Source organism: Pseudomonas beijingensis, from assembly GCF_030687295.1.
In the GTDB taxonomy this organism is placed as follows: domain Bacteria; phylum Pseudomonadota; class Gammaproteobacteria; order Pseudomonadales; family Pseudomonadaceae; genus Aquipseudomonas; species Aquipseudomonas beijingensis.
This window is the reverse complement of sequence record NZ_CP117425.1, coordinates 3,133,554-3,245,488: the sequence shown is the minus strand read 5'-3', so window position 1 is coordinate 3,245,488 and position 111,935 is coordinate 3,133,554. Positions and strand designations below refer to the sequence as shown.

Sequence of the window (111,935 nt, the reverse complement as noted above, 5' to 3'; positions counted from 1 at the left end):
ATGGTCAGCGAGGGCAGTGCCCTGGTGGCGTTCGAAGAATAGGAATCGGCCCGCTCCCAGGGCCGATCCAGTCAGAACCTGATGGTGGCCTGCACCACCACACCGATGATGCGGCATTGTTCGGTGTACAGGTTTTTCGGGTAAGTCGGATTGAGCGGAACCAGGTAACGCTGCCCGCTCTCTTCGATCAATTTGCGAAAGGTCGCGTCACTGCTGCCGGGCAGGCAGGCAACCACCAGTTTGCCGGGCACCGCCTCGATGGCCGGATCCACCAGGATCGACATGCCCTCGGGAATACTCAACCCACTGGGTGCGGTCATCGCGTCGCCCATCACTACCAGCCAGAACGCGGCTCCCAGGGCGTGGTAGTCCGTCAGTTCGTAGCGCGCCCGGCTGTAGGCATCAGGATCACCTTCGCGAACCTCGCCCACCTCGTGCCACTCACTGACCGGGTAACGGAAGTACGGGTTGTACTTCTGCGCCAGGGCCATGCCTTCTTCGGTGGAGGTGTCCGGCTCGCGGATCACCATCGCCACTTCCAGAAACTCCAGCCCCAACTCCCGCAGGACCCGGTTCATGTCTTCGACACTGGGCTGCCGGCGCTTGGTCAGCCAATGGCCAACGCCGCCCTGGGACATGCCCAACCGCTCTGCGAGCACCACTTGCGTGATGTGCAGCTCCTTCATCTTGGCCTTGACCAACTCTATCCATTTATCCATGTGCGGCACGATACGTGGGTGACCCCGACCCTCAAAACACAAATTGTAGTATTTAATTTGTCGTCACAATTACGGTAAGTACTATTCTGGATTCAGGAGTTCAGCCCCTCACACGGAGATTTTTATCACCATGGACACACCCAATACAGACCAACCCCGCAGCCCTTTCGACGGCACATTCCCGCCACTGCAGGATTGCCCGGCAGCCAAACGTGCCCTCGATTACTACTTGAAACCAGCTGTTTCGCCAGCCCAGGCAGAACATCGCTTCTTCGAGGTCAGCCACAGCGTCAGCGCGGAAGAAGCCCTCGTCCACGCATGCGACCTGCTGCGTTGTGCAGCGGCGACCGCCCATGAGTCGGCCAACCAGTTGGATGGTTCGAGCCGTGACCTGGCGTTTTCGGTGGTGCACATGATCGATCTGGTCAAGGTGATGCTTGACCGATCTCTGGATGGCTACCCTACTCGCTAGCGGTAACCCTTGGGAATGTCGTCGCGAATGCGGACGACGAGAAAAAATTTCCAATCGATACGATCAAATCATTTGACTTCCAAATGATAATGATTATTATTGCATCAGCTGGTCGCGAGATCAGTCGATAGACCAGAAGACCTTAGGTCGGACTTCTGGAATATCTCCTCATCAGGCTAATCACGGTTTTTGACCCGGCTTTTTGCCGGGTCTTTTTTTGCCGATTTTTCGGCTTATGTCTTCAGGCTAATGAAGTCTTTTTGGGTGCTGCCAATTCGATGGCGGCGATCATAGCAAATGACTATCCGTTTACAAGCATCCCCCGCCCCACAGGCGAAAACTATCGACAACCAGCACTTGAGAATCAATTGCAGACTCTCTAAGCTGGCCCGGCGTCCAGGGAGGACGCCCCCCTCGTTTACGTGACGTAAATCGTCCCGGTTTTCCCTTTCTTGCGTGTAAAGTAACGGCCATGAAAATCCTTTCCAGGAACCGTGACCGTGGCTAAATCTTCCTTTGATATCAGTGCCAATTTCGACAGCGGCAACATCGAGGTCGTCGACATCAGCAACCCGTTGCAGTCGTTGCTCAAGATCCGGCCCGATACCCGCAGCGCCCATTTCCAGTGGTTCCACTTCAAGGCCAGCGGTTTGCACGTCGGCCAGGAGTATTCCTTCCGCCTGCTCAACGCCAGTCAATCGTCTTACAACAAGGCCTGGACGGGCTACCAAACCGTCGCCTCCTACGATCACGTCAATTGGTTCCGCATTCCGACTCAGTTTGAAGGCGACGCCCTGCGCTTTCATCTGGAGGCTGAACAACCCCATGCCTGGTTCGCCTACTTCGAACCTTACAGCCGTGGGCGTCATGACTGGCTGATCGAACAAGCGCAACACAAGGCCGGCATCGAACTAGTGGCCGTTGGTAAAAGCGTGGAAGGCCGTGACATTCAACTGCTGCGCAAAGGCAACGGTGCCGAAGGCCGGCGCAAAATCTGGATCATCGCCCAGCAGCACCCCGGCGAGCACATGGCCGAGTGGTTCATGGAAGGCGTGATCGAACGCCTCCAGCAGCATGGCGATGCGCAACTGAACCGGTTGCTCGCCAAGGCCGATCTGTACCTGGTGCCGAACATGAACCCGGACGGTGCGTTCCACGGGCACCTGCGTACCAACGCCATGGGCCAGGACCTCAACCGCGCTTGGCAGAACGCCAGTCCGGAAATCAGCCCCGAAGTCTTTTTCGTACAGCAGCAAATGGAAAAGTACGGCGTCGACCTGTTCCTCGACGCTCACGGCGATGAGGAAATCCCCCACGTATTCACCGCCGGTTGCGAAGGCAACCCGGGCTACACGCCGCGCATCGCCGAGCTCGAAGAGCGCTTGCGTAGCCACCTCAAGCACCAGACCAAAGACTTCCAGACCGCTCACGGCTACACCCGCGACGAACCGGGCCAGGCCAACATGACCCTGGCCTGTAACGCGGTCGGGCAGAAATATGACTGCCTGTCCCTGACCCTGGAAATGCCGTTCAAGGACCACAACGATCACCCGAACCCGATCACCGGTTGGTCCGGCAAACGCTCGATGCAACTGGGCAAGGATGTGTTGAGCACCATCGAGGCCATGGTCGACGAGTTGCGCTGATCCAACGACCTGATCAACCCCTGTCCAAGGCGCCCCCCCTGGGTGGGAACAATGTGGGAGCAAAGCTTGCTCGCGATATAGGCAGTGAGGTCTTTCTGAAACCGAGTCGCCTGTGTCGCGAGCAAGCTTTGCTCCCACAATCATCAGCCCTTGCCGCGCAACATACTGTCCAACACCTCATCCCGGCGCACCCACGCGTGAAACAACGCCGCCGCCAGATGCACCAGCACGGTCAGGAACAACAGGTAAGCCAGGTACCCGTGGGCCTTGCGCAGCAGGGCGAACGTCTGTGCGTGCGCTGGCAGGATCGACGGCAGTTGCAGCCAGTCGCCAAGCATCACAGGATCCCCCGCCGCCGAAATCATACCCCAGCCCAACAGTGGCAGAACCAGCATCAAGGCGTACAACAGCACATGGGAGGCGTTTGCCGCCAGCACTTGCCAGCCCGGCAGATCGGCCGGCAGCGGCGGTTGACGGGTAGTAAAACGCACCACCAGGCGCACGATCACCAGCAGCAAAATCGCGATGCCCAACGGTTTGTGCAACTGCAGCAGCCATTCATGGCGTTCGGACACCGAAGCGACCATGCCGGCGCCGATAAACAGCATGGCGATGATCATCAATGCCATCAGCCAGTGCAGCAGCCGAGCCAGCGGTGCGAAGTGACGAGGGGCGCTCATGGGCGAGACTCCTGGGTGGCGGGCAATTGATTCACTTCACTGGTACGGCGCAGATAGGAACTGGCATAAGCAGCGGAACGCGCAACCAACAACGGATCGTCAGAACCTTCGATCCCTTGGGGCAGGATCAGCGGGTCATAGTTGATGTCGCGGCATTCGCCGTTGTCCTGCGCCTGGGTGCGCTCCAGCACCAGCGTGCCGGCGTTGAGCACCTTGCGGTCAGCGGGCCAGGCCTTACTGGCGTCATTCACCGGGTCACCCGGGTTGGCCAGGGTGATGTTCAGTTGCCAGCGCAACGGCCCGGCGGCGAGACGCTTCGCCAAGTCTTGCTCAAGGAAGTCGGCGCCCTGGGGTGGCGTCGCATCGGCAGCGTCCTGGCTCAGCGGCACCACACCCCAGCGCACGGCCTGGCGCTGTCCGGCAGGGTTGACCAGATAGAAGGCATTAATGCCGTTGTAGGTTTCGGTGGCGTAACTGACCGACGGCTTGGCGGTCTTGATCCACTGCAGGAACGGCACCGCCTCGGGGTGCGCGGCAAAGAACGCCGGTACCGCCGCTGGATTCGGTTTTCCTGTGGCAGGGTCCGGCGACTGGGCTTGCTGGAGTTGGTAGAAGGCTTCGGGCGTGCCCACTGGAAACACGGGCATGCTGTTCATGCCGGTGCGCCATTGCTGGCCGTTGGCCTGGGTAAAGCGCAGCGCCAGGCTGCGAATCGGCACACTGCCGTCCGGTGCATAAGGGTTGCCGCTGGGCAAGGCAAAACGCCCAACCACTGGCGTTTGCGGCTGCGAGAACACCTGGGCGCTGGAATAGGCGCTCGCCTCGCCCGTGCTTTGGAAATAGCCCGCGACGCAGACCCCTTTTGAATGGTTGCGTCGAAAGCCCGGGTGAACGCCGTTGTTTTTTTCCAGGACATTGACCAGCGCCGCCGGTGTCAGGCGCTGTGGGTCAAGGCTGCCATTGACGTAGGCAAACGCCCCGGCCAGCGCGGCAACAATCACGGCGATGCCGCTCAGGCGCAGTGTCAGGGCGGCGGCACTCAAGGGCGGCCGGCTCGACGAGGGTGAAGGATCAACCATGAGAAAGCTCCAGGGCTCGAGGCCATTCGTTGGAAAGTACCCGTCAGACGAAGGCCTGGCAGCTTTATTCCCACGCCTCGTATTTATTTTTCCTGCACTGGAATAATCTCGTTCGTGGGGCGTCTTTCCAGTCCCGACGCAGTGACTGCCCACAGAAGCCACACTTTCATGAACGCACTCGACGAACAGTTGCGCGAACTCATTCCCAGGCTACGGCGTTTTGCCGTGTCGCTGACGCGCAACCCGAGCAACGCCGACGACCTGGTGCAGATGTGCCTGGAACGGGCGTTGTCGAAATGGAACGACAAGCGCCCGGACGGCGATCTGCGGGCCTGGCTGTTTTCGATCCTGTATCGACAGTTTCTCGACAGCCATCGCCGCTCCCGCCGGTATGCGCGCATGCTGGAATTTTTCACCGGCCGCGACGATGCCCACCCTTCGGCCGAGCGCAGTGTGATCGCGCAATCGTCCTTGCAGGCCTTCGATCAGCTCACGACGGAACAGCGCGCACTGTTGCTCTGGGTGTCGGTGGAAGGCCTGAGCTACCAGCAAGTCGCCGATATCCTCGGCGTACCGACCGGCACGGTGATGTCCCGCCTGTCCCGCGCCCGCCAGGCCCTACGCCAACTCAGCGAGGGCGAAATCACCCGCCCCACCCTGCGGATACTCAAATGATCAGCATGCCCCCCAGCGACAGCGACCTGCACGCCTATGTCGATCGCCAACTGAGCGAGGCCGACCGGCGCCTGGTCGAGACCTACCTGGCCAACCAGCCTGACGTCGCCGCCCGGGTCCGGGCCTGGCAACAGGATGCGCAGCACCTGCGCACGGCCCTGAGCGGTGGCTTGCAACAGCCGCACAACCCGGAGCTCGACCCGGCCATGATTCGCCAGCGCCTGAAACATCGCTCCCGTCGCCACCTGGCCAGCGCCGCGGTGTTGCTGCTGGCCGTCAGTGTGGGTGGCTTCGGCGGCTGGCAGGCGCGGCAAATGACCCTGCTCAGCGCCGCCGCGCCCATGACCGATGCCCTGCAGGCGTACCGATTGATTGCCCAGCAGGGCATCCTTCCAGCCGATTACCAAGCTGGCGACGAGCGGCACATGCAAGATTGGCTCGACCGCTACTTCACCCAGGCCGACCGGCTGCCCGACCTGTCCAGCGCGGGCTTCAAGCCGGTCAGCGGGCGCTTGCTCAGCACCGAACAAGGCGCGGCGGCGATGGTGGTCTACCAGGATCCGAGCGGTCAGAAAATCAGCTTCTATGTGCGTCCACCCGGCCCGAAAAACTTCCTGCTGCCCCGGGGCAGTCGCCGCGATGGGGAACTGCAGGCCGAGTACTGGTCCGGGCCGGGCTACAACTATGCGATGGTCATCCCCAGTGATACGCCGGCGGCGCAGCGGCTCAAGCAGACCCTGAACTTCTGATCACCGTCCTCCCTTGTGCCCCCCCCTTGTGGGAGCGAGCTTGCTCGCGATAGCGGTGTATCAGTCGACATCATTTCTAACTGAACCACCGCTATCGCGAGCAAGCTCGCTCCCACAGGGGAGATGGGCTACCCCTAGGGAGTGTATTCAGCCCTGCCCAAACACCTGCGAAGGCCTGCGCAGCAACGGATCGAACGGGTTGATCCGCGGCCCGATCAGGGCCGCTTCGCGCTTGAGCATGTCCACCACCGTCGGCAGTCGATCTGGCCCCAACCGGTCGCTCACGGTTGCCACGCTCAAGGCGGCCACGGCCCGGCCATCACGGTCGAGGATCGGCACGGCCACCCCGGCCATGCCCTGCAATACACCGGTGTTGCGCCCGGCGTAACCCAGCGTGCGCACGTTCTCCACTTCCGAACGCAGGAAAACTTCGTCGTACAAATGGAAATCCTTGAGCCGCGGCAGGTTGTATTGAATCACCGTGTCGCGCTCTTCTTCCGGCAGAAACGCCAGGATCGCCAGGCTGCCCTGCCCCACGCCCAACGCCACGCGGCCACCAATGTCGCCGGTGAACGTGCGGATCGGAAACGGCCCCTCGCTGCGATCCAGGCAAATGGCATCGAAACCACTGCGGGCGAGCAAAAACAGCGAGTCGCCCAAGGACGCCGACAACCGCAGCATGGCCGGGCGCACCAGTTCGCGCAGGTTGCCGGTGTTGCCGGCGCGGGCCGCCAGGGCGAAAAACTCCAGGCTCAGGCGATAGCGCTTGCTGCGTGCGTCCTGCTCAACCATGCCCTCGTCCATCAGGCTGCGCAGCAAGCGATGCGTGGTGGGCTGGGACAGGCCGATGCGCAGGGCCAATTGCGTCACCCGCTCACCGCCTTCGACGGTGTCACCCAGGCTGCGCAACACGGCAAATAGTCGGGAGACCGCACCGACACCTACCTCGCCCTTCTCATTATTCCGATCAGTGGAATCAATCATGCTGTTTCTCATCATTTAATTTATTCACTGAATGAAATTGAAAATAGTCTTCGCTTCAGTGAAATAGTTCATTGAGCCCATCCTATTCTTCGTCCTACTCTTCGTCCAGACAGGGGCGATTCGAACAACAGCGGCAGCCGACTTGAGGTCGAGCGCCAACGCACCCCAGCAGCACCCTTTCGTATCTGCCCATACAAAAAAGCGCGCCCTTGCGGCGACGCATAACAATCCCAGGTGGAGCGCAGCGATGGCTTTTGTGCAACTTGAAGGACTTGGCAAACGTTACGGCGACATCGACGCCGTGGTCGCCACCAACTTGTCGGTGGAAAAAGGCGAGTTCGTCTCGCTACTGGGGCCTTCCGGCTGCGGCAAAACCACAACCTTGCAGATGATCGCCGGCTTCGTCGAAGTCAGCAGCGGGCGCATCCTGCTGGACGGTCGCGACATCACCCACGCCAAGCCCGCCAGCCGTGGCCTGGGGGTGGTGTTCCAGAGCTACGCGCTGTTTCCCCACATGACCGTCAAGGACAACGTCGCCTTCGGCCTGCGCATGCGCAAAGTAGCCAATGACGAACTGCAACAACGGGTGGACCGAGTGTTGAAATTGGTCCGCCTGGACCGCCACGCCGACCGCTACCCACGAGAACTCTCGGGCGGCCAGCGCCAACGCGTGGCACTGGCCCGGGCGCTGGTGATCGAGCCACCGGTGCTGTTGCTCGACGAGCCGCTGTCCAACCTCGACGCCAACTTGCGCGAAGAGATGCAATACGAAATCCGCCGTATCCAGCGCGAAGTCGGGATCACCACGCTGATGGTGACCCACGACCAGTCCGAGGCCCTGTCGATCAGTGACCGGGTGGTGGTCATGCAGGCCGGGCGCATCACCCAGATCGACGCGCCGTACACCCTTTACGAGCACCCGCGCACCGAATTCATTTCCGGCTTCGTCGGCAAAGCCAACCTGCTGCCCGGCAGGCGGGATAGCGCGGGCATCGTCCAAGCCTGCAGCCCGGCCGATGGCGAGCTGACCCTGAGCCTGCGCCCGGAAAAGATCGACCTGCGCGAGGCCGGTTCAGGGCGATTGCAGGGCACCCTCGTCAGCCGCTTCTTCCTGGGCAGCCAATGGCTCTACGGCGTTTCCACGAGCCTGGGTGAACTCTGCATGGTGCGCCGCAACGACGGCTCCGCGCCCTTGGTCGAAGGCACGGCGGTGGGCTTGGATTGGGATCCGGCCCTGCTGCGGGTGCTGAGCGTGGACGAGGTGCCGGCATGAAGCTGATCGACGCGATGCGCCGTGGCCGACAGGGCTACCTGATGTCCGCGCCGGCCCTGGCCTTGTACCTGGGCTTGCTGGTCATCCCCTTGGGCTTGACCTTGGTCCTGTCGTTCAACGTCTTCGATTACAGTTCGGGCATCAATGGCGACGCCTACACCTTCGAGCACTACACCAGCCTGTTGGGCGATCCGTACTTCTACGAAATCTTTTTGCGCACCTTCTGGATCAGCGCCCTGACCACCCTCCTGTGCGTGCTGATCGGCGTGCCCGAGGCATACATCCTCAGCCGCATGGGCGCACCGTGGCGCTCGATTTTCCTGATCCTGATCCTCACGCCGCTGCTGATTTCAGTGGTGGTGCGGGCTTTTGGCTGGAGCCTCCTGCTCGGCGCCGACGGCCTGGTCAACCAGCTCCTGCAAGCCTTCGGCGGTGCGCCGATGAAGCTGCTCTATACGCCGTTCGCCGTGGTCATCGCCCTGGTCCACGTGATGTTGCCGTTCATGATCATTCCCGTCTGGACCTCGCTGCAGAAACTCGACCCGGCCGCCGAACAGGCCGCGCTGTCCCTGGGGGCGAGCCAGTTCACGGTGATCCGCAAAGTGGTGTTGCCGCAGATCATGCCCGGCGTGCTGTCCGGCACGCTGATTGTGTTCGGCCTTGCCGCCAGCTCCTTCGCGATTCCCGGCCTGCTCGGCGGACGGCGCTTGAAGATGGTCGCTACGTTGATCTACGACCAGTACCTGTCGGAGCTGAACTGGCCGATGGGCGCCGCCATTGCCGTCGCGCTGCTGCTGCTCAACCTGCTGATCATGCTGTCGTGGAACCGGATGATCGAAGGCCGCTACAAGAAGTCACTGGGGTAATGGGTCATGTCTAGAAACGGTCCTTTCGCATTGCTGTTCCACGCCTTGGTGGTGGTCTTCATGCTCGCGCCGCTGGTGGTGGTCTGCCTCGTCGCCTTCACCCCGGAAAACACCCTGAGCCTGCCGACCACCGAGTTTTCCCTGCGCTGGTTCCGCGCGGTGTTCGAGCGCGCGGATTTTGTCGACGCGTTCTACAACAGCCTGGTCCTGGCGTTCTGCGCGGCCTCGTTGGCGACCTTGATCGCGGTGCCGGCGGCCCTGGCGATCACCCGGCTCGAGTTCCCGGGGCGGGACTTCTTCAACGGCCTGTTCCTGTCGCCGATCATCATTCCGCACCTGGTGCTGGGGGTCGCATTGCTGCGCCTGTTTGCCCTGATGGGCGTGAACGGCAGCTTCGCCTGGCTGATCTTCGCTCATGTGCTGGTGATCACGCCCTATGTGCTGCGCCTGGTGCTGGCCTCGGCCATCGGCCTGGATCGCAGCGCCGAACAGGCCGCGCAATCGTTGGGGGCCGGACGCTTCACGCTGTTCAGGCAAATCACCTTGCCGATGATCCTGCCAGGGGTGGCCGGGGGCTGGCTGCTGGCGTTCATCAACAGTTTCGATGAAGTCACGCTATCGATCTTCGTCACCTCGCCGGCCACGCAAACCTTGCCGGTGCGCATGTACGTGTACGCCACCGAATCCATCGATCCGATGATGGCGGCGGTGTCGGCGCTGGTCATCGGGCTCACCGCGCTGACCATGATTCTGCTCGACCGGGTCTATGGCCTGGATCGGGTCCTGGTAGGCAAACAATGAGGGTGTCATGGCACTGCTGAAACGACTGGCCGAAGGCGACCGCCCGGCCCTGGACTTCACCCTCGATGGCCAGCCCGCCACCGGGCTGCTGGGGGACACGCTACTGACCGCCGTACTGACTTGCAGCGAACACCTGCGCGGCAGTGACTTCAGCGCCGAGCCCCGTGCCGGTTTCTGCCTGATGGGCGCCTGCCAGGACTGCTGGGTGCGCCTGGGCGACGGCCGCCGCGTACGCGCCTGTTCGACGCTGCTCGAAGCCGGGCAACACATCAACCGCGAACCGGGGCGCCAGGTATGAACACGCTCGACAGGCATGGCCTCATCGCGAGCAAGCTCGCTCCCACAGGGGAGCTGCGGCGTGCACAAAACCAACATCCACAGCCGATCCAATGTGGGAGCGAGCTTGCTCGCGTTAGCGGTCGGTCAGGTAACAGCAATGTCGACTGGCCCAGCCTTATCGCGAGCAAGCTCGCTCCCACAGGGGGAGTGCGGCGTGCACAAAACCAACATCCACAGCCGATCCAATGTGGGAGCGAGCTTGCTCGCGATAGCGGCTTCAATAGCGCCACTAAGCCCACTGCATCATCAACGAGGTGGCCATGAAACCCATAGCCATCATCGGCGCCGGCCCGGCCGGTATCCGTGCCGCGCAAACTCTGGTCGCCCACGGCCTGTATCCCGTCCTGCTGGACGAAGCCCCCCGCGGTGGCGGGCAGATCTATCGGCGCCAACCGGCCCATTTCAAGCGCTCGCCTGACAAGCTCTATGGCTTCGAAGCCCACAAGGCCAACGCCATCCACCAGACCCTCGACGCATTGCGCGAACAGCTCGATTACCGTCCCGACACCCTGGTGTGGAACGCCGAGGCCGGCCTGCTCGATACCCTGCATGAAGGCCGCGCCGGCCGCCTCGAGTACGCCAGCGTGATCGTCGCCACCGGCGCCACCGACCGGGTCCTGCCCGTACCGGGGTGGACCCTGCCCGGGATATACAGCCTGGGTGCGGCGCAGATCGCCCTGAAATTCCAGGGTTGCGCCATTGGCGAACGGGTGGTGTTCGCCGGCAGCGGTCCCTTGTTGTATCTGGTGGCCTATCAATACGTCCGGGCCGGCGCCCATGTGGTCGCCGTCCTCGACAGTTCGCCCTTTAGCGACCAGGTCCGCGCCCTGCCCGGCCTGCTGGCACAACCGGCCACCCTCGCCAAGGGTCTCTACTACCGCGCCTGGCTGGCCGCCCGCGGCATCGCCGTGCATCAAGGCGCGAGCCTGGCGCGTCTCGATGGAGAACGCCGGGTGCAGTCGCTGCAATGGCGCAACGCAAGCGGCGAACACACCCTCGACTGTGACGCGGTGGCCTTCGCCCACGGCTTGCGCAGCGAAACCCAACTGGCCGACCTGCTGGGCTGCGCGTTTGCCTGGAACGCCCTCAACCGCGCCTGGTTGCCCCACCGGGACCGCGCCGGGCGCAGCAGCGTGCCGGGGATTTACCTGGCCGGTGACGGTGCCGGGATCATGGGCGCCGACGCGGCGGAAATGGCCGGTGAACGGGCGGCCTTGGCCTTGCTCGAAGACCTCGGCTACTCGACCGACCCGCAACGTTGCACGCAACTGGAACAAACCCTGGAACGCATCGGCCAGTTCCGCGAAGGCCTGGAGCGTGCGTTTGCCTTTCCTGAACACTGGGCCGCCGACGCTGCCGATCACCTGATGATCTGCCGCTGCGAAGAAGTCAGCGCTGGCGACATCCGCCGGGTGGTGGGCGAAGGCCATTGGGAGATCAATCGGGTCAAGGCCCATTGCCGGGTCGGCATGGGCCGCTGCCAGGGGCGGATGTGCGGCGCCGCCGCCGCGGAAATCATTGCCTGCGAAAGTGGCCGCGCCGTCTCCAGCATCGGCCGCTTGCGGGCCCAGGCGCCGATCAAACCCGTGCCGTTCGGCCTGGAGGTCGAGCCATGATCGAAGTGGATGCAGTGATCATTGGTGGCGGCATCGTCGGCGCCTCGGCCGCGTTGTTCCTGAGCCAGGCCGGACGCCGGGTGGCGTTGTTGGAACGCGACTTCTGCGGCTCACACTCCAGCGGCGTGAACTACGGTGGCGTGCGTCGCCAGGGCCGACCGCTGTCGCAACTGCCGTTGTCGCAACGGGCCCATGAAATCTGGTGCCAGTTGCCCCAATTGATCGGCATCGACGGCGAGTACCAGCGCAGCGGTCATTTGAAGCTGGCCCGCAGCGCTGAGGACCTGCAAGCGCTGCACGACTACGCCGTCGCCAGCCAAGGCTTTGGCCTGGATTTGCAACTGCTCGATCACACGGCCCTGCGCGCGCGTTTTCCATGGGTCGGCGCCGTCGCGGTGGGAGCGTCGCTGTGCCCGGACGACGGCCATGCCAATCCGCGCCTGGTGTCCCCAGCCTTTGCCCAAGCCGCTCGCCGCCAGGGTGCGCAAGTCCACGAACAATGCGCCGTCAGCAACGTTGTACATGATGGCCAGCGCTTCGCCGTGCACACCGCAACAGGCCTGACGTTTCACGCGCCCTGGCTGCTGAACTGCGCCGGAGCCTGGGCCAGCCAGTTCGCCGCGCAATTCGGCGAAGCGGTGCCGATGCACGCCGGGCACCCGGCGATGCTGGTCACCGAACCCTTGCCCTTGGTCATGGACGCCAGCACCGGCGTCGAGGGCGGCGGTATCTACGCCCGCCAGGTCTCGCGCGGTAATTGCGTGCTGGGCGGCGGCCAAGGCTTTGCATTGGACACCGCTCGCGCCCGGCCCGGCCAGAACGCCGTGCTGGAGATCCTGCGCCAGGCCGTCGAGCTCTACCCATTCCTGGAAGGCGCCCAGGCGATTCGTACCTGGAGCGGCACCGAAGGTTACCTGCCCGATCGCCAACCGGTGATCGGCCACAGCAGCACCCAGCCCGGTCTGTTGCACGCATTCGGCTTTGCCGGCGCGGGCTTCCAGATCGGCCCGGCGGTGGGCCAGGCGCTCACCGAGATCATCTGCAGCGGGGCTTCGACCACGCCGCTGGATGCGTTTTCCATCACCCGGTTTCACTCCATCTCCGTTGCTTGATAGAGGAAGGTCGCGCCAATGAATAACGTCAAACGCAGTGCACTGTTCGGTTTCTGCTCGCTGGGTTGCGCTTGCCTGGGCGCCCTGCTCCCGGCTACCCAGGCGTTGGCCGAGCCGACGCTTTACCTGGGCATGAACGGCGGCACCATGGAGCGGCTCTACGCCGACAAGGTCTTGCCGGCCTTCGAGAAAGCCAACAACGTCAAAGTGGTCATCGTACCCGGCACCTCCGCCGACATCCTGGCGAAGGTACAGGCCAGCAAAGGCAACCCGCAAATGCACGTGATGTTCCTCGACGACGGCATCATGTACCGCGCCATCGCCATGGGGCTGTGCGACAAGCTCGAGGACAGCCCGCCCCTGGCGCAGATCCCGGCCAAGGGGCGTATCAAGGATCAGGCCGTGGCCGTCAGCCTCGGGGTGACAGGACTGGCCTACAACACCCGGCTGTTCAAGGAAAAAGGCTGGAATACGCCCACTTCATGGATGGACCTGGCCGATCCACGCTTCAAGGACAAAGTGGTGTTCCAGTCGATGGCCTCCTCCACTTTTGGCCTGCACGGCTTTTTGATGTTCAACCGGATCCAGGGCGGCAGCGAAACCGACGTCGAGCCGGGCTTCAAGGCGTGGCCGAACACGGTGGGGCGCAACGTGCTGGAGTACATCCCGAGCTCGGCGAAGATATCCGAAATGCTGCAGACCGACGAAGCGGCGCTGTTCCCGCTGACGCCGACCCAGGTGACCGCGTTGAAACTCAAGGGCATGCCAGTGGAATATGCCCAGCCGAAGGAAGGCGCCGTAGTCCTCAACGTCGCCGAATGCGCCATCGCCCAAAACACCCAGCCGGAACTGGCGCAAAAGCTCGCCGCTTTCCTGCTGACCCCGCAAGCCCAGGCCATTGCCCTGGAAGAAGGCGACCAGATCCCTTCCAACCCCAACACCCCGACCACCGACAAGACCCGTGGCCAGGTGGAAGCGATGAAGCAATACCTGGAAACAGCGATTGCCGTGGATTGGGACCAGGTCAACGAACAACGCCCGGCCTGGAACGCCCGCTGGAACCGCAGCATCGAGCGCTAGAGCGATCGACTGTGGCGAGGGGAGCAACACTGCTGTGGGAGCATGGCTTGCCCGCGATGCAGACGGCGCGGTCTCTGAGAAAACGAGGCGCCTGCATCGCGGGCAAGCCTTGCTCCCACAGATAAATCCCCTCGCCACAGGGTGTTGTACTGAGCTGATTATTGGTTAACTGTCTGGCTATGGGCGCCAGAGCCTCCCCTTGACCAACAGCGAACCCTCCCATGCACACCCTCGCCCAACTCCGCGCCGGCCAGCTCTCAGGCATCACCCGACTGGACCTGGCCTGCGGCTTGACGGAGTTTCCCCGGGAAATCTTCGAACTGGCCGATTCCCTCGAGATTCTCAACCTCAGCGGCAATCAGTTGGACTCGCTGCCCGACGACCTGCATCGGCTGCCCCACCTGCGCGTGCTGTTCTGTTCGGACAACCGTTTCACCGAACTGCCCGAATGCCTGGGCCGTTGCAGCGCGTTGACCATGGTCGGCTTCAAGGCCAACCGCATCACCCGTGTCACGGGCGACGCGCTGCCACCCCGGTTGCGCTGGCTGATCCTGACCGACAACGACATCAGCCAGTTGCCGGATGAACTGGGCCAACGCCCACACCTGCAAAAACTGATGCTGGCCGGCAACCGTTTGCAGCAGTTGCCGGCGAGCCTGGGCCAGTGTCATCGCCTGGAACTGCTGCGCATTGCCGCCAACCAACTGACCGAACTGCCGCAATGGTTGCTGGAGCTGCCGAGCCTCAGTTGGCTGGCCTACGCCGGTAACCCGCTGGAAACCCAGGCCGATGCCGCAGCCTTGAACACCACAACGCCCATCGATTGGTCGCAACTGGCGCTGCGACGACAACTGGGCGAAGGCGCTTCCGGGGGTGATTCACCAAGCGCTCTGGCAGGCGCCCGACCAGGTGGCGCGAAGCGTCGCGGTGAAGTTGTACAAAGGCCAGATGACCAGCGACGGCTCGCCCCTGCATGAAATGCATGCCTGCATCACGGCCGGTCGACACCCGAACCTGATCGACGTATTGGGTCAGATCGCCGGGCACCCCGAGCGACAGGACGGGCTGGTCATGGCCCTGGTCGAGCCCAGCTACCGCAACCTCGCCGCCGGGCTGCCGAGCCTGACGTCATGCACTCGCGACGTGTACGCCGATGAACTGCGCCTGAGCGCCCCGGTGGCCTTGCGCATCGCCCACGGCATCGCCTCGGTGGCGGCACACTTGCACCGCCAGGGCATCACCCATGGGGATCTGTACGGGCACAACATCCTGTGCAACGACCAGGGCGATTGCCTGCTGGGGGACTTTGGCGCGGCGTCGTTCCACGCCACTACGGACACCGTGCAAACCCGCGCACTGCAGCGCATCGAGGTACGGGCCTTCGGGATTTTGTTGGGGGAATTGCTGGCGCGAATCGAACCGGGGCTCAGTGCTGAGGAACTGGCAGCGTTGCAGGATCTGCAAGCGCGTTGCTGTCAGCCGGATGTACTGGCACGGCCAGGGTTTGATGAGATTGAAAGGTTGCTGAGCGAGTCCAAACACATCGACTAAACCAGCCCCCAAACTAACAAGCACGCCGCCTATTGTGGCGAGGGGATTTATCTGTGGGAGCAAGGCTTGCCCGCGATGTGGACACCTCGTTTTCTCAGAGACCGCGTCGTCTTCATCGCGGGCAAGCCTTGCTCCCACAGAGTGAACCGCACCCTGGGATAAATCCCCTCGCCACAGGGGGTGTAGTGCTTAACCGGCCAACCCGACAAACATGTCCTGCACGTCATCGTGGTTATCGAGGCCTTCAAGGAAGGCTTCGACTTCAGCCATCTGCTCGTCGGTCAGCCCGCTGACCGGGTTCTTCGGCTGGTAGCCCAACTTGGCCGACAGCACAGTAAAGCCCTGCTCCGGCAACGCCTTCTGTACCGCATCGAGGTCGGCAGGATCGGTGAGGAATAACGTGGCGCCGTCTTCGCCCGGCTCGAAATCCTGGGCACCGGCCTCGATGGCGGCCATTTCCGGATCGGCGTCCGGGCTGTCCGGCGCGGCTTCGATCATGCCGACATGGTTGAAGTCCCACGCTACCGAACCCGAGGCGCCCAGTTGGCCCTTGCGGAACGCGACGCGAATTTCGGCGACGGTACGGTTGATGTTATCAGTCACGCATTCAACGATCAGCGGCACCTGGTGCGGCGCGAACCCTTCGTAGGTGACGCGGTGGTATTGCACGGTTTCGCCGAGCTGGCCTGAACCTTTCTTGATCGCACGTTCCAGGGTCTCGCGGGGCATCGAGGCCTTCTTCGCCTGCTCGACTACCAGTCGCAAGTGCGCGTTGGTCGCGGTATCAGCGCCGTTGCGCGCGGCAATGGTGATTTCTTTCACCAGTTTGCCGAAGATCTTGCCCTTGGCGTTGGCAGCCGCTTCTTTGTGTTTAACCTTCCACTGTGCGCCCATTACTCACTCTCTTGTCTGACGCGCCGAGACATCTGCCGGCCGGCGCTGTGGCGCAAGTTTATACGGCCTAAACCGGCTGATCGACCAAAAAATTCACCCTACCGAATCGACATTTTCACAGTGTGTTGTAGGGCTTTTCTGAAATAGCGGCTCGCAAGCACCGTTCCTTCCCGTGGTTTCGTACCCTCTGCGCCTCTGTCCCTGCCAGTAGGAGGCGCAATGCGCAACGACACGGAAAGTCCCTTCAGCCTGACGCTCACGCAAAACGACCTGCAGTTGCAAGTCTTGCGTTTTAATGGCCGAGAAGCCCTCAACCAGCCGTACCGCTTCGACCTCGAACTGATCGGCCTGGCCCCGCCGATAAATCCCGACCTGCTACTGGGGCATCCGGCCTTCCTGCGCCTGGACGGTGAATCGGGCATCCATGGGATTGTCCACAGCGTCAGCCTGAGTGCTTCGGCCCCGCGACGCATCGGCTATCGCCTGACGTTGGTTCCCTACCTGCAGCAACTGGAACAAGGCCCGCGGCGTCGGGTTTTCCATCGGCTCAGTGTGGTGCAGGTGCTGCAACGCCTGCTGGAAGACCATGCCCTGCCCGCCGACAGTTACCGTTTCGAGCTGCCCCATGGGCAGTACCCATGTCGCCCATTCTGCATCCAGTACGACGAAAGCGACCTGACCCTCCTGCAACGGCTGTGCGAGGAGGAAGGCATTCATTACCACTTCGAGCACGCCCTCCAGGGCCACGTCCTGGTGTTCGCCGAAGACCCGAAGAGTTTCCCCGCGCGCCCCATCGAGCTGCCCCTGCACCCGAACGACAAACTGATACCGACCATCAAGCGCGTGTATTTGCGCCACCACGCGATGATGCCTGGCTTGCCTGTCGGGTTCAGTGACCGGGCCACGACCGAAACCGAAGTCTCGGCGGAGAATCAACCCCTTGAGCAGATCGATCATGAAGCCCAGCGTGGCAACCCCGCCTTGATTCACCGTTACCAGGCCGGACGCCGCCATCTGGAACGGTTGCGCTGTCGGCAACGGGAAATCCATGGCCACAGTGATCAACCGGCCCTGCACGGCGGCGACATCGTGCAGATCAGCGAACACCCGGTTTCCACCTTCAACGATCAATGGCTGATCACCGAGGTCCAGCACCGCGGGCGGCAGTTTTCGATCCTGGAACCGGACCTGCCCGCCACGCCCTCGGCCCGTGACTACCGTAACCGGTTCACCGCCATTCCCTGGTCCACCGTGTTCAGGCCGGCCCTCAAGCATCCCAAGCCGCGCATTCCCGGGTATCACCTGGCCCATGTACTCGGCCATGCCGGCCAGCCGGCCCAACCCGATGAATGCGGCCAAGTGAGTGTCAGCCTCTGGGCGCCGGACCAGGAAGGCATCACGCTGCCCGTATCGCGACTGACGCTGGGCGACAGCCCTTCCCTGATAGCGGGCAGCGAAGTGCTGGTGAGTTTTCTCGATGGCGACCCCGACCGACCGGTGCTGTGCCCAGGGGCGGTCGATACCGGCGCAGGACACGCCGCTGCCCCACCGAAACCGTCCCGTGGCAATCACGATGCCGGGCTGCTGTTGGACTGGCTGTTGAACCCGCCCGACTTCACACCCTGATCCTGCCCTTTTGGCTTCTTGCCAGCAAACCTGATCTGGCTCATGCAAACCCAGCGAAACGGGCTTACAGTAAAGACACAACGCCGCGCTAGACGGCGCTCTACCCTGATTGTTGGAGATACCCGCAATGCCCTGGAAAAACTCGGAAAACCGCTACAGTACCGTCACGGTAACCCTGCACTGGCTGATGCTGGTCCTGCTGGCCGTGGTTTATGCCTGCATTGAGTTGCGGGGAATTTTTCCCAAGGGCAGCGGCGGCCGGACATTGATCAAGGAAGCGCATTTCATGCTCGGCCTGACGGTGTTCCTGTTGGTTTGGCTGCGCCTGTTCGCCCGCAGCATGGGCAAGGCACCGGGGATTTTCCCGGCATCACCTGCCTGGCAAACCGTCCTTGCCCGCCTGATGCACTGGGCGCTGTACCTGTTCATGATCGCCATGCCGCTGCTGGGCTGGCTGATCACCAGCGCCGAAGGACACCAGGTGATGTTCTACGGTTTCGATTTGCCGTTGCTCGTTGATCAAGACAAGGATTTTGCCAAGCAACTGGAAGGCTGGCACGTGCTCGGCGGCACCATCGGCTATTGGCTGATCGGCCTGCATGCCTTGGCGGGGCTGTATCACCACTACGTGGTGCGCGACAACACGCTGTTGCGGATGATGCCCAAACGCGGCTGATCGTCCGTTAATCGAACCCTCGGCGGCCTTGCAAACCGCCGGTGTGGACAAAGACCAGGCGGGTGCCGGGGGCAAAGCCTCCCGCCTCGACCCGCGCCTTGAGCAGCATCAAGGCCTTGCCGGTGTACAACGGCTCCAGTTCGATGGCCGCCGTGGTTTCGATGAAGTCGGTGAGTTCGGCATCGACCCGGGCGAAACCGCCACGGCTGCCGTCGAACAATTCATAACACGGGCTGGAAAGCTCCGCCTCCGCCACGATGCGCTCGACCTGCTGGGCCACACCATGGTCCGGGGGCACCGCCAGCACGCCGTAGACCGGGCGCTCGCCCGCTTCGGCCAGCACCAGTCCGGCCAGCGACGTTCCAGTTCCGCAGGCCAGCCACCAGCCGTGATAATCCGCCCACCCCAATGTCACTAATTGCTCACGAACACTGGCCGCCCACGTCATGCAACCTTGTGCCCCAGGTAATCCTGAACCACCCTCGGGCACCGGGTGCAAATGTGGATAGCGGATCAGCCACGGCCCCCAGAAATCCGCTGCGTGCCGCTCTCGGTATCCGCCATAACCCAACCAGTGCAGGTCCATGCCGAACGCTTTCAGGTCGCGCACCGTCGGCGTGTCCTGGGGATGACCGCGCAACAGCCCGGCCGTGGGAAAGCCGAAGCGCTTGCCGGCCGCCGCCAGCGCATGCAAATGGTTGGAATAGGCCCCGCCCAGGCTCATGACCCCTTCGGCACCGGCCTCATGGGCGGCGCGCAGATGATGGACCAGCTTGAACCACTTGTTGCCGCTGATCAGCGGATCGATCCGGTCCAGGCGCAACACCGCTACTTCGACACCGGCACGGGCGAGCCAGTCCATGTGAAGAGGTTCGAGTCGGGGTTGGGGGTGCCAGTCGAGGGCGGGAAGCAGCATGGCGGCAGGCCTGGGAAAAGATGCCGGCATCTTAGCAGCTTGCCGGCCGGTGACTTCAGGTGCACCACCACCCTACTGTGGGAGCGAGCTTGCTCGCGATAGCGGTTAGTCAGCAGCATGAATGTTGACTGACCTGCCGCTATCGCGAGCAAGCTCGCTCCCACAAGGTTTTTTGCTGGGATTGTGCCTTACAACTGCGCCGCCAACCGCGAGCCCTGGTTAATCGCCCGCTTGGCGTCCAGCTCCGCCGCCACGTCGGCACCGCCGATGAGGTGAACCGTCTGCCCCGCCGCTTCCAGGCCTTCCTGCAACTCGCGCAGCGGATCCTGGCCGGCGCAGATCACGATATTGTCCACGGCCAGCACCTGCGGCTCGCCGGCTTCACCGATACGAATGTGCAGGCCGTCATCGTCGATCTTCAGGTACTCGACGCTGTTGAGCATCTGCACCTGCTTGTTCTTCAGGCCCGTGCGGTGAATCCAGCCGGTGGTCTTGCCCAGGCCGTCACCGACCTTGGAGGTCTTGCGTTGCAGCAGGAACACCTGGCGCGCCGGTGCATGGGGTTCGGCCTTGATCCCGGCCACGCCGCCACGAGCCTCAAGGTGCGTGTCAATACCCCACTCCTTCCAGAACGCCTCACGGTCCTGGCTGGTGGCAACGCCTTGGTGCACCAGGAATTCCGACACGTCGAAGCCAATCCCTCCGGCACCGATCACCGCGACACTGCGGCCCACTGGCTTGCGTTCGAGGATCACGTCCAGGTAGCTCAACACCTTGGCATGCTCCACCCCAGGAATCGCCGGCACGCGTGGGGCGATGCCGGTAGCGAGGATGATCTCGTCGTAACCGCCAGCCACCAATTGCGCCACATCCACCCGGGTGTCGAGGCACAGCTCGACATGGCTGGTCTGCAATTTGCGCTTGAAGTAGCGCAGGGTTTCGAAAAACTCTTCCTTGCCCGGCACGCGCTTGGCAACGTTGAACTGGCCACCGATTTCACTGGCCGAATCGAACAGCGTCACCTGGTGCCCACGCTCGGCCGCCACCGTGGCTGCGGACAACCCCGCCGGGCCGGCACCGACCACAGCGATTTTCTTCACCTGGGTCACCGGCAGGTAGTTCAGCTCGGTTTCGTGGCAGGCCCGCGGGTTGACCAGGCAACTGGTGAGCTTGCCGCCAAAAGTATGGTCCAGGCACGCCTGGTTGCAGCCGATGCAGGTGTTGATTTCATCGCTGCGACCGGCAGCGGCCTTGTTGACGAACTCCGGGTCGGCCAGGAACGGCCGCGCCATGGAGACCATGTCGGCATCGCCTTCGGCCAGGATCTGCTCGGCCACTTCCGGGGTGTTGATGCGGTTGGTGGTGATCAGCGGGATATTCACCGAACCGCGCAGCTTGGCCGTGACTTTGCTGAACGCCGCCCGCGGAACCTTGGTGGCAATGGTGGGAATTCGTGCTTCGTGCCAACCGATACCGGTGTTGATGATCGTCGCGCCGGCCTGCTCGATGGCCTTGGCCAACAGGACGATTTCGTCCCAGGTGCTGCCGCCTTCCACCAGATCGAGCATCGACAGACGAAAAATGATGATGAAGTTCGGGCCTACCGCTTCGCGCACCCGGCGGACGATTTCCACCGGCAGACGCATACGGTTTTCATAGCTGCCGCCCCAACGGTCGGTGCGGTGGTTGGTATGGGCCGCCAGGAACTGGTTAATGAAATAACCTTCCGAACCCATGATCTCGACGCCGTCGTATTCGGCCTTCTGGGCCAGGACCGAGCAGGTAACGAAATCGCTGATCTGCTTCTCGATGCCCTCCTCGTCCAGTGCCTTGGGCTTGAACGGGTTGATTGGCGCCTGGATCGCGCTCGGTGCCACTTGCTTGGGGCTGTAGGCGTAGCGCCCGGCATGGAGAATCTGCATGCAGATCTTGCCGCCGGCCTCGTGTACGGCCCGGGTCACGATCTGGTGCTTGAACGCCTCTTCTTCCGTGGTCAGCTTTGCGGCGCCCGAGTAGACACCGCCCTCGTCGTTCGGCCCGATCCCACCGGTGACCATCAGGCCCACGCCGCCCCGGGCGCGCTCGGCAAAGTAGGCTGCCATGCGTTCGAAGCCACCGGGTTTCTCTTCCAGCCCGGTGTGCATCGAGCCCATCAGGGTACGGTTGCGCAACGTGGTGAAACCCAGGTCCAGCGGGGCCAGCAGGTGCGGGTAATGAGAGGCGGTCATCGGTAGCTCCACAACGGGCGATCACGGAAAAAAGCGCAAGCTCTGCGGCTTGCGTCTGTCATGGCTCACAGCGTAAGAGTCAGGGTGCGGGCGCTCAATGACCGTAACTGACAACTTAATGATCCAAATGTGCAAGACGCCGATCAGTCGTGGGTGACTCTCTGCGGGGTGAGCCAGTCCTATCAACGCTGGCTCAGGTGCTCAACCCAACAATAACGCTAATCACACGGTTGTCATTGCATGCATCCCCAACGAAAAATGCTGCACAACGAGTTGCACGCCCGCCCGTCGTTGTATTTCGACGAACCGGCCCACGTCTTCCACCTGGCGTTTCTGGGCGACAACGGCCAGTGCAACGCGCTGCTTGAGCGACTGAGCCCTGATACCGTCACAGCGGAAGCCGCGCAAGGCATCACCCGCCTCGAAGGCCATCCACTCAAGTGGGAGCGCCATGCCGAGTTCTTCACCCTGACCCTGGTCGTGCCGGCCAGCAGCGATGAGTTGCAATGGACAACGCTGCCCGAAAGCCTTGCCCGAGGTATCGAGGGTCACGCCCAGCACCTCATCAATGCCGTTCAGGTGGTGGTTCGCGCAGAAGCCAGTCTCGACCTGCCCAGCTACGGTTTCAAGGACCTTTGCGGCTCATGTGTGGGTGGTGGCGATGCGGTGGTCTGGAGCGATTTTCGCCTGACCGAGGATGGCACCAATCGCCTGCTGTTCATCAACCGACGGCTCAACGCTTATCGCCAGGGCCGCATGATCCGGCGCCTGCTGGAAATCGAGACCTACCGGATGATGGCGTCCTTGTCGCTGAATATCGCCAAGGCACTGGACCCGCAACTGAATGAATTCGATCGCACCCTGGTGAGCCTGTCCGAACGCAACGCCAATGCCAGCGGTGTGCACGCCAAGGCGCTGCTGGAGGACATTGCCCTGCTGTCTCGCCAGGTGGTCAGCAGCACGGTCAGGAATCGCCACCGATTCAGCGCGACCCGCGCCTACGCACAACTGGTGTTCGAGCGCCTGGGGGAGTTGCGTGAAAGTCACCTGGGGGACTGCCAGCGACTGGGCGTGTTCATCGAACGGCGTTTCAAGCCCACGGTGCGTTATTGCGCAGCCACCGAACAGCGCCTCGAACAACTGGCCATGAGCGTCGCCAACCTGGGTGACCTGCTGCAAGCCCGCGTGCAAGTCGAGATGGAAGACCAGAACGCCGAGATCCTGCGCAGCCTCAATGCCCGCGCCGATGCCCAGATCAAGATCCAGCGCGCGGTGGAAGGCTTGTCGATCATTGCCATCACCTACTACCTGATCAACCTGTTCAAGTTGGTCTACAGCGGGTTGCACACCTTGGGCGCAAACCTCTCGGCCCGCGAAGCGCTGCTGGGCATGACGCCGCCGGTGCTGTTGATCATGCTGCTGATTCTGATCCGAATCAGGAAGGCCAAAAACCACTAGCGCGCCTTGCCAGCGCAGAGAGCGTCCAAGGGGTCTTTGGACGACTTGGCGTTTACTTGCCGTGCGCACAAATCAGCTCCCGAGCTTCGCTAATCCCTTGTTTTACCGTACCCTGCCCCGTAGCTCCTGATGAAAAATCACGAACCTGCACACGGCCGCTGACTGTTCCCCCATGCGCAAATTTCTGTACCTGCTGTTTTCACTGGCCTTGATTGCCGCCCTGGTCACCTACGCACTGTGGACGACCGAGCGTCCGGCGGGTCACTACCTGTCAGACCTGCGCATCAACCTGGCGGTCGACCAGGGCACGCCCGCCGACCGCGGCAACCTGCTGGGTATCCAGCCCGAACTGTTCCCCACCGACTACCAGAGCCCCGAGCGCCTGCACCGCAAGCTGGCGGCCTATCTGCAAGCGGCTCGCGACATGGGCTTTCTCAATGCCAAAACCGTGGTGGTGCTGCCCGAGCACATCGGTACCTGGCTGATGGTCGGCGGCGAAAAAGACGAGTTGTACCAGGCCACGACTCTGAAGGAAGCCATGCACTGGCTGGCGGTCAGCAATCCGCTGGCGTTCATCCAGGCGCTGGTCAGCGCTCAAGGCGATAACCGACTGGACGATGCCTACCTGCGCATGAAAGCCGAACGCATGGCCCATGACTATCAAGCGCTGTTCGGTGGGCTGGCCAAGGAGTTCGGCGTAACCCTGGTGGCAGGCTCCATCGTGCTGCCCGAGCCCAGCGTCAGCGAAGGCGAGCTGAAGATCGGCCGTGGCGCGTTGTACAACAGCAGCCTGGTGTTTGGCAGCGATGGCCGGCCGATTGGCCAGCCACAACGCCAGCGACATCCGGTATTTGAACAGCGGGATGTACTGGGCGCCGAACAGCCAGCCGCTCCCCTCGTCATCGACACCCCAGCCGGACGCCTGGGTGTGCTGATCGGCAGCGACAGTTGGTACCCGCTCCACTACCGGCAGCTCAACGAACAGGGTGCGCAACTAATCGCAGTGCCTGCCTTCGTCATCGGTCGCGGCGCCTGGGACAAACCCTGGAGCGGTTATAAAGGCCTGTCCACACCGAGCGAAGTGAGCCTCAAGCCCGGTGAAGTGAGCGAGGGGCAAGCCTGGCATCGCCTGACACTGACCGGCCAATTGCCCATCAGCCACGCCCGGGGCGGCATCAGCGTGTTCCTGCGTGGCCAGTTCTGGGACAGCGGCAGCGCCGGCCAGAGTTTCATCAGCCACAACGGGCAACACTTTCCCGATGGCGAAGTCCGTGGCGCGCGCCTGCTGAACCTGTGGTTGTGAACATGAAACCGCAGCCGATGCGCCTGGGGGACCTGTCAGTGGGCTTCGTCCATAGCCTGGCTGACGCGGTCGCCAGCCATGGGCAAGACCCCAAGCCTTTGCTGGAACAGTACGGCCTCGATGCCGCGCGCCTGGCCGAGCCCGGAGCACGCCTGTCGATCCCACGCTACATGCGCCTGGGCCACGCCGCGATTCAACAGACCCAAGACCCGGCCCTGGGCCTGCGCATGGGCCAGCTCGGGCGCTTGAGCCAGGCCGGGCTGGCGGGCGTTACCGCCGCCCAGGCGCCGACCGTGCGCGAGGCGGCCCGCTGCATGACCCGCTTCGAGCCGCTGTATGGTTCCAACTATCGCGGCCAGTCGAGTTTCCATGAGGATGCCCGCGGCGCCTGGCTACGGTTCTATTCCATCAGCCCCTATAACGCCTACAACCGCTTCGTCGTGGACTCGATCATTGCCGGCTGGCTGGCGCAATTGTCCAGCGTCAGCGGCGTCGCGCTGCGACCCGAACGCATCGAAATCGAATTCGAGGAGCCGGCGTACCTGGAAGCCTACCGCACCCTCGGTGACTGCCCGATCCAGTTTGGCGCCGAACAGAATCAACTGCGCCTGGACCTGGACAGCCTCGCCCAGCGCAACCCACAGCATTGCCCCAGCACCTGGCACTATCTGGTTCAGTTGTGTGAACGGGAACTGGAACAATTGACCCGCACCCGCAGCCTGCGTGAGCGCATCATCCAACTGCTGGGACCGTTGCTCAGCGGCGGCCGGGAACCCGACCTGGAAGAAGTGGCGACTCGCCTGAAGCTGCCGACCTGGACCCTGCGTCGCAAGCTGGCCGAGGAAGGCACGCAATTTCGCGCCATCCTCAACGACACCCGCCGAGACCTCGCCATGACCTACATACGCGATACCGAACTGGCGTTCGGCGAAATCGCCTACTTGTTGGGTTTTGCCTCAGCCGAGGCCTTTCAACGAGCCTTCAAGCGCTGGAACGACCAGACGCCTGGGGAGTTTCGTCGTAGTCACAGAGGGCGCTGAGCTTCACGCTCTCTTACAACTCCGTTGCATCTTCGGCGGGTTCCAACGGGTCCAGTTCATAGGCCTGGTATTCCAGCAGCTCTTCCTGATAATCATCCATTACGTGTCCTTCCCCTGTCATTGAATCCAATGCCTGATGGCGCTGGCATCAGCATAAAGCTGCTTTATGAACAAAACATGAAGCAAAGGCTTCATGAATTAAACGTAGCACAGGGTCGGAAAATTACCGCGTGAAGTGTGACAGGGCGTAACGCCCCGCCACGGGACCTCAGGAGGCCGGAAGCGGCTGGATCGGCTCGCTCGGGGCCGGCAACGAGCTGGACGGTGGTGGTGGCGGCGTCACGGTTTCCGTCGTCGGCGCAGACTCGAACGACTCAGGCGCAATCGGCGCGGGCTCGCTCGGTGGTGCGACGGGCTCCGACACCGCAGGAGCGGTTTCGGCAGGGGCCGGCGCGGCCTCCTCTACCGGCGTGGCTGCTGCGGGTGCAGGTGCAACAGGTTCCGACGCAGGTGCTGCAACGGGAGCCGGGGCCGGCATCAAGGCGGCCGGTTCAGCCTTGGTTTCCGGGATACCCAGTTCAGCCTTCGGCTTATCGGCGTTCTCAGCCTTCTCGGCAGCTTTCTTCGCCTCGGAGGGCAGGAACAGCTCCACCAGGGCAAAGAAGCGCTCATAGAACTTGGCCGCCGATACGGTTTCGCTGGCGACCTTGACCATCGAATCATCCGAGGAGCCGATCGGCATCGACACCGAACCCAGCACGCCCACACCCAGGCTGGCGGAGTTGTTGGTTTTCTTCAGGGCATAACGGTCCTGCAAGGCGTTGGCGAACATGGTCGCACGGTGTCCGGCACCGCCGTCCTCGGCACAGACCAGATTGAAACTGATCTCCATGTGGGTCTCGCCGGTCTGCTGGAAGCTCTTGTGGCCACTGACCAGCTTCGGATCGCTGCTGGTGATGATGTAGCCCTGGCTGAGCAACGCCCGCCGCCCGGCCTCGCAGGTCGCCGCGTCACTCACCGGGTACGTGCGCGAGAACGTGCCCGAATCATCGAAGTTCTCGTGCTCGTAAATGGCGGTTTTCTTCGACGAGCAACCGGCTGCGGCGGCCAGCACCAATGCAAGCCCGACGGTGCGCATGTGAAATGATTTGAACATTGAACATCCTGAGAGAAACGGTCCGGGGCGTATTGTGCAACAGAACGCGACCTGGCAGCGTGGCTAATCTTGTTTCAAGGGGGTTACAAGTTTACTGGCGGTTGTTTGCAGGAAAAAGACGCTGGTCCGGTAGAGCGACGAATACCCCCGCTTTTGGGCAACAAGCAGATACGAAAACCCTAGCATTTTGGCCTAATGCCGTTTACTTGAGCCGGTTAATGAAGATTTTGACATTCCGCTTCGAGAGGCGTGGTTTTTACCTGGCTTGGTGTGTATATCCGTTTTTTTGCGTAACGGCGGCTTATGGTTCCGCTCTTACAGCGGCTCACTTTTGAAGAGCCCGGAAGCCGGCCCAGTCAAAAGTAACCAAAACGCTTTTGCCCCACCACTCGGTGCCTCGCTTAGGCTCGGCATGCCTGAACGAAGGCATTGCTCCGTGGGCCGCCGCGAAGGGCCATCCATGGCCCAGCGCGGCTAACCCGGCATCCATGCCGGGTTGCCCACTGCGCAACACCTTCGTTCAGCCAGCGTGGTTTAACGGGGCGCCCAAGATCAACGTCCACCGCGAGGCGGCCTGATAGCCGACCTGGCTCTTGGTGAGACCGTATTTCTCCTGTGGGAGCGGGCTTGCTCGCGAAGGCGGTGTGTCAGTTTGCGGTGATGTGGATGGGCCGGCGTCATCGCGAGCAGCTCGCTCCCACAAAGTTCTGCGGCGTATATGCATCTTGTGGCTGCCGAAAATCCATGTGGGAGCGAGCTTGCTCGCGATAGCGGTGGCTCAGCCACATCAATGTCGGCATGTGCCCCGCTCTTGCTGTTGCTCTTGCTTTGGATCTTGATCTTGATCTTGATCTGGACGCCCCGTTAAACCACGCTGGCCGAACGCAGGCAGTGTGGAGTGGGCATCCCGGCATGGATGCCGCGATAGCCGCGCTGGGCCATGGATGGCCCTTCGCGGCGGGCCCACGGAGCAATGCCTTCGTTCGGGCACACCGAGCCTTAGCGAGGTGCCGAGTGGTGGGGCAAAGCGCTTTTGGTTACTTTTGGCTGGTCCGGCTCCCGGCTCTTCCAAAAGTGACCCGCCGTAAGGGCGGAACCATAAGCAGCCGTTACCGCAACAACGGATATACACCCCAAACCCAAAACCCAATCCCCAAAAAAACGGCGCTTCCCATTTCTGAAGAAGCGCCGTTTTTTAAGTGAACAGCATCACAGCCAGGTTTGAAAAAGCATCAAGCAATTAGAAACGCTTGATATCCGCCTGACTCTCCAACTGCTTGCGATAGGCCGCAAAGTCCTGCTGACCCACACGGGACGCAAGGTAGCGACGATATTCTGCTTTCTCTTCGTCAGTCGGTGCCGCTGCTTCGTTCACGCCATTCAGACGCATGACCACCAGGCTGCCGTCAGGCAAAGTCACACTACTGAACGTCGGCTTGTCCTTGGACTCAGGCTTGGGCATGCGGAACAGCGCTTGCAGCACCGCCGGGTCGATGCCTTCCTGGTTGCGGGTGGCCGCCTCGGTGGCTTTCCAGCCCTGGCCGTCGACCGGTTTGTCCAGTGCCGCCTTGCCATCGCGCAGGCTGGCGATCAGCTCGTCGGCGCGGGTCTTGGCCGCTGCGCTGGCGTGTTCCTTGGCCAATTGAGCGCGAATGGGCCCGGACACCTTGTCCAGCGGCAGTTGCTCAGGCTTGCGGTGCTCCTTGGCACGCAGCACCACGACGGTTTCCGGGTCCAGCTCGATGGCGGTGCTGTTGGCACCTTCATCCAGCACTTCCGGACTGAACGCCGCTGTGACCACGGCACGATTGGCCGCAATTCCTTCGCCGCCTTCACGACCGAACGGGGCCGATGTGTGGACGGTCAGCTTCAGGTCCTGAGCCGGTTGCGCCAGGTCGGACGCTTCGAACGAGGCATCCTCCAGTTGCTTGCTCGCCTCCACGAAACGCTGCTCCACCTGCTGAGTCTTCAGCTCGCGAGTCAGCTTGTCCTTGAGACTGGCAAAGGTCGGCACTTCAGGCGCTTCAACACCCAGCAGCTTGATCAGGTGCAGACCGAAGTCGGTGCGGACCGGTGCCGAGACCTGATCCTTGCTCAAGGCGTACAAGGCCTTTTCGAATTCCGGATCGTAGACGCCCGGGCCGGCATAACCGAGATCACCACCGTTGTTCGCCGAACCCGGATCCTGGGAAAACTCCTTCGCCAGGGCCTCAAACGACTCGCCTTTGGCCAGGCGAGCCTGGATCTCTTCAATCTTCGCCTTGGCCTGGGCTTCGGTCACCTTGTCGTTCACTTCGATCAAGATGTGCGCAGCGCGACGCTGTTCGGACAGGTTGGCGATTTCTTTCTGATAGGCCGCTTGCAGGTCTTCGTCCTTGACGCTGACCTGATCAAAGAAAGAGGCTTTCTTCAGCTCGAGGTAATCGATGACCACCTGGTCAGGCGTCATGAATTCCTTGGCGTGTTGGTCGTAGTAAGCCTTGACCTCGTCATCGGTCAGCTTCACCGACGCAGGATCGGCCTTGATGTTCAAGGTGGCGAAATCACGGGTCTGCTTTTCCAGGCGGGCGAATGCCAACACTTGGGCATCGGTGACAAAACCGCTGCCCGCCAGGCCTGCGCGCAACTGACCGATCAGCATTTCCTGAGCCAGCATCTGGCGGAATTGCATACGGCTGTAACCCAGCTGGCGGATCACTTGATCGAAACGCTCAGCGCTGAATTTGCCATCGACCTGGAACTCAGGCGTTTGCAGGATTACTTGATCGAGCGCAGCTTCGGAGAAAGCGAATTTCGCATCGTGCGCACCTTGCAGCAACAACTTGCGGTCGATCAGGCCCTTGAGCGCCGAATCGCGCAGCATTTTTTCGTCCAGCAGGGAGGCGTCGAAATCCTTGCCCAACTGTTGCATGAGCTGACGGCGTTGCATGTCGACCGCCTGGCTCAGCTCGTTCTGGCTGATTTTTTCGCCGTTGACCTTGGCCGCGTCATTGCTATTGGTGGTGGCTTGAAAAATGGCATCGAAACCGGTCAACGCCATCAATGCGACGATGACCCCGATGATGGTCTTGGCAATCCAGCCTTGTGAATTGTCCCTGATATTCTGCAGCATGCGTCCCCCAGAAACGGTTGAACTTCAAATTTAGGCAACCGTGGAGCGTGGGTAGAACCCGGATAGAAGAAAGGCGCATCCGAGGATGCGCCTTCTCGTAACTGGCGGAGCGGACCGGGCTCGAACCTGCAAGCCCTGGCGTGCCAGACCGGTTGCAACCGGCCGTATTACCGCTCCGCTGCCAAGCCAGGCATGACCCCGACACGGATAAACTCAACGAAACCTTAGTTAACGGCTTCTTTCAGTGCTTTACCAGCTTTGAAGCCTGGCTTTTTGGCAGCAGCGATTTCCAGCGTCTTACCGGTCTGCGGGTTGCGACCGATACGAGCAGGACGATCGGTCACGGAGAAGGTGCCGAAACCAACCAGAACAACGGAGTCGCCAGCCTTGAGAGCGCCAGTGACGGATTCGATTACAGCGTCCAGCGCACGGCCAGCAGCAGCTTTCGGGATATCAGCGGATGCAGCGATAGCATCAATCAGTTCCGACTTGTTCACTCTAAGTCCCCTTATATCTATTTGAGATGATTCTAAGTTTTTTTGGTGAAAGCAAAAACGAGTGCTGAATGGCCTGCAGACACTTAAGAGCCGCTTTATAACAAGGGCTCTAAAAAACTGTCAAGGAAGGCCCCCCAGGCAAATGCGTATTAATGCGTGCTAATTCTTTCCTTAGAGTCAGACTCTCGCTTTTCTTCCTTCGCGACAATCTCCGGAGCCACATCCGGCAAGGGCTCCGGCGCGTATTGCAGCGCAATTTGCAGGACCTCGTCAATCCATTTAACCGGTTTGATCTGAAGATCTTGCTTGATGTTGTCAGGAATTTCCTTCAGATCGCGGACATTCTCTTCGGGAATGATCACGATCTTGATCCCGCCACGGTGTGCCGCCAGCAGTTTTTCCTTCAAGCCGCCGATCGCCAGGACCTGGCCGCGCAGCGTGATTTCACCCGTCATGGCGACGTCGGCGCGCACTGGGATACTGGTCAACGCCGAGACCAGGGCCGTGCACATGCCTACACCGGCGCTTGGACCGTCCTTGGGCGTAGCCCCTTCGGGCATGTGTATATGCGTGTCGCGCTTCTCATGGAAGTCCAGGGGAATGCCCAGGCTCCGGGCGCGGCTGCGCACCACCGTCAGCGCCGCGGTGATCGATTCGACCATCACGTCGCCCAGGGAACCAGTCTTGATCAGTTGACCCTTACCCGGTACCACGGCCGCTTCGATGGTGAGCAGCTCACCACCGACCTGAGTCCACGCCAGGCCAGTCACCTGGCCGATCTGGTCCTGCTGCTCGGCCAGGCCGTAGCGGAACTTGCGCACGCCCAGGAAGTGCTCCAGCAGGTCCGCAGTGACCTTGACCGCGAAGCGTTTTTCCAGCGCATGTTCCTTGACCGCCTTGCGGCAGACCTTGGCAATCTGCCGCTCCAGGCCCCGCACACCAGCTTCGCGGGTGTAGTAGCGGATGATGTCGCGAATCGCTTCCTCGTCGAATTCCAGTTCGCCTTTTTTCAGGCCGTTGGCCTGGATCTGCTTGGGCGAAAGGTACTTCACGGCGATGTTGATCTTCTCGTCTTCGGTGTAGCCCGGCAGACGAATCACCTCCATCCGATCCAGCAATGCCGGCGGAATGTTCATGGAGTTGGAGGTGCAGAGGAACATCACGTCCGACAGGTCGTAGTCAACCTCCAGGTAGTGATCGTTGAAGTTGTGATTCTGCTCAGGATCGAGCACTTCGAGCAACGCAGAGGCGGGATCGCCGCGCATGTCGCTGCCCATCTTGTCGATTTCGTCCAAAAGGAACAGCGGATTGCGCACGCCGACTTTTGTCATCTTTTGAATCAATCTTCCCGGCATCGAACCGATATAGGTCCGGCGATGACCACGAATTTCCGCTTCGTCGCGCACACCACCCAAGGCCATGCGTACGAATTTGCGGTTGGTCGCGTGGGCAATCGACTCCGCAAGGGAGGTTTTACCAACCCCGGGAGGACCGACCAGGCAAAGGACCGGACCGCGAATCTTTTTCACACGCTTCTGCACGGCGAGGTACTCAAGGATGCGTTCCTTGACCTCTTCCAGACCGTAATGGTCGGCGTCGAGGATGTCTTCGGCGCGTGCCAGGTCCAGACGCACCTTGCTCTGGGCCTTCCACGGCACCTGGACCAGCCAGTCGATGTAGGAGCGCACCACGGTGGCTTCGGCAGACATCGGCGACATTTGCTTGAGCTTGTTCAACTCAGCCTGGGCCTTGGCCAAGGCGTCCTTGGGCAAGCCGGCGGCATCGATGCGCTTTTTCAGCTCCTCGATTTCGTTGTGGCCCTCGTCGCCATCGCCCAACTCTTTCTGAATGGCCTTCATCTGCTCATTCAGGTAGTACTCGCGCTGGCTGCGCTCCATCTGCTTCTTGACGCGACCGCGAATGCGTTTTTCGACCTGCAACAGGTCGATTTCGCCGTCGAGCAACGCCAGCACGTGCTCGACACGGGCCGACAGATCGATGATCTCGAGAATTTCCTGCTTCTGCTCGATCTTGAGGGCCATGTGGGCCGCCATCGTATCGACCAGCCGCCCAGGCTCGTCGATGCTGTTAAGCGACGACAGGACCTCTGCAGGCACCTTCTTGCCCAACTGCACGTATTGTTCGAACTGTGACAGCAGGCTGCGGACAAACACCTCTGATTCACGCTCGGGCGCATCGACTTCTTCGATCAGCGACACTTCGGCCCGGCAATGGCCGTCCACTTCGCTGAAACGTTCAACAGTACCGCGCTGCTCGCCTTCGACCAGGACCTTGACGGTACCGTCGGGCAACTTGAGCAATTGCAGAACCGTTGCAATCGTACCTACGCGATACAGTGCGTCTTCGCCGGGATCATCGTCGGCTGGATTTCTCTGAGCCAGCAGAAGAATCTGCTTGTCACCCGTCATCGCAGCCTCGAGGGCTTCGATGGACTTCTCGCGCCCCACGAACAGCGGGATAACCATGTGCGGATACACCACGACATCGCGCAATGGCAGGAGAGGCAATTCGATGGTTGTCTTCATGATTTCGCCTCTACGGCGGCCCTAGGGCCGGAAACAGATGGAAGTAAGCTTGAAACCAAGATGGGGGCAGCCTTGAAAAAAAACAAGCGCTAAGACACGTCTAAAACACGCTAAAAGCAAAGGGGCCCGAAGGCCCCTTCTTTGTTCCGGCAGCAGGACGCTTATGCGTCCGGAGCGGCCTTGGCAGCCGGCTCACTGTTTTCATAGATATACAGTGGCTTGGACTTGCCTTCTATAACGCTTTCATCGATCACGACTTTACTCACCTCGGACTGCGAGGGGATTTCATACATCGTGTCGAGCAATACGCCTTCGAGAATCGAGCGCAAACCACGGGCACCGGTCTTACGCTCCAGGGCACGTTTAGCGACAGATTTCAGCGCGTCGGAACGGAATTCCAGGTCTACACCTTCCATTTCGAACAGCTTGGCATACTGCTTGGTCAGGGCGTTTTTCGGCTCGGTCAGAATCTGCATCAACGCCGCTTCATCCAACTCGTCCAGCGTCGCCAGGACCGGCAGACGACCGACGAATTCCGGGATCAGACCGAACTTGACCAAATCGTCAGGTTCGACTTCACGCAGGGACTCACCGACCTTCTTGCCCTCTTCCTTGCTGCGCACTTCGGCGTTGAAACCAATGCCACCACGGGTGGAACGGTTTTGAATAACCTTTTCCAGGCCGGAAAACGCACCACCGCAGATGAACAGGATGTTACGGGTGTCGACCTGCAGGAACTCCTGCTGCGGATGCTTGCGACCACCTTGGGGTGGAACGGAAGCGACCGTGCCTTCGATCAACTTGAGCAAGGCCTGCTGCACGCCCTCACCGGAAACATCCCGGGTGATGGACGGGTTGTCGGACTTGCGGGAAATCTTGTCGATTTCGTCGATGTAGACAATGCCCATCTGGGCTTTTTCCACATCGTAGTCGCACTTCTGCAACAACTTCTGAATGATGTTCTCGACGTCTTCACCTACATAACCCGCCTCGGTGAGGGTGGTTGCGTCGGCGATGGTGAACGGAACGTTCAGCAAACGGGCCAGGGTTTCGGCAAGCAGGGTCTTACCCGAGCCTGTCGGGCCGATCAGCAGAATGTTGCTCTTGCCGAGTTCGACCTCGTCATTCTTTTTGTCACGCTGGTTCAGGCGCTTGTAGTGGTTGTATACCGCTACGGCCAGTACCTTTTTTGCACGTTCCTGACCAATCACATACTGATCAAGGATGCCGCTGATTTCTTTAGGCGAAGGCAATTTATGCGCGCTGCTCTCGGCCTGGGCTTCCTGCACCTCCTCGCGGATGATGTCATTGCACAGGTCGACGCACTCGTCGCAAATGAAGACCGAGGGGCCGGCAATCAATTTGCGCACTTCATGCTGGCTTTTGCCACAGAAGGAGCAATAAAGCAGTTTGCCGTTGTCCTCGCCGTTGCGGGTGTCAGTCATTCGATCGATCCAAATCCGATAGGCTTGCAACACAAGATGAAGGCAATTGCGGGCTTTTTCAAGCCCGCAGGCGGCCGGTCATCCCAACCACCTGCATTTTGAGCGGCTTAGGCAGGCATTTGACGCTTGTTGATCACCGAGTCGATCAGGCCATATTCGGCTGCACGCTCGGCGCTCATGAAGTTGTCACGCTCGGTGTCGCGCTCAATGGTTTCGAGGCTTTGGCCGGTGTGATGGGCCAACAACGAATTCAGGCGCGAACGAATGTGGAGGATTTCCTTGGCATGGATGTCGATGTCCGACGCCTGGCCCTGGAAGCCGCCCAATGGCTGGTGAATCATCATCCGCGAGTTAGGCAGGCAGTGGCGCTTGCCCGCTGCGCCGCCGGCGAGCAGGAAGGCACCCATGCTGCAGGCCTGGCCGATGCAGATGGTGGAAACGTCAGGCTTGATGAACTGCATGGTGTCGTAGATCGACATGCCCGCAGTCACCGAACCGCCAGGTGAGTTGATGTACAGATGGATATCCTTGTCCGGGTTTTCCGCTTCAAGGAACAACAGTTGCGCCGCGACCAGGTTGGCCATGTAGTCTTCAACGGGGCCGATCAGGAAGATGACGCGTTCCTTGAGCAGACGCGAGTAGATGTCATAGGCACGTTCGCCGCGGGCGGACTGCTCGATAACCATCGGGACCAGGCCGCCTGCGGCCTGGATGTCAGAGCTCTGCTGATAAAAAGAATTGCGGGACATGTCTCGCAGTCACTCCCAAATAGTTATGTCTTGAATACGCATAAGCCAGCACGAAGGCTGGCTTATGGGTGTTTATTTCTTACCGCAGAACCATCAATCGGCTTGTGGAGCTTCCACCGGCTTGACCGCTTCTTCGTAAGAGACCGCTTTATCGGTCACGCTAGCTTTCTGCAGAACAGTATCCACAACTTGTTCTTCCAGCACAACCGAACGGACTTCGTTCAGTTGCTGGTCGTTCTTGTAGTACCAGGACACGACTTGCTCAGGCTCTTGATAGGCCGAGGCCATTTCCTGGATCAGCTCGCGAACGCGGGCTTCGTCAGGCTTGAGCTCGAACTGCTTGACCACTTCGGCAACGATCAGGCCCAGCACGACGCGGCGCTTGGCTTGCTCTTCGAACAGCTCGGCAGGCAGCTGGTCCGGCTTGATGTTGCCGCCAAACTGTTGAACAGCCTGCACACGCAGACGGTTCACTTCGTTGTCCAGCAAAGCCTTTGGCACTTCGATCGGGTTGGAGGCCAGCAGACCGTCCATGACCTGGTTCTTGACCTTGGACTTGATGGCCTGGCGCAGCTCACGCTCCATGTTCTTGCGAACTTCGGCGCGGAAACCTTCCAGACCGGTTTCCTTGATGCCGAACTGGGCGAAGAACTCTTCGTTCAGCTCAGGCAGTTTCGGCTCGGAAACGCTGTTGACGGTTACGGTGAACTCGGCGGCTTTGCCAGCCAGGTCCAGGTTCTGGTAGTCCTCAGGGAAGGTCACGTTCAGAACGCGCTCTTCACCGGCCTTGGCGCCAACCAGGCCATCTTCGAAACCAGGAATCATGCGACCGGAGCCCAACACCAGCTGGGTGGCCTTGGCAGAACCGCCAGCGAACACTTCGCCGTCGACCTTGCCGACGAAATCGATGTTCAGCTGATCTTCGTTCTGGGCAGCACGCTCGGTCACTTCGAAACGGGTGTTCTGCTTGCGCAGGATGTCCAGCATCTTGTCCAGGTCGGCATCCGACACGTCAGCGCTCAGGCGCTCGACGGCGATGGATTCGAAACCGGCAACCGTGAACTCAGGGAACACTTCGAACGTGGCGACGAACTCCAGGTCCTTGCCTTTTTCCAGCACTTTAGGCTCGACGGACGGGGCGCCGGCCGGGTTCAGCTTCTGCTCGACGACCGCTTCGTAGAACGAAGACTGGATCACATCGCCCACGGCTTCCTGACGCGCATCAGCTTCGTAACGCTGACGGATCACGCTCATTGGCACTTTGCCTGGGCGGAAACCTGGGATTTTGGCCTTTTGGGCAGTCTGCTGCAGACGCTTGTTGACCTGAGTCTCGATACGCTCAGCCGGCACGGTGATGCTCATGCGGCGCTCAAGAGCAGAAGTATTTTCAACAGAAACTTGCATGGATATTCCTCGTTGCACAGACGTTGGCCGGGCGTTTCCGACCCCAGAATCAAGGGCATGCATTCTAGTAGGTCAAACTCAAGAAGTCACCCTACTGAAAACGCGCTGGAAACAGGCGCCGGATTTAGGACGGGGCAAACGGTCATGCCCCACCCGGATTGCAAATACAGTCGATTCAATCCAAGGCTCTGCGCCAACGCTTCTATATATAGAAGCGACTTGTCCGGTCGCGCAGCGCCCCGTCCCACAAGGAGACCGACGGGCATGCCGCGCATCATCACGAAACACATTCGCGACGAACCGACCGCAGCGCACAACCACAAAAACAGTGCCGACGCCAAACACAGAACCATTGAAAACAAAAACGGCGCAGCCCTTTTCAGGTACTGCGCCGTTTTCTGCTATTTAAATAGCGACTTGTATGGTGCGGACGGAGAGACTCGAACTCTCACACCTTGCGGCGCTGGAACCTAAATCCAGTGTGTCTACCAATTCCACCACATCCGCGTATCAAGCTTTTAAAGCAAAGGCGCCAGATTGTTAGATCTGGCGCCTCTCTAGAATATGGGGTGGACGATGGGGATCGAACCCACGACAACGGGAGTCACAATCCCGTGCTCTACCAACTGAGCTACGCCCACCATATTGCCTTGTTGCCTTACTTGTGCCAAAGCTGCCTAATTGGCGCACCCGGCAGGACTCGAACCTGCGACCATCCGCTTAGAAGGCGGATGCTCTATCCAGCTGAGCTACGGGCGCCTTTTTAATCTGTATTCTTGGACGATTACAAACTAAGTGCTTTCAGTTTTGCCGAGTTGAAACAACCAACTCCGCTCCACCTTCTTAACCAGTGCTAGGCTGTGCCCGACAAGTGCGACGAATGTTATAGACGGCCTGATAGGTCGTCAACTCTTTTTTAAAAAAAATTCATTTAATTAAAGGGGTTAGGGGAATTTGCAGACCAAGCGCCTTTGCCCTCACGCCCCGGCATGCGAGAATGCGTTCTCTTTTTTTCCCCTCTCGATGGTTAACCACGCGCAATGACTGCACAACTTATCGACGGCAAATCGATCGCCGCCAGCCTGCGCCAGCAGATCGCCCAACGAGTCACCGAGCGCCGCCAGCAAGGCCTGCGTACGCCCGGCCTTGCGGTGATCCTGGTCGGCAGCGATCCTGCCTCTCAGGTTTATGTCTCGCACAAGCGTAAAGACTGTGAAGAGGTCGGCTTCCTTTCCCAGGCCTACGACCTGCCTTCCGAAACCACCCAGCAAGCGTTGGCCGATCTGATCGATCGCCTGAACGACGATCCGAACATCGACGGTGTTCTGCTCCAGTTGCCGCTGCCTGAACACCTCGACGCCTCCAAGCTGCTGGAGCGCATCCGCCCGGACAAAGACGTCGACGGTTTCCATCCTTATAACGTCGGCCGCCTGGCCCAGCGTATCCCACTGCTTCGCCCCTGCACCCCCAAAGGCATCATGACCTTGCTGGAAAGCACTGGCGTGGACCTGTATGGCCTCGATGCCGTGGTGGTAGGGGCGTCCAACATTGTTGGCCGTCCGATGGCCATGGAACTGCTGCTGGCCGGCTGCACCGTGACCGTGACCCATCGTTTCACCAAGGACCTGGCCGGCCATGTCGGCCGTGCCGACCTGGTGGTGGTGGCCGCCGGCAAACCCGGCTTGGTCAGGGGCGAGTGGATCAAGGAAGGCGCCATCGTCATCGACGTGGGCATCAATCGCCAGGACGACGGCAAGCTGGTGGGTGACGTGGTCTACGAGACCGCCCTGCCCCGCGCCGGCTGGATCACCCCGGTCCCCGGCGGCGTCGGCCCGATGACCCGCGCCTGCCTGCTGGAAAACACGTTGTACGCGGCCGAGACGCTGCATAGCTGATAGACGCGCTAACAAAGACCCTGTGGGAGCGAGCGTGCTCGCGATAGCGGTGGACCGGCCAACATCCAGTTGACTGACACACCGCTATCGCGAGCAAGCTCGCTCCCACAGGTGTTTCTGGGGCCCGGACTTTAGCCGCCAGGGATCGAGCGCGTACGCGGAGCACGCGAATTACGAATTTTTCAGATTCGATTCGCCAGAATCCTCCTTCATTAAACTTTATTTATTCACAAGCCTTGGCGATACAGGCATATAGCGCTGCTGTCGCCCATACTCCTAGAATGCGACGTTTTTTTTAAAAGTCGTTGCTCAACGGCACCTTCAACTCCATCGAGTCTACTCGCGTGAAAATCCGCCTTTCGATCATTAGCCTGTTCTTCGCTTTCACAGGCCCTTTTATCACGCAAAATGCCGTTGCCCAGGAAACCATCGCAGCGCCTCGGGATACGGCCAAGCTGCAAGTTGCCTCGGGCAGCGCGATGCTGTTGGACCTGCAGACGGATAAAGTCGTTTATTCGAGCAACCCGGACGTGGTGGTGCCCATCGCTTCGGTGACCAAGCTGATGACCGGCCTGATCGTGCTGGATGCCAAACAGAACCTGGATGAATACATTTCCATCACCATCGCCAACACCCCGGAGATGAAGGGGGTGTTTTCCCGGGTCAAGCTCAACAGCGAACTGTCGCGCCGGGACGTGCTGTTGATCGCCCTGATGTCTTCGGAAAACCGCGCCGCCGCTAGCCTTGCCCACCACTATCCGGGCGGCTACGCAGCGTTCATTGCCGCGATGAACGCGAAGGCCAAGGCGCTGGGCATGACCAGCACGCATTACGTCGAACCCACGGGCCTGTCGATCCACAACGTCTCCACCGCCCGGGACCTGACCAAACTGCTGATCGCCGCCCGCAAGTACCCACTGCTGAGCGAACTGAGTACGACCAAGGAAAAGACCGTTACCTTCCGCAAGCCCGTATATAGCCTGGGGTTCCGTAATACCGATCACCTGGTCCACAAGGCCAACTGGGACATCCAACTGACCAAGACCGGTTTCACCAACCAGGCCGGACACTGCCTGGTGTTGGTGACGAAGATGGGTAATCGCCCGATGGCGCTGGTGATCCTCGACGCCTTTGGCAAGTACACGCACTTCGCCGATGCCAGCCGGATTCGTAGCTGGGTGGAAACCGGAAAAAGCGCCGCCGTGCCGGCGGTGGCCCTGCAATACAAGGCTGCCAAGAATCTCAAGAGCCGCCAGAGTGGTGTGGTGGAGGCCTCCAAGTAAGCCGCGCGTTGTAATGCTGTTCACTTAGAAAAAGCGGCGCTTCTTTTTGGGAGCGCCGTTTTTTTTTGCTTGGATTTTGAGTTTTGGGTGTATATCCGTTTCTTCGGTAACGGCTACTTAGGGTTCCGCCCTGACGGCGGGTCAATTTCGAAAAGCCCGGAAGCCGGCTCTTTCAAAAGTGACCCGCTGTAAGAGCGGAACCATAAGCCGCCGTTACGCAAAAAACGGATATACACACCAAACCACGCGTCTATCTACGGCTTCAGGTCACCCAGCGGATCATAAGACCTGGGCTTGCCCTCATCCTTCTTCTCGTCCAGAGGCGCCTTGGCCGGCCCTACCGGATCGACCTGGGGATCCTCAAGGTCCGGCGAATCCGGATCGAACCCCAGGTCATCACCGCTGGAATGCTCCGATGAATGTGGCCCCGTAGGTGTTTTCGACTGTGCCATGCGTGCCTCCTCCAATCACGGTCGGAAAATGCCCCAACCCTGACAATAAGAGCCCCAGGACTGCCGGGTCGTGCCCGCCAAGTGACGAACGGGCCGATCAATCAATGCGCAGCGCCCAGGGCCTTGGTGGCCCGCGCCGCAGCTTGCTCCTGCCCTGCCCCGCCCAGATCAGCCGCTGCTTTCAACCAACGCTGTGAATCGACATTGGCGGGAAGCTGGGTGGGTCGCTGCACAAGCACCGCCCAGCCGCCCGCACTCTGAAAGGCCGATTCGAAGGCACTGAAGCTCATCAACTGCCGCGGGTTCATGCCGGCACGCAGCAATACCGTCTGCTTCTGACGGTTGTAGCCGGCGAGAATCCCATACCGAGGCTCGGCCCAGAACGCCGAACCGTCGATATAGCGCACCAGCACCGGATAGCCCGCCGCGACCTGCTCCAACAGCGCAGGCAGCTTGGCGTCGAGGGGATACACCAGCATTCCATACTCGCGCGCCAGGGTGGACATATTCTGCTGCAAACCGGCTTCGCCACCCGGTAGGTGCAACGGTTTTTCCAGCAACCCCGGAGTGATCACGGTGCCTTGCAACGTCAACAGAGCGGCCAGGGACTGCGGGGCTCCCTGGTGCATTTCACCACGGTAGAACGGGACGCTGTTGAGCTCCACCCGCTCGGGCAGGCGCTGGATCTGCGGCGATACGCTGCCCGCGCAACCCGCCAGGGCGACGAGGCAGGACGCCGCCAGTACCAGTGATCGAAACGATAAAATGACCGGCGACATAACGACTCTCTTGTTCAGGCACCCGGCATCCAGGCCAGGCTCGGGTCGACGATCATAAGGTGCGCCCAGCCCTGGGTATAGCCATAACCCTCGTTTTACGACGGCAATAGAACGAACCGATCCGAACCCAAGCGCCACAGATCGATTAGCTGCAACACTTGAGCGACTAGACTGTCCATTGTACTGAGTGCGATATCCCGGACCGGGATAGAAGGAGGCACAATGAGCCTGACGACGACAATCCTGATGCTGGTATTCGGCTGGCTGAGCGTAGCCACGGCCATGCTGTGGGGAGTGCTCCGAATCGCCCGGCGCCATCATCACGCGCCACCAGCGCCATCGGAAAAAGCCACCAAACCTGCCCGGCGCCACGCCGCCGCACACTGACTGCTCACTTTCACACCTATATTTCTCAAATCCAAAAAAAAGCCACCCGGGCCTGGACCCGGGTGGCTTCTGTCTGCCTGGAATCAGGCGTTGTCGGGCAGCGTCTTTTCCCTGGCTCGACGGGACAACATGTTCAACACCTCGATCGCCGCCGAGAACGCCATGGCCGCGTAGATATAGCCCTTGGGCACATGGGCGCCGAAGCCTTCGGCGATCAGCGTCATGCCGATCATGATCAGGAAGCCCAGGGCCAGCATGACCACCGTCGGGTTGTCATTGATGAACTTGGCCAGCGGTTCGGCCGCCAACAGCATCACCAGCACCGAAACGACGACTGCGATGATCATGATCGGCAGATGCTCGGTCATGCCCACGGCCGTGATGATGCTGTCGATGGAAAATACCAGGTCCAACATCAGGATCTGACCGATGGCCGCGGCGAAGCCCAGGGTCACGCCGGACGTGGCCGACTTGGGATCATTCGGCGCCGGGTCCATGCTGTGGTGGATTTCAGTGGTCGCTTTCCACAGCAAGAACAGGCCACCGGCGATCAGGATCATGTCCTTCCAGGAGAACGCCTGGCCGAGGATTTCGATGACCGGCTCGGTCAACTGCACAATGAAGGCAATGGTGCTCAACAAGCCCAGGCGCAGGATCAACGCCATGCCGATACCGATCCGCCGCGCCTTGGCACGATGTTGTACGGGCAGCTTGTTGGTCAAAATCGAAATGAAGATCAGGTTATCGATGCCAAGCACGATTTCCATCACGACCAGAGTCGCCAGGGCGATCCACGCGGTGGGGCTGGCGGCGAGCTGTAAAAGATAATCCATGGGTCAGTCCTGACTGATGTGACGCGTTAGATGGTTTTGGTAGGGGTTTGGGTTTCGTCAGCTTTGTCCGACGGTTCTTTCTTCGGGCTGATCAAGCCGCCAGTGGCTTCGCTGATCGCCTGTTCGGCGGCCTTGTGGGTATCGTCGATGGCCTGCTTGGCGGTTTCCGCAGCCTGCCCCATCAGTTGCTGGGCACTTTTTTCAGCCTGCTCACAGCCCGCCAGTGTCAGTGCAGACATGACCAACAGGGACGCAAGCCCGAAGGATTTGTATGTCATGAAATAAATGCCTCTTGAGAAATAGAAGGAGCACGAAAGTGGCCCACCAATGGCGAGGCATTCTAGAGAGGCGAATACTTCAGGAAAATTCGTATTTTCAGCGGTTATACTTCGGTTTTTACGAAGCCATGTGATGCCATGCTCAATTATCGACAACTGCATTACTTCTGGGTGGTGGCGAAAACCGGCAGCATCGTGCGCGCGTGCGAGCAGTTGAACCTGACCCCACAGACCATCAGCGGGCAGATTTCCCTGTTTGAGCAGACGTATAACATCAAGCTGTTTCGTCGAGTCGGGCGACAGTTGGAACTGACCGAAGCCGGCCGCCAGACGCTGCCCTACGCCGAACACATGTTCCAGTTGGGCGGAGAGCTGGAACTGATGCTGCGGGCACAACCCAACGAACAGCAAACCCTGTTCCGGGTCGGGGTGGCGGATGTGGTGCCCAAATCCATCGTCTATCGGCTGCTGGCGCCGACCATGGAGTTGAGTGAGCCGCTGCGCATCACCTGTCGCGAAGACAAGCTCGAACGGCTGCTGGCGGACCTGGCAATCCAGCGTCTGGACCTGGTGATTTCCGACAGCCCGATGCCGACTCACTTGGACATCAAGGGCTACAGCCAGAAACTGGGAGAATGCGGGATCAGCTTTTTCGCCACCGCCGCGCTGGCCGAACGCTATGGGCAGGATTTCCCCCATGGCCTGCATGACGCTCCGCTGCTGATTCCCGGGCCGGAAACCGTGGTGCGCAGCCGTTTGCAACGCTGGTTCGCCGAACAACAGATCCAGCCGCGCATCGTCGGCGAATTCGACGACAGCGCATTGATGCAGGCCTTCGGTCAATCCGGCAGCGGGATTTTCATCGGCCCGAGCGTGATCGCCGAAGAGGTCAAGCGCCAATATGGCGTAGAAGTGATCGGCCAGACCGATGCGGTGAGCGAATCCTTCTACGCCATTTCCGTGGAACGCAAGGTCAGCCACCCCGGCATCGTCGCGATTGCCGAAGGTGCGCGTCGCGAGTTGTTCAGCGCTTAGCTATCCATGCACGTCGCGCGGGGCTTGAAGGTCATCAGGAGCAACGCCAGCAGAATCGATACAAAGATGAACCCGGCCGCCGCGAACCCGACACTGCCCAGGCCCAGGTGATCGATGACCCGGCCACCGACCATCGCCCCCAGGCCAATCCCCAGGTTGGCCCCGGCAATGTTCAACGAGGCGGCAAACGCCGGTGCTTCGGGGGCCGCCTTCATCAGCCGCACGTGGCTGACCAGGAACAACGCCGCCTGGGTCACACCCCAGATGCCCATCGCCGCCGCCAGCGCGAGGGGCGAATGAATGCTCGGCACCAACGCCACCATGCCGCCGATCAGGAACAGGCAGAAGACCATCGACGCGATCAACGGATGCCGATCCACCGCACGGCCGCCCAGGGAATTGCCCAGCAACCCGACGGCACCGAAGCCCATCAGGCACCAGCCCACCAGGGTGCCATCGAACCCGGCGAGACGCTCGAGGATATCCGCCAGATAGGTGTAGGCGGTGAACATGCCGCTGAACACCAGGATCGACAACAGCACGTGCCCTTGCATCAACGGACTGCGCAGGATCTTCAACTGCGAACGGAAGCTCACCTGATGCTGGTGCAAGTTGGTTTTCGGCAAGTAGATAAACAGCAACAAGGCCTTGGCGAAGGCAATGACCGCCAGGATCGCAAACGCGCTGCGCCAGCCAAACGCATCGGCAATCAACGTGCCCACTGGAATGCCGAACACCGTGGCACAGACAATGCCGAAGCCGATCCGGGCAATGGCCCGCCCGGCCAACTGCGGTCCGACAATGTCCACTGCCGTTTCACTGGCCAACGCCCAGAACACCGGCAGGCCCAGGGCCGGGATCAGCCGGGCAATCGCCATCACCCAGATGTTGGGAGCGAAAGTGGCCAGCAGATTGGCCAGGCCAAACATCACCAGCACGCTGATAAACAGCTTGCGCCGCTCGAAGCGGGCGAACCAGGCCGTCAGGAATGGCCCGAACGCCGCCACCGTAAACGCGAACAACGTCACCAACAGCCCAGCCTGGGGAATGGTGACGTGCAGGTCGCGGGCAATGGACGGTAACAAGCCGACGATGACGAATTCCGTGGTCAGCACGGTAAAACCGGCGGCCGACAACAGGAAAATGGGTAACAACATGCAGAACTCCAGCAAAACGACGACACCAGCGTTAGCCGAAGGGCCCGCTGGCGGAAAGAAAGTGAGAACGACAAAGCCTAACAGAATGCGCGCGTCATACAAACGCTCGGCATGGCCCGGATGAGGGTGACGGACTGTCACAGGCCCGTCAGATTTTTTACCGGCTGTGATAAAGTCCGCGGCCTGCAAACGCCATACTTTCTCTCGGTCCGCTCATGTGGCCTGCCCGCTTGTTGCCCTGATTCGTCGACCGTCGTACACAATAAAATCAGAGATGCCGCTATGACAGCTTCGTCCGTTACCCCTTTGCAACGCCTCAAACGCACCAGCCTGGTGACACAAATCATCATTGGCCTGATCGCCGGTATTGTCCTGGCATGGCTGGCGCCCGACGTGGCGAAGTCCACCGCATTCATCGGCAAGGTCTTCGTGTCCGCGCTCAAGGCCGTGGCACCGATCCTGGTGTTCGTGCTGGTCATGGCGTCGATCGCCAACCACAAGCACGGCCAGGAAACCCATATCCGCCCCATCCTGTTCCTCTACCTGCTGGGCACGTTCGCCGCAGCGGTGGTCGCGGTGGTTGCCAGTACGCTGTTCCCCTCCAGCCTGGTGCTGTCGACCCACGATGTCGCGGTCTCGGCGCCCGGTGGCATCAGCGAGGTGCTGCAAAGCCTGCTGCTGAGCGTGGTGGATAACCCGGTTCGGGCGCTGATGGACGGTAACTTCATCGGCATCCTGGCCTGGGCCATCGGCATGGGCATCGCCATTCGGCATGCTGGCCAGACCACGCGCACCGTGCTCGAAGACCTGTCCAACGGCGTGACCGTGATCGTGCGCCTGGTGATCCGCTTCGCCCCGCTTGGGATCTTCGGGCTGGTGGCCTCGACCCTGGCCACGTCCGGCTTCGGCGCCCTGCTCGGCTACCTGCACCTGCTGACCGTATTGATCGGTTGCATGCTGTTCGTGGCGTTGGTGGTCAACCCACTCATCGTGTTCTGGAAAATGCGTCGCAACCCATACCCGCTGGTGTTTACGTGCCTGCGCGAGAGTGGCATCACGGCGTTTTTCACCCGCAGCTCGGCGGCGAATATTCCGGTGAACCTGGAACTGAGCAAACGCCTGGGCCTGCACGAAGACACCTATTCGGTGTCGATCCCGCTGGGCGCGACCATCAACATGGCCGGCGCCGCCATTACCATCACGGTATTGGCCCTGGCGGCCGTGCACACCCTGGGTATTGCGGTGGACGTGCCAACGGCCGTGCTGCTGAGCGTTGTCGCCGCCATTTGCGCCTGCGGTGCATCCGGGGTGGCCGGCGGTTCGCTGTTGCTGATTCCCCTGGCGTGCAGCCTGTTTGGCATTCCCAGTGAGATCGCCATGCAGGTGGTCGCGGTGGGCTTCATCATCGGTGTCCTGCAGGACTCGGCGGAAACGGCGTTGAACTCGTCGACGGATGTGCTGTTCACGGCGGCGGCATGCCTGGGTGAGGAAGAGAAGCTCGCGCGTACGGCGTAACAACTGCGGTGGCTGTTCGGTCGCTATCGCGAGCAAGCTCGCTCCCACAGGAGATTTGTTGTGTAGCGGCTATTGTGCGAGCACCGTTGCCCCTGTGGGAGCGAGCTTGCTCGCGATAGCGGTGGTACATCCGCCGAGGATGTAACAGGCAGCCACAAAAAAGCCCGGGAACGGCCCACACCGTCCCGGGCTTTTTCATGCCTGTGGGGTTAGAACGCGCCCATGTAGTCGCGCTTGCCCACTTCCACGCCATTGTGGCGCAGCAATGCATAGGTGGTGGTGACGTGGAAGAAGAACTGCGGCAAGCCGTAGGTCAGCAGGTAGTTCTGGCCGCTGAAGCGCTTCTCCTTCGGCGTCCCTGGACGGGTAACGATTTCGATACCTTCCTTGCCGTCGATCTGCGAAGGAGCGATGCCATCGATAAAGGCCAATACCTTGGCGATCAGGGCTTGCAGCTCGGCGAACGTGGTCTCGCTGTCGTCATACTTCGGCACTTCGACCTCGGCCAGGCGGGCGGACACACCCTTGGCGAAGTCCACCGCGATCTGCACTTGGCGCACCAGCGGGAACATGTCCGGGTACAGGCGGGCTTGCAGGAAAGCGTTCGGATCGATGTTCTTCGCGGTGGCGTGGGCTTCGGCCTTGTTCAGAACGTCGCTCAACGCGTTGAGCATCTGCTTGAAAACCGGGACGGAAGCGGCGTACAGGGAAATAGTCATGGCAATCTCATGCAGGTGGCAGGAAAGAATGAATCAAACGGCTGCGATTATAGCCACGGCTTGTTGCACGGCTTGTCTTTTATTGCGCAAGGATTAGGCTAGGCGGCTTCCACAGCATAGGGAACGCGCGATGAGCATCGAAGAACAACAGCAGGCTGAAGAACCACGGCTCAATAGCACGGAAATCCGCATCCTCGGCGCGCTGGTCGAGAAACAGGCCACCAACCCTGAGACCTACCCGCTGACCCTCAACGCCCTGGTATTGGCTTGCAACCAGAAAACCAGCCGCGAACCGGTGATGAACCTCAACCCGGGCCAGGTCGGCCAGAGCCTGCGGGCGCTGGAAGGTCGCGGCTTTACCAAGCTGGTGATGGGCAGCCGCGCCGACCGCTGGGAGCATCGGGTCGACAAAGCCCTGGAGCTGGTGCCGGCCCAGGTGATCCTGATGGGCCTGCTGTTCCTGCGTGGCCCGCAAACGGTCAATGAGCTGTTGACCCGCAGCGGACGTATGCACGACTTCGAAGACGCCGAACAAGTGGTACACCAGCTCGAACGCCTGATCGCCCGCGGTCTGGCGCTGTTGGTGCCACGCCAGGCCGGCCAGCGCGAAGACCGCTATGTCCACGCCATGGGCGACCCGGCGGACATCGAAGCGATTCTCGCCGCCCGCCAGCATCCGGTGGAGCGTGGCGCCAGCGGCGGTGTTTCGCTGGAGCGCATCGAAGAACTCGAAGCACGGATCGCGGCACTGGAAGAACGCCTGGCGCGCCTGGAATAGCAGCGCCTACGCCGACCGGGCGAAGGCGACGGCCTTTTCAAATTGCTCCAGGTTGGGCCGCACACCGGTGTACAGCACAAACTGCTCCAGGGCCTGGATCGCAATGACTTCCAACCCGGTGATGACCCGTTTGCCGTCGGCCCGGGCGCGTACGATCAGCGGCGTTTCCGACGGGATCGCCACCACATCGAACACGGTCTGGGCCGCGGCGATGGTCTCGGGTTCGAACGCCAACTGATCGGCTTCCGGGCCGCCGGTCATGCCGATCGGCGTGACGTTGATCAGCATCTGCGGCCGCCGGGCGCCCAATTCCGCTTGCCATTCATAGCCCAAGGACTCGGCCAGGGCGCGCCCGGTGGCTTCATTGCGGGCCACGATCAGCCCGTGCTTGTAGCCGCCATCGCGCAAGGCACTGGCCACAGCCTTGGCCATGCCGCCGCTGCCGCGCAGGGCAAAAGTCGAATCCTTGGGCACGGCGTGGCTTTGCAGCAATTGGGCGATGGCGATGTAGTCGGTGTTGTAGGCCTTCAGATGGCCGTTGGTATTGACGATGGTGTTGATCGACTGGATCGCGGCAGCGGAAGGATCCAGTTCGTCCACCAGGGCGATGCAGGCTTCCTTGAACGGCATCGACACGCCGCAGCCGCGAATGCCCAGGGCGCGGATACCCCCCACCGCGCCAGGCAGGTCCCGGCTGCTGAACGCCTTGTAATAGAAGTTCAGGCCCAATTGCTCATACAAATGATTATGAAAACGCAGGCCGAAGTTTCCGGGACGCCCCGAAAGCGACATGCACAGTTGGGTGTCTTTGTTGGGGTTGATCTGCATGCGTGTCTCCTTGCATTCACTTTCGGACAGACGGAACACCGTCGCGAAAGGTTTATTCGATGATGATACTGCCTGGCCCGGCCCGATCTCAGGCCGCTGGATGACGCGGCGCGGTAAAGAAAAGCGCTACAGACCTTACACAATATTTACCCAACGGCGGCGCAAATCCTGAGAAAATCGCTGTCATAGCAAGTATCCCCGCAACCCTCATCGGGTCTGTTGCAGACCACAAGCGTCGGGGCCGAAACGAGGAACAGCCATGAATCGTAGACTTCCCATCATCGCCCTGCTCATGGGGGCACTCGCGGTCACCGGCCAGGCATCCGCCCACGGTCGTGGTGGTTGGGAGGGGCCCGCCGTGTTTGGTGCCATCGTCGGTTCGGCCATCGTTGGCTCAGCCATCATCAACCGTGATCGTCCGGTGTATGTGCAACAACCGGTCTACGTCCAGCCACAGCCGGTCTACTACCAGGCACCACCACCGGTCTACTACCAGCCGCAGCCAGTGTATGTAGAGCGGCCGATCTACTATCGCCCGGCACCGGTGTATTACGGGCCACCACGGGGCTATTACTACGGCCCACCCCGGGGTCATTACGGCCGCTGGTAATCGGTCTTCCGGTCGGTACAAAAAAGCCTGTGATCATTGATCACAGGCTTTTTCATGTCCGCTAGGTCACGGGTATCTATCAGACATGCTCGCTGCTTTTCAGTCGGATCGGCCCATGCTCCGCTGGCGCGAGAACAGGCTCCGCCACCACGGGGATCTCGTTGCCATCGCAGTCGTGCAGCTTGCCGTCGCTGAAATAGTCGCCTTCGCGCAGCGCCGCCAGGTCCTGGTAACGCAACACCCGCTCGGTGCCGGCGGCGAAGACTGACTGCTGGTCGGAATTGCCCGTGGTGAAGTGGTTGAACGCCAGGTTCAGCATGATCGCCATGATTGCCGAAGAACTGATGCCCGAATGGAAGATGGTCGCGAACCAACTGGGGAAATGGTCATAGAAGTTCGGTGCGGCGATGGGGATCATGCCGAAACCGATGGAGGTGGCGACGATGATCAGGTTGACGTTGTTGCGGTAATCGACTTTCGACAGCGTGCGGATGCCACTGGCGGCCACCGTGCCGAACAGCACGACACCGGCACCGCCCAGCACCGAGGTCGGCACGGCGGCAATCACCCGCCCCATGAACGGCAGCAGGCCGAGCACCACCAGGAACACCCCGCCGGTCGCCACCACGAAACGGCTCTTGATCCCGGTCACCGCCACCAGCCCGACGTTCTGGGCAAAGGCACTCTGGGTGAAGGAACCGAAGATCGGCGCGATCATGCTCGACAGCATGTCAGCCCGCAAGCCGTTGCCCAGGCGCCGGGAGTCGACTTTGGTGTCGATGATCTCGCCCACCGCCAGGATGTCGGCAGAGGTTTCCACCAGGGTCACCATGATCACAATGCACATCGACAGGATCGCGGCGATATGGAACGTCGGCATGCCGAAATGGAACGGTGTCGGGAAGCCGAACATCGGGCCTTGGCTGACCGCTGAAAAGTCCGCCATGCCGAGGAATACCGCGATGACCGTACCGATGACCATCGCCAACAGAATCGATAACCGCGAGATGGTTGCGCTGCCCATTTTGCTCAGCAACAGCACCAGCACCAGGGTCACCGCGGCCAGGCCAATGTTCGCCATGCTGCCGAAATCGGCGGCGTGGCTGTTGCCACCCATCGCCCAACGCGCCGCTACCGGCATCAAAGTGAGACCAATGGTGGTGATCACAATGCCAGTGACCAGTGGCGGAAAGAACCGGGTGATGCGAGAAAACACCGGGGTGATCAGCAAACCTATCAGGGACGCGGCGATCACCGCTCCTAGGATGGCTTGAAAGCCCCCTTCCCCCCCGCTGCCGACAATCGCCACCATGGTCGCGACACCCGAAAACGATACGCCCTGCACCAAAGGCAGTTGGCAGCCGAAAAACGGCAGGCCGAGGGTTTGCAGCAACGTTGCCAGGCCACCCGCGAACAATGACGCGGCGATCAACAGGCCGATGTCCGCCGGCGAAAGCCCGGCCGCCTGGCCGATGATCAACGGCACGGCGACAATGCCACCGTACATGGTCAACACATGTTGCAGGCCGTAAGCCATATTCGCGCCGACGCCGAGGTTTTCGTCCTCGGGCCGTGGGAGTGAAACATGGGGCGTTTTCATGGTTCGGGGATTCCCTGTTTTTTGTTATGGGCACACTGTATTCAAAACTCAGGACAAATGTCCATAGAGTTGTATACAACTTATTGTGTGCACATTTGGAACAGATCCCTGGCCAAACCCTTTTAGGCCTGGAGCAACCCCACCAGCGCGGGCCGCAACAGCTCGCGTGGCGGCACGCGCAGGCTGAATTCCTGCTCCAATAAATCGATCAACTCATCGGCATCGATGATTACGCGCCGCTCACTCTCCTGCCCTATGCGGTGCACGGCATAGCTGTTGCCGTTCAGGGTCTTGCGCAGCCCGTCACCGGTACGAGCCACCATCAAACGGCCCATGAACGGCGACTCCGGATGGTTGCAGACGTACCAATTGCCGACGGTGTAGTCGATGTCTTCCTGGCGTTGCAGATCGAACAGGTACATCGGCCGCCATTCGCCGGCAACGTTGGCGCGCAACAGGTAACCGTCCGCATGGGTGTCGATGCGATACGGCTCATGGGGCGTGACTTGGGCCTCACGACTGTCCAGCAGCAGCGGCGCGGTGGGCACCATGCCGCCAAAACCGACGTCGGTGATATAGCGCACACCGTCGATCGTCACCAGGCTCAGCCGATGGGTCCGGGCAGGCCACGCGCCGTCAGGCGCATTCATCACCACGCGTCCAGTGATGCCCCGGGCGTCGAAACCCACTGCTTGCAACAGCGCCAGGAACAACTGGTTGAGTTCATAGCAATAGCCGCCGCGCCCCTCTTCGAAAACCTTGCGCTCGACCGACTCAAGGTCGATGGGCACGGGTTGACGCAGCAGCGTTGACAGGGTTTCAAAAGGGAATTCGGCGGTATGGCGCCATTGCATCTGGCGCAAGGTGTCGAGGGTCGGCGCCGGTGGTGCGTCGAAACCCAGACGCCGCAGATAACGGGCCGTATCGCTCAGTTGGGGATGACTCATGAGGGTGTCCTTTTCCGGGGTCGGCCAGCGCTCACAACAAGCGCATGGCTAATGGCGCCAGGTATAAGGCATTCCCCTTACAGAGACAACAACCGACCGCCCCCCTGCCCCGTCAGCGCCGTTTGCGCGAAGCCAGCCGGATCCAGGTGGGGGCATGGTCGCTGGGGTGGGGCTGGTTCCTGACCCAGGCGTCCACGCCGGCCTCGCTCAGGTAGGCGCTGGCGACCGGGTTGAGCAACAGGTGATCGATGCGCAGTCCAGAGTTCTTTTGCCAATGCTGACGGAAATAGTCCCAGAAGGTGTAGATCCGCTCGTCCGGATACAAGTGGCGCAGCGAATCGGTCCAGCCCTGATCCAATAAGCGCTGGTAGCACGCGCGGCTTTCGGGTTGTAGCAGCGCATCCTTGAGCCAGGAGCGCGGGTTGTAGATATCCATGTCGGTGGGCACCACATTGTAGTCACCGGCCAGCACCACGGGATGATCACTGGCCTGCAACCCTTGAGCGTATTGGATCAGCCGTTCGAACCAGGCCAGCTTGTAGTCAAACTTGGGACCCGGTTGCGGATTGCCGTTGGGCAGGTAAAGGCACCCCACCAGCACGCCGTGCACCGCCGCCTCCAGATAGCGACTGTGGCTGTCATCGTCCCCGCCGGGCAGGCCTCGTCGGCTCTCCAATGGCTGCGCGTCACGGGCCAGGATCGCGACACCGTTCCAGGACGCCTGCCCGTGCCAGATCGCCCCATACCCCACCGACTCCAGCTCCGCCGCCGGGAAATCCTTGTCCACCGCCTTGAGCTCCTGCAAACAGGCAATGTCGGGTTTCTCCCGCTCCAGCCATTCCAGCAGGTTGGGCAGCCGCGCCCGGATGCCATTGATGTTGAAGGTCGCAATTCGCAGGTTTTTCATAGAGCCAGCACTCGAAATGTCACGTTACTGGCTGTGACCGACAACCGGGCGCGGTGGTTGCATCCGTCTTCAGCAGCCCATTTTCGACAAGGGCCGGCCGTTCTCCAGCAACTGCGCAAAGGCCTGTTTGTCGATCGGCCGGCTGAGGAAATAACCCTGCACTTCGTGGCATTGGTCCGAGCCCAATGAGCCGAGCTGAGCCAGGGTTTCCACACCTTCGGCGGTGACCGTCAGCCCCATGGCCTTGCCCAGGTTGATGATCGCCTGCACCACGGCGCGGTCGTTGCTGCTGTTGCTCATGGAGGCGATGAAGCGCTTGTCGATCTTGATGCCGTCGAATGGATAGGTGCGCAGGTAACCGAGGGACGAATAACCGGTACCAAAATCGTCCATGTTCAAGCGTACGCCTAGCTCCTTCAGGGCATTCATGACCTGCAGGGCGCCATCGACATCATTGAGCATCACGTTTTCGGTGAGTTCGAGTTCCAGGCGACTCGCCGGGAAACGGGTTTCGATCAACACCTGCCGCACATCTTCCACCACGTCGCTGCGCTCGAACTGCACCGGCGACAGGTTGACCGAAACCATCAGTGCCACCGGCCAGGTCAGCGCGGTTTCGCAGGCCTCGCGCAACACCCAACGGGAAAGCGGGACAATCAGGTCGGTTTGCTCGGCCAACGGGATAAAGGTATCGGGGCCCAATAGGCCTTGGGTTGGATGCTGCCAGCGAACCAACGCCTCGACCGCCACGATCTCCCGACCATCGACGGTGTAGCGCGGCTGGAAATGCAGGACAAATTCGTTGTTCTTCACGGCCTGGCGCAGATCGCTTTCCAACTGGCGACGATGCTGGATCTGATCGTTCATTTGCGAGGCAAAATAACACCAGGTTTTCTTGCCCTCGGACTTGGCCTGGTACATCGCAATGTCGGCGCAACGGATCAGTTCACCGGGCACGTAACCCTGACGGTGGCTCAGGGCGGTACCAATGCTGGCGCCGATGTGCAACGAATGGGTTTCGTAGAGAATCGGTTGCTGCAGGCTGTCGATCAGCCGTTCACAGAATCGATCGATCTCAGCGGTGTTATCCATTCCACTGAGCACCACCACGAATTCGTCGCCCCCCAGGCGCGCCACCAGGTCTTGCTCGCGGGTGCTGTCGCGCAGCCGCCGGGCCACTTCCAGCAACACCGCATCGCCGGCCGGATGGCCGAGGGAGTCGTTGATCGGCTTGAAGTTATCCAGGTCCACCATCAGCAATGTCAGGGGGGTGGAATGCTCCTTGGCCAGCAGCGCATCATCCAGGTGTCGCGCCAGCTTGTTGCGGTTCGGCAGGCCGGTCAGCGCATCGTGCATCGACAGGTGCTGGACCTGGGCATGGGCGGCCACCTCGTCGGTGATGTCGCTGGCGGTGCCGCGATAACCCATCACCTCGGCCTTGTTGTAGATCGGGCGGGCCGACACTCGACAGAAGCGCAGTTGCCCGGAATGATCGCGGTAGGAGCAGCGCAAGTTGCTGGCGTTCTGTTCCTCTGTCAACTTGGCCAACCAGAGGGCAATCGGCGTAGTGTCGCAATACAGCAGTTGCTCAAGCAGTTGCCCCAGCCATTGCTGGTCGGAAAACCCGGTGACCGTATTGAAACGCCCCGACAGATAAGTGATGTGTTGCTGCCCGTCGATTTCCCAGATCCAGTCTGAAGCCGCTTCGGCCACGGCCCGAAAGCGCTCCTCGCTGGCCTCCAGGGCATGGGCTGATCTTTCCAGGCTGTCGTAGCTGGCGTCCACGTGCCGTGCCGTGCGCAATGCATAGCGAAAAAAGTAAGCGGTCAGCAGGGCCAGGATCAGCAGCGCGCCACCCAGCGGCGGCACCAGGGACCAGAGCAATTGCTGGCCCGGGCGCACCAGTCGGGACACCAGGCTGTAGCCGGTGCTGTCCAGCGACACGGCCGGCTGGCCGGGCTTGAGCTCGGTGTCTTTCTTGAGCTTCAAATCGGTGAGGCCATAACTCTTGCCCAGTTTGCGCAACTTGACGGGCGTCAGCTGGTCGACGAACAGCAGGACCGAGGTGCTTTGGGCCTCGACCAGGGGCCGTTCGTCGTTGGGCGTAATCACCGACGCGGTGACGATGGCCGGCCAGCCCTCGAACAATGTGTAGCGGACCATGGGTATCGTCAGGTCAGGCTGCGCCTGGAGTTGGTCCATCAGCTCCGCCAGCGGCGCGTCCATATAAACTGCGGTATCCGCTTGGACGTTACGCCCACGCACCACGGCATATTTGGTGCGTTGCCGATCGATGACAAACACACCCTCGTATTCATCATTGGTGAACAGGGTCTTGCCCATGTTCTGCTCGGTGTAGGCCCATTGCACATCGACTTCACCGTTGAGGTGGTCATAGGCCGTGGTCCAATACGCATAGCTGGCGATGTAGTTTTTCGAGGCGGTGACGCGATTCTCGAGGGCGCGCTCGGTATAGAAATGCGTCTTGCGCAAATCATCCGCGTCGAGCTTTTGCGCAATGTTGAACAGCGCGGCAATCGCCACCAGGACGCCCAGGACGAACAGCCCCCCGACCGCCACGACCAGGCGACGGGTAATCGGGGTGTGGCGCGCGGTGCGTGAAGGGCTATCGGCAGTGGAATCCATTGACCTACTCCTGTCCTTTCAACGCTGGCTTCGATATCGAGAACGGCGAGGACCGAGCCAGTCGTCTCCCCAACCTTAGCACCCACTGCCTGATCAGCTGGCGAGCCCACGGTTTTTTGCGAAAGAGCCTACACACCGCTTGAAGTTCGCCAGCACAATGCTTGAGTAATGGGCCGGGCAAGCTGCCGGTGATTCCAACCGATCTCAACGATCCGAGCGCGCCAACGTATCGAGCCCGCCCTCCGTGGATAACACCGCCACCCGGTTGCGGCCGCTGTGCTTGGCCTGATAAAGCGCCGCATCGGCGCGCTGGATAAAGACTTCGATGCTGTCCAGGCTGCTGGGCACAAAGGCATAGCAGCCCAGGCTCACCGTGAGGTAGCCGGTCGGGGAGCCGGAATGAGTGATGTGCTTGTCGATGACGCTGCGGCGGATCTGCTCGGCCAGCGCCATGGCCCCCGAAAGGTTGGTGTCGGGCAGCAGTACCGCAAATTCTTCGCCGCCATACCGTACCGCCAGATCGGCCTTGCGGTGACAGCAACTCTTGAGCACTTTGGCCACTTCCGCCAGGCAGTGATCCCCGGCCACGTGCCCATAGGCGTCGTTGTAGCGTTTGAAAAAATCGATGTCGAGCATGATCAGGCTCAAAGGGCTGCGCTGACGAGCGCCCCGCCCGAACTCGATGTCCAGGGCCCGTTCGAACAGACGCCGATTCGCCAGCCCGGTGAGGCTGTCATGGGTGGCAATCAGTTCCAACGCTTCCTGCGCCTTGCGCAAGTCCGCTTCGATCTTTTCGCTGTTGCGTACCTGGCGCACGAATACCCAGCCGAACATGCAAATGCCCAGGACCACCAGGCCGACGATGAGGCTGGATTGGAAAGCCCGGTCATGCCAGCCCACCAGGATCGACTCTTCGGACATAGCGGCGGTGACCACCAGCGGATAAGCCTGTAAATGTTGATGCCCATACAGCCTGCCTACGACACCATCGATGGCCGAACGGATGATCCCATCGCCAGACATCCCGCCGTCCAGGGCATGGTTGTAGATATGTTCCTCGGCCAACGGGCGACCGATCCGCGCCTCATCGAAGGGGCGTCGGGCCAACAGCGTCCCGTCAGACAAAGCCAGGGCCATCTCACCTTGCTCATCGAGGCTGAAGCTTTTGAAGAACCGGTCGAAGTAGGACATTTTGATGCCGGCCATCAACACGCCCTGGAAGTTGCCGTCGCGATCATTCAAGCGCCGGGAAACCGGGATGATCCACTCGCCGTTTTGCCGACTGCGGATCGCCGGGCCGATATGGGCGATCAGGGAGGCGTTCTGCTGGTGGAAAAGGAAATAATCTCGATCCGCTACCCCTGCCCCCCGGTGCAGGTCGTCAAAGGAGGTAATGACCCAATGACCTTGCTTGTCGAACAGAAACAGGCCATGCAACTGCTCGAGCGACTGCACGCGGCGAGCAAAGGTTTGCTGTAAACGTTGCTGCACCGCAGGGCCGAATCCATCGATCTGGATCCAATCCGCCAGGCTGGCCAAGACCAGATCGGCCTGCAGGAAGGTGTCCTGGGCCTGTTGGGCCATGGCCCGGGTAAGGGTAGCCGAGGCAATGCGGGCCGACTCCAAATCGTGTCGGCGGGACTGCTCCACCTGCAGGTAAAGCAAACCACACAGGCACAGGCACACCGCTGCGATAAACGTAACCGCAGCTTTGAGCAACGGCAGGCGTTTCAAGGCACCGGCGGGGAGATGAAAAGGATCGTAGGTGGGGATTGGCAAGCGAATTCCTGAAGAGGGCAAAGCATGAGCGAATTCGCTCATAACCCCCAATATTCGTGAGCTTAGCCTACCGCTTGTGAGGCGGCAATTTGCCTGTGCAGCGGAGCCGATGGGTGGCCGCAGTGGATCCAAAAAGGCACCCCCGAGCCAGCAAAAATACCCGCTTCAAAACGACGAAATTCCCCGTGGCGAGGGCGCTTGCTCCCGCTGGTCGTAATCGTTGAAGGGCTATTTTTTTACAAGCAAACCTTTCTGGGGGCTATCTAAATGGCGTAACGCCCCATAACGTATGGTCGCCTTTGACTTCCAAGTGCCCCGTCGACCATGAGCAAACCGATCCGAATCGATGATGAACAGGCCCTGACCCAACCCGGCGCCATCAGCCTGCGCGAGGCGTTCTGGTTCTGGCTCAAACTGGGCTTCATCAGTTTCGGCGGCCCAGCGGGGCAGATCTCGATCATGCACCAGGAGTTGGTGGAACGTCGGCGCTGGATTTCCGAGCGGCGTTTCCTGCACGCCCTTAATTACTGCATGTTGCTGCCGGGGCCCGAGGCCCAGCAACTGGCAACGTACCTGGGCTGGTTGATGCACCGAAGCTGGGGTGGCGTGATCGCCGGGGCGTTGTTCGTATTGCCTTCACTGTTCATTCTCATCGCGTTGTCGTGGCTGTACATCGCCTTTGGCGAAGTGCCGGTGGTGGCGGGTATATTCTATGGGATCAAGCCGGCCGTGACCGCCATCGTGGTGCATGCCGCCCACCGGATCGGCTCTCGCGCACTCAAGAACAACTGGCTGTGGGCCATCGCGGCGGCATCGTTCACCGCGATCTTTGCCTTTGACCTCCCCTTCCCGCTGATCGTACTGGGGGCCGCTGCCATCGGTTATTTCGGTGGCCGCTGGGCACCGGAAAAATTCAGCCTGGGCGGTCACGCGACCCAGCACCAGTCCTTCGGCCCCGCCTTGATCGACGACGACACGCCAACCCCGGACCACGCCCGGTTCAGCGCCGCCAGGTTGGCCCGATTGGCAGTCGTCGGTGCCCTGTTGTGGATCGTGCCAATGGGCCTGCTGACCCTCGTGTTCGGCTGGAGCGGCACGTTGACGCAAATGGCCTGGTTCTTTACCAAGGCCGCACTGCTGACCTTCGGCGGCGCCTATGCGGTTTTGCCCTACGTGTACCAAGGCGCCGTCGGACACTTCGGCTGGCTGACGCCGACACAAATGATCGACGGCCTGGCCCTGGGCGAAACCACGCCCGGGCCGCTGATCATGGTCGTGGCCTTCGTCGGTTTCGTCGGAGGCTACGTGATGCAGGTGTTCGGGCCCGAGCAAGCCTTTCTCGCCGGAGCCGTCGCGGCCACGCTGGTGACCTGGTTCACGTTCCTGCCCTCGTTCCTGTTCATCCTGGCCGGCGGCCCGCTGGTGGAATCGACCCACAACGCGTTGAAATTCACCGCACCGCTGACCGCGATTACCGCGGCGGTGGTCGGGGTGATCCTCAACCTGGCCTGCTTCTTCGGTTACCACGTGCTCTGGCCCAACGGTTTTGCAGGTGCCCTGGACTGGCCGTCGGCGATCATCGCCCTCTTGGCGGCCGTTGCGCTGTTTCGCTACAAGCGCGGAGTAATCCAGGTGTTGCTGGCGTGCGGGCTGGCCGGGTTGACGGTGCATTTGCTGCGCTAGACGAGGCGTTTGCTCAGGTACGTCGCCGAGGCCGGGCACAAGGTCTTGAACTGGGCCGTCGCGCTGATCGAAGCGGGTGCCAGCGAACGGTCCTCCGGCTGATAGCCCTGGCCGATAAAAAACGCGGCGGCGCTGTCGGTCAACAGGTGAAGCCGCTGTGTGCCCTCGCGTTTCGCAAACGCCTCGATAGCGGCCAGCACCGCCGCGCCAGCACCCTTGCCCCGCTGCCCCTCAAGGACAACCAGCGAGCGCAGCAACCGCTCGGCGCCCTCCCCCTCGATACCGCCACGCCACATCAACACCTTGATGGCTGAAGCTGAAAAACTGTCGACCGGGATACGTCAGGTCGTCCACGGGTAGCCCGGCCAGGGTGAGCGCAGCGCGCAGTGGTCCCAGGTCGTTATTGCTCAGTGCTCTCATGCGCATGGTGGGTGCTCGGTCCTGTGTCTTGTCCTGATCATCGAGCGTTCCCGAGTTTAGTTGCAACTCACCGGGCGCATCGGGGGGCGGAGTTCAATAGGCTTGCTCGAAAGTAAGCCACTGGCGCACATTAGCAATGATCTTTATTGAAACTCCAATTTTTACCCGTCGGGTCAAAGAACTGATGGGTGACGATGATTTCGCCTGTCCTACAGAAAATACTGGTCTGCAATCCTTCCGCTGGTGATGTTATGGAAATGACCAGAACCTCTCAGGCACTGCTTCCCTGGGGCGAAGGCGCTTGCTCCTAACCCCCCCCATGACCCAGCGCAAACGAACACCCCAGCCCATCAGCTAAGCTCAACCTATCATCACGACAGGGAATCGACATGAGCAAGGCAGACGAGCTAGCGGCCAAATTGAGGAAAACCCAGCAGACCCGCGCGGACACCGACAACTGCGCCGACCTGGCGATCGAGCACTGGCCCGCCCAGGTCTACGAGCTGTATCGCCAGATCGAAATCTGGCTGGCGCCCGTGTGCGAGGCGGGCCTGGACATTCGGCGCAACCCCACCCACGTCTTTGAAAGTCATTCCAGCGGGTCGACGTACAACTACGCCATCGATCAACTGTTGATCGAAGGTAATCATCGCCGCATTTCATTCGACCCGATTGCACGTTTCTCGCTCAAGGGCGAGGGCTGCATTGAAGTCCATATGAAGGGGAGCGAACACTGCATCGTGCGCACACTCGGTGAGCATGGCGAATCGCTTTGGCATGTCCAGGCCCTGCAATCGGCCGGACAACCGCGCCCTGAACCTGCCATCCTGGATGAGGACACCTTGCTCTCGCTGATAGAAGAAGGCCTTGGCCTTTAACGCAAATGGGCGACCCGAGGTCGCCCATTTTTATTGGAGAACACACTCGATCTGTGGCGCTGATTCGAGTGTTGGGTCGGTCCCGGGCACCGGTAGCGCCAGTTCCATCGCCGGCCTTCCCACAAGGGCATTCAAGGCATTGTCGATTTCGTCAGCCGCGCCTTGCGCGTATCGGGCATCCGCCCAGCTCCAGTACGGATCGGATATCAGCCCACCCACGGCCTGCGCGCACAATTCATCGCGGCTGATGCCCATCTTCCCGGCAGCGGCGATCACAGCCATCAGGGCTTGCTCTAATTGGGAAATTCGCTCGGTAGTCACAATCAACCAACATGATGGGTAACAGACCCAGAGTATAACAAGCCATCAATGTGCCATTAACCTCAGGCGCCCAACGGTCGCCCTCTCTTGGCTTACATCACTCGCCTCAAACCGCCGCGCCATAGTGCGTTGCTTGCGTGGTCGATAAAGATTGCCGGAGCGCTGAGCGAGCAGCCAGCACCGTCAGCACAGCCGCCATAGCCAACACGGCTGCACTGGTTTCGAAGGTCGCGCGATAGCCACTCAGATCAAACAGCAACCCACCCACTGTCGCGCCTCCGGCGATGGCGAGCTGGACGATCGCCACCATCAGGCCGCCACCGGCTTCGGCATCTTCCGGCAGCGTTCGCGAAAGCCAGGTCCACCAACCTACGGGCGCAGCGGTGGCCACCAGGCCCCAAAGGCCGAGCAAGAGGGTCGTGAACACCACCGACTCGCCGAACCCCACCAGGACAATGGCAATCGCGGCCATCAACAGGGGGATGACGATGAGCGTCCGATAGAGGTGGTTTTTCAAGCAGGCCCCGATCAGGAAGGTACCCAGCAGCCCCGCCACACCGATCACCAGCAACATGAAGGACAGCATTGAAACGCTCACCTGCGTCACCGTTTCAAGGAATGGTCGCAGATAGGTGAACAACATGAACTGGCCCATGAAAAACGTGCTGACCGCCAGCATGCCCAGCGCGACCGGTGCCCGGGTCATCAACTTGAAGACGCTGGTACTGCCCTGCTTCGCCTGCGCAGGCATGGAAGGCAGGCGTAGCAGCAGCCAGACCAGGGCGATGGCGGCGACGGGCACGATGCAGAAAAACGCGCCACGCCAACCGATGATCGCCCCCAGGAAACTGCCCAGCGGCGCAGCAATCACTGTCGCCAAGGCATTGCCGCCGTTGACGATGGCCAGTGCCTGCGGAACCTGAGCGTCCGGCACGAGCCGCATGGCCGTGGCCGCCGACAGCGACCAGAAGCCGCCAATCGCCACGCCGATCAACGCGCGACCGACCATGAATACCGGGTAGTTCGGCGCGAACGCCACCACGGTGCCTGAGACGATCATCAGCAAGGTCAGCCCCAGCAGGAGCCATTTGCGGTCGACCCGGGCGGCAATCGAAGCGATGAACAGACTGGTGATCAAGGCAAAGGCGCCAGAAACGGCAATGCCTTGACCGGCCTGCCCTTCGCTGACATGAAGATCGGCCGCTACCGGCGTCAGCAAGCTGACGGGCATGAACTCCGAGGCAACCAGCACGAACGCGGCAAGCGCCATGGCAAGTACCGCGCCCCAGGCGGGCCGGTCTTGTGGCAATGAGTTATCGGTCATTGGATGACAATCCTGTGTTGCTTGACGGATCTGTGAGCGCAAGCCTGCTCGCGATGACGGTGGCACATCCAACATCACCGCTTCAGGCAGACCGCTATCGCGAGCAAGCTCGCTCCCACAGTTTTGAATGGGGGTGTTCACCTATTTCGTGCCTGCCACACCTCCCCTGTGGGAGCGAGCTTGCTCGCGAAGGCGTCGGCACAGCCAACATCACGGCCCCAGGCAGCCCCCTTTCGCGAGCAACCCATTGGCACGCCTATCAGCCGGCCAAGGACGCGTTATCGATCACGAAGCGATACTTGACGTCGCCCTTGAGCATGCGTTCATAGGACGCGTTGATCTGCTCGGCCCGAACCAGTTCGATGTCAGCGACGATGCCGTGCTGCGCGCAGAAGTCGAGCATCTCCTGGGTCTCAGGAATGCCACCGATCATCGACCCGGCGAGGGTGCGCCGCTTCATGATCAGGTTGAAGACATTCGGCGAAGGATGCGCGGTTGCCGGGGCGCCCACCAGGGCCATCGTGCCGTCGCGCTTGAGCAGCACCAGCAACGCGTCGAGGTCATGGGGCGCCGCTACGGTGTTGAGGATGAAATCAAAGCTCTTGGTATGCCCGGCCATTTCTTCGGCATTGCGCGACACGACGACCTCGTCAGCCCCCAATTGCCTGGCATCTTCGCGCTTGGACTCGGACGTGGTGAACGCCACGACATGAGCCCCCATTGCATGGGCGAGCTTGATACCCATGTGACCCAAGCCACCGATGCCGACCACACCGACTTCTTGCCCGGCCCGACGTTCCAGTGGCGCAACGGCGAATAGGTGGTGATGCCGGCGCAGAGCAGTGGCGCGACGGCGGCCAGTTGGTCCTCGGCGTGACGAATGCGCAACACATAGCGCTCATGCACCACGATGTTTTGCGAATAACCGCCCAGCGTCCAACCGGGTTCATCCGGGGTTGGGAAGTTGTAGGTCCCGATCATCCCGTCGCAATAGTTTTCCAGGCCACTGTCGCAGTCGTCGCAGTGCTTGCAGCTGTCGACGATGCAGCCGACGCCGACCAGGTCGCCCGTCTTGAAGACGGACACATGGGCACCGACCGCCGCTACCCGACCGACGATTTCGTGGCCCGGCACGCAGGGGAACTGGGTACCCGCCCACTCGGCGCGCACCTGGTGCAGGTCCGAATGGCAGATACCACAAAAAGCGATGTCGATCTGGACGTCGTGGGCGCCCGGCGTCCGACGAGTGATCTGCAGGGGTTCAAGGGGCTTGTCGCCCGCGCGGGCGCCATAGGCTTGTACACGCATCAGAAGACTCCTTGCTGGATAGAGTGAGGGGGTATTTTCAGGGCTCAACCCGGCCGACCGGTAACGCATTACGCTGAGATGCTTGCCTGATCCTATGAGTTCTTCCATCGCGTATAGGCAGCGCTTCATTTAGCGCGTTAATGTTCTGCCTATAGCGCTTGAGCCCAGATGACACCGGAGCCGACATGGCCGTCCAACGCAGATCCGTACAAGAGACATTGAGCGCCATCATTGGCGCCTGGGCCCCACACCCGGGCGACTTCGAAACGCCCATTCCCGGCCTCGTCTTCTTCCGGCGTGAAACCCCGGCGCCGCCGGTGATTTGCATGATCGAACCAAGCATCGTGCTGGTGGCCCAAGGCGAGAAGCAGGTATGGATCGGCGGCGAAGCCTATGGTTACGACACCAGTCGGTTCCTCATGACCTCTCTGGACATCCCGGCCAATTCCGAGGTGTTGCAGGCGAGCCCGGAACAACCCTGCCTGGGCCTGATCCTGAGGCTCGACTTGCGCATGGTGGCCGACCTGATCGCCCAAGGCAGCCTGGTGCCGTCGCGTGATCGAGCGGTCGGGATTGGCGCAGGAATTGGCACCGCGACACCAGACCTGCTGGCGCCGTTCGCACGCCTGCTGGCGTTGCTCGATGAGCCGGAAGCGATTCCCATACTGGCACCATTGATCCAGCGCGAGATCCACTATCGGCTGCTGCTCAGCGACCAAGCCGCCCGGCTGCGGCAGATCGCCTCGGTCGATAGCCAGGGCTACCGGATCGCCAAGGCCATCGACTGGTTGAAATTGAACTACACCGAGCCCGTGCGCGTGGACGACCTCGCAGCGCGAGTGCAAATGAGCGCGCCGACGTTTCACCACCACTTCCGCCAGCTCACGGCGATGAGCCCGCTGCAATACCAGAAGTGGCTGCGGTTGAACGAAGCCAAACGCTTGATGCTCAACGAGCACGTGGACGTGGCGAGTGCGGCCTTCAAGGTGGGCTATGAAAGCCCGTCCCAGTTCAGCCGCGAATATGCCCGCTTGTTTGGCGTGCCGCCCAAGCGGGACATTGCGGCGTTGCGCGGGCCAGCCAAGGCTGGTTGATTCATCTGTGGGAGCAAAGCTTGCTCGCGATGCAGGCACCTTGACCTTCAGGAGACCGCGTTAGCTTCATCGCGGGCAAGCCTTGCTCCCACAGGACCGTGCCTTTGCGCCAACGCCACACACTTCAACGCCAGGATCATCGTCGGATCAACCAGCGCCACCGTGTGCCCATTGATATCGAACGCCTCGCAATGCGCCAGCACCAGCGGCAACTCGGTACACCCCAAGATCAACACCCCCGCCCCCCAACTCGCACAGGTGCTCCGCCGCCAGCAACAATTGCTCCTTGCAGAGCCCTTGCGTGAAGCCAGCCTTGATCCCCCGCGGTCCGTAGATGGCGTCCATGACCATCGCCTGGTAATCGACACCTGGCGTAAGCACCTGGAGCCCGGCATGACACGCCGCCTGGTGATAAACCTGGCTCTGCACCGTACCGGACGTCGCCAGCAGGCCAATCACCTTGCCCGAACCATAGGTGCGCGCGATCCACGCCACCGTCTCGCCCAGCATGTTCACGATGGGCACCCTCAGGTGAGCCTGGATCCGTTCGACGAACGCATGGGCGGTGTTGCAGGGAATGGCGATGGCGTTGGCGCCGGCACTTTCGAGACGTTTGCACGTGGCGTACATCGCCATCGTCGGATCGGTTTCATCGCGCAGCAGGTTGGCCGTTCGATCCGGTATCTGCGGGTTTTGCTCGACCACCATCTTGATGTGGTCCTGGTCCTTCCCCGCTGGTGTATTGGCCACCACCTTGGCCATGAAATCCACCGTGGCGGCAGGCCCAACGCCGCCCACGATGCCCAACTTGAACGGCGGTCGCCTGGGCTGCTGGTCCAGTGTCGCGAAGTCGGCGTAAATCTCATTGATGTCCAGCACGGTGATTCCACGACGCTGCAAATCGGCGCAGACCAGGGAAAGCTCGGTCATGCCCGGCAGGATCACCGTCGCCCCCCGGGCCTGCAATGAGAGACACGCCCGATAGACCGCTTCAAGCGGCACGCCCTCCAGGTGACCGTCCTTGATGCCGTTGAGGCCGTACATCGCCTCCATCAACCCCGCTTGAGCGTCTGCGTCGGGGTAAACAATCTGGAAGTCTTTGCCAAAATGTCGCTCGAACAAGCCGCAATGGCGCACGAAGTCGGAGGCGATCACCCCCAACATCGCCTGGGGCGGCACCGTGTGGCTGACGTGCCGGGTCAAGGCAGCCATCATGTCCAGTACGGGAATGCCCAGTTCCTCCTCGATTTCAGCGCGAAAGGTATGGCTGGCGAAGCATGGGAGCATCACCGCATCGAAACCACCGTCCTCGAACGACTTGCACACCTGATACACATAAAACTTGCGTGACGTCATGCTCGCGCCCTGGTCCAGCGGCAGTAGCACGTCCTTGAAGGGGTGCTGCTCGAAGAGGAAATGGTAGCGCCCCTGATCCTCTAGCACCGCCCGGGACTTGACCAACTTGTAGAACAGATCGCCGCCGGCCAGTGATCCAAGCCCACCGACAATGCCCAACTTGCGAACCACGGAAGCCTTGCGGCTCGACTTCGCTTTAGCCTTCATGACCGTCTCCTCAAGCCACCGGCACCGGTTCGGATCGCGACCGAGCAGGCGCATGTACGCCTTCGGCCTCGTCGGCCTCTTCATGGGGTTCGGACTTGGCGACCACCGCCGTGGCAATGCTGTTGCCCACCACGTTGGTGGCGGTGCGGGCCATGTCGAGGAACTGGTCGATACCGATGATCAACAGCAGCCCCGCCTCGGGCAGATTGAACATCGGCAACGTCGCTGCGACCACGACCACCGAAGCCCGGGCGACACCGGCCATGCCCTTGCTGGTAATCATCAGCGTCAGAAGAATCAGCATCTGCTGAGTGAAACTCAAATCAATGTTGTAGGCCTGGGCGATGAACAGGATGGCGAACGCCTGGTACATCATCGAACCGTCGAGATTGAACGAATAGCCCAGGGGCAACACGAAGCTGGACACACGTTTTGGCGCGCCAAACTTCTCCAGCGCCTCGATAGTTTTCGGGTAGGCGGATTCGCTGCTGGCGGTGGAAAAGGCCAGGAGAATCGGTTCGCGAATGAGCTTGCCGAGGTAGAAAACCGAGCGACCGAGGAACAGGTAGCCGGCTCCGAACAGCAGCGCCCAGAGGATCAGGATCCCCAGGTAGAACTCGGCGATCAGCTTGCCGTAATCCACCAGCAAGCCAAGCCCCTGGGTAGTAATCGCCGAGGCGATGGCGGCAAACACCCCAATCGGCGCGAAGGCCATCACGTAGTCGGTGATCTTGAACATCACCTTCGCCAGCTCTTCGATGGAGTCGGTGATCCGGGTGTAGCCCGCCCGCTTCACCCCCGCCAGTGCAAAGCCGAAGAACAGCGAAAACACTACGATCTGCAGGATCTCGTTATTGGCCATCGCTTCGGCGATGCTGCGGGGAAACACGTGGCCGATAAACGCCTTGAGACTGAAGTCACCGGTATTGACCGGCACAGCCGCCGTTGCGTGCTGGGCCACATCCATGTTCAGCCCGGCACCGGGTTGAAACAGGTTGACCAACCCCATTCCGATCAGCAGCGAGACGACCGAAGCGGTGACAAACCAGGCCATCGCCCGGGCTCCGATCCTGCCGACGGAACGGGAATTGCCCATGCTGGCGATACCGCCCACCAACGTCGCGAAGACCAGGGGCGCGATGATCATCTTGATCATGCGCAGGAAAATATCAGTGACCATCGAGAAGTAACTGGCAATCTCTTTGGCACTTTGCTCGCTCCCTGCGAAATGGTGACATGCCCAACCGACCAGCACGCCCAAGGCAATGCCCATTGCAATTCGACGGGGGAGCTTATTCTTCTTCACGGTGCTGTCCTCAAGTAGTTCTTGGAGTTTTTTTACTTGGCAGGATCGATTCTAAAGAGCGGATTCGGAGGGATGATGAGTAATCCAGCTAGCCCTATGCGGTTTTGGAATAGTTATCGAAAGGCCGCGCTATGCCGGGGAGTTGCGCAGTAAGATCCTGCTCTCACAGCGGGAGTTCTCGATATGCAACTCAAATGGCTGGATGATCTTCTGGCGATTGGCGAATGGAAAAATTTCTCCCGCGCGGCCGAGGTGCGTTGCGTGACGCAATCGGCCTTGTCCCGGCGTATCCGCTCACTTGAGGAATGGGTGGGGGTCAAGTTGGTGGACCGGGGCACCTACCCCGTCCAGCTCACCCCGGCGGGGGTCACTTTCTGCGATGAAAGCCGAGAGGCCCTCGCCGGATTGCTGAGGTTGCGCTCGACGCTGCGCGACGTGGAACGAATGCCCGGGCGCTCGATCCAGATCACCGCCGGCCACAGCCTGTCGATGACCTTCCTGCCCAAGTGGCTCTCGCAGTTCCAGCCACACAACGAGCAATTCAACGCCCGGGTGGTGGCCGCCAACATCCATGACGCCGTCATTGCCTTGGAGGAAGGCAGTTGCGACTTGATGATGGTCTACCATCACCCGCTTGCCCCCATCCTGCTGGACGCCGAGCGTTTTGGCAGCCTGGTACTCGGCCACGACGCGTTCATCCCCCTGTGTGCACCCAACCGCAAGGGCGAACCGCTGTTCCGCCTGCCCGGCCGCGCCGGCAAGCCGGTGCCCTACCTGGCCTATACGGCAACCACGTTTCTGGGGCGCGTCGCCGACATCGTCATCAACAACGGCCCAGAACCGATCGCGCTGGAACGCTGTTATGAAGCGGACATGGCCATGCTGCTGATGCGCATGGCCATCGAGGGCTACGGCGTGGCCTGGTTGCCGCAGAGCGCGGTGGCCGACGAACTGGAGCGTGGGCTGTTGGTACGGGCCGGTGGAGAGCAATGGAGCACGCAATTGGAGATTCGCTCGTACTGTGCGATTGCCAATCGCAATCCGACGATGCGCAAGTTGTGGAAGACGTTGGAGGGGGCTTCGTTGCATCGGCTGGGCAGCGCATCCTCTACACCTACAGATGCGGACTGATCAACGCCACTCAAGCGCTGTTCGCCAATGGTGGGTGCACACCAATTGACTGTGGGAGCGAGCTTGCTCGCGATGACGGCAGCACATCCATCATCGCCATCAACTGACCCACCGCTATCGCGAGCAAGCTCGCTCCCACAGTGGACTGAGGGTGTACGCAAAATTTGCGTACCCACCAAACCCTGTGGGAGCGGGCTTGCTCGCGAAGGCGTCGGCACGACCAGCAACCTGCAAACTGACACACCGCTTTCGCGAGCAAGCCCGCTCCCACAGAGGGTTTGCAACGAACGCACTACCTGTGAACTCCCCGAAAAAAACTGTGGGAGCGAGCTTGCTCGCGATGACAACAGCACATCCAACATCGCCATCAACTGACCCACCGCTATTGCGAGCAAGCTCACTCCCACAGGGTTACAAGCTGACAGTGCAGGCGACCTTATGAGGTCGCCCACTTCCATTACAACGCCAACACCTGCGCCTGCAATCGCCGCCCGATCACATCCAGCAGATCACACCCATCGCGCAGGGGGATCGCCAGCACTTGGGCGAAATCATGGAGTACCACCGCGTCCGTACTGATGTCGGAACGCATGGCGAGGTTTTCCAGCAACTGCGTAACAGCGGCGATGCGGTAAGCGGCGGTGTCGTGCAGCACGTCCAGCGGCGCTTCCGTGTCGATCAGGAGCGCGTGGAAATTGTTTTCGATACCGGTGATGGGCATGTAGCGGGACATGAGGGGTTACTCCTGCGGGGATGGGAGGTCAGTGGCGGATTGGGATGCCGCTGGCAAAGGGACCGAATCCGGGATCGAGATTCGGATATTTGGCAGGAGATATTCTTGGGTGACGCTAGACGAAAGCCACCTTGGATTAGCTGTGGTTTTCTGAGAGTTGGGGGTGAGCTTTTTCATTGGCTTGTACCTAGGTTATGTAAAGGAACTGCCTTCACCACTTCCACCTGGTGGGTGGCAGCTGTACGCGGGTGTGGAAGACCGAGAACCTAGGACCCGGCGCACCCGAAGGCGCCCCGCGTACAGCCGCCGTAATTTAACAGCAGACCTAGGAAAAGCGTCTGCTTTTTAATTTAGCGGTGCAACGCGCTAGGTTTTCGTTAGGGCTTCCACACCCTCTCGCTGAATTTGCAGCGACGTAGAAAACTTAGCGCACGGGGTGATGGGGTGGATAGTCAGCGGGGAACGACACAGCTTGAGGGAAACTTCCGATGGGAATGTCCGGCGATGGATTCAGAACTTGTTTAATCCTCAACAACAGCACCAACCACTATCCGCTTACCCATTTGCGCCCCCACCTCCAACGCCTGCCCATCCCGCTGCTTCCCCCGCCGCGCCAACCCCACCAGTCGAGGAATCAACTCCCCCTCCGGCAAGTGCTGCCAGAATCGCCCCGGCATGTGCTGACGTAGCGCCTGGGGATTGAGCCGCGCCGGGTTGAAGATGTGCCTGTAATAGGTCCGCCAAAGCTCAGCGCCGGGATCGTCGGCGTGACGCGCCCAGTGCTGCCATTGCTCGGGGCAACGTCGCTGGTAATCTCCAGCAACTGTCCATCGAAGCGGATGCCATCGCGCGGCGTTGCGATCAGCCAGCGTTGCTGTCCTAGCCGCTCGGCAAAATGGCCGCTGGCGCTTTCGAGGATGTCATGGGCCGGCTGGTGAAAGGCGACCAGGTCCAATTGCAGTTGCTCGGCCAATGCCTGCGGCAGGGGGATAAAGCGCACGAAAGCATGCAGGTGATGAGCCTCGCGCTGGACCTGCTTGATCCGCCGCTGCAGTTCACTGCCCAGACGGTCGCCCGCGAGCATGGCTGTGCGGTCACCATGGGCAACGCGCCAAAGCACTTCATACAACAAATTCCAACGCTGTTCGCCTTGGTAACGGCCAGCCTGTTCGAGCTGGGTCAGCAAGGCCGCGGGGACCCGCGTACGGAACGGGCCCGGCCCTTGAGGCAACGGCGCCCGGCATGGCCAAAAGATCGGCCATCGGACCTTGGGCCCAGGTGACATCGCTCGGGTCGATGCCGTGGCCGAGCAACGTTCGAGCCTGATCGCGCCACGTGGAGAAATCATCATCACAATCCAGGGCAATCATCACCAAAGCCCCATCTGCACCGGCCGCTGAGGGTCACGCAACCGCGCCCGCAGCAGGCCGCTACGCACCTGGGCGTCGGCAGGCCGGTAATCGCTGGTGACAATGAACGGTCGCGCCTTCTCCAGCACGCACCGCAACTGCACCAGGTCGTCATAACGCACCCGCCGTTCCCGGCGCAGTGCAACCAGACGCTGCACGCTACGCAGGCCAATCCCCGGAATACGCGCCAGCAATGCGGGTTCGGCGCGGTTGACGTCCAGCGGGAACACCTCTCGATTGGCCAGCGCCCACGCCAGCTTGGGGTCGATGTCCAAATCCAGGTTGTGGGTTTCGCTCAGAAGCTCGCCTGCCTTGTAGCCGTAACCGCGCATGAGAAAGTCGGCCTGATAAAGCCGGTGCTCGCGCAGCAACGGAGGCGCCGCCAGGGGCACGCTGGCAGGGCTGTCGGGAATCGGGCTGAACGCTGAATAGTAAACCCTTCGCAAACCGTACCCCTGGTAGAGCGACTCGGCGTTGCTCAGGATGGCGTGATCATCAGTGGCATCCGCCCCTACAATCACCTGCGTGCTCTGCCCGGCCGGGGCGAAACGCGGTGCCCGCGGCTCATCCGCCACCGCCTGTTGCCCCTGGTGGATGGTGCCCATGGCCTGGCGGATGGTCGTCAACTGCTTTTCCGGTGCCAGGCGCTTGAGGCTTATGTCGGAGGACAGCTCGATATTCACGCTCAAGCGATCCGCCAACCGCCCCGCTTCCTCGATCAACAGCGGATCGGCATCGGGAATGGTCTTGAGGTGGATATAGCCACGAAACTGGTGCTCCTCCCGCAACAACCGCGCTACCCGTATCAACTGCTCCATGGTGTAATCGGCCGAACGAATGATGCCGGAACTCAAAAACAGCCCACTGATGCAATTGCGTCGATAGAAATCCAAGGTCAGCCGGACCACCTCCTCCGGCGTAAAACGCGCCCTCGGCACGTTGCTGGAACGACGGTTGACGCAATACTGGCAGTCGTACAGGCAAAAGTTGGTCAGCAACACCTTCAGCAACGAGACGCAGCGCCCATCCGGCGTATAGCTATGGCAAATGCCCATGCCATCGGTGGCCCCCAGTCCCTCACGGCCTCGGGAGCTACGCTTGGGCGCACCGCTGCTGGCGCAGGAGGCGTCATACTTGGCAGCGTCGGCAAGAATGCCGAGCTTAGCGATAAGCTGCATGAAGTGATCTCGAATACTGGATATAAACACAGTATTTTGAGATGAACCGTAACGCAAGCGCCATTGGTCAATTCAACGCCTGATACCAGTGGCCCAAGTCGCGACATAGGCCCATGCCAACGGGATGGGCTATAATCGGCCAACCAACGCGATTGAGGTCCAGCCCCATGGGCAATGTCAGCCTTGAAACCAAAAAGGCCTATGCCGCCAGGACGCGTAGATCCAACTACGCGGCCAGCCTCCGTCTGGAAGGCTTCAAAACGACCTTCGCGGACGGCGAACGCAAAATGCCAACGCGTGAAGAGGTCTTGAAGGCCTTCACCCAGACCCGAACCTGATGCCTGACAAATATGGAGTCGGTGAAGACGCTTATTGCTACCCCGGCTCCACGGTCCTTCGCAACAAGCTCGATATCCGTGACGAACCGACCCTAAGCGAAGCCGAACAACAGCTCTCGGCCATCGCAGCGGACAACGTCGAATTCAGCCCTCCGCCCTACAGCCTGGCCTACCTTCAAAACATTCATCGAATTCTCTTTTCTGACCTGTTCGAGTGGGCCGGGGAGCTGCGCACCGTTGGCATCTCCAAACAAGCCACCCGCTTTTGCCAACCCGAATACATGGAGAAAGAAGCCGGCAAGATCTTCACGGCCATGGCCGCGGCAAACTGGTTCGAAGGGATGGATCGGACAGAGCTGATAGTTGCAGTGGCAGAGGCCTATTCCGACATCAACGTCGTACACCCCTTCCGCGAAGGCAATGGCCGTGCGCAACGCATTCTGTTTGAACACCTCATCATGAATGCCGGGTTTGAAATCAGTTGGTGGGGGATTGAGAAGGACGAGTGGATTTTTGCCAACATTGCGGCTTACAACTGCGTTATGGAGCCTATGGAGCAGGTTTTTGAGAAGTGTATCGGACAGGCGATTCAAGCTTGACCCTATGACGGCACCCAGCTCACCGCCTTACGGTTAATTCCGCCAGGTGATACAGTCGCCACCAATTAAAATCTGCGAAAGCACTAAAAATGTACAGGACGAAATCATTCCCACCCAATAAAAAAGGTCGCGACTTTGTGGTGGGCGACATCCACGGACACTTCAAACTTCTAACAGCAGCCTTAAATGAACTAGACTTCAACACTGAGCTGGATCGCATCTTTTCCGTGGGAGACCTCATCGACCGAGGCCCCGACTCCATAGACGTATTGAACTGGCTTGAGAAACCTTGGTTCCACGCCGTGCGCGGCAATCATGAGCAGATGCTTATTGACTGTATCTCCGGCCATGGGGACATACCCCGACATATCCGAAACGGTGGTGCCTGGCTCTACGAGCTACAACCAGCCGTCCAGCATGAACTTTTAAAAGCCTTGCAAGCACTTCCATTGATCATTGAAATCAATTTATCAAGTGATCAAGCAATTGGAATAGTCCATGCCGAAGCTCCTGTCATCAGGAGTAACGATGACTGGCAAGAAGCTAAAGACGCTATTACTGGAAAATGGGGGGAGCAGCATCAACGGCAAGCCTTGAAAACAGCGCTGTATGCAAGAGAGAAGATCGAACAACAAGACCACACTTGCATCAAAGGAATAGATCGGCTCTATGTTGGGCACTCAACAGTACCCGGTGTTATACGCCTGGGCAACGTCGTTTATATCGACACAGGCTGCTCATTTTCCGACGGTGCATTGAGCCTGGTAGACATCCAAACCGAAATCATAACCAGCATAAACATGGACCATTGCGATATGGGGCAGTCTAATTTGCCTTGATCCTCGGTGTGAGATCAACGTCCATCCCATTCCAGATCTCACATTTACCCGCAGGACGGCGGCGTCTGTGAGGCTTTTCAGATCAGCGCACGAGGGGAACAATTCACGTCGAGACACACCTTGCGACGGCCCGCTGATTCAAGCGCTCGGTCAACGGTGTAAGGTGCCCGAAAACGTCCACCATTGAGGCTGCCATGTCCGGCGTATCCCTGAATCTGCCCGAAGACCTATCGAACTCCCTCGCCGACCTGGCCAAGACCAACGGCCAAAGTGCGAGCTACCTGGCGATGGACGTTCTTCGCGACTACATCGAACACGAAAAAGCGCTGACCACACAGATCGAACTTGCCGTAAAGGAAGCTGACCAGGGTAAATTTGCTACCGATGAGCAAGTAGCAGCGATGCGCGCTCGGCGCTGGAGTCAGAATGCAGGTTGAGTGGCTGGAAAAAGCACTCAAAAACCTGGAGGACGAAGCGAATATATTCGCACTTGAAAAAAACCAAGGCTGCTGACGACTTCTCCGAAGCGATTCGCCAGCCTAGACAAATTGGCTCAGTTTCCCGCAATGGGTCGAGAAGGACGAGTCAAACAGACGCGGGAATGGGCAGTCCCAAACTGGTCTTATCTGATTCCGTATCGCGTGCACGGTGATCGCCTCCAAATCCTCGGCGTATTTCACACTCGACAACGCCCCCGCCCCCACTGGTGAAGTCGGCGTAATATTGCTCTCCCACCACGTCCTGCCCTGCCCTGCCCTGATAAACTGTGCCATCCGCCTCGCTGATTCAGATTCCCAATCCCCCTACAAACTGCCCCGCTCTCCCGCCGCTTCTCCGTCGCGCCGATGATGGATTGGAACAGCTAATTCTGAAAGCCGCGTAAACGTGCCTTTCAGCGACAATCAAGAAAAAGGAAAAAAGGGGACGGGAAAAAAGGGCACGGATTTACGATACCGTTACCGAAACAAATCCAATCCGCAGACAACAAAAAGCCGCCTCATCGGCGGCTAATTTTTTTACGAATAATATTTAGCGACTAAGCCTTCAGTTCTTCTGGTGTATGCGTCTTGAGCCAATCGGCCAAGGCGGCGTTCATTCGTGTTTGCCAGCCCGGGCCAGAAGCTCTGAATCTTTCCAGCACGTCAGCATCGAAACGAACATTGACGTGCTCTTTAGTGGCTACCGACTTGGGTCGACCACGCTTTGGCTTGAGCATTTCCTTTGCCTGAGCTTTGCCAAACAACCCACCAAGCACCTCGCTGGCTGGTTTGGCCTTGGCAAAGTCTTCGGTCGACCATTCGGGGTTTGCCGTATCGACCCTCTCAGGACTGGGTTTCTTGGTCATAATTTTTGACCTCCCGTTTGTTGGCTTTACGAAAGCTGATGACGTGGACCGCGTCACCCCGTGGGGTAAACACTACGACATGCAGCCGATCCCCTATGTACCCCATCGCCCGATAACGACACTCGCCGTAGTCGAATCGATCATCTTCCAGGATCAATGCTGTAGACCATTCAAAGTCCCGCACGAGGGCAAACGGAAGTCCACGTTCTTCGACGTTGCGAGCGTCTTTGGCTGGGTCATAGGTAATCTGCATGCAATTATCGTAGCCACATTAAATCGTCAACACAAGTTGTGAGTTGAAACGCTGACCGAGCATGCACTCTGCCTGGTTGTCATCAAAGATTGAGTGGCTAGGCTTGAGAGCCCACCAAGTACCCGACAAGTATCCCTGATAAACTGCGTCCATTCGCCCCGATGACTCAGATTCCCAATGCCCCTACAAACTGCTCCGCTCTCCCGCCGCTTCTCCGTCGCCCCGATGATGGATTGGAACTAATAATTTTACAGACCTTGTAGCAAGCGGCCTCCAGCGCTAACGGCGAGAACCCGTACCACTTTTGTACCAGCGCCACTCCAGCGAACTGACCCCGCCAATCTCTTTTCGCCATCGGTTACCTTATCGTCACTGCTATGCTTGCATTCTCTCAAAAGCGAGTCGAAAGCCATGGCAAGCGAATATTCACTGACCGATGTTCTCGAACGGATTTATCAAAATCAGCTGGCCTTGGAAGCTGCGCTGATGGAGCTGACTCTATGGGCTGAGCAGCAAGACGCGGGGGTCTTAGGTGAAAACGTTAGAGGGGCGCTTTTCACACTCGGCGAGAATGCAGGTCATATCAAACAAGGTTTAGCTCGATTGAACGGGATAGACCCACCTGACTGAAATTAGTATCTAAGCGAGCCCTCCGAAAGTGGCCCTACAAAGGGAGTGCTTTATGCACTCCATGTTTATTCATTTGGATTTTCTTCTTTCGCTAGTCCTCCTCGTCCGGGACAAGCGGTCCGTCGTAAATCGCCGCTAACCGAATCACAGCTTCTAAAGCCTGTTCCGGCATCGCTCTTCCCTGTATGTTCTTGAGAACGCTCTCTCGGACTATATACCTAGAAGGCATTTTGGGATTCAAGATATTATTCAAACCTATTCGCGAACAGGTTTTTAGCTCTTCATTAACTGCCACATCAAGAGCGCTTGGATTGATTTCAATCTCAAAGGGAAGTTTCTCAAAGATCCCACCATCAATGATCTCATCTATTACGGACTGATGCCATACGATACCAACTTGTGGATCTGCTTTTTCAGTTACTCCCTCCCTCCCGACATAGATACCCGCAAGTATTGCAACATCGGTTTGGAATCGATAAGAGATACCGCCTACTTGAACAGCACCTTTTGGACTGTAGTAAAGGACAGGGGAACCAGACATACCACTCTTCGACGCAGAGTCAACAAGGTATTTTGCTTGGCCATCCCATCCACTTTGTACTGACGAGGCGATTTGTCGCGCGTTTCCAGACAGGCTGGGAATAGTAGTCTTGAAGGTTATGTGGATAGCCAGGGATGAAAAGCTCCTCAGTCACCTCTACATTTTTCAACCATGATTCCCTGATAGCTGGATCAGGTACTAGGTAGCGTTGTATAGGACAAAGATCAGCGGGAATATTGCTTATACTACTATCCAGAAGAGCAATAAATGCCTCTTCAACCTCTTCACCAAAACGATGAAGCTCCATCTTTAGATTCCCCGTTGGATCAAAGGGGATAGCTACTACATCCACTCTTGGCCATCCTGACGGATGAATAAGGAAAAGGGCTTTCTCCTCATCCATCAACGGAAGAATAACTGACATCCGTGATGCACCAAAACCACCATAGCTAACAGCAAGGTTAACAACAACGTTGTTTGGTACTGCGTTCTGTTCGCTCTGAAATCTTAAATTATCAGGATGACGGCCTGTTAGGTTATGCCAAGCGGTCACCACATAGAATTTCCCCTCGCGCTCGTAAACCACACCCGTGCCGATGGCAAGATTCGTTCTCCCAAATCGCATCGTCAAATGAACAACTGAATTACTTACGGCGGCCATATCTGCTCCTTGCTTGCCAAATAGTCGCCAGAAGATAGCAATAAGCCAGCACAATTCCCAGAGCTGTTTTCTGATCATTTTTTAGACATTCCATCCGTTTTTTTGACTCCCCCTCATGCGCCTTCCAAGCCGCTAAGGGACGCCCTTCTCCTGCTCAATATTTTTCAAAGCTCCCAGCGATACCGGAGTGTCATTCCTTCAAGTTGGTCATAGAGAGATGGAACGTACTAATCCTAGAAGCGTTAGTGCTCCGGCCTATGCGGACAACTGACGGTGCGCCATGCCTGCGCGTTTCCCTCCTATGCTTTCAGCTTTTTTATGTTGACCCATGGGGAAATGGTTAGGAGGGTTAGTTTTTTCCCCGCAGCCCGGAAAGCCTTGTCTGGTAAGGCTTTGCGAAGAAATACCAAGGTTAGCTTCTGGTTAGTTTTGGTAATTTCCTAACCTTTATTGATGTTAAATACTCGACTTATAAAGTCTTTTAAAAACAGTAACTTATTAAATCCTAACCTTTGACCTAACCCAACCTAACCCATCAAAGTTAGGTCTCAAACCCAGTAAATACGGGCGCTCCAGCTCATCACACTCCACTCAAAAAAAACCTAACCCTTTTCCCGAGGCACCTCCGGAATTCCACCGCCTGTGCTTGCGTGTGAGTATTGCGAAAAGACACCCGCCTTCGCAGGGATTCGCAGGGATTCGATAGCCTGAATTCGCTCCGACGGCCCCGGCTGGCTTGATTGATAGGAAGATGCAGGAGTGCAGAAAAAAAGACCTATTTAGTCCGCAGGCGAGGTGGGGGGACGACGGCGCGCGCCAGGTTTGAAGCACGCCACAGCCCGCCGAAAGCGCACCATTTCGGGGCGAAAAAAAAGCCGCCTCGGCGGGCGGCTCATGGGGTCAGCAGGTCATCGACAGGACACCTGCCACAGCTGGTCCAGCCTGGTCGTGTAGCTCTGGCTCATCATCTCTCGACGCATGCCCCAGTCTGGGTTGACGGGCACGCTGGCTGATCGGAGTGTCCCTCTACCCCATCGCCCGTTGATCTGGTCCAGCACCGCCATCAACTTCGTGGCGTCGGCTGGTTGGGAGGTGGCAAACAGGTCGTCGGTGTACTCCCCCTGCTGACAGAGGTTCATCAACAGCACCTCAGCCTTGCTGTACTTGAAGCCCGGCCGAAACACGCGGTCGAGCGCGTCCACTGCTGCCTTGGTCAGCAGCCGCACATCATCAGTGGGGTACGGCATGTCGATCAGCACACCATTGGCATACTTCGCTTCCTCCGGGTTGAACATGCCGGTGCGGATGCTGACGCGGATCTTCTTGCACAGCGACTGCTGCGCCCTGAGCTTTTCCGAAGCACGCATCATGTAGGTAGCCACCGCTTCCTTGATGGGTGCCAGGTCCGTGAGCCGCTTCCCGAACATCCGACTACAGCAGATTTCCTGCTTCGGCGGGTCCGGCTCATCCAGCTCCAGGCACGGTGTGCCGGCCAGCTCCCGGGCGGTCTTCTCGATCACCACGCTGAACTTCTTGCGTAGCGTCCACGGGTCGGCCTTCGCCAGGTCCATCGCGGTCTTGATACCCATGGCGTCCAGGTGAAGTTTCATCTTGCGACCGACGCCCCAGACCTCGGACACGTCGGTGTTGCGCAAGACCCAGTCACGCTTGAACGGGTCGCAGATATCGACCACGCCGCCGGTCTCCACTTGGAGCCGTTTGGCGGTGTGGTTTGCCAGCTTTGCCAGGGTTTTGGTGTGGGCGATCCCTACCCCGACCGGAATGCCGGTGCAGCGCAGCACCTGGCTGCGGATCTTTCGCCCGAGGGCATCCCGGCCGTCAATGCCGGTCATGTCGGCAAAGGCTTCGTCAATGCTGTAGACCTCGACGGCGGGCACCATTGATTCAATGAGTGTCATAACCCGCTCACTCATGTCGCCGTAGAGCGCGTAGTTCGACGAGAATGGAACGATGCCGTGCTTATGCAGCTTGTGCTTGATCTGGAAATACGGCTCGCCCATCTTCACATAGGGCTTGGCGTCGTAACTGCGGGCGATCACGCAGCCGTCGTTGTTGCTCAGCACCACGATGGGCACGCGGGCCAGGTCGGGTCGAAACACGCGCTCGCAACTGGCATAGAAGCTGTTGCAGTCGATCAGGGCGAAAACTGGTTGGGGTTTAGACATGGCTGCGCACGCTGCATGTGATGACGCCCCAGATCACCAGCTCGTCGCCCTCAAGCACGTACCTCGGTGGATACTTTGGGTTCTCCGAAAGGAGAATCACCTCCCTGCCGCGAATGCAAAGCCGCTTGCATACGGGCTCGTTGTTCAGCAGCGCGACGACGATGTGACCGTGCGCAGGCTCCAAAGCGCGGTCCACCACCGCGAGATCGCCTTCAAAAATACCAGCGCCTTGCATGCTCTCCCCAGCGATTGAGACCAGGTAGACATGCGGGGCGCGAATGTTCAGAACCTCATCCAATGAGATGTGCGCTTCGATGTGGTCCGCCGCCGGAGATGGGAACCCGGCAGGCACTCGAAACGAACACAAGGGCAGCTTCAAGCCACCCTCGGCAATAGGGCCTAGAATTGAAAAGCTCATGACGCACGTTCCAAAATACTGTACGAACATACAGTTAACTTTGTACAAGGTTGGCGGTCAATTTTGTATAGGAAAAATCTGACAGGCGGGACAACCCATGTGCGGGAGATTCGTGCAATACGAGGGGATGGCGGTGTTTATGGAGGAGCTAGGGCCGCAGCTCCCGCTATTCAGCGGTTTCGATGCAGTGCCGATCAACCGGTACAACATCGCCCCGACGACACGCGTGCAAATCTTGCACACCAGCAATGCCGGTCTTCACATCACCCCGATCAGGTGGGGCTGGTCGCCATTTTGGGCGAAGGGAAAACGCCCCGACCCCATCAATGCGAGGGTTGAAACTGTCACGACGGGGAGGTTTTTCAAACAGCTCTGGCCGAACGGGCGTGCTCTGGTTCCAAGCGAAGGTTGGTATGAGTGGGTCAAAGACCCCAATGACCCGAAGAAAAAACAACCCTATTTCATTCGCCTGAAAACCCGGAAGCCTATGTTCTTCGGCGCCCTTGCACAGGCTCAACCTGGGCTTGAGGGCCAAGAAAGCGATGGTTTTGTAATCATTACCGCAGCCAGTGACCAAGGTATGGTGGATATTCATGATCGAAAGCCCCTGGTGCTTTCACCGGACCTCGCCCGCGAGTGGTTGACTCCTGATTTGGAGCCAGCGCGAGCAGAGGAAATTGCACGGAAGCATTGCCGCCCCGTAGAGGATTTTGAGTGGTTTCCCGTGGGCAAGGCAGTGGGAAGCGTAAAAAACCAGGGCGAAGAATTAATAACACCTATTTTGAAAACGACGGAAGGGTAAAAATTATTCATTTCCTGAATTAATGGTCTAGGCTCCAGCTGGCATTATGCCTGTCTAACAAATAGGCAGGTTCTCGAAATAAAGCCACCCAGCGATCAACGATAAAGGATGAGGGAAAGCACATGGGGCAGGAAAATTTTCACGCCAGCGTTCAATATGGCGACTTCAAAGGTACCGTAGCTGCTGATCGACATGATCAAAACGACATAGGCGAATACGTACGAACTCGGGGCTTGATCAATGAGGGCGAGTTCTTGGTGGGTATTGAAGCGTATGCAACTGAACTGATGGGTAAGCCTCAAGTTACTGACGTAGACGTTACCGTTCTAGTAACCCAATACGAAGGTTATGAGAACGTTCAAGAGGCCGTTGACTCGGGCGAACCACTTAAGGTTCGTAAAATTAAATTAGAGATGTCTCTTGTTGAGTTTTTTACTCTCTTCAAACGATTCAGCCTAACAATATCAAACCACGGTTTAATCGATAATCGCGATGTTGTATTCGACGATTGACATTGAATCAGCTGAGCCCCTGCTTAGATGGCTGGGGCCAGCTCATAAGGTTTGAACCGCATCACCTCATCACCTAACCAATCATTCAGCTGCACCATTCGCGTCTGGATGGGCTCCAGCTCGTTAGCAGCATAGATCTGAGTCGCCTCCCTGATCGACCCGAACCCACCCGCGTTCTGCGGCACGATGCCCATCAACTGTGGCGGAATGCGCAGGCTCGCCAGCACGTCATCACGGGTCTGATTCTTGATCGAGTTGAATTCGTCTTTGGCCGCTACCTCGCTGACAGGGATTAGCTGAATCCCATCCTTCTTGCCCGTGGGCGAGTAGACAAACAGATTCCGAAAATTCCCCGGCCCTTTGGACTCCTTCAGCGCTTTACGCAAAGAGTCGATATCCGCCTCAGTCTGCGCCGCGTCGGTCATGTACAGGATGAAACCGGCGTGACTGCCGTTCTCGTAATACTTGCGCCGGAACAACGTAGCCGACTCGTTGAGAAGCGCCGACTGCAACGCACTGATCCACTCCGGCAGCCCATAAATCTCCTGGTGCAGATCCGCTTCGCGCAGATGAAAAATGCTCCCCGGCTCAAACACGTGCTCGTTCTTCCACCCCTGCACCTGGTAGAACTGCCCCTCCGGCCCCACCCGCATGTACTTCGCCAACGACGGCACCAGTTGCCTGGTGTTGCCCAGCACCGAACGGCGCTTTTCCAGATAGCCATTGCCCAGGCACAGAAAATCCAGGGCGAACTGTTCGAACGCCGCCCGGGACAGCATCGGATGCGGGATAAAGGTCTTGCTCAACAGGTTGCGCTTGAACATCAACCCCGAATGCAGATGCACGCTCGCTCCCACGGACCGAGCCAAACCGTTAAGCGACAACGGCGGCTCATACCACCGCCCGTTGAACCAGCACTCCAGGTAGTCGAACACCTCCCGACCACCCAGCACCGGCGTCGGGTCACCGAAGCTGAACACCTGGGTACCCGCACCGGCGGCGTCGAGGGTGGCCGGCAGTAGCTCTTGGCTGGCGAGTTGTTCGGTCATGTGAAAATCTCCATTCGCCCGGTATTGGCAGCGGTCTGCCCTTCGAGCGGTTCGTTCTGCAATGCGTGGAAGAGCGCCCAGGCCAGGTCGGCATGGCCGGTGTTGTCGTTGCGGCCGGCGGTGTAGGTGAACTGGCGACCGCCTGCGGTGATGGTTTTGCGAATCGCCATGAGCGACTGGGCCATGTCGGTCCAGCCGGCATCGAACTCCAGCCGCCTCTTGTGAATAACGTCGTAGGCCTTCAGCACCAGGCGGGTTTTCACCTCGGGCGAGTAGCTGAAGGTGTGGTCACAGCCGGGAAGAACTGGCGCACCAGCTGGGCCACGCCGCTGCCCAGACCGGTGACGTCGATGCCGATATAGGTCACCCAGTAGCGGTCGCACACGCCCTTGATGGCGGCGGCCTGGGCAGCGAAGTCCATGCCGCGAAATTGGTGGCGCTCGAGCACGCGGAATTTTCCACCGGGGCACCAGGGGCGGCGCGACCACCACCAGGCCGGAACAATCGCCCGTCTCGGCCGGGTCATAGCCGACCCACACCTGGCGGTCGCCGAACGGACGCATGGCGAAAGGTTTGTAGTCCTCGGCCCACTCCACCCAGCTATCGACCATGCAGGGCTGCAACACCGACAACGGGAAGATGCTCGCGCCGTCATCGACGAACTCGCACATCAGCAGGTTGGCAAAGGCCTCAGGGCTGTACTCCCGGCGCAGCTCTTCAATGTCGAACAGATCGCAACCGCCCCGCTCGGCGTCGAGGATGGTGACGATCTGTCGCCACAGCCGATCCTCACAGAACCGGCCCTGCTGGAGTGCGCCGTGGGTCACGTCCACTTTGGTGTGCTGCGCGGCCGGCTTGCCCTTGTTGAATCGTTCCCCCGTCCAGAAGGTGTACGCCTCGTGAGCCATGCTCGACGGCGTGGAGAAATAGGTTTTGCGCCACTTCTTGTGCATCGCCATGCCCGAGGCGACCTTGTTCAACTCCTCGAACTTGAACGTCCAGAAGAATTCGTCGAAGTAGAAATTGCCGTGGTAGCCCTGGGCGGTGCGGGCGTTGGTCCCGAGGAAAAACAGCTCGGCGCCGTTGGGCAGCACAATCGGGTCACCGGTCAGCTCGACGCCGATGACTTCCCGGGCGAAGGCCTGAATGTAGCCACGGAACAGGTAGGCCTGGTTCTTCGAAGCCGACAGGAAAATCTGGTTGCGACCGGTGTCCAGGGCGTCGATAAACGCCTCGCGGGCGAAATAGTACGTGGCGCCGATCTGCCGACTCTTGAGAATGACGCGGGTGCGCTGGTTGCCTGCCCGGTACCAGTCTTTTTGGTAGTCGAAACAGCCGTCGATGAACGCCTCGCGCAGCAGCTCGATCTGGTCTTCGCTGATGTCGTTTTTCGGGGTCTTTTTCTTCGGCCCCTCGTTGCGCTTGGCGAGGTTCGGGTTGAGGTCGGTTTCGGTGCCGCCACCCTGGAAGCGCTGAATGCGGGCCTGGCGCTCAAGCTGCCGATGCAGCAGATCGATCTCCTTGAAATCGCCGCCGGTCTTGTTGTCCTTGAGGATCAACTGCACCAAACGCGCTTCCAGGGCGCCGCCGATGCGCTCCACGTTGTCGGCCCGGTCCCACTCGTCGCGGGCCTTCCAGCTGTGTAGCGTTTTTTCTTTTTCGCCCGTAGCCTCGGCAATCTCGCAGATGCGCCAACCCATCCAGTACAGGAACTTGGATTGGCGTCGCGGATCGATAGGCAGCAGGGTGGTCGTCGTCATGGCCGAGATGCTGCCGCCCATGGCGACGACTCAATAGCGCCGCCCCTTGTACCCTCCCCGTCTACAGTCCCGTCTCGTTGCCGCCGCTCGCGCCCGTGACGACCATGCCCCTCATTGCAACGCACTGCTCAACCCAGCAGGCGCCCCACGCACTGAGGATTCCCGGCATGAAGAAGTTTCGCAGCAACTGGTTCCGCGTCGCCGTCGAGGGCGCCACTTCGGACAAGCGCACCATCAAACGCAGCTGGCTGGAACAGGCCGCCAAGAACTTCAACCCGTCCACCTACGGCGCCCGTATCTGGCTGGAACATTTCCGCAGCCTGCTGCCAGACAGCCCGTTCAAAGCCTATGGCGACGTGCTGGCAGTGAAAACCGAAGAGGTAGACATCAACGGCCAGAAAAAACTGGCCCTGTTCGCCCAGGTTGAGCCCACCCCCGAGCTGATCGCCATGAACAAGGCGAAACAGAAGATTTACACCTCCATCGAAATCGACGACAGCTTTGCCGATACCGGCGAGGCCTACATCGTCGGCCTGGCCGTGACCGACTCGCCCGCCAGCTTGGGCACCGACGTCCTGGCGTTCTCGGCCCAGAAACCCGACGCCAGTCCGTTCAAGGACCGCCACTACTCGGCGACCTCGATGTTTACCGAGGCGTTGGAAACCGAGTTGAAGTTTGAAGAAATCGAAGAGAAGCCAAGCATCGGCGCCCAGCTGTTCAGCAAGGTGCAGGCGCTGCTGACCGGCAAACAGGCCAAGGACGACACCGAGTTCGCCCAGATCGGCGAAGCCGTCGAAGCCATCGCCGAACACGTCAAGGATCTGCCCGATCAACTGGCCGCTGAAAAGAGATTTTCGGCGGGGCTGAAAACCCAGCTCGAACAGATCAGCACGGAACTCACGGAGTTGAAAACCAAGCTCTCCACCACACAGGACCACAACCAACAGACGCGCCCTCCGGTTACCGGTGGCGACAAACAGGTCATGACCGACTGCTAACAATCGGCCACCCACAGCCCCGAACAAACGAAGGACGATATTCATGCGCAACGATACTCGCGAACACTTCAACGCCTACCTGAGCCAGCTCGCTCGACTCAACGGCGTGTCTTCAACCTCCGCGACCTTTTCCGTTGACCCTACGGTTCAACAGACGTTGGAAACCCGGATGCAGGAATCCAGCGAGTTCCTGAGCCAAATCGGGATCATCGGAGTCGATGAACTCCAGGGCGAAAAAGTCGGCTTGGGTGTCAGCAGCACCATTGCCGGTCGTACCGACACCACCGGCAACGGCGTTCGCCAACCTCGCGATGTATCCTCCACCGACAAGAAAGGTTACGAGGCCAAGAAAACCGACTTCGACACCGCAATCCGCTACGCGCAGCTTGATGCCTGGGCGAAATTTCCAGACTTCCAGGCTCGCCTGCGCGATGCGATCCTCAAGCGCCAGGCGCTCGACCGCATCATGATCGGCTTCAACGGTGTCAGCGCAGCCGCTACGACCGACCGCCAGGCCAATCCTTTGCTGCAAGACGTCAATATCGGCTGGCTGGAACAGTACCGCCTCAACGCGCCTGCGCGAGTCCTCAAGGATGGGAAAACTGCCGGCAAAATCGTCATCGGCAGTGGTGCCAGCGCCGACTACAACAACCTCGATGCATTGGTGTTCGACGCCATCGCCAACCTGATCGACCCATGGCACCGCAAGGATCCGGGCATCGTGGTCATCCTGGGCAGCAACCTGGTGCACGACAAGTATTTCCCGCTGATCAACAAGGAACAGCCGGCCTCCGAAAAACTGGCAACCGACATGATCCTTTCGCAGAAGCGCATGGGCGGAAAGCAGCCGGTCGAGGTGCCGTATGTGCCAGACGGCGGGGCGCTGGTCACCACCCTGGCGAACCTGGCCATCTACTGGCAGATCGGCGGTCGGCGCCGCTATGTCAAAGAAGCACCGGAAAAAAACCGCATCGAAAACTACGAGTCCAGCAACGACGCGTATGTCGTCGAGGATTACGGCCTCGGCTGCCTGATCGAAAACATCGAGCTTGAGGAGGCCTGATCCATGGCTAACAGCCTCGCCAAGCGCCACTACCAGCGCGTCACTGCCGCCATCGAGGCGGCAGCGACCGAGCCCACCCAGACCATGGCGGGCGCGACGGCCTACGAGCACCAGCTCAACCAGCTGCTGCAAGATCGCCTGCGCCTGAAACAGGTCCAGTCAAACCAAGGCAAGGCAGAACTAAAGCGCCAATTGCTGCCGAGCTATGAATCCTATGTGCAAGGTGTGCTGGAAGGCGGTCAGGGCGCGCAGGACGAGGTACTGACCACCGTCATGGTCTGGCGCTTCGATGCTGGCGACTTCACCGGTGGGCTCGACATCGCGACATACGTGCTGGAACACAAGATGGTCATGCCCGACCGCTTCGCCCGCACCTTGGGCTGCTTGGTCGCCGAGGAAGTAGCCACGGCAGCCTTCAAGGCCCAGAAGGTTGGCGAACCGTTCGACCTGGCAATCCTGCACCGCACCGCAGAACTCACCGACGCCGAGGACATGCCCGACCAAGCCCGCGCCAAGCTGTTCCTCGCCATGGGCCGCGCCACGCTGGAAGGCATCACCGAAGAGGCACCGGGCCAACCCGGCAAGCTCCAGGTCGGTGTGGATCTACTGAAAAAAGCCATCGCCCTGCACGACGCCTGCGGTGGCAAGAAAGATCTGGAGCGGGCCGAACGCCTGCTCAACAAACTTGCCGGCCCTGCCGGCTAACCGAGCGTCCCCACGCACCCCGCCGGCTCGGGGCGGATCGGCCAGGCCGCTCCTCCTGAACGTGAAGCCCCGACCACCGGCGACCTATTTTTGAGTGCTGTTCCATGAGCGGATTCGTAGCCAGCGGCCCCGTCGCCAGCGGCCATATCAACACCGACGCCTTCTGGCCCTCGATTGATCTCGACGAGCTGCGAGCCACCCTGCGGATCGATGCCAGCGTCACCGCGCCACGATTGGAAACCGCCGCCGTTGCCGCCGCCATCAGCGTCAATCGCGAGCTGAGCGGATGGCGCGCCATCCAGCAGGCCGCAGGCCATGCCGAACTGGCAGCCGTTCCCGGCGAAAAAATCAATGACGTATCTGTCCTGGTGCACCTCTACCGCCGCGCCATCGAAGCCGCCACCGGCGCCGAAGTGTGTGAGCGTTACCGCTCCTACGACACCACCAACAGCGGCAACCAGAACGCCGAAGATCTCACGCCAAACATCGACGATTACCGCCGCGACCTGCGCTGGGCCGTGCGTGACTTCCTCGGCATCAACCGCACCACCGTGGAGCTGATCTGATGCCTGTCACCGTTCGAGCCTTTCAAAACGACACCGTTGACGCCCTGTGCTGGCGTCACTACGGCCGCACCGCCGGCGTGACCGAAGCGGTACTCGAAGCCAACCCCGGCCTGGCCGACTACGGTCCGATCCTGCCCCAAGGCCTGGCTGTGCAAATGCCAGAAGCCCAGACGGCAGCCCCACAGCGGCAGATGGTGAACCTATGGGACTAACCATCCCGCAGCGAGCCCACGAACCCACCAACCCTGGATTACGGAATGAAGCGCATGCCTGAACGTCCCGACACCTGGGCCTGGCTCGCCGCCTGGCTCGAACAGAACTGGCCTGCCCTTTATGCGGGGATCCTGGCTCTGACCATCGCCGCCCTACGGATCATGTACGGCGGCGGCACCTTGCGGCGGATGGCTGTTGAGGCCCCCCTTTGCGGCGCCCTGGCACTGGCCGCCAGTCATGGCCTGGCACTACTCGGCATCCCCGCCTCAACCGCACCGTTCTTCGGTGGGGTAATCGGTTTGCTTGGGGTCGAAGGGACTCGCGCCGCTGCCAAGAAGTTTTTCACTCGCAAGGTAGAACAGCTATGACGACGCTTCGCCACGGCGACCGCTCCCAGGCGGTGCGCATCCTGCAAAAAAACCTGAACGACCACGGCGCCGCACTGGTGGTGGATGGCGACTATGGCGATTCCACCGAGGCCGCCGTGCGGGCGTATCAGTTGAAAGTCGGTTTGGTCGCCGATGGCGTTGCCGGCGAAAAGACCCAGGCCAGCCTGGCCGGCGGTGACTGTCAGCTCCTGTTGAAAAACGAAGACCTGGTAAAAGCCGCGCAGATCCTCGACGTACCGCTGGCAAGCGTCTATGCCGTCAACGAGATTGAATCCAAGGGCAAGGGCTTCCTGGCGAATGGCAAGCCGGTGATTCTATTCGAGCGGCACATCATGTACCGCCAGCTCGCGACGCCGCGCCACGAAGGCGACAACCCCGACGAACTCAAGCGCCACGCCGACCAGTTGGCCGCCGCCAATCCGGCCATCGTCAACCCGAAGTCCGGCGGCTATGCCGGCGGCACTGCTGAGCACCAACGCCTGAGCCACGCCCGCCTGATCGATGACACCGCCGCGCTGGAATCCGCTTCCTGGGGCGCGTTCCAGATTATGGGCTTTCACTGGCACCGCCTGGGCTATGCCAGCGTGCAAGCGCTGGTCGAGGACATGAGTGCAGGCGAGTCTCAACAGTTCGCGGCCTTCGTGCGTTTCATCCAGACCGACCCGGTGCTGCACAAGGCCTTGAAAGGCCGTAAATGGGCCGAATTCGCCAAGCTCTACAACGGCCCGGATTACCAGCGGAACCTGTACGACATCAAGCTCCAGCGCGCCTATGAGCGGCACGCTGAGTGCGGCTGCGGCCAGGTGGTGGCGGCATGATCGATCTGGAGGCGGTGCGCAAACTGGACGTCCAAGACGGCAACCTGTTGGTGGTGCCGGAAAATACTGAACAAGCCGATATGGAGCTGCTGTGCGAAGCCCTGGCCTACATGACACCCGGTTGTCGGGTAGTCATCGTGCGAGGTCCGGTGGAGCTGTTGGACGTCGGCGGCATGAACAAACTGGGCTGGTACCGCGCATGAGCACCCTGCGCCAGGCGCTGTACGGCATCGCCCTGCTGGGCGCCCTGGCTCTGCTGATCTGGGGCCAGGAACAGCGCCTCACCGTAGCCGAGAAGAACACCGAGCTGGCGGAGAAGGACACCAAAACCGCACGCGCTGAAGCTGACAGGCTGCGCACCACGGTCGGCACGCTGCAAACCACCCTGAACGCCGAACGCGTTGCCCAAGCCGCCCTGCGGACCCAGCAAGATCAGCTACGCCAGGGCCTGGCAAAGCGCGAGCAAACCATCGAGGCGCTGAAACGTGAAAACGAAGACCTTCGCAACTGGGCTGACCAGCCTTTGCCTGAGCTTGCTCGCCGGCTGCGCGAGCGCCCCGCCCTCACCGGCGCCGACGCTTATCGTCAGTGGTTGTCCGGCCGTGGTGCCCTGCACCCTGCCGGCGACAAGCCCACTCAATAACGGCGATCAGCTCACCGACCAGGACCGCGTCGAAGCCGCATGGGCTGAATGCGCCGGCCAGGTAGACATGGTGTTCAACCATCAACAGGCGGCCCCATGAACAAACCCGAAAGCCTGCGCGCCCATCTGCTGGCGACCGTGGGAGAACTCAAGCACAACCCCGACCGGCTGCTGATCTTCATCGACAACGGCAAAATCCGCTGCACCGCGGCTGCTTCGTTGTCGTTCGAATACAGCTTTGATTTACAGGTCATCCTCACCGAATACGCCGGTCACCCCGACAGCGTCATGTTGCCACTGCTGGGCTGGCTGAGCGTGAACCAGTCCGAGCTGCTGGAGAACTTGAACAAGTCCGCCGAAGGCATCCAGTTCGAGGCCGATATCCTGGACAACAGCAAAGTGGACCTGAGCCTGACATTGCCGCTGACCGAGCGTGTGGTTGTGGGGAAAGACGCCGACGGCAATACCACCATCCACCATCCTGGCGAACCTCGGCAGGTCGCCGCGTTCCTTGACCCTGCGTGGGTACCTGGCGCTCAAGGCACCGGCAGTGAATGGGTCGTGCAGAAATGACCAACCGATTGGAAACGCTGGAGGATTGGGCGGCCGGCCTGCTGGGACAACTGGAACCGGCATCGCGCAACAAACTGGCCCGCAGCATCGGCCAAGCCCTGCGGCGAAGCCAGCAGCAGCGGATCATCGCCCAACGCAACCCGGACGGGAGCAAGTACGCGCCGCGAAAGCAGCGCAACTTGCGGGGAAAACAAGGAAGGGTGAAGCGAAAGGTGCAAATGTTTCAGAAGCTGCGCACGGCGAGCTTTTTGAAGGTCCAGGGCGACGGCAATGCTATCAGCGTAGGGTTTACAGGACGGATTGCGAGGATAGCCAGAGTCCACCAGTATGGGTTGAAGGATCGTGCCGAACGTGGCGCCCCGGACGTGAAATATGAAAAGCGCGAGCTGCTGGGTCTTTCTGAGCCCGATTTGGATCTAATCCGAGACTACTTGCTCGCTCATCTCACTGCTTAGAAATCCGGTGTGCGGTGTGGTAGGCTGCGATCCTATTGCAGCGGAAAATACCTTGACATTGAAAACCAACCAATGTAGGGATTAATCACTGCTATCCTTTGAACAATTCAGAGGGTCATGGGAGAAGCATCATGAGCGGCAAGGGTTTTTTGGTATCTTTTTTGGACCGCATTTCTCCTCCATCAGAGGAGCTGCTGGCAGTCGCCGAGCGTATCAATCGCTTGGAAGGTGAGGTTCGCGTCTCCACAAAAGGTGCGGTGACAATCAGCACATCAAAGATTCTACATGACGCTGATTTCTTAAATGCTTGTGAAGAAGCGAAGATTGCAATCTCTAAATCCAGTTAAGGACAATAATGGGTTTTCTTCTAGTCCTACCTATTTTGATTTGTGGCTTCATCTATTGCAGATTTAATTTTTACGACAAAACTCTAATTTCAAAATACGAAGGCCAGACCTTATACCTGCATATCGCAATGCGAGGCCTTTTCGTCACGCTCCCTTGCCTGTTATTTGCATTTATAGTTGAATACCTCACAGAAGGATACTTTGGCCTTGCAGATCTGTTCGTGGAACGCGAACTAACCAAAAGCCAAGACAAACATCTATTCTCAATTTTAGTTTTCTGCATATTCACATCCCCAATCATCACTTATTACATTGCCAAAGCCAGATTTAAGTTCACACAACTAAGATACAAACTCAAAAATGATTATCTCACTAGATTTTTTATCTTAGAGACAATGCTTCCAACCAGTACGCATCAAGCGCTACTGCTCGACTCTCTTTCAGAAAAGCATCTGTACATGTTCAGCATGGAAGACCGCAAAGTCTATATCGGCTGCGTATCTAGTCTTGGTAGCCTTCAAGACCCTGACTCGAATGTTGACGAAGGCTTTTCAATAATACCTATCTACAGCGGATATCGTGACAAAGACACCTTAACAGTCGAGTTTACGACGCCCTATGAAAAAGTATACGACGAACTAAAGGCGATACGCGCAGGCACCTCAGCCATTGCTGACGGCAGTGAAGACACCGCACTTCAAAGCGGACATAAGCTGGATGATATTGGTAGTTTATTTTCCATTAGCCTGCTGCAAAAGAACATATGCTCCATGACCAGGTTTGAACATGACGTCTGGCATGAATTCAAGAAAAACGAAATCAAACCTGTTAAAGAGGCTCAATCTCCAGCCGTAAATAAGTAGCCCTTTCAATCGCCGCCTGTAATTCAGCCCGGCACAAGTCGTTCACGATGAAATAGTCCGCCCATATCGCGACTATTCGCGCCATGAACGACTTAGCCACCCTCGCCCGCCTGATAGAAAACCTCATCCGCTTCGGCACCATCGCTGCCGTCCAGATGCAGCCCCCGCGTGTGCAGGTCAAAACCGGAACTCTGACCACTGCCTGGCTGCCGTGGATCGCCCTGCGGGCCGGCGCCGACCGAGAGTGGAACCCACCGACCGTCAATGAGCAGGTTCTGCTGTTCAGCCCCTCGGGCCAACTCGGCAACGGTGTCGCCTTGACTGGCCTTTTCAGCGACCAGATCCCCGCCAACGGCGACCGCGAGGGCCTACACCGAGTCACCTACCGCGACGGCACGGTGATCGAGTACGACAGCGTCGCTCACCACCTCAACGCCACGCTCACCGATGGCGGCACCACCAACCTGGTCAGCACTGGCGGTATCAACATCGTCGGCAACATCACGCACCAGGGCGATTACACCCAGACCGGCAACCAGAACGTCACCGGTAAGGTCACCGTCTCGGTAGATGTGGTGGCCACCGGCATCAGCCTGGTGAAGCACCTGCACGGTGACGTCATGCCTGGCAGCGGCAAGACGGGGAAACCGGAATGAATCGACACACCGGCGCCGCCATCACCACCGTGGAGAGCATCGCCCAATCCATGAGCGACGTCCTCAGCACGCGCATAGGTACCCGGGTGATGCGGCGCGAATACGGCAGCCTGTTGCACGAGCTGGTGGACCACCCTTTCAACGATGTCACCGGCTTGCAGGTGTACGCGGCCTCCGTCATGGCGCTGATGCGCTGGGAGCCGCGTATCAGCCTGAGCCGCGTGCAGTTCCAGGGCGCCACGCTGCAAGGTCAATCCTCGTTGGATATCGAGGGCAGCATCGTCGATAGCAACGAGCCGTTGAGCCTGAGCGTACCGCTGAACTTGGGGGGCAGCGCATGAACTCATTTGTCGCGATTGACCTGGGCCAGCTCCCCGCGCCCGAGGTCGTTGAGCAGGTCGATTACGAGCAGATCCTCGCCGAGCGCAAGGCCTACGCCATCGGCCTCTGGCCGGTCGAGGAACAAGCCGAGATCGCCGCACGGCTTGAGCTGGAATCTGAGCCCTTGACCAAACTGCTCCAGGAGAACGCCTACCGCGAGACGGTGTGGCGCCAACGCGTCAATGAGGCGTCCGTCGCTAATATGCTGGCCCTGGCAAAGGGCAGCGATCTGGAGAACCTGGCCGGCAACTTCAACGTCAAACGCCTGGTCATTCAGGCCGCCAAGCCCTCGGCCGTGCCGCCAGTTCCGTTGCTGATGGAGAGCGACGACAGCCTGCGGGAGCGGGCTCAAATGGCGTGGGAAGGCCTCAGCACTGCCGGCCCGCGTAACAGCTACATCTTTCATGCGCGCTCTGCTGACGGCCAGGTTGCCGACGCCACTGCCGAGAGTCCCGCCCCGGCCGAGGCCGTGGTGACGGTGCAATCGATCCTTGGCGACGGCACCGCCTCGCCCGCGCTACTGGCAAAGGTCAATGCCTACCTCAGCGACGACGACCGCCGCCCTGTCGCGGATCGGCTCACCGTGCAAAGCGCCCAGGTCATCAACTACCAGGTCAAGGCCAAGCTGTTTCTCTCGACGTCCGGCCCTGAGAGCGAGTTGATTCTCGCGGCGGCCAATGCGCAGTTGCTGGCTTTCGTGCACCAACGGCGCCGCCTGGGCTTGGAGGTTTCGGAATCCATTATCCATGCGTCGCTACACGTCGAGGGGGTGCGCAAGGTCGTGCTGGAGAACTGGGCAGACATCGTTGCCACGAAGTACCAGGCCCCGTATTGCACGGCCGTCGATTTGGCGTTGGGGGTCGAATGATGGCAGACGCGCCCCTTCTTCCAAGCAATTCGACGCCGTTGGAGCGTCAAGCGGCGCAGGCGCTGGCCCAGATCCAGCGTGTGCCGATTCCATTGCGCACGCTGTACAACCCCGACCTTTGCCCGCTGCCCCTTTTGCCCTACCTGGCCTGGGCTTTCTCCGTGGACCGCTGGGACAGCAAGTGGACCGAAGTGGCCAAGCGCGCCGCCATCCGCAGCGCGTACTACATCCATTCGCGCAAGGGCACTATCGGGTCACTGCGCCGTGTCGTTGAACCGCTCGGCTACCTGATCGAAATCATCGAATGGTGGCAGACCGTTCCGGTCGGCCCTCGGGCCACCTTCAGACTCAAGGTTGGCGTACTGGACACCGGTATCACCGAAGAGATGTACCAGGAACTCACCTGGCTGATCGACGATGCCAGACCCCTAACACGCCATCTCACCGGGCTCGCCATCAGCCTGGAAACAACCGGATCAGTTCATATCGGCGCCTGCATCACCGAAGGTGACGAGATCGATATCTACCCACCCACACAGCGAGACATCGAGGTCACGGGCTACATCCATCAGGGCGGCCGTGAACACCAGATCGACACCATGGACATCTACCCATGACAGACCAGAACAGCCAGTTTTTCGCCATCCTTACCGCCGTCGGCAAGGCCAAGCAGGCCAACGCGGACGCCCTGGGCATTCCCTGGACTTTCGCGCAGATGGGCGTCGGTGATGCCAACGGCACCGACCCGATCCCTGACGAGCAACAGACCCACTTGATCAACGAGCGCCGTCGTGCCCCGTTGAACCAACTGAGCGTGGACCCTGCCAACCCCAACATCATCGTCGCCGAGCAGGTCATTCCAGAAAACGTCGGTGGCTGGTGGATTCGTGAGGTCGGGCTGTATGACGCTGACGGTGACCTGGTCGCGGTGGCGAACTGCGCGCCAAGCTTCAAGCCATTGCTGAGTCAAGGCTCGGGCCGTACACAGGTGGTCCGGATGAACCTTATCGTCAGCAACACCGCCAATGTCGAGCTGAAGATCGACCCGAGCGTTGTTCTGGCCACCCGTACTTACGTGGATTCGAAAATTCGCGACGAGATCAACAAGCTCGACAGCAAGCAGTCGGTGCGCGTAGCCACCACGGGAAACATCGCTCTCACCGGGTTGCAGGTGGTTGATGGCGTGACTTTGCTTGCCGGCGACCGGGTATTGGTGAAAAACCAGTCTGCCGCCAAAGACAACGGCTTATACATTGTCGCAACCAACGCCTGGCAACGTGCCCCAGATGCCGACAGCAACGCTGAAGTGACGCCAGCACTGTTGGTGTCTGTCGAGCAAGGCAGCACCCAAGCCGACAGCCGTTGGCAACTGGTGACAGACGGGGCGATCAGCCTTGGTAGCACCGCTCTCACCTTTCAAGACGTAACTTGGGGGTATGCACCGATCAACTCCCCAGCCCTTACCGGAACCCCAACGGCCCCAACGGTAACGGGAACTGACAACAGCACCAAAATCGCTACATCTGCGGCCGTCCGAGCAATCATGGCTCAGTTTGGGTTGGGTTCCACTGCCTTTAACTACACGGGGAACATCGACACTCTCTCGCTCGATGGGATCTATATGGTGTCAACAAGCACCACGGGCACGAAGCCTGCAATCTACGGAGCCTCAACGACTATTCCCAACGGCACCGTTTTCCATATGGAACGTGGCAGCTCCAGCATGGCAACCCAGATTTGGGACTCGCTTGTTTCGGACAGTGTTTCGTACATGTTTTTCCGCACTAAAAACACAGCAGGCGTTTGGCTACCCTGGCGACAAATAGCAACCGTGGACTCCGTCAATGCGGACCTTCCCTATCGTGGCGTGCAGAGCTACAGCACCGCCGGTGTTTTCACTTGGACAAAACCGGCAGGCGTAAGCAAGGCGTGGGTCCGGGTTATTGCGGGTGGCGGTGGTGGTGGTCGTTACTCGCATGGCGGCGGGGGTGGCGGCGGCGGGGGTATCGCTGAAGGCCTGGTAGATTTAACCGGTGTTACCACCGTGACGGTAACGGTCGGAGCCGGTGGTGCTGGCACCGTAGGAAACGAAGCTGACGCGTTCTCAGGCGGCGCCTCGTCGTTCGGTAGCTTCATGAGTGCTACCGGAGGTGGGGGTGCATCAAAGTGGTATGGCGGCACTGCGGGGCTGGGATCTGGCGGAGATATAAACACGACTTTAGGGATGGGAGCACACGCGACCCGCCACGATAACGGCTCAGCCTCATCGACTTCCATTTACGGCGGAGGTCACGGCGCAGGCGGTAGGGGCTATGGGGCGGGTTCAGGCTCGATAGGAACCGGCGGCATGAGCAGTACGCTACCTGGCAGCGGTGGCGGTGGTGGCAATGAGAACGGGAACGGCGGCAACGGGTCGTCTGGTCAAGTAGTTATCAGATGGTGATCGATATGTGGGCATTAATCCAAAATAACGTTGTGCACGAAGTCACAGATATCGACCCACTTGAACGGTTCCATCCTGATTTGACGTGGGAGCCCTGCGGAACTGATGTAAAACAAGGTTGGAGGTATGACGGCGAAACGTTCAGTGAGCCATCACGGGACGAGGACGACCAGGCTAGCGCCGAACGTGCCTGGCGCGATGCGAAACTGACCGCTAGCGAATGGCTCGTCACACGTCATAGGGATGAACAGGATCTTGGAAAAGAAACCACCCTGTCAGCCTCTCAGTTTTCAGAATTGCTAATTTACCGGCAAGCGCTTCGAGATTGGCCTCAAACGGAGACGTTCCCGGAGGTGGAGTTCCGGCCCATCTCACCTGCCTGGATCGATGAGCAGATCCAGTAAGAAACTCGCGCCTTCTGTAATCCGCTCTCCTACAAGCCTCCGCGCTCGCCCAACCGGCGCGCGCGCGGCAGCCTGTGCACTGTCATCCCAATCACTGCGCAGGCAAACCCATGGCCGATTATCTCCACGGCGTGCGGGTCATCGAACTCAACGACGGCACCCGCCCCATTCGCACCATCCCCACCGCTGTTATCGGCATGGTCTGCACGGCCGACGACGCTGATGCCACCGCTTTCCCATTCGACACACCGGTCCTGCTGACCAACGTACAAACCGCAATCGGCAAGGCCGGCACTACGGGCACCCTGGCGAAGAGTCTTCAGGCCATCGCCGACCAAACCAAGCCCTACACCATCGTCGTGCGAGTAAAGGAAGGCGAGACCGAGGCAGAAACCACCAGCGCCCTGATCGGCACCACCACCGCCGAGGGCAAATACACCGGCATGAAAGCCCTGCTCGCCGCCAAGGCCCGCGTCGGCATGGTGCCGCGCATCCTCGGTGTGCCAGGCCTCGACAGCCTGCCGGTGGCCACCGCCCTGGTCACCATCGCTCAGCAGCTGCGCGCCTTCGCCTATGTGAGCGCTTGGGGCTGCAAAACCAAGGAAGAAGTGGTCGCCTATCGTGACAACTTTGGCGCCCGTGAAGTCATGGTCATCTGGCCGGAGTTCCAGAACTGGAGCACCGTCACCAACGCTACCGTCACCGCCTCGGCGGTGGCCCGGGCATTGGGTCTGCGCGCCAAGATCGATCAGGAGGTGGGCTGGCACAAGACGCTGTCCAACGTCGCGGTCAACGGCGTCACCGGCATCAGCGCCGACGTGTTTTGGGATCTGCAAAACCCGGCCACGGACGCCAACTACCTCAACAGCAACGAAGTCACCACACTCATCAATGAGGGCGGATTTCGCTTCTGGGGCAGCCGCACCACCAGCGTAGACCCGCTGTTTACCTTCGAGAACTACACACGCACCGCGCAGATCCTCGCCGACACCATGGCCGAAGCGCACATGTGGGCAGTGGACGTGCCGCTGCATGCCTCCCTGGTGCGCGACCTTATTGAAGGGATCAATGCGAAGTTCCGCGAGTTGGTCACGGCGGGCTATCTGATCGGAGGTAGGTGTTGGTATCCGGAAGACGCCAACGACAAGGACACACTCAAGGCAGGCACGTTGGTCCTGGACTACGACTACACGCCGGTGCCGCCGCTGGAAGACCTCACATTGCGGCAACGCATCACCGACCGCTACCTGATGGACTTCGCTAGCAAGATCAACAGCTAACCCGGGCCTCCCCGAAAGGGGAGCTGACCCTGTGCCTGAGCAACGGAGACCCCCGCCATGGCCATGCCCCGCAAACTCAAAAACCTCAACCTGTTCAACGACGCCAACAGCTACCTCGGTGTGGTCAAGTCGGTCACCATGCCCCCGCTCGGCCGCAAGATGGAAGCCTATCGCGGCGGTGGCATGAATGGCCCGGTCAAGGCTGATCTCGGCTTCTCGGATGACGGCATCCAGTTCGAATGGAAGACCGGCGGCCTGGATCTGATCGCCCTCAAACAGTTCGGCGCCGTCAATGCCTCGGGTATTGCCTTGCGCTTTACCGGCGCGTTCCAACAGGACGACACCGAGGAAGTCAGTGCCGTGGAGGTCGTCATGCGCGGTCGGCATGAGACCATCGAAATGGGCGATGCGCAGCCGGGCGAAGACACCGAACACAGCATCACCACCACCTGCACCTATTACAAACTGATCGTCGATAACGAAGAAATCATCGAGATCGACCTGCTCAATTTCATCGAGAACGTGAACGGCGTGGACATGCTGGAAAAGCAGCGCCAAGCCCTCGGTATCTAACCCTTCTCGCCCTGTCCCAGGGCGGTTAACCCTGCAATCTGGAGCCACAAATGAAACCTGAAGACACCCTCGAAGCCTTGCCGCCGGTTGACGACAACACCGTCGTCCTGGACACCCCGATCACCCGTGGCAAGACCGTCATCGACAGCATCACCCTACGCAAACCGCAATCCGGCGAGCTGCGCGGTGTGCAACTGGTGGACCTGCTGAATATGGACGTCGCCACCCTCATCAAGATCCTGCCGCGCATCAGTGCACCAGGTATCACCGCGCCGGAAGTCGCAAGCATGGACCCTGCCGACCTCCTCGCCTGCGGCAGCAAGATCTCCGGTTTTTTGTTGCAGAAGTCGGTGAAGACGGACGCGTCCCTCGTTGCGTAGAAGACGCCATGGCCGATCTGGCCGTGGTTTTCCATTGGGCACCGGCTGACATGGACCAGCTGGGCCTGCAAGAACTGATGGAGTGGCGCGAGCGCGCCCGGGTGCGGAGTTCCACCGATGGCGAATGACTTAAAACTTCAGGTGTTGCTCAACGCCATCGACAAGGCGAGCGGCCCCCTGAAGGCCATCAACAACGGCAGCATCGGTGCCGCCCGCGCCCTCAAGGAAGCCCGCGACCGCCTCAAGGAACTCAACACCCAACAGAAAGACGTCAGCGCCTGGCGCACCCAGCGCGCTGCCGCCGAGCAAACCGAGCAATCCCTCCTCGCTGCCCGCGATAAAGTACGGGCGCTGTCCCAGCAGTTCGCTGCCACCGGTGCGCCAACCAAGGCGATGACCAAGGACTTTCGGGCAGCCGTTCGCGAAGCGCAGAAGCTCAAGGAACAACATCAACAACAGGGCGAACAGCTCCAGGTGCTGCGCAGCAAACTGCAAGGCGCCGGCATCAGCACCAAGAACCTCAGCAGTCACGAACGCCAGCTGCGCGAGCAAATCAGCGCCACCAACGCCAGCATCAGCGAACAGGGCAAACGCCTGGTCGCGTTGAATGCTCAGCAAAAGCGCCTTGCCATCGAGCGCGCCAAGCTGGAGAAAACCCAGAACCTCGCCGGCAACATGGCTATGAACGGTGCCGCCGGCCTGGGTGTGGGATATGCAGCGAGTCGGCCAGTGGCTAAGGCCATCGGGGCCTTTGCTCCAAACGAAGACTCGGCGACGCAACTCAGGGTTTCGATGATGGACGGCACCGGCAAGGTGTCTGAAGACTTCCAGAAAATCACCGACCTGGCGACCAAGCTGGGCGACCGCCTACCTGGTACCACGGCCGACTTTCAAGAAATGATGACCATGCTGCGGCGCCAAGGCCTCAGCGCCAAGAGCATTCTCGGGGGCACCGGCGAAGCGGCCGCGTACCTGGGCGTTCAGTTGCAAATGCCCGTAACAGCCGCGGCTGAATTTGCCGCGAAGATGCAGGACGCCACCCGAACATCCGAAAAAGACATGATGTCGCTGATGGACATCATTCAGCGTGGGTTCTACTCAGGTGTACAGCCCACCAACATGCTCCAAGGCTTCAGCAAGATTGCGCCGGTCATGGACACCATCAAAAAATCGGGCATCGACGCCGCTGCCGAACTGGCGCCGCTGCTGATCATGATGGACCAAGCCGGCATGGATGGCGGCGCGGCCGGTAACGCCTTCCGGAAGATCTTCCAGGCAGGCCTGAACAAGGACGGGGTCAAGGACGTTAACAAAATCATGGAGCTGGAAGGCAAGCCCATCCGCTTCAAATTTACCGACAACAAAGGCAACTTCGCCGGCCTGGAAAATCTGTTCGCTCAGGTCGAAAAACTCAAGACACTGAACGACGAAGACCGCACCACCACCATCAAGGATCTGTTCGGCGACGACTCCGAAACCATGACCACCTTGAATACCATGATGAGCAAGGGGCTCGACGGTTACCGGGAAATCCAGCAGAAGCTCCAGAACCAGGCCGACCTGCGCAAGCGCGTCAATGAACAACTCGGTACCCTCACCAATGTCATGGAGGCCGCTCAAGGGAGTTGGACCAATGCCATGGCCGAGTTTGGCGCCGCCGTGGCGCCTGAGCTAAAAGAGGTGATCCAAACCTTGGGAGAGGTCGCCAACAACGTTGGCGCTTGGGCTCGCGAGAACCCCAAGCTGGCCGGCGGCCTGGTAAAGGTCGTGGCAGCTGTGGCCGGCCTGGCCTTCGTGTTTGGTGGCTTGGCACTGACGATGGCGAGCCTACTCGGCCCTTTCGCCATGGTGCGGTACGGCATGGGCATGTTTGGCATTCGTCTGGGCTTGGTTAAAACCCAGTTGCTAGCCACGCGCACCGCAACAGCAGGCGCCAGTGCCAACATCGGCAGGCTTGGGAAGGTTTGGCGGTCCCTCGTAGCCACTCGCTCGGCGGGTGGTTTGCTCAGTGCGTTACCCGCTTTCGTCAGCAGCGCCCGCCTGGCCGCCGCCAGCGTGCTGCCGATGCTCGGCGGCGCGATCAGTGCGGTCGGTACCGCCATCATGGCGACACCCATCGGTTGGCTGCTGGCTGCCATCGCTGCCCTGGTTGCTGCTGGCGTGCTGGTCTACAAATATTGGAACCCCATCAAGGGCTTCTTCCTCGGCTTCTGGCAAGGCCTGGTCGGGGCCTTGCAACCGGTACTCGATAGTTTCGCCGGGCTCGGCCAATCGCTGCTGAACCTGGGCCAGGCCGTTATGACGCTGCCAGGTGTCGGCGCGGCCATGGAGCTTCTGGGCAGCGTCGCACGCCCGCTGTTCAGCCTGATATCAGATGGCGTCAGCAGCTTGATCACCTGGTTCGGCCAGCTACTTGCACCCGTCGAGGACGTCGGCGGCGCCGCTCAGTCAATGGGCGAACGTTTTGGCGCTGTCATCGGCAATATGCTCAGCCTTCTGTTAGGTCTACCTGCACAGTTCGCTGAACTGGGTACGCAGATGATTCAAGGCCTGGCAAATGGCATCACCAACAGCCTGACTGTTGCCAAGGAGGTCATCACCGGGGCAGGCGATGCGGTGATTGGTTGGTTCAAGGAAAAGCTCGACATCCACAGCCCCTCGCGAGTTTTCGCGGAGCTGGGCGGCTTCACCATGGCGGGCCTGGCCCAGGGTCTTGAGGGCAGTCAAAACGGGCCACTGAGTGCCATGACCAGCCTGAGCAAACAACTCACGGCAGCCGGCACACTGGCCCTCGGCGCAACCGCCATGCCTCTGGCTGCCATGCCGTTGCCGCAATTCCCGGTCGGGGCTGCCGCAGCCTCTTCGTTGTCGATCGATGACCGTGCGCCCATCAGCCCCGCCCCGGCGCCGGTCCATGACAGCCACGACACCTACGAAATCAACATCCACACCACGCCAGGCATGGACGCCCAGGCGATCAGCCGCGCCGTGCGAGCCGAGCTGGCGCGCATCGCCAGCGAAAAGGCCGCCCGCCAACGCAGCAAACTGTCAGATCTGGAGTAACCCACCATGATGCTAGCCTTGGGCATGTTCGTGTTCAGCCTGTCCACCGCCGCTTACCAGGAGCTGCAACGCCAAACCGAGTGGCGCCATACGAGCAACAGCCGCGTCGGCGCCGCTCCGGCTCGGCAGTTTGTCGGGCGCGGCGACGACACCATCACCCTGCCCGGCGTCATCCTGCCGGAGCTGGCCGGCAGCGCCCTTAGCCTCGACGCCCTGCGCCTAATGGCGAACACCGGCAAGGCCTGGCCGATGGTCGAAGGCAGCGGCCGGATCTACGGCCTGTGGGTTATCGATGGCCTGAGCGAAACCAAAACGCTGTTCTTCCGTGACGGTACGCCTCGGCGTATTGAATTCACGATCAACCTCAAGCGCATCGATGACGACCGGATCGATCTCCTCGGTGCCGGTACCAGCGCAGGCGTCAACATCTTGAGGGCGCTGCTGTGATTGATGCAGCCCTGTCCAAGGTTACCGGCTATGTCGAAGACCTGATCGAGCGCTACCGCCGCGATGCGGCCTACCCGGTGGCGGCGTTTCGTCTCACGGTCGATGGCAACGACATCGCCCAGTTGATCAGCCCACGGCTGATGAGCCTGGAGCTGACCGACAATCGTGGGATCGAGGCCGACCAGCTCAGCATCACCCTCAGTGACCATGACGGGCTGCTGGCGATCCCGCCCAAAGGCGCGACCATCCGACTGTGGCTGGGTTGGAGCGACACAGGCCTGGTGGACAAAGGCACCTACACCGTCGATGAAACCGAACACAGCGGCGCGCCGGATGTATTGAGCATCCGCGCCCGCTCGGCGGACCTTCGCAAAGGCCTTAAGACCAAGCGCGAGCGCAGCTGGAGCAACACCACCCTCGGCGATGTTCTGGGCGATATCGCCCTGGGCAACGGCCTCACCGCCACCATTTCCGGCGCCTTAGACGGTTTGCCCATTCTGCAGTTGGACCAGGCCAACGAATCCGATGCCAACCTGATCAGCCGCGTGGGGGAAGAGTTCGACGCCGTGGTCACCGTCAAGGCCGGCTGCCTGCTGTGCCTGCCGGCGGGCGGCGGCAAGACAGCCACGGGCGCCGAGCTGCCGCATATCACCCTTGCCCGCGCCGATGGCGACCAACACCGCTACCTGCAAGCTGACCGCGACAGCTACGACGGTGTGCGCGCCTATTTCTACGACGTGAACAGTGCGAAGAAACAGGAGGCCATCGCCGGCGGCGGTGAAAACCTCAAAGACCTACGCCACACCTTCAGCGACCGCCAGTCCGCCCTGCGTGCTGCCCGGGCCGAGTTCAACCGGTTGCAACGCGGTAGCGCGACGCTCAGCTACACCCTGGCCCGGGGCAGGCCTGACTTGATTCCCGAACTGACCTACACGCTCCAGGGCGTGAAGCCTGAGATCGACGAGATCATCTGGTATGGCGGCAATGTGCAGCACACCCTTAGCCCGGACAATGGATACACCGTCAGCCTAGAACTGGAGAGCAAGCTGCCCGAGGATACGGTTGAAGGGTTGGCGGAGGAAAACAAAGGGGATTACACAGGGATCATCGCGTACTACCGCGATAAGAAGACCGGCAAGGAAAAGACTGTGACGGTAGGGGATCAGAGCAAGCCGAAGCGGCTGCGGTGGTTGTATGCGAGCGAAAAAACCGCAAAACGGGCGGTAACGAGAGAGTACCAACGAATGAAAAATCCGACCGATTCGCCCATATCCTAAGAAGAAGTCGCTTTCTTCTTCGCACCTTTATCTGCCTTTGGCTTGGCGGCCCTTCTATCTTTTGGGTCAAAGCCAAGAATGATACCGATGTGTTTCACCTTAAAAGGAGTTCCAGATCTGTCGTGCTTATGGACACTATAGAATACGAAATTTGGACGTTCCTTACAGGCGGCTTCGATATAACCATCCAGAGCTTGGTTCGCCAGATGGGCTCTCCAAGCAGCCATAACACTCGCAGCATCATTATTTTTAATATAAATCAACATACCACCGCAATCCTGATTAGCATCGCCAGTAGAGTAACGAGTCGTTAACTGCTGAAAGCCTTTATAAAGATAATCATAATCCGAGTGAATCTTAGCCTCACCTATCCATAAAAAATTATCTTTCTTACCACGAACGACCAGATCGGAATGACCACCAATTTTTTCGTCATGAGTAGCAACATAACCAAGAAGACGTAGGGCACGTTTTATTTCTGTAGTTAGCCTGTCCTCACCATCCTTTTTTAGTAACTCAGGATTTTCCTGAAAACCGCCGAGAACAGCGTCGAGGTCCTTATAAAGCACATTAACAAAATCTTCATACGTATCCGCCAAAAGGCGATTAAAAAACAATTCAACCCCTGGAATTATTGGCCCCATAGCTCTTAGCTGAGCTATTGTCAAGTTATCGAGAGCAACCTCAGTCATTCTTGTTTGCCCTCCACCACTGCACGACTCGGCACAAAATACGGGTAAATTTTGTTCTCGTAGTCAGGGACCTCAACCCCATTTTCTGGGTGCATAAGCTTATTTGTTCGCTGCGCCTCATCCAGATACTCAGGATCCAAATCAAAAATTTCATTTTCAATTATCAATTCAAATTTCATATCTAATAAAGGCACTGAAGCCCCTGTAAGATATTGAGTCATCTGGACTACGAGCAACAAATCATCGAGACCAGCTATTTTAGCAAGCCTTGTAAAAGTCAAATGAGCAATATCATCATGAGAGTAGACATATTCAACAAGACGCAAGCAAGCTCCCTTCAGAGGTTCTGAAGGATCATCATCTGCTATGCGGTTAATGACTACATCTTTCTTCATAATAAGCTCTTATAGAACTTTACTTAATACAAAATCGTAATCTTCCTGAGATGTGCAGTTTAGCACATGCAAAATATCAATCACTGGATTTTTGTCACTCGCTATTGAAAAGTGTGCGGGAATAGAAATCTCAGGTTCTCCATTCCCCGTAGGTGAAGGCCAATGTTTTGATATCGAATACGCATTCAGATCAACTACAGCAACCGTACCACCATGGTGATAAGGATCCAATCGCACGTCTCGGCTCTTGTGTCTCATCTTTTCACGGTATATACCAGCTGCGTCTGTGACATGCCCTAGTTCTCCAACCACTCCGTCATTGGTATCATATAGCTTCTTAATAGCGGGATAAAAATTCAACTTGGTACTGAGAACATCAAGCGCACCAATATTTTTCGCAGCAAATTGAGAAACTAGCTGCTCAATTCTACGTAAACGACGACCAATATCGTCCGCATTGAATTTCTTGACTCCATCTAGCCTGATCTCTATCAAACCGTCATCAGGCAGAAGGCTCACCACATCGTATAGCTGTATTGGTCTGCGCCGAATGCCTATTAATTCGTCAAACACTCCAAAGTCTTTTGTCGCGTCATCATCTAGAGAATCGCCAGGAAGCTCTTCTCGCTCAGTAATGTATTGCTTCGAACACATCATAAAATTGGTGCGATCTTTTTCATCCCACTGAGCGGCACAGACGATTTCTAATGGAGCCTTTAAAAGCTCATCAAGCGTTAGAGGAAAGGGAAAACCCTTCGTGTATACGCTGCCCTTATCAACAAACCCCTTACTCATCGCATCAGTTAATAGACTGATAACTTTTGAATCCACCTCATAGATCTTGACTACCTTATCACAATACAGTGTCATCTCATTATGAATCGAAACAAGCGAAGCGGCACAGGCGTCCTTCGTATCTTTCTTCTTAAGTTCCGGAACAATTTTGGCGATAGTCTGCTGCCACCCAGTCGAAACAGGTAAATCGTGATTTTTTAAAGCATTCCTTACACTCTTAAATGAGACATCGCGAACTTGAAGCGCATCAATATAGGACAAAGGATTTATCATTAACGCCTCATATATCTCAAGATATGAAATTTAGGCTTATCGGCAACACAATCTAAGCACGTATCAATTAGATACGTGCAACTGTAAGCCAGGACTATTTAGGAAGTGAGAACGCGCGGAGCCTGATAGGCTCAGCGACTTACCGGGGGTTGTAAAAAGCTCACGGCAACGGTGAAAAGTACTGCTTTGCATGTCTCAAATCCCTCTGCTGACTAGCGCGGCACCGATGAATTCGCTCGCCTCACGAACTGGCTGGAACGAGTGGATCATCGGCCTCCTGCCCTGGCTGATCCGTTCTTAATGGGTACAGATTATGCTGGCCGTTTGGTATCGGCAAGGGCTTCAGTCAAATCCTTGAGGCGCTGCTCGACATCCATTAAGCGTTTTTTCTCTTCAGCAGCGCTTTGTATCTCCCGCTTGCCCGCCTCCCCAAGCGAACGAAACAGTTCAAGGATGGCCTCCTCCTGCTTGTTTGCAGCCTGGGCCTGGGCAACCTCGCCCACCGAGCCATGAAACATGGAACCTTCACCGGTCAACAGCCAATCAACGCTTATACCCAAATGAGTATGTAAAGCTGACATCGCCTTTGCATTGGGCTCTCTCTCGTCCAGAAGGTAGTTCTGGAGCGTTCTGTAGGGGATGCCAATGATGTCGGCTGCCTTGTTTTATCGACAGGCCTTTGGCATCAAGAACGCTTCGAAGACGCTCAGCTATACTCATTTTTTCATATGATCCGATTGACGCACTCATTTTGGTGCGTATACTGCGAACAAACAGGTACATCTTAACCAACTAGGAACACATCAACCATGAGCCAAGCCATGGAAAAGCGCCAGATTCAGGCGCGACTGATCGAGCACGGCAGCAATTTTCGCCAGTTCGCGATCAGTCACGGCTACGAGCCACGCACGGTGACTCAGGTAGTTCAGCGCTGGGCAGGTCACGACACGCTGCCTCGGGGGCGGTTGTCGTTCCGCATTCTGCGTGACCTCTCCAAGGTGATCGGCAAAGAAGTTCTGCCCGGAATCCTGGCGGATTCAAACGAGCAAACTGAATGCAAGGCTGTATGAAATGACTGTAGGGGCGATGGCACCAGGGAGAAACCAGAAGATGAAACGCCCAAATACTAGCGACCAAGCGCCAAGTCATGAGCGCAGTTATTTGCGCTTACCCCGGCGGGCGCGAGTGCGCCGCTGCCCGGCTCGGCTATGAACTCAAGAAGTTCGACAACCATGTTTACGAGAACGCAGGCAGCCGCCCTCTCAGTGATGAGCAGATTCATTTGCTCGAGCAGGACGCCGGCACAACTCACTTGCCTGAATACATCGCAGCCATGTACGGCGGCATGTTCGTGCCGCTCGCTAAACCCGAGACGCTAGACAACATCGACCTGTACAGCCGGTCGGTACATGCCGCTGCGAAGCGTGGTTACGTTGATCAGATCATCGCGAAAGCGCTGGAAGACGGGGTGGTTGAACCAGGTGAGGCTGCGGCGATTCTCGGCGCTCACAATCGCTACATGGCTGCGCGCCACTCCGAAGTGCTTGCCACCATCCAGTTGCACAGCAAGGAGCGCAAGCATTGAGCACTTACAAGCTGGTCTGCCCTCACTGCCTCGGCCGCATGCGTATCCGCACCAGCGAAGGCACGCACATCTTCCTGCGGGTGGCCTACCTGCAATGCACCAACGAAGCCTGCGGCTGGTCGGTGCGAGCTGAGTTCGAAATGACTCATGAAATGAGCCCCAGCGGCATGGCGAACCCCTCCGTCAAGCTGCCCATCGCCGACATTGCCCTGCGCCGTGCCGCGATGAAGTCCGCCAACGATCAACCCGACCTGCTCGACCAAATGGAAATGGAGTGTGCGCAATGAACCATGAAGAACTTGACCACGACTACCGCAGCAGCATGCAACGGGTGGCGTTTGCCTACCTGCAACGGCACGAAGCGCAGCACCTGGTGGACTCGGATCTGTTGTACGAAAACTGCGTTCGACACATGACCACCGCGCTGGAAGTGCCGGTGTTCATGGGGCAGAAACTGGTGCACAACGCTTGGACTGAATTGCAAGTCATCAACCAGCGCAAGTGGATCGGCGTGGACTGGGGCAACAGCCCAGGCAGCACTGTCGTCCACCTAATCGATACCCGGGCCGACCTTCGGTACCCGGTTCCGGCAAGGCTGCTACCGCAGACCCTGCTCGCCCGGCGCGATAACGCGCTGAAGCAACACCCTCAGTAACCCCCGTTTAAACAACCCGCCCTGCCCCGCTTCCCGTGGGTTTGGGTGAGCTTTGCCCGAAATCCGAGGTGAACCATGCAATTCGACGTCGCCATCACCGCAAAACTGCCCCGCGAAGAGGCCGAAGCGCTGCTCCAAGCGCTACGGAGCCAGTACGCACAGCAGTTTAACGAGCATTGGTACGACGACCGCTTTCGCATGATCCCCGAGGGGTTGCGGCATGGCTCGTTGCTCGCGGCCTTCCCGGTGATGGCCGCGCAAAAACGCCTGATTGGCGCCCTTAAATACAGTCTCGGCGAAGTGAAGTAAGACCCGATGAATAAGCGACTCGACATTTCCCATGGCTCAAAAACTTATGTACGTAAGCCCATGGAACACAAGCTGCGCGCTGATGTGCTTCAGCGCCTTGAGTCCGATTACGGCCTGCAACACATGGTCGGTACGAATTACATGCGCAAGGGCACTTGCCCTCAGTGCAACCAGAAGCGCTTGTTTTCTCGCCATGATGAACCCTGGTTTATTCGCTGCGGCCGTGAGGACAAGTGCCGATACCAGGCCCCAGTCAAGGAGCTTTACCCCGACCTTTTTGACGACTGGAGCAAGCGAGCGCCAGCCACCAACGATGAGCCAACAGCTACCGCAAAGGCATACCTCACCTTTGCTCGCGGCTTTCGGCTGGAGCTGATTGAGGGCTGGTACACCCAGGAAAGTTACTTTGACCGCGACCTGAATATTGGCTCGGCCACGGTGCGATTCCCCCTGGAGCATGGCGGGTACTGGGAGCGCTTGATCGACCAGCCCTCACGCTTCGGCAAGAAGAAGGCTCGCTTCCAACCCAAGCAAAGCTACAAGGGCTACTGGTGGTGTCCACCTTGTGTCGATGTTCTCCAGGTTGATGAACTGTGGATCGTCGAGGGCATTTTCGACGCCATAGCGCTCATCCATAACGGCATTTCCGCAGTCGCCGCGTTGTCTTCCAACGCTTTTCCGGAAGAATCGTTAAAGGCCTTGATAGCGGACCGTAGCGGGAAGCCGCCAAAGTTGGTCTGGGCCCTGGATAACGAGCCTGGCGCGCAAAAGTACACCAAGTCGTGGGTCAAGCAGGCTCGCGAGCTGGGCTTCGTTTGCGAGGCCGCGCAGATCCCGCAACTAGATGCTCGCAAGGTCGATTGGAACGATCTGCATCAACGCTGGGCGTTTCTGGACGGTGACGAGGCACGTGCCCAGCGGATCGACAAAGACCTCAAAGAAGCCAAGCACCAGGGCGCTCTGCTGATCGCCGAGAGCGCCACCGATAAAGCATTGCTCATGTACCAGTGGCGGGAACGGGAGGAGTTTCACTTCTGTTTCGACTCCCGCTTGTACTGGTGGAAGTTGGATATTTCCAAGTTCAACAGCGCCAAACAGGCGCTCGATGACAGCGACAAAAAAGAAGACCAACTACTCAACGAAAAGGCCATTCGCGAAAAGGCACTGCGCATGTCTGGCTGCGTGGTCGAGATCGCGAATTGCTACCCCAAGGCACTGTATTTCCAGCGCAACGAGATAACCGACGAGTCCTGGTATTTCTTCCGCGTCGATTTCCCGCACGACGGTGGCTCTGTGAAAAACACCTTCACGGGCGGCCAGGTCGCTGCTGCCAGCGAGTTTAAGAAACGACTTCTCGGCATGGGCGCCGGTGCGGTGTTCACCGGCAGCGGACAGCAGCTGGACAAGATCATGAAAGACCAACTGTTCGGCATTAAAACCGTCCAGACCATCGACTACGTCGGCTACAGCCGGGAGTACGGGTGCTATGTATTCAACGACGTGGCCGTTCGCGAAGGGCAACTGATCACCATTAACGAAGAAGAGTTTTTCGAAATGGGCAAGCTGAAACTCAAGAGCTTGCAGAAAGGAGTCAAGATCCAACTCACCAAGGACGCGAAGAACTATGACCCGCGCTGGCTGGATCTGCTCTGGCAATGCTTCGGTACCCAGGGCATCGTCGCTCTGACGTTTTGGTTCGGCTCGCTGTTCGCCGAGCAAATTCGTCATCGCTACCAGTCGTTCCCCTTCCTTGAGGCCACCGGTGAAGCCGGTGCCGGCAAGACAACCTTGCTGACGTTGTTATGGAAGTTACTCGGCCGTGATGGGTATGAGGGCTTCGACCCGTCCAAATCCACCAAGGCCGGCCGCAGCCGCTTGATGGGCCAGGTGTCTGGCATGCCTATCGTGTTGCTGGAATCCGACCGTAGTGGTGAGGACAAGGCACACGCCAAAACTTTCGAATGGGATGAGCTGAAGGACTATTACGGCGGCGGCACGCTGGCGACTAAAGGGGTTAAAACCGCCGGCAACGAAACGTATGAGCCGCCATTCCGGGGAACCATTGCCATCAGCCAGAACGCGCCGGTGGTGGCCTCTGAAGCGATCATGACCCGCATCGTCAAACTGCACTTCGTGCGGCCGAACGTGACCCCAGAGAGCCGCGCAGCTGCGGACTTACTCAACGCCTTGGAAGGCGCGACGCTGAGCAACTTCGTGTTGCAGGCCGTGCGCAAAGAAGCCGAGGTCATGGATCTGTTTGCACAGTGCCTGCCCGGCTACGAAGCGAAACTGCGCTGCCTGCACTCGCACTGCTTCGCTTGCGACACTCCTTTCAAAGACGAACAAAGCGACTGCGTACATTGCGGCAACAAGCTGCGCGGCTATATCCGTGTCGAGCGGATCAACAAGAACCACGCCCAATTGCTCGCGTTGCTCGACTGCCTGCGGATGGTGGTTTCGCTCACCGATGCGCAGATCAGCAACACCCGCACCCAGATTATTCGCATGGCGATAGAGCGCCAGGCCTCCATCAGTTCCGATCATCCGGTCGTGGCCGAATTTTGGGAGGTGTACGAGTATCTGGAAGGCCTCGACGCCGATGGGCCCGTGGTCAACCACAGCAAGAAAGACAACATCATCGCCATCAACCTCAACGACTTCGTGAAGTGCGCCGCAGAGCATCGCCAGAAAATTGCCGATGTCAGCGAGCTGCGCGAGCGGCTGAAGGACTCCCGCTCTCGAAAGCTGATCGACATCAACAAGGCGACGGATAGCGCGGTGCGGGCTCACCAGGCCAAGCACAGCAACGCGGTCATCACCAAGCAGCCCATCGTGAAGTGCTGGCACTTCCAGGCCTGACCAATCGACAGCAACACACACCAGGCGCGGCAACGCCTGCCACTCAAGGAGAAGCACCATGCACAACAAAACGCTCAAAGATTCCTTTGACGAGTTGTTCCAGTACCAGGCCGAACGTCCGGCCATCCGCAAAGCCGGCGTCGAGGCACTGGTTCGCTTGCTGCCGGTTGCGCAGCGCGACACAGGTCAAAGCGGGGTAATCGGGCGTTTTCTGCTCGGGTTGTACAACGGCCCGGCACATCCGTTTGACCTGACCGAGCTGCGCCGTCTCGACGCAGGCCTGTTCGACGACTGCATTGCAGTCCTGCGGCTAGATAACAGCCCCGAGCAAGAGGTTCACACCTATTTCCCCGACGGTGATGAGATCTGGCAGGACCTGCGTAGGGTCTGGGCATGAAGTGGGCACCGAAACGCAACCGAGACGGGCAAGTGCAACAGAACTGTTGGATTACCGATAGCGGCTACACCGTGGCCGAGTGCCGGTTGCCTGAAGCGCGATACCCGATCACTCGCCCAGGCGGCGAACTGCCTTTCGCGTACGCGAAAGACCGGGACGAAGTCATAACGATCATTAAGCAAGACCAGGCCAGAACGGCCTGAAAAGACGGTGCCGGGGAGCGGCAACTCCCCGACACCTACCACCAAAGGAGAAGCACCATGCAAGTGAATCAAACCCAAGGTAGCGCCGCAGAGGCTACCACAACCCCGTTGGCTATCGGCGACACGGTCAGCTACGTGGCAATCAGTGGCGGCGGTCGCAGCTATCGCTTCAGTGCTCGCAAAGCTGTGATTGAAGAGATCAACGGCGACGTAGCCACATTGCGTAGCGCCAATGGACGCACCACCACCCAGCCGCTGAGCAAGTTGACACCGGACGGCCAGCCCAACGGCCTGACCCGCATGCTCATGGGAGGGCAGTAATTATGTCTGTCAGCCCAGCAAGGACACGGCCAGCCATGGCAAGTCAACGCCTCGACCTGCCCAGCCGCTGCGATATCTGTGGCAAAGCGCGCTCCACTCGCAAGCACCAGGCCTGTAGTCGGATTCGCCAGAAGCGCAAAACGCTGGAGTGGGCAGCTTTCATGGCAGAGCGGGAAGCAATGAAACAAAACCAAACGCGTCGCTACGCACGCTGACAATCAAAAAGCGGAACGCGGGGAGCGGCAACTCCCCCACCGCTTACCAGGAGAAGCACCATGCAAGCACAAATGCCCCGTGTCCAGGCCAAGCTACGCAAGCTGATGGCCCTTGCAGAGCGTGGCGAAGGCGGTGAGAAGGATAATGCGCAACGCATGCTGGATAATTTGTTAGCGCGTCACGGCTTAACCCTCGACGACTTAAACGAGGAGTGCCGAGAAATCCGCTGGTTTCCGATTGTGACTGTGTACGACCGAAAGCTCGCGGCGCAGATCATGTCCAAGGTCTGCGACACATGCACTCCCAGCCTGTATACCAGCAAGAGCCGACCAAAGAAGGTCGGTGTGGAAGTTACACCGGCTGAGGCAATTGAGTTCGAGCTTCACTTCGACACTTTGAGGAACGCGCTGGCCGCGCACTTCGACGAGG

The 111,935-nt window shown here is 59.6% G+C and carries 112 protein-coding genes, 3 tRNA genes and 8 pseudogenes (2 of these 123 cut by a window edge); 73 read left to right on the top strand and 50 right to left on the bottom strand.

The annotated features are described in order from the left end of the window. Positions 1-42, top strand: the end of a protein-coding gene (locus tag PSH84_RS14755; protein ID WP_122568061.1) for an acetyl/propionyl/methylcrotonyl-CoA carboxylase subunit alpha. The gene continues 1,908 nt to the left of window position 1, outside the view; 42 of the gene's 1,950 nt are visible here — the last part of the coding sequence; its start codon lies off the left edge, out of view; the stop codon is at positions 40-42. A 29-nt stretch (positions 43-71) separates the two neighbouring features. On the opposite strand, the gene PSH84_RS14750 is transcribed toward PSH84_RS14755, so the two are convergent. Beyond that, positions 72-719, bottom strand: a complete 648-nt coding sequence (locus tag PSH84_RS14750; protein ID WP_305481287.1) for a LexA family protein — start codon at positions 717-719, stop codon at positions 72-74. 130 nt (positions 720-849) lie between these two features. Between PSH84_RS14750 and PSH84_RS14745 the strand changes: the two genes are divergently transcribed. After that, positions 850-1,191 (top strand): DUF6124 family protein, encoded by a 342-nt coding sequence (locus tag PSH84_RS14745; protein WP_122568059.1) that lies wholly within the window; start codon positions 850-852, stop codon positions 1,189-1,191. Positions 1,192-1,685: 494 nt separating this feature from the next. Beyond that, positions 1,686-2,837, top strand: coding sequence for a M14 family metallopeptidase (locus tag PSH84_RS14740; protein WP_305481286.1), 1,152 nt, complete (start codon positions 1,686-1,688; stop codon positions 2,835-2,837). A gap of 143 nt (positions 2,838-2,980) precedes the next feature. Here the strand turns inward: PSH84_RS14740 and PSH84_RS14735 are convergent, their stop codons facing one another. Both PSH84_RS14735 and PSH84_RS14730 read right to left on the bottom strand, forming a co-directional pair. Continuing rightward, a complete protein-coding gene (locus PSH84_RS14735) occupies positions 2,981-3,517 on the bottom strand; it encodes a cytochrome b (protein ID WP_122568056.1) in 537 nt (178 codons plus the stop codon). Next, positions 3,514-4,596: a catalase family peroxidase gene (locus tag PSH84_RS14730; protein ID WP_305470417.1), complete on the bottom strand. Its 1,083-nt coding sequence runs from the start codon at positions 4,594-4,596 to the stop codon at positions 3,514-3,516. Before PSH84_RS14730 ends, PSH84_RS14735 begins: the two co-directional genes overlap by 4 nt. Before the next feature lie 168 nt (positions 4,597-4,764). On the opposite strand from PSH84_RS14730, the gene PSH84_RS14725 reads away from it, so the two are divergent. Together PSH84_RS14725 and PSH84_RS14720 are read left to right on the top strand one after the other, a co-directional pair. Beyond that, positions 4,765-5,271: a sigma-70 family RNA polymerase sigma factor gene (locus tag PSH84_RS14725; protein WP_122568054.1), complete on the top strand. Its 507-nt coding sequence runs from the start codon at positions 4,765-4,767 to the stop codon at positions 5,269-5,271. Further along, positions 5,268-6,020, top strand: coding sequence for an anti-sigma factor family protein (locus tag PSH84_RS14720; RefSeq protein WP_305470416.1), 753 nt, complete (start codon positions 5,268-5,270; stop codon positions 6,018-6,020). Before PSH84_RS14725 ends, PSH84_RS14720 begins: the two co-directional genes overlap by 4 nt. A 147-nt stretch (positions 6,021-6,167) precedes the next feature. On the opposite strand, the gene PSH84_RS14715 is transcribed toward PSH84_RS14720, so the two are convergent. After that, the gene (locus PSH84_RS14715; protein WP_305470415.1) at positions 6,168-7,004 is read right to left on the bottom strand and encodes an IclR family transcriptional regulator; all 837 of its coding nucleotides are present in this window, start codon (positions 7,002-7,004) and stop codon (positions 6,168-6,170) included. A gap of 247 nt (positions 7,005-7,251) precedes the next feature. Here PSH84_RS14715 and PSH84_RS14710 point away from each other — a divergent pair, with 247 nt between their 5' ends. From PSH84_RS14710 to PSH84_RS14675, 8 genes and pseudogenes are all read left to right on the top strand, one after another. Continuing rightward, positions 7,252-8,277: an ABC transporter ATP-binding protein gene (locus tag PSH84_RS14710; protein WP_305470414.1), complete on the top strand. Its 1,026-nt coding sequence runs from the start codon at positions 7,252-7,254 to the stop codon at positions 8,275-8,277. Then, positions 8,274-9,143, top strand: a complete 870-nt coding sequence (locus PSH84_RS14705; protein ID WP_305481285.1) for an ABC transporter permease — start codon at positions 8,274-8,276, stop codon at positions 9,141-9,143. The genes PSH84_RS14710 and PSH84_RS14705 overlap by 4 nt, the downstream gene beginning before the upstream one ends. A gap of 6 nt (positions 9,144-9,149) precedes the next feature. Beyond that, positions 9,150-9,944 carry an ABC transporter permease gene (locus PSH84_RS14700; RefSeq protein ID WP_072405341.1) on the top strand — a complete coding sequence of 265 codons (795 nt, stop codon included), beginning with the start codon at positions 9,150-9,152 and terminating at the stop codon, positions 9,942-9,944. Positions 9,945-9,951: 7 nt separating this feature from the next. Continuing rightward, the gene (locus PSH84_RS14695; RefSeq protein ID WP_122568049.1) at positions 9,952-10,242 is read left to right on the top strand and encodes a (2Fe-2S)-binding protein; all 291 of its coding nucleotides are present in this window, start codon (positions 9,952-9,954) and stop codon (positions 10,240-10,242) included. 301 nt (positions 10,243-10,543) lie between these two features. Further along, positions 10,544-11,899 carry an FAD/NAD(P)-dependent oxidoreductase gene (locus tag PSH84_RS14690; RefSeq protein WP_305470412.1) on the top strand — a complete coding sequence of 452 codons (1,356 nt, stop codon included), beginning with the start codon at positions 10,544-10,546 and terminating at the stop codon, positions 11,897-11,899. Next, positions 11,896-13,011 (top strand): NAD(P)/FAD-dependent oxidoreductase, encoded by a 1,116-nt coding sequence (locus PSH84_RS14685; RefSeq protein ID WP_122568047.1) that lies wholly within the window; start codon positions 11,896-11,898, stop codon positions 13,009-13,011. The genes PSH84_RS14690 and PSH84_RS14685 overlap by 4 nt, the downstream gene beginning before the upstream one ends. Positions 13,012-13,029: 18 nt before the next feature. Continuing rightward, positions 13,030-14,091 (top strand): ABC transporter substrate-binding protein, encoded by a 1,062-nt coding sequence (locus PSH84_RS14680; RefSeq protein WP_305470411.1) that lies wholly within the window; start codon positions 13,030-13,032, stop codon positions 14,089-14,091. Positions 14,092-14,312: 221 nt separating this feature from the next. Continuing rightward, a pseudogene (locus PSH84_RS14675) lies at positions 14,313-15,642 on the top strand (leucine-rich repeat-containing protein kinase family protein). 189 nt (positions 15,643-15,831) lie between these two features. On the opposite strand, the gene PSH84_RS14670 reads toward PSH84_RS14675, so the two are convergent. Next, positions 15,832-16,536 carry a YebC/PmpR family DNA-binding transcriptional regulator gene (locus PSH84_RS14670; protein ID WP_003183149.1) on the bottom strand — a complete coding sequence of 235 codons (705 nt, stop codon included), beginning with the start codon at positions 16,534-16,536 and terminating at the stop codon, positions 15,832-15,834. 219 nt (positions 16,537-16,755) lie between these two features. Between PSH84_RS14670 and PSH84_RS14665 the strand changes: the two genes are divergently transcribed. Both PSH84_RS14665 and PSH84_RS14660 read left to right on the top strand, forming a co-directional pair. Then, the gene (locus PSH84_RS14665) at positions 16,756-18,162 is read left to right on the top strand and encodes a type VI secretion system Vgr family protein (protein WP_305481284.1); all 1,407 of its coding nucleotides are present in this window, start codon (positions 16,756-16,758) and stop codon (positions 18,160-18,162) included. 127 nt (positions 18,163-18,289) lie between these two features. Then, entirely contained in the window at positions 18,290-18,838 is a 549-nt protein-coding gene (locus PSH84_RS14660; protein ID WP_122568042.1) for a cytochrome b, read from the top strand. 7 nt (positions 18,839-18,845) lie between these two features. Here the strand turns inward: PSH84_RS14660 and PSH84_RS14655 are convergent, their stop codons facing one another. Both PSH84_RS14655 and PSH84_RS14650 read right to left on the bottom strand, forming a co-directional pair. Continuing rightward, positions 18,846-19,754 (bottom strand): 1-aminocyclopropane-1-carboxylate deaminase/D-cysteine desulfhydrase, encoded by a 909-nt coding sequence (locus PSH84_RS14655; RefSeq protein ID WP_122568041.1) that lies wholly within the window; start codon positions 19,752-19,754, stop codon positions 18,846-18,848. 188 nt (positions 19,755-19,942) lie between these two features. Then, on the bottom strand, positions 19,943-21,982 hold the full coding sequence (locus PSH84_RS14650) for an oxidoreductase (RefSeq protein WP_122568040.1): 2,040 nt from the start codon (positions 21,980-21,982) through the stop codon (positions 19,943-19,945). A 240-nt stretch (positions 21,983-22,222) separates the two neighbouring features. Here PSH84_RS14650 and PSH84_RS14645 point away from each other — a divergent pair, with 240 nt between their 5' ends. From PSH84_RS14645 to PSH84_RS14635, 3 genes are all read left to right on the top strand, one after another. After that, positions 22,223-23,440 (top strand): DUF3422 domain-containing protein, encoded by a 1,218-nt coding sequence (locus tag PSH84_RS14645; protein ID WP_305483149.1) that lies wholly within the window; start codon positions 22,223-22,225, stop codon positions 23,438-23,440. 172 nt (positions 23,441-23,612) lie between these two features. Beyond that, a complete protein-coding gene (locus PSH84_RS14640) occupies positions 23,613-24,743 on the top strand; it encodes a carbon-nitrogen hydrolase family protein (RefSeq protein WP_122568038.1) in 1,131 nt (376 codons plus the stop codon). Between the two features lie 2 nt (positions 24,744-24,745). Next, positions 24,746-25,783: an AraC family transcriptional regulator gene (locus tag PSH84_RS14635; protein WP_122568037.1), complete on the top strand. Its 1,038-nt coding sequence runs from the start codon at positions 24,746-24,748 to the stop codon at positions 25,781-25,783. A 268-nt stretch (positions 25,784-26,051) separates the two neighbouring features. Here the strand turns inward: PSH84_RS14635 and PSH84_RS14630 are convergent, their stop codons facing one another. From PSH84_RS14630 to PSH84_RS14585, 10 genes are all read right to left on the bottom strand, one after another. Next, positions 26,052-26,939, bottom strand: coding sequence for a DUF2242 domain-containing protein (locus PSH84_RS14630; RefSeq protein ID WP_122568036.1), 888 nt, complete (start codon positions 26,937-26,939; stop codon positions 26,052-26,054). A gap of 1,240 nt (positions 26,940-28,179) precedes the next feature. Beyond that, entirely contained in the window at positions 28,180-30,051 is a 1,872-nt protein-coding gene (locus tag PSH84_RS14625) for a SurA N-terminal domain-containing protein (protein WP_305483148.1), read from the bottom strand. A gap of 224 nt (positions 30,052-30,275) precedes the next feature. Next, a complete protein-coding gene (locus tag PSH84_RS14620; RefSeq protein ID WP_002552737.1) occupies positions 30,276-30,548 on the bottom strand; it encodes an HU family DNA-binding protein in 273 nt (90 codons plus the stop codon). A 149-nt stretch (positions 30,549-30,697) separates the two neighbouring features. Continuing rightward, the gene (lon, locus tag PSH84_RS14615; protein WP_122568034.1) at positions 30,698-33,094 is read right to left on the bottom strand and encodes an endopeptidase La; all 2,397 of its coding nucleotides are present in this window, start codon (positions 33,092-33,094) and stop codon (positions 30,698-30,700) included. A gap of 161 nt (positions 33,095-33,255) precedes the next feature. Further along, entirely contained in the window at positions 33,256-34,539 is a 1,284-nt protein-coding gene (gene clpX / locus PSH84_RS14610; protein WP_024778305.1) for an ATP-dependent Clp protease ATP-binding subunit ClpX, read from the bottom strand. A gap of 107 nt (positions 34,540-34,646) precedes the next feature. Next, positions 34,647-35,288: an ATP-dependent Clp endopeptidase proteolytic subunit ClpP gene (gene clpP / locus PSH84_RS14605; protein WP_003183177.1), complete on the bottom strand. Its 642-nt coding sequence runs from the start codon at positions 35,286-35,288 to the stop codon at positions 34,647-34,649. A 93-nt stretch (positions 35,289-35,381) separates the two neighbouring features. Further along, positions 35,382-36,692 carry a trigger factor gene (gene tig / locus PSH84_RS14600; RefSeq protein WP_122568033.1) on the bottom strand — a complete coding sequence of 437 codons (1,311 nt, stop codon included), beginning with the start codon at positions 36,690-36,692 and terminating at the stop codon, positions 35,382-35,384. A gap of 422 nt (positions 36,693-37,114) precedes the next feature. Then, positions 37,115-37,199, bottom strand: a tRNA-Leu gene (locus PSH84_RS14595). Between the two features lie 58 nt (positions 37,200-37,257). Further along, a tRNA-His gene (locus PSH84_RS14590) sits at positions 37,258-37,333 on the bottom strand. 41 nt (positions 37,334-37,374) lie between these two features. After that, positions 37,375-37,451 (bottom strand) — tRNA-Arg (locus PSH84_RS14585). A 281-nt stretch (positions 37,452-37,732) separates the two neighbouring features. Here PSH84_RS14585 and folD point away from each other — a divergent pair. Then, positions 37,733-38,587, top strand: coding sequence for a bifunctional methylenetetrahydrofolate dehydrogenase/methenyltetrahydrofolate cyclohydrolase FolD (folD, locus tag PSH84_RS14580; RefSeq protein ID WP_053120836.1), 855 nt, complete (start codon positions 37,733-37,735; stop codon positions 38,585-38,587). Between the two features lie 344 nt (positions 38,588-38,931). Continuing rightward, a complete protein-coding gene (gene pbpG / locus PSH84_RS14575; protein ID WP_122568404.1) occupies positions 38,932-39,870 on the top strand; it encodes a D-alanyl-D-alanine endopeptidase in 939 nt (312 codons plus the stop codon). A 254-nt stretch (positions 39,871-40,124) separates the two neighbouring features. On the opposite strand, the gene PSH84_RS14570 is transcribed toward pbpG, so the two are convergent. Next, entirely contained in the window at positions 40,125-40,322 is a 198-nt protein-coding gene (locus PSH84_RS14570) for a DUF6021 family protein (protein WP_305483147.1), read from the bottom strand. Between the two features lie 101 nt (positions 40,323-40,423). After that, a complete protein-coding gene (locus PSH84_RS14565; RefSeq protein ID WP_305483146.1) occupies positions 40,424-41,101 on the bottom strand; it encodes a peptidase C39 family protein in 678 nt (225 codons plus the stop codon). 222 nt (positions 41,102-41,323) lie between these two features. Here PSH84_RS14565 and PSH84_RS14560 point away from each other — a divergent pair, with 222 nt between their 5' ends. Then, complete coding sequence (locus PSH84_RS14560) at positions 41,324-41,488, top strand: hypothetical protein (RefSeq protein ID WP_163006831.1); 165 nt, start codon at positions 41,324-41,326, stop codon at positions 41,486-41,488. 83 nt (positions 41,489-41,571) lie between these two features. On the opposite strand, the gene PSH84_RS14555 is transcribed toward PSH84_RS14560, so the two are convergent. Both PSH84_RS14555 and PSH84_RS14550 read right to left on the bottom strand, forming a co-directional pair. Continuing rightward, a complete protein-coding gene (locus PSH84_RS14555) occupies positions 41,572-42,321 on the bottom strand; it encodes a TerC family protein (RefSeq protein ID WP_122568030.1) in 750 nt (249 codons plus the stop codon). A 26-nt stretch (positions 42,322-42,347) separates the two neighbouring features. Further along, positions 42,348-42,599: a hypothetical protein gene (locus tag PSH84_RS14550; RefSeq protein ID WP_305470400.1), complete on the bottom strand. Its 252-nt coding sequence runs from the start codon at positions 42,597-42,599 to the stop codon at positions 42,348-42,350. Positions 42,600-42,737: 138 nt separating this feature from the next. On the opposite strand from PSH84_RS14550, the gene nhaR reads away from it, so the two are divergent. Then, entirely contained in the window at positions 42,738-43,634 is an 897-nt protein-coding gene (nhaR, locus tag PSH84_RS14545) for a transcriptional activator NhaR (RefSeq protein ID WP_063322135.1), read from the top strand. Here nhaR and PSH84_RS14540 read toward each other — a convergent pair. After that, positions 43,631-44,791: an MFS transporter gene (locus PSH84_RS14540; protein ID WP_122568027.1), complete on the bottom strand. Its 1,161-nt coding sequence runs from the start codon at positions 44,789-44,791 to the stop codon at positions 43,631-43,633. The genes nhaR and PSH84_RS14540 overlap by 4 nt on opposite strands. Before the next feature lie 282 nt (positions 44,792-45,073). Between PSH84_RS14540 and sstT the strand changes: the two genes are divergently transcribed. Then, positions 45,074-46,306, top strand: coding sequence for a serine/threonine transporter SstT (sstT, locus tag PSH84_RS14535; protein ID WP_305483145.1), 1,233 nt, complete (start codon positions 45,074-45,076; stop codon positions 46,304-46,306). 209 nt (positions 46,307-46,515) lie between these two features. On the opposite strand, the gene PSH84_RS14530 is transcribed toward sstT, so the two are convergent. Beyond that, complete coding sequence (locus tag PSH84_RS14530; protein WP_122568025.1) at positions 46,516-47,025, bottom strand: DUF1993 domain-containing protein; 510 nt, start codon at positions 47,023-47,025, stop codon at positions 46,516-46,518. A gap of 130 nt (positions 47,026-47,155) precedes the next feature. Here PSH84_RS14530 and PSH84_RS14525 point away from each other — a divergent pair, with 130 nt between their 5' ends. Beyond that, on the top strand, positions 47,156-47,803 hold the full coding sequence (locus PSH84_RS14525; protein WP_122568024.1) for a YceH family protein: 648 nt from the start codon (positions 47,156-47,158) through the stop codon (positions 47,801-47,803). Positions 47,804-47,809: 6 nt separating this feature from the next. Here PSH84_RS14525 and PSH84_RS14520 read toward each other — a convergent pair whose 3' ends face one another. Then, positions 47,810-48,631, bottom strand: coding sequence for a shikimate 5-dehydrogenase (locus PSH84_RS14520; protein ID WP_122568023.1), 822 nt, complete (start codon positions 48,629-48,631; stop codon positions 47,810-47,812). Positions 48,632-48,890: 259 nt separating this feature from the next. Here PSH84_RS14520 and PSH84_RS14515 point away from each other — a divergent pair, with 259 nt between their 5' ends. Then, on the top strand, positions 48,891-49,241 hold the full coding sequence (locus PSH84_RS14515; RefSeq protein WP_063322141.1) for a hypothetical protein: 351 nt from the start codon (positions 48,891-48,893) through the stop codon (positions 49,239-49,241). Positions 49,242-49,320: 79 nt separating this feature from the next. On the opposite strand, the gene PSH84_RS14510 is transcribed toward PSH84_RS14515, so the two are convergent. From PSH84_RS14510 to PSH84_RS14490, 5 genes are all read right to left on the bottom strand, one after another. Further along, positions 49,321-50,841 (bottom strand): nucleobase:cation symporter-2 family protein, encoded by a 1,521-nt coding sequence (locus PSH84_RS14510; protein WP_305483144.1) that lies wholly within the window; start codon positions 50,839-50,841, stop codon positions 49,321-49,323. A gap of 122 nt (positions 50,842-50,963) precedes the next feature. After that, on the bottom strand, positions 50,964-51,788 hold the full coding sequence (locus PSH84_RS14505; RefSeq protein WP_305483143.1) for an arylamine N-acetyltransferase family protein: 825 nt from the start codon (positions 51,786-51,788) through the stop codon (positions 50,964-50,966). A 112-nt stretch (positions 51,789-51,900) separates the two neighbouring features. Then, entirely contained in the window at positions 51,901-52,695 is a 795-nt protein-coding gene (gene xth / locus PSH84_RS14500) for an exodeoxyribonuclease III (protein ID WP_305483142.1), read from the bottom strand. Between the two features lie 69 nt (positions 52,696-52,764). Next, a complete protein-coding gene (locus tag PSH84_RS14495; RefSeq protein ID WP_305483141.1) occupies positions 52,765-55,341 on the bottom strand; it encodes a bifunctional diguanylate cyclase/phosphodiesterase in 2,577 nt (858 codons plus the stop codon). A 204-nt stretch (positions 55,342-55,545) separates the two neighbouring features. Next, on the bottom strand, positions 55,546-57,120 hold the full coding sequence (locus PSH84_RS14490) for a sensor domain-containing diguanylate cyclase (protein WP_305483140.1): 1,575 nt from the start codon (positions 57,118-57,120) through the stop codon (positions 55,546-55,548). 324 nt (positions 57,121-57,444) lie between these two features. Between PSH84_RS14490 and chrA the strand changes: the two genes are divergently transcribed. After that, positions 57,445-58,803 carry a chromate efflux transporter gene (chrA, locus tag PSH84_RS14485; RefSeq protein WP_305483139.1) on the top strand — a complete coding sequence of 453 codons (1,359 nt, stop codon included), beginning with the start codon at positions 57,445-57,447 and terminating at the stop codon, positions 58,801-58,803. Here the strand turns inward: chrA and PSH84_RS14480 are convergent. Beyond that, positions 58,800-59,099 carry a GNAT family N-acetyltransferase gene (locus PSH84_RS14480; RefSeq protein ID WP_305483138.1) on the bottom strand — a complete coding sequence of 100 codons (300 nt, stop codon included), beginning with the start codon at positions 59,097-59,099 and terminating at the stop codon, positions 58,800-58,802. The genes chrA and PSH84_RS14480 overlap by 4 nt on opposite strands. Before the next feature lie 513 nt (positions 59,100-59,612). Between PSH84_RS14480 and PSH84_RS14475 the strand changes: the two genes are divergently transcribed. Beyond that, positions 59,613-60,101 carry a hypothetical protein gene (locus tag PSH84_RS14475; protein ID WP_305470394.1) on the top strand — a complete coding sequence of 163 codons (489 nt, stop codon included), beginning with the start codon at positions 59,613-59,615 and terminating at the stop codon, positions 60,099-60,101. 30 nt (positions 60,102-60,131) lie between these two features. Here PSH84_RS14475 and PSH84_RS14470 read toward each other — a convergent pair whose 3' ends face one another. The 3 genes and pseudogenes from PSH84_RS14470 to PSH84_RS14460 form a co-directional block, all read right to left on the bottom strand. Then, entirely contained in the window at positions 60,132-60,383 is a 252-nt protein-coding gene (locus PSH84_RS14470) for a hypothetical protein (protein WP_305483137.1), read from the bottom strand. 145 nt (positions 60,384-60,528) lie between these two features. Then, positions 60,529-61,746, bottom strand: coding sequence for an MFS transporter (locus PSH84_RS14465; protein ID WP_305483136.1), 1,218 nt, complete (start codon positions 61,744-61,746; stop codon positions 60,529-60,531). A gap of 259 nt (positions 61,747-62,005) precedes the next feature. Further along, a pseudogene (locus tag PSH84_RS14460) lies at positions 62,006-63,054 on the bottom strand (NAD(P)-dependent alcohol dehydrogenase). 185 nt (positions 63,055-63,239) lie between these two features. On the opposite strand from PSH84_RS14460, the gene PSH84_RS14455 reads away from it, so the two are divergent. Then, entirely contained in the window at positions 63,240-64,148 is a 909-nt protein-coding gene (locus tag PSH84_RS14455) for an AraC family transcriptional regulator (protein ID WP_305483135.1), read from the top strand. A gap of 47 nt (positions 64,149-64,195) precedes the next feature. Here PSH84_RS14455 and cuyB read toward each other — a convergent pair. Both cuyB and PSH84_RS14445 read right to left on the bottom strand, forming a co-directional pair. After that, a pseudogene (gene cuyB, locus PSH84_RS14450) lies at positions 64,196-65,711 on the bottom strand (cysteate racemase). A 10-nt stretch (positions 65,712-65,721) separates the two neighbouring features. Continuing rightward, positions 65,722-67,017: a dicarboxylate/amino acid:cation symporter gene (locus PSH84_RS14445; RefSeq protein WP_305483134.1), complete on the bottom strand. Its 1,296-nt coding sequence runs from the start codon at positions 67,015-67,017 to the stop codon at positions 65,722-65,724. 183 nt (positions 67,018-67,200) lie between these two features. On the opposite strand from PSH84_RS14445, the gene PSH84_RS14440 reads away from it, so the two are divergent. Then, positions 67,201-68,148, top strand: coding sequence for a LysR substrate-binding domain-containing protein (locus tag PSH84_RS14440; RefSeq protein ID WP_305483133.1), 948 nt, complete (start codon positions 67,201-67,203; stop codon positions 68,146-68,148). 457 nt (positions 68,149-68,605) lie between these two features. On the opposite strand, the gene PSH84_RS14435 is transcribed toward PSH84_RS14440, so the two are convergent. The 3 genes and pseudogenes from PSH84_RS14435 to PSH84_RS14425 form a co-directional block, all read right to left on the bottom strand. After that, positions 68,606-68,881 carry a hypothetical protein gene (locus tag PSH84_RS14435; RefSeq protein ID WP_103308880.1) on the bottom strand — a complete coding sequence of 92 codons (276 nt, stop codon included), beginning with the start codon at positions 68,879-68,881 and terminating at the stop codon, positions 68,606-68,608. Between the two features lie 521 nt (positions 68,882-69,402). Beyond that, a pseudogene (locus PSH84_RS14430) lies at positions 69,403-70,251 on the bottom strand (TIGR03915 family putative DNA repair protein). After that, on the bottom strand, positions 70,251-71,468 hold the full coding sequence (locus PSH84_RS14425) for a putative DNA modification/repair radical SAM protein (RefSeq protein WP_305483132.1): 1,218 nt from the start codon (positions 71,466-71,468) through the stop codon (positions 70,251-70,253). Before PSH84_RS14425 ends, PSH84_RS14430 begins: the two are co-directional and overlap by 1 nt. A gap of 167 nt (positions 71,469-71,635) precedes the next feature. On the opposite strand from PSH84_RS14425, the gene PSH84_RS14420 reads away from it, so the two are divergent. The 5 genes and pseudogenes from PSH84_RS14420 (at position 71,636) to PSH84_RS28780 (ending at position 73,954) form a co-directional block, all read left to right on the top strand. Continuing rightward, positions 71,636-71,806, top strand: a complete 171-nt coding sequence (locus PSH84_RS14420; protein ID WP_003199786.1) for a YhfG family protein — start codon at positions 71,636-71,638, stop codon at positions 71,804-71,806. Next, a complete protein-coding gene (locus PSH84_RS14415) occupies positions 71,806-72,405 on the top strand; it encodes a putative adenosine monophosphate-protein transferase Fic (protein WP_305483131.1) in 600 nt (199 codons plus the stop codon). Before PSH84_RS14420 ends, PSH84_RS14415 begins: the two co-directional genes overlap by 1 nt. Before the next feature lie 89 nt (positions 72,406-72,494). Continuing rightward, entirely contained in the window at positions 72,495-73,244 is a 750-nt protein-coding gene (locus PSH84_RS14410; RefSeq protein ID WP_305483130.1) for a metallophosphoesterase, read from the top strand. A 194-nt stretch (positions 73,245-73,438) separates the two neighbouring features. Continuing rightward, positions 73,439-73,681 carry a CopG family ribbon-helix-helix protein gene (locus PSH84_RS14405; RefSeq protein ID WP_305483129.1) on the top strand — a complete coding sequence of 81 codons (243 nt, stop codon included), beginning with the start codon at positions 73,439-73,441 and terminating at the stop codon, positions 73,679-73,681. After that, a pseudogene (locus PSH84_RS28780) lies at positions 73,671-73,954 on the top strand (type II toxin-antitoxin system RelE/ParE family toxin). The gene PSH84_RS14405 and the pseudogene PSH84_RS28780 overlap by 11 nt, the downstream one beginning before the upstream one ends. 326 nt (positions 73,955-74,280) lie before the next feature. On the opposite strand, the gene PSH84_RS14395 reads toward PSH84_RS28780, so the two are convergent. Continuing rightward, on the bottom strand, positions 74,281-74,589 hold the full coding sequence (locus tag PSH84_RS14395; protein ID WP_028237682.1) for a BrnA antitoxin family protein: 309 nt from the start codon (positions 74,587-74,589) through the stop codon (positions 74,281-74,283). Continuing rightward, positions 74,567-74,842, bottom strand: a complete 276-nt coding sequence (locus tag PSH84_RS14390; RefSeq protein WP_028237683.1) for a BrnT family toxin — start codon at positions 74,840-74,842, stop codon at positions 74,567-74,569. Before PSH84_RS14390 ends, PSH84_RS14395 begins: the two co-directional genes overlap by 23 nt. Before the next feature lie 411 nt (positions 74,843-75,253). On the opposite strand from PSH84_RS14390, the gene PSH84_RS14385 reads away from it, so the two are divergent. After that, positions 75,254-75,472, top strand: a complete 219-nt coding sequence (locus tag PSH84_RS14385) for a hypothetical protein (protein WP_305483128.1) — start codon at positions 75,254-75,256, stop codon at positions 75,470-75,472. Between the two features lie 91 nt (positions 75,473-75,563). Here PSH84_RS14385 and PSH84_RS14380 read toward each other — a convergent pair whose 3' ends face one another. From PSH84_RS14380 to PSH84_RS14365, 4 genes are all read right to left on the bottom strand, one after another. After that, positions 75,564-76,013, bottom strand: coding sequence for a hypothetical protein (locus tag PSH84_RS14380; RefSeq protein ID WP_305483127.1), 450 nt, complete (start codon positions 76,011-76,013; stop codon positions 75,564-75,566). Between the two features lie 19 nt (positions 76,014-76,032). Beyond that, positions 76,033-76,752 (bottom strand): hypothetical protein, encoded by a 720-nt coding sequence (locus PSH84_RS14375; RefSeq protein ID WP_305483126.1) that lies wholly within the window; start codon positions 76,750-76,752, stop codon positions 76,033-76,035. Between the two features lie 830 nt (positions 76,753-77,582). Continuing rightward, a complete protein-coding gene (gene umuC / locus PSH84_RS14370) occupies positions 77,583-78,860 on the bottom strand; it encodes a translesion error-prone DNA polymerase V subunit UmuC (RefSeq protein ID WP_145132686.1) in 1,278 nt (425 codons plus the stop codon). Next, the gene (locus PSH84_RS14365; protein WP_014338712.1) at positions 78,853-79,278 is read right to left on the bottom strand and encodes a LexA family protein; all 426 of its coding nucleotides are present in this window, start codon (positions 79,276-79,278) and stop codon (positions 78,853-78,855) included. The genes umuC and PSH84_RS14365 overlap by 8 nt, the downstream gene beginning before the upstream one ends. Positions 79,279-79,375: 97 nt before the next feature. Between PSH84_RS14365 and PSH84_RS14360 the strand changes: the two genes are divergently transcribed. Continuing rightward, positions 79,376-80,080: an SOS response-associated peptidase family protein gene (locus tag PSH84_RS14360; RefSeq protein WP_305483125.1), complete on the top strand. Its 705-nt coding sequence runs from the start codon at positions 79,376-79,378 to the stop codon at positions 80,078-80,080. A gap of 122 nt (positions 80,081-80,202) precedes the next feature. Continuing rightward, entirely contained in the window at positions 80,203-80,592 is a 390-nt protein-coding gene (locus PSH84_RS14355) for a hypothetical protein (protein WP_305483124.1), read from the top strand. A gap of 23 nt (positions 80,593-80,615) precedes the next feature. On the opposite strand, the gene PSH84_RS14350 is transcribed toward PSH84_RS14355, so the two are convergent. Together PSH84_RS14350 and PSH84_RS14345 are read right to left on the bottom strand one after the other, a co-directional pair. Beyond that, the gene (locus PSH84_RS14350) at positions 80,616-81,641 is read right to left on the bottom strand and encodes a phage portal protein (RefSeq protein WP_305483123.1); all 1,026 of its coding nucleotides are present in this window, start codon (positions 81,639-81,641) and stop codon (positions 80,616-80,618) included. Then, a pseudogene (locus tag PSH84_RS14345) lies at positions 81,638-83,401 on the bottom strand (terminase ATPase subunit family protein). Before PSH84_RS14345 ends, PSH84_RS14350 begins: the two are co-directional and overlap by 4 nt. A gap of 167 nt (positions 83,402-83,568) precedes the next feature. On the opposite strand from PSH84_RS14345, the gene PSH84_RS14340 reads away from it, so the two are divergent. The 27 genes and pseudogenes from PSH84_RS14340 to PSH84_RS14210 all read left to right on the top strand — a co-directional run bounded on the left by PSH84_RS14340 (position 83,569) and on the right by PSH84_RS14210 (position 102,806). Continuing rightward, positions 83,569-84,399, top strand: coding sequence for a GPO family capsid scaffolding protein (locus PSH84_RS14340; RefSeq protein WP_305483122.1), 831 nt, complete (start codon positions 83,569-83,571; stop codon positions 84,397-84,399). Positions 84,400-84,442: 43 nt separating this feature from the next. Next, positions 84,443-85,462, top strand: a complete 1,020-nt coding sequence (locus PSH84_RS14335) for a phage major capsid protein, P2 family (protein ID WP_305483121.1) — start codon at positions 84,443-84,445, stop codon at positions 85,460-85,462. Between the two features lie 3 nt (positions 85,463-85,465). Continuing rightward, entirely contained in the window at positions 85,466-86,167 is a 702-nt protein-coding gene (locus PSH84_RS14330) for a phage terminase small subunit (protein WP_305483120.1), read from the top strand. A gap of 104 nt (positions 86,168-86,271) precedes the next feature. Then, positions 86,272-86,733: a head completion/stabilization protein gene (locus tag PSH84_RS14325; RefSeq protein WP_305483119.1), complete on the top strand. Its 462-nt coding sequence runs from the start codon at positions 86,272-86,274 to the stop codon at positions 86,731-86,733. Beyond that, a complete protein-coding gene (locus tag PSH84_RS14320; RefSeq protein WP_003199765.1) occupies positions 86,733-86,945 on the top strand; it encodes a tail protein X in 213 nt (70 codons plus the stop codon). The genes PSH84_RS14325 and PSH84_RS14320 overlap by 1 nt, the downstream gene beginning before the upstream one ends. 45 nt (positions 86,946-86,990) lie before the next feature. Next, complete coding sequence (locus PSH84_RS14315) at positions 86,991-87,314, top strand: phage holin, lambda family (RefSeq protein ID WP_003183304.1); 324 nt, start codon at positions 86,991-86,993, stop codon at positions 87,312-87,314. Further along, complete coding sequence (locus tag PSH84_RS14310) at positions 87,311-88,153, top strand: N-acetylmuramidase domain-containing protein (protein WP_305483118.1); 843 nt, start codon at positions 87,311-87,313, stop codon at positions 88,151-88,153. The genes PSH84_RS14315 and PSH84_RS14310 overlap by 4 nt, the downstream gene beginning before the upstream one ends. Beyond that, entirely contained in the window at positions 88,150-88,356 is a 207-nt protein-coding gene (locus tag PSH84_RS14305; RefSeq protein WP_003199762.1) for a hypothetical protein, read from the top strand. The genes PSH84_RS14310 and PSH84_RS14305 overlap by 4 nt, the downstream gene beginning before the upstream one ends. Beyond that, a complete protein-coding gene (gene lysB / locus PSH84_RS14300) occupies positions 88,353-88,796 on the top strand; it encodes an Rz-like lysis system protein LysB (protein WP_027912638.1) in 444 nt (147 codons plus the stop codon). Before PSH84_RS14305 ends, lysB begins: the two co-directional genes overlap by 4 nt. Next, positions 88,708-88,896: pseudogene (gene lysC / locus PSH84_RS14295) on the top strand (Rz1-like lysis system protein LysC); the annotation flags it as partial. The gene lysB and the pseudogene lysC, both read left to right, overlap by 89 nt. After that, positions 88,893-89,369: a phage tail protein gene (locus tag PSH84_RS14290; protein ID WP_305483117.1), complete on the top strand. Its 477-nt coding sequence runs from the start codon at positions 88,893-88,895 to the stop codon at positions 89,367-89,369. The pseudogene lysC and the gene PSH84_RS14290, both read left to right, overlap by 4 nt. Next, the gene (locus PSH84_RS14285; RefSeq protein WP_305483116.1) at positions 89,366-89,824 is read left to right on the top strand and encodes a phage virion morphogenesis protein; all 459 of its coding nucleotides are present in this window, start codon (positions 89,366-89,368) and stop codon (positions 89,822-89,824) included. Before PSH84_RS14290 ends, PSH84_RS14285 begins: the two co-directional genes overlap by 4 nt. Positions 89,825-89,955: 131 nt before the next feature. Beyond that, positions 89,956-90,171, top strand: a complete 216-nt coding sequence (locus PSH84_RS14280; RefSeq protein ID WP_305483115.1) for a hypothetical protein — start codon at positions 89,956-89,958, stop codon at positions 90,169-90,171. Positions 90,172-90,179: 8 nt separating this feature from the next. Beyond that, the gene (locus PSH84_RS14275) at positions 90,180-91,034 is read left to right on the top strand and encodes a hypothetical protein (RefSeq protein ID WP_305483114.1); all 855 of its coding nucleotides are present in this window, start codon (positions 90,180-90,182) and stop codon (positions 91,032-91,034) included. Positions 91,035-91,117: 83 nt separating this feature from the next. Further along, positions 91,118-91,690: a phage baseplate assembly protein V gene (locus PSH84_RS14270; protein ID WP_305483113.1), complete on the top strand. Its 573-nt coding sequence runs from the start codon at positions 91,118-91,120 to the stop codon at positions 91,688-91,690. Continuing rightward, positions 91,687-92,031 (top strand): GPW/gp25 family protein, encoded by a 345-nt coding sequence (locus PSH84_RS14265; protein WP_305483112.1) that lies wholly within the window; start codon positions 91,687-91,689, stop codon positions 92,029-92,031. Before PSH84_RS14270 ends, PSH84_RS14265 begins: the two co-directional genes overlap by 4 nt. Then, positions 92,028-92,939: a baseplate J/gp47 family protein gene (locus PSH84_RS14260; protein WP_025569499.1), complete on the top strand. Its 912-nt coding sequence runs from the start codon at positions 92,028-92,030 to the stop codon at positions 92,937-92,939. The genes PSH84_RS14265 and PSH84_RS14260 overlap by 4 nt, the downstream gene beginning before the upstream one ends. Beyond that, on the top strand, positions 92,939-93,556 hold the full coding sequence (locus tag PSH84_RS14255) for a phage tail protein I (protein ID WP_305483171.1): 618 nt from the start codon (positions 92,939-92,941) through the stop codon (positions 93,554-93,556). The genes PSH84_RS14260 and PSH84_RS14255 overlap by 1 nt, the downstream gene beginning before the upstream one ends. Further along, positions 93,553-95,382: a phage tail-collar fiber domain-containing protein gene (locus PSH84_RS14250; RefSeq protein WP_305483111.1), complete on the top strand. Its 1,830-nt coding sequence runs from the start codon at positions 93,553-93,555 to the stop codon at positions 95,380-95,382. The genes PSH84_RS14255 and PSH84_RS14250 overlap by 4 nt, the downstream gene beginning before the upstream one ends. Next, complete coding sequence (locus tag PSH84_RS14245) at positions 95,376-95,786, top strand: phage tail assembly chaperone (RefSeq protein ID WP_305483110.1); 411 nt, start codon at positions 95,376-95,378, stop codon at positions 95,784-95,786. The genes PSH84_RS14250 and PSH84_RS14245 overlap by 7 nt, the downstream gene beginning before the upstream one ends. Positions 95,787-95,896: 110 nt before the next feature. Next, positions 95,897-97,066 (top strand): phage tail sheath protein, encoded by a 1,170-nt coding sequence (locus PSH84_RS14240; RefSeq protein ID WP_305483109.1) that lies wholly within the window; start codon positions 95,897-95,899, stop codon positions 97,064-97,066. Between the two features lie 57 nt (positions 97,067-97,123). Continuing rightward, a complete protein-coding gene (locus PSH84_RS14235) occupies positions 97,124-97,639 on the top strand; it encodes a phage major tail tube protein (protein WP_305483108.1) in 516 nt (171 codons plus the stop codon). Between the two features lie 50 nt (positions 97,640-97,689). Then, positions 97,690-98,019 (top strand): phage tail assembly protein, encoded by a 330-nt coding sequence (locus PSH84_RS14230; RefSeq protein WP_305483107.1) that lies wholly within the window; start codon positions 97,690-97,692, stop codon positions 98,017-98,019. An 8-nt stretch (positions 98,020-98,027) separates the two neighbouring features. Next, positions 98,028-98,147, top strand: a complete 120-nt coding sequence (locus tag PSH84_RS14225; protein WP_003183333.1) for a GpE family phage tail protein — start codon at positions 98,028-98,030, stop codon at positions 98,145-98,147. Beyond that, on the top strand, positions 98,137-101,082 hold the full coding sequence (locus PSH84_RS14220) for a phage tail tape measure protein (protein ID WP_305483106.1): 2,946 nt from the start codon (positions 98,137-98,139) through the stop codon (positions 101,080-101,082). The genes PSH84_RS14225 and PSH84_RS14220 overlap by 11 nt, the downstream gene beginning before the upstream one ends. A gap of 6 nt (positions 101,083-101,088) precedes the next feature. Continuing rightward, entirely contained in the window at positions 101,089-101,529 is a 441-nt protein-coding gene (locus tag PSH84_RS14215) for a phage tail protein (protein WP_003199732.1), read from the top strand. After that, complete coding sequence (locus PSH84_RS14210) at positions 101,526-102,806, top strand: phage late control D family protein (protein WP_305483105.1); 1,281 nt, start codon at positions 101,526-101,528, stop codon at positions 102,804-102,806. The genes PSH84_RS14215 and PSH84_RS14210 overlap by 4 nt, the downstream gene beginning before the upstream one ends. Here the strand turns inward: PSH84_RS14210 and PSH84_RS14205 are convergent. From PSH84_RS14205 to PSH84_RS14190, 4 genes are all read right to left on the bottom strand, one after another. After that, complete coding sequence (locus PSH84_RS14205; protein WP_305483104.1) at positions 102,803-103,498, bottom strand: hypothetical protein; 696 nt, start codon at positions 103,496-103,498, stop codon at positions 102,803-102,805. The genes PSH84_RS14210 and PSH84_RS14205 overlap by 4 nt on opposite strands. Further along, positions 103,495-103,893, bottom strand: coding sequence for a hypothetical protein (locus tag PSH84_RS14200; RefSeq protein ID WP_305483103.1), 399 nt, complete (start codon positions 103,891-103,893; stop codon positions 103,495-103,497). The genes PSH84_RS14205 and PSH84_RS14200 overlap by 4 nt, the downstream gene beginning before the upstream one ends. Positions 103,894-103,902: 9 nt before the next feature. Further along, positions 103,903-104,961 (bottom strand): hypothetical protein, encoded by a 1,059-nt coding sequence (locus tag PSH84_RS14195; protein WP_305483102.1) that lies wholly within the window; start codon positions 104,959-104,961, stop codon positions 103,903-103,905. Positions 104,962-105,272: 311 nt separating this feature from the next. After that, positions 105,273-105,497: a hypothetical protein gene (locus tag PSH84_RS14190; protein ID WP_305483101.1), complete on the bottom strand. Its 225-nt coding sequence runs from the start codon at positions 105,495-105,497 to the stop codon at positions 105,273-105,275. Between the two features lie 285 nt (positions 105,498-105,782). On the opposite strand from PSH84_RS14190, the gene PSH84_RS14185 reads away from it, so the two are divergent. From PSH84_RS14185 to PSH84_RS14140, 9 genes and pseudogenes are all read left to right on the top strand, one after another. Then, complete coding sequence (locus PSH84_RS14185) at positions 105,783-106,031, top strand: helix-turn-helix domain-containing protein (RefSeq protein ID WP_144924355.1); 249 nt, start codon at positions 105,783-105,785, stop codon at positions 106,029-106,031. A gap of 40 nt (positions 106,032-106,071) precedes the next feature. Beyond that, positions 106,072-106,546: pseudogene (locus tag PSH84_RS14180) on the top strand (YmfL family putative regulatory protein). Further along, positions 106,543-106,833 (top strand): Ogr/Delta-like zinc finger protein, encoded by a 291-nt coding sequence (locus PSH84_RS14175; RefSeq protein WP_003183346.1) that lies wholly within the window; start codon positions 106,543-106,545, stop codon positions 106,831-106,833. Before PSH84_RS14180 ends, PSH84_RS14175 begins: the two are co-directional and overlap by 4 nt. Next, a complete protein-coding gene (locus PSH84_RS14170; protein ID WP_305483099.1) occupies positions 106,830-107,201 on the top strand; it encodes a hypothetical protein in 372 nt (123 codons plus the stop codon). Before PSH84_RS14175 ends, PSH84_RS14170 begins: the two co-directional genes overlap by 4 nt. A 75-nt stretch (positions 107,202-107,276) precedes the next feature. Next, positions 107,277-107,510 carry a hypothetical protein gene (locus PSH84_RS14165; RefSeq protein WP_305483098.1) on the top strand — a complete coding sequence of 78 codons (234 nt, stop codon included), beginning with the start codon at positions 107,277-107,279 and terminating at the stop codon, positions 107,508-107,510. Positions 107,511-107,516: 6 nt separating this feature from the next. Further along, complete coding sequence (locus PSH84_RS14160; protein ID WP_305483097.1) at positions 107,517-110,369, top strand: toprim domain-containing protein; 2,853 nt, start codon at positions 107,517-107,519, stop codon at positions 110,367-110,369. Between the two features lie 58 nt (positions 110,370-110,427). Continuing rightward, on the top strand, positions 110,428-110,766 hold the full coding sequence (locus PSH84_RS14155) for a DUF7673 family protein (RefSeq protein ID WP_305389110.1): 339 nt from the start codon (positions 110,428-110,430) through the stop codon (positions 110,764-110,766). A 260-nt stretch (positions 110,767-111,026) separates the two neighbouring features. Then, entirely contained in the window at positions 111,027-111,290 is a 264-nt protein-coding gene (locus PSH84_RS14150) for a hypothetical protein (RefSeq protein WP_305483096.1), read from the top strand. Positions 111,291-111,565: 275 nt separating this feature from the next. After that, a protein-coding gene (locus PSH84_RS14140) for a DUF2786 domain-containing protein (RefSeq protein WP_305483094.1) crosses the window boundary here: on the top strand, positions 111,566-111,935 show its 5' portion. The gene runs 161 nt beyond the window's last position; only the first 370 of its 531 coding nucleotides appear in the window; it begins with the start codon at positions 111,566-111,568; its stop codon lies beyond the right edge, outside the window.

Bases quoted from the DNA above. Each gene is read 5' to 3' on its own strand.
- xth (WP_305483142.1), bottom strand. From the start codon at position 52,695: ATGAAAAACCTGCGAATTGCGACCTTCAACATCAATGGCATCCGGGCG.
- PSH84_RS14410 (WP_305483130.1), top strand. From the start codon at position 72,495: ATGTACAGGACGAAATCATTCCCACCCAATAAAAAAGGTCGCGACTTT.
- PSH84_RS14265 (WP_305483112.1), top strand. From the start codon at position 91,687: ATGAATCGACACACCGGCGCCGCCATCACCACCGTGGAGAGCATCGCC.
- PSH84_RS14240 (WP_305483109.1), top strand. From the start codon at position 95,897: ATGGCCGATTATCTCCACGGCGTGCGGGTCATCGAACTCAACGACGGC.
- PSH84_RS14165 (WP_305483098.1), top strand. From the start codon at position 107,277: ATGCAATTCGACGTCGCCATCACCGCAAAACTGCCCCGCGAAGAGGCC.
- PSH84_RS14555 (WP_122568030.1), bottom strand. From the start codon at position 42,321: ATGGATTATCTTTTACAGCTCGCCGCCAGCCCCACCGCGTGGATCGCC.
- PSH84_RS14715 (WP_305470415.1), bottom strand. From the start codon at position 7,004: ATGATTGATTCCACTGATCGGAATAATGAGAAGGGCGAGGTAGGTGTC.
- PSH84_RS14405 (WP_305483129.1), top strand. From the start codon at position 73,439: ATGTCCGGCGTATCCCTGAATCTGCCCGAAGACCTATCGAACTCCCTC.
- PSH84_RS14355 (WP_305483124.1), top strand. From the start codon at position 80,203: ATGGGGCAGGAAAATTTTCACGCCAGCGTTCAATATGGCGACTTCAAA.
- PSH84_RS14480 (WP_305483138.1), bottom strand. From the start codon at position 59,099: ATGTGGCGTGGCGGTATCGAGGGGGAGGGCGCCGAGCGGTTGCTGCGC.
- PSH84_RS14225 (WP_003183333.1), top strand. From the start codon at position 98,028: ATGGCCGATCTGGCCGTGGTTTTCCATTGGGCACCGGCTGACATGGAC.
- PSH84_RS14235 (WP_305483108.1), top strand. From the start codon at position 97,124: ATGGCCATGCCCCGCAAACTCAAAAACCTCAACCTGTTCAACGACGCC.
- PSH84_RS14705 (WP_305481285.1), top strand. From the start codon at position 8,274: ATGAAGCTGATCGACGCGATGCGCCGTGGCCGACAGGGCTACCTGATG.
- PSH84_RS14285 (WP_305483116.1), top strand. From the start codon at position 89,366: ATGACCAACCGATTGGAAACGCTGGAGGATTGGGCGGCCGGCCTGCTG.
- PSH84_RS14540 (WP_122568027.1), bottom strand. From the start codon at position 44,791: ATGTTGTTACCCATTTTCCTGTTGTCGGCCGCCGGTTTTACCGTGCTG.
- PSH84_RS14645 (WP_305483149.1), top strand. From the start codon at position 22,223: ATGCATCCCCAACGAAAAATGCTGCACAACGAGTTGCACGCCCGCCCG.
- lon (WP_122568034.1), bottom strand. From the start codon at position 33,094: ATGAAGACAACCATCGAATTGCCTCTCCTGCCATTGCGCGATGTCGTG.
- PSH84_RS14185 (WP_144924355.1), top strand. From the start codon at position 105,783: ATGGAAAAGCGCCAGATTCAGGCGCGACTGATCGAGCACGGCAGCAAT.
- PSH84_RS14470 (WP_305483137.1), bottom strand. From the start codon at position 60,383: ATGGCTGTGATCGCCGCTGCCGGGAAGATGGGCATCAGCCGCGATGAA.
- PSH84_RS14250 (WP_305483111.1), top strand. From the start codon at position 93,553: ATGACAGACCAGAACAGCCAGTTTTTCGCCATCCTTACCGCCGTCGGC.
- PSH84_RS14205 (WP_305483104.1), bottom strand. From the start codon at position 103,498: ATGACTGAGGTTGCTCTCGATAACTTGACAATAGCTCAGCTAAGAGCT.
- PSH84_RS14385 (WP_305483128.1), top strand. From the start codon at position 75,254: ATGGCAAGCGAATATTCACTGACCGATGTTCTCGAACGGATTTATCAA.
- PSH84_RS14655 (WP_122568041.1), bottom strand. From the start codon at position 19,754: ATGCTGCTTCCCGCCCTCGACTGGCACCCCCAACCCCGACTCGAACCT.
- PSH84_RS14735 (WP_122568056.1), bottom strand. From the start codon at position 3,517: ATGAGCGCCCCTCGTCACTTCGCACCGCTGGCTCGGCTGCTGCACTGG.
- PSH84_RS14315 (WP_003183304.1), top strand. From the start codon at position 86,991: ATGAAGCGCATGCCTGAACGTCCCGACACCTGGGCCTGGCTCGCCGCC.
- PSH84_RS14310 (WP_305483118.1), top strand. From the start codon at position 87,311: ATGACGACGCTTCGCCACGGCGACCGCTCCCAGGCGGTGCGCATCCTG.
- chrA (WP_305483139.1), top strand. From the start codon at position 57,445: ATGAGCAAACCGATCCGAATCGATGATGAACAGGCCCTGACCCAACCC.
- PSH84_RS14270 (WP_305483113.1), top strand. From the start codon at position 91,118: ATGAACGACTTAGCCACCCTCGCCCGCCTGATAGAAAACCTCATCCGC.
- PSH84_RS14680 (WP_305470411.1), top strand. From the start codon at position 13,030: ATGAATAACGTCAAACGCAGTGCACTGTTCGGTTTCTGCTCGCTGGGT.
- PSH84_RS14700 (WP_072405341.1), top strand. From the start codon at position 9,150: ATGTCTAGAAACGGTCCTTTCGCATTGCTGTTCCACGCCTTGGTGGTG.
- PSH84_RS14720 (WP_305470416.1), top strand. From the start codon at position 5,268: ATGATCAGCATGCCCCCCAGCGACAGCGACCTGCACGCCTATGTCGAT.
- PSH84_RS14560 (WP_163006831.1), top strand. From the start codon at position 41,324: ATGAGCCTGACGACGACAATCCTGATGCTGGTATTCGGCTGGCTGAGC.
- PSH84_RS14565 (WP_305483146.1), bottom strand. From the start codon at position 41,101: ATGTCGCCGGTCATTTTATCGTTTCGATCACTGGTACTGGCGGCGTCC.
- PSH84_RS14160 (WP_305483097.1), top strand. From the start codon at position 107,517: ATGAATAAGCGACTCGACATTTCCCATGGCTCAAAAACTTATGTACGT.
- PSH84_RS14425 (WP_305483132.1), bottom strand. From the start codon at position 71,468: ATGCAGCTTATCGCTAAGCTCGGCATTCTTGCCGACGCTGCCAAGTAT.
- PSH84_RS14505 (WP_305483143.1), bottom strand. From the start codon at position 51,788: ATGAGTCATCCCCAACTGAGCGATACGGCCCGTTATCTGCGGCGTCTG.
- PSH84_RS14630 (WP_122568036.1), bottom strand. From the start codon at position 26,939: ATGTTCAAATCATTTCACATGCGCACCGTCGGGCTTGCATTGGTGCTG.
- sstT (WP_305483145.1), top strand. From the start codon at position 45,074: ATGACAGCTTCGTCCGTTACCCCTTTGCAACGCCTCAAACGCACCAGC.
- PSH84_RS14215 (WP_003199732.1), top strand. From the start codon at position 101,089: ATGATGCTAGCCTTGGGCATGTTCGTGTTCAGCCTGTCCACCGCCGCT.
- PSH84_RS14150 (WP_305483096.1), top strand. From the start codon at position 111,027: ATGCAAGTGAATCAAACCCAAGGTAGCGCCGCAGAGGCTACCACAACC.
- PSH84_RS14730 (WP_305470417.1), bottom strand. From the start codon at position 4,596: ATGGTTGATCCTTCACCCTCGTCGAGCCGGCCGCCCTTGAGTGCCGCC.
- PSH84_RS14625 (WP_305483148.1), bottom strand. From the start codon at position 30,051: ATGCTGCAGAATATCAGGGACAATTCACAAGGCTGGATTGCCAAGACC.
- PSH84_RS14420 (WP_003199786.1), top strand. From the start codon at position 71,636: ATGGGCAATGTCAGCCTTGAAACCAAAAAGGCCTATGCCGCCAGGACG.
- PSH84_RS14710 (WP_305470414.1), top strand. From the start codon at position 7,252: ATGGCTTTTGTGCAACTTGAAGGACTTGGCAAACGTTACGGCGACATC.
- PSH84_RS14475 (WP_305470394.1), top strand. From the start codon at position 59,613: ATGAGCAAGGCAGACGAGCTAGCGGCCAAATTGAGGAAAACCCAGCAG.
- lysB (WP_027912638.1), top strand. From the start codon at position 88,353: ATGAGCACCCTGCGCCAGGCGCTGTACGGCATCGCCCTGCTGGGCGCC.
- PSH84_RS14350 (WP_305483123.1), bottom strand. From the start codon at position 81,641: ATGACCGAACAACTCGCCAGCCAAGAGCTACTGCCGGCCACCCTCGAC.
- PSH84_RS14750 (WP_305481287.1), bottom strand. From the start codon at position 719: ATGGATAAATGGATAGAGTTGGTCAAGGCCAAGATGAAGGAGCTGCAC.
- PSH84_RS14220 (WP_305483106.1), top strand. From the start codon at position 98,137: ATGGCGAATGACTTAAAACTTCAGGTGTTGCTCAACGCCATCGACAAG.
- clpX (WP_024778305.1), bottom strand. From the start codon at position 34,539: ATGACTGACACCCGCAACGGCGAGGACAACGGCAAACTGCTTTATTGC.
- PSH84_RS14365 (WP_014338712.1), bottom strand. From the start codon at position 79,278: ATGAGCTTTTCAATTCTAGGCCCTATTGCCGAGGGTGGCTTGAAGCTG.
- PSH84_RS14455 (WP_305483135.1), top strand. From the start codon at position 63,240: ATGGCCGTCCAACGCAGATCCGTACAAGAGACATTGAGCGCCATCATT.
- PSH84_RS14275 (WP_305483114.1), top strand. From the start codon at position 90,180: ATGGGTTTTCTTCTAGTCCTACCTATTTTGATTTGTGGCTTCATCTAT.
- PSH84_RS14245 (WP_305483110.1), top strand. From the start codon at position 95,376: ATGGTGATCGATATGTGGGCATTAATCCAAAATAACGTTGTGCACGAA.
- PSH84_RS14335 (WP_305483121.1), top strand. From the start codon at position 84,443: ATGCGCAACGATACTCGCGAACACTTCAACGCCTACCTGAGCCAGCTC.
- PSH84_RS14510 (WP_305483144.1), bottom strand. From the start codon at position 50,841: ATGAAAACGCCCCATGTTTCACTCCCACGGCCCGAGGACGAAAACCTC.
- PSH84_RS14380 (WP_305483127.1), bottom strand. From the start codon at position 76,013: ATGTCTGGTTCCCCTGTCCTTTACTACAGTCCAAAAGGTGCTGTTCAA.
- PSH84_RS14195 (WP_305483102.1), bottom strand. From the start codon at position 104,961: ATGATAAATCCTTTGTCCTATATTGATGCGCTTCAAGTTCGCGATGTC.
- PSH84_RS14745 (WP_122568059.1), top strand. From the start codon at position 850: ATGGACACACCCAATACAGACCAACCCCGCAGCCCTTTCGACGGCACA.
- PSH84_RS14340 (WP_305483122.1), top strand. From the start codon at position 83,569: ATGAAGAAGTTTCGCAGCAACTGGTTCCGCGTCGCCGTCGAGGGCGCC.
- PSH84_RS14200 (WP_305483103.1), bottom strand. From the start codon at position 103,893: ATGAAGAAAGATGTAGTCATTAACCGCATAGCAGATGATGATCCTTCA.
- PSH84_RS14255 (WP_305483171.1), top strand. From the start codon at position 92,939: ATGGCAGACGCGCCCCTTCTTCCAAGCAATTCGACGCCGTTGGAGCGT.
- PSH84_RS14330 (WP_305483120.1), top strand. From the start codon at position 85,466: ATGGCTAACAGCCTCGCCAAGCGCCACTACCAGCGCGTCACTGCCGCC.
- PSH84_RS14670 (WP_003183149.1), bottom strand. From the start codon at position 16,536: ATGGGCGCACAGTGGAAGGTTAAACACAAAGAAGCGGCTGCCAACGCC.
- PSH84_RS14435 (WP_103308880.1), bottom strand. From the start codon at position 68,881: ATGTCCCGCTACATGCCCATCACCGGTATCGAAAACAATTTCCACGCG.
- PSH84_RS14375 (WP_305483126.1), bottom strand. From the start codon at position 76,752: ATGATCAGAAAACAGCTCTGGGAATTGTGCTGGCTTATTGCTATCTTC.
- PSH84_RS14170 (WP_305483099.1), top strand. From the start codon at position 106,830: ATGAACCATGAAGAACTTGACCACGACTACCGCAGCAGCATGCAACGG.
- PSH84_RS14660 (WP_122568042.1), top strand. From the start codon at position 18,290: ATGCCCTGGAAAAACTCGGAAAACCGCTACAGTACCGTCACGGTAACC.
- PSH84_RS14290 (WP_305483117.1), top strand. From the start codon at position 88,893: ATGAACAAACCCGAAAGCCTGCGCGCCCATCTGCTGGCGACCGTGGGA.
- PSH84_RS14465 (WP_305483136.1), bottom strand. From the start codon at position 61,746: ATGACCGATAACTCATTGCCACAAGACCGGCCCGCCTGGGGCGCGGTA.
- PSH84_RS14640 (WP_122568038.1), top strand. From the start codon at position 23,613: ATGCGCAAATTTCTGTACCTGCTGTTTTCACTGGCCTTGATTGCCGCC.
- PSH84_RS14690 (WP_305470412.1), top strand. From the start codon at position 10,544: ATGAAACCCATAGCCATCATCGGCGCCGGCCCGGCCGGTATCCGTGCC.
- PSH84_RS14320 (WP_003199765.1), top strand. From the start codon at position 86,733: ATGCCTGTCACCGTTCGAGCCTTTCAAAACGACACCGTTGACGCCCTG.
- PSH84_RS14570 (WP_305483147.1), bottom strand. From the start codon at position 40,322: ATGGCACAGTCGAAAACACCTACGGGGCCACATTCATCGGAGCATTCC.
- PSH84_RS14280 (WP_305483115.1), top strand. From the start codon at position 89,956: ATGAGCGGCAAGGGTTTTTTGGTATCTTTTTTGGACCGCATTTCTCCT.
- PSH84_RS14415 (WP_305483131.1), top strand. From the start codon at position 71,806: ATGCCTGACAAATATGGAGTCGGTGAAGACGCTTATTGCTACCCCGGC.
- PSH84_RS14525 (WP_122568024.1), top strand. From the start codon at position 47,156: ATGAGCATCGAAGAACAACAGCAGGCTGAAGAACCACGGCTCAATAGC.
- PSH84_RS14260 (WP_025569499.1), top strand. From the start codon at position 92,028: ATGAACTCATTTGTCGCGATTGACCTGGGCCAGCTCCCCGCGCCCGAG.
- PSH84_RS14685 (WP_122568047.1), top strand. From the start codon at position 11,896: ATGATCGAAGTGGATGCAGTGATCATTGGTGGCGGCATCGTCGGCGCC.
- PSH84_RS14695 (WP_122568049.1), top strand. From the start codon at position 9,952: ATGGCACTGCTGAAACGACTGGCCGAAGGCGACCGCCCGGCCCTGGAC.
- PSH84_RS14530 (WP_122568025.1), bottom strand. From the start codon at position 47,025: ATGACTATTTCCCTGTACGCCGCTTCCGTCCCGGTTTTCAAGCAGATG.
- PSH84_RS14515 (WP_063322141.1), top strand. From the start codon at position 48,891: ATGAATCGTAGACTTCCCATCATCGCCCTGCTCATGGGGGCACTCGCG.
- PSH84_RS14325 (WP_305483119.1), top strand. From the start codon at position 86,272: ATGAGCGGATTCGTAGCCAGCGGCCCCGTCGCCAGCGGCCATATCAAC.
- tig (WP_122568033.1), bottom strand. From the start codon at position 36,692: ATGCAAGTTTCTGTTGAAAATACTTCTGCTCTTGAGCGCCGCATGAGC.
- PSH84_RS14360 (WP_305483125.1), top strand. From the start codon at position 79,376: ATGTGCGGGAGATTCGTGCAATACGAGGGGATGGCGGTGTTTATGGAG.
- PSH84_RS14520 (WP_122568023.1), bottom strand. From the start codon at position 48,631: ATGCAGATCAACCCCAACAAAGACACCCAACTGTGCATGTCGCTTTCG.
- PSH84_RS14395 (WP_028237682.1), bottom strand. From the start codon at position 74,589: ATGACCAAGAAACCCAGTCCTGAGAGGGTCGATACGGCAAACCCCGAA.
- PSH84_RS14725 (WP_122568054.1), top strand. From the start codon at position 4,765: ATGAACGCACTCGACGAACAGTTGCGCGAACTCATTCCCAGGCTACGG.
- PSH84_RS14550 (WP_305470400.1), bottom strand. From the start codon at position 42,599: ATGACATACAAATCCTTCGGGCTTGCGTCCCTGTTGGTCATGTCTGCA.
- PSH84_RS14390 (WP_028237683.1), bottom strand. From the start codon at position 74,842: ATGCAGATTACCTATGACCCAGCCAAAGACGCTCGCAACGTCGAAGAA.
- PSH84_RS14305 (WP_003199762.1), top strand. From the start codon at position 88,150: ATGATCGATCTGGAGGCGGTGCGCAAACTGGACGTCCAAGACGGCAAC.
- PSH84_RS14230 (WP_305483107.1), top strand. From the start codon at position 97,690: ATGAAACCTGAAGACACCCTCGAAGCCTTGCCGCCGGTTGACGACAAC.
- PSH84_RS14440 (WP_305483133.1), top strand. From the start codon at position 67,201: ATGCAACTCAAATGGCTGGATGATCTTCTGGCGATTGGCGAATGGAAA.
- PSH84_RS14495 (WP_305483141.1), bottom strand. From the start codon at position 55,341: ATGGATTCCACTGCCGATAGCCCTTCACGCACCGCGCGCCACACCCCG.
- nhaR (WP_063322135.1), top strand. From the start codon at position 42,738: ATGCTCAATTATCGACAACTGCATTACTTCTGGGTGGTGGCGAAAACC.
- clpP (WP_003183177.1), bottom strand. From the start codon at position 35,288: ATGTCCCGCAATTCTTTTTATCAGCAGAGCTCTGACATCCAGGCCGCA.
- PSH84_RS14155 (WP_305389110.1), top strand. From the start codon at position 110,428: ATGCACAACAAAACGCTCAAAGATTCCTTTGACGAGTTGTTCCAGTAC.
- PSH84_RS14665 (WP_305481284.1), top strand. From the start codon at position 16,756: ATGCGCAACGACACGGAAAGTCCCTTCAGCCTGACGCTCACGCAAAAC.
- umuC (WP_145132686.1), bottom strand. From the start codon at position 78,860: ATGTCTAAACCCCAACCAGTTTTCGCCCTGATCGACTGCAACAGCTTC.
- folD (WP_053120836.1), top strand. From the start codon at position 37,733: ATGACTGCACAACTTATCGACGGCAAATCGATCGCCGCCAGCCTGCGC.
- PSH84_RS14650 (WP_122568040.1), bottom strand. From the start codon at position 21,982: ATGACCGCCTCTCATTACCCGCACCTGCTGGCCCCGCTGGACCTGGGT.
- PSH84_RS14635 (WP_122568037.1), top strand. From the start codon at position 24,746: ATGAAACCGCAGCCGATGCGCCTGGGGGACCTGTCAGTGGGCTTCGTC.